Annotated in this window: 111 protein-coding genes and 2 pseudogenes (2 of these 113 only partly in view); 66 read left to right on the top strand and 47 right to left on the bottom strand. The window is 68.8% G+C overall.

Going from position 1 to position 110,938, the window contains the following annotated elements:
* From paaA to WDLP6_RS18970, 12 genes are all read left to right on the top strand, one after another.
* Window positions 1-615: the 3' portion of a 1,2-phenylacetyl-CoA epoxidase subunit PaaA gene (gene paaA, locus WDLP6_RS19025; RefSeq protein ID WP_162593616.1), read on the top strand. 393 nt of this gene lie to the left of the window's left edge; only the last 615 of its 1,008 coding nucleotides appear in the window; its start codon lies off the left edge, out of view; the stop codon is at window positions 613-615.
* The gene (gene paaB, locus WDLP6_RS19020) at window positions 540-911 is read left to right on the top strand and encodes a 1,2-phenylacetyl-CoA epoxidase subunit PaaB (protein WP_443083459.1); all 372 of its coding nucleotides are present in this window, start codon (window positions 540-542) and stop codon (window positions 909-911) included. Before paaA ends, paaB begins: the two co-directional genes overlap by 76 nt.
* Before the next feature lie 115 nt (window positions 912-1,026).
* Window positions 1,027-1,803, top strand: coding sequence for a 1,2-phenylacetyl-CoA epoxidase subunit PaaC (gene paaC / locus WDLP6_RS19015; RefSeq protein ID WP_162593615.1), 777 nt, complete (start codon window positions 1,027-1,029; stop codon window positions 1,801-1,803).
* Complete coding sequence (paaD, locus tag WDLP6_RS19010) at window positions 1,800-2,339, top strand: 1,2-phenylacetyl-CoA epoxidase subunit PaaD (protein ID WP_232077121.1); 540 nt, start codon at window positions 1,800-1,802, stop codon at window positions 2,337-2,339. Before paaC ends, paaD begins: the two co-directional genes overlap by 4 nt.
* Before the next feature lie 108 nt (window positions 2,340-2,447).
* Window positions 2,448-3,539: a 1,2-phenylacetyl-CoA epoxidase subunit PaaE gene (gene paaE, locus WDLP6_RS19005; RefSeq protein ID WP_162593613.1), complete on the top strand. Its 1,092-nt coding sequence runs from the start codon at window positions 2,448-2,450 to the stop codon at window positions 3,537-3,539.
* A 35-nt stretch (window positions 3,540-3,574) separates the two neighbouring features.
* Entirely contained in the window at window positions 3,575-4,720 is a 1,146-nt protein-coding gene (locus WDLP6_RS19000) for an ABC transporter substrate-binding protein (protein ID WP_162593612.1), read from the top strand.
* The gene (locus WDLP6_RS18995; RefSeq protein WP_162593611.1) at window positions 4,720-5,748 is read left to right on the top strand and encodes a branched-chain amino acid ABC transporter permease; all 1,029 of its coding nucleotides are present in this window, start codon (window positions 4,720-4,722) and stop codon (window positions 5,746-5,748) included. The genes WDLP6_RS19000 and WDLP6_RS18995 overlap by 1 nt, the downstream gene beginning before the upstream one ends.
* Window positions 5,745-7,574 (top strand): branched-chain amino acid ABC transporter ATP-binding protein/permease, encoded by a 1,830-nt coding sequence (locus WDLP6_RS18990; protein ID WP_162593610.1) that lies wholly within the window; start codon window positions 5,745-5,747, stop codon window positions 7,572-7,574. Before WDLP6_RS18995 ends, WDLP6_RS18990 begins: the two co-directional genes overlap by 4 nt.
* Entirely contained in the window at window positions 7,571-8,320 is a 750-nt protein-coding gene (locus WDLP6_RS18985; RefSeq protein WP_162593609.1) for an ABC transporter ATP-binding protein, read from the top strand. Before WDLP6_RS18990 ends, WDLP6_RS18985 begins: the two co-directional genes overlap by 4 nt.
* Window positions 8,321-8,450: 130 nt before the next feature.
* Entirely contained in the window at window positions 8,451-9,200 is a 750-nt protein-coding gene (locus tag WDLP6_RS18980) for an ABC transporter permease (protein ID WP_162593608.1), read from the top strand.
* Window positions 9,197-9,889: an ABC transporter ATP-binding protein gene (locus tag WDLP6_RS18975; RefSeq protein ID WP_162593607.1), complete on the top strand. Its 693-nt coding sequence runs from the start codon at window positions 9,197-9,199 to the stop codon at window positions 9,887-9,889. Before WDLP6_RS18980 ends, WDLP6_RS18975 begins: the two co-directional genes overlap by 4 nt.
* 110 nt (window positions 9,890-9,999) lie before the next feature.
* A complete protein-coding gene (locus WDLP6_RS18970; protein WP_232077485.1) occupies window positions 10,000-10,806 on the top strand; it encodes a substrate-binding domain-containing protein in 807 nt (268 codons plus the stop codon).
* Window positions 10,807-10,827: 21 nt separating this feature from the next.
* Here WDLP6_RS18970 and WDLP6_RS18965 read toward each other — a convergent pair whose 3' ends face one another.
* A complete protein-coding gene (locus tag WDLP6_RS18965; protein WP_162568721.1) occupies window positions 10,828-11,295 on the bottom strand; it encodes a winged helix-turn-helix transcriptional regulator in 468 nt (155 codons plus the stop codon).
* A gap of 128 nt (window positions 11,296-11,423) precedes the next feature.
* Between WDLP6_RS18965 and WDLP6_RS18960 the strand changes: the two genes are divergently transcribed.
* Genes WDLP6_RS18960 through phnY form a run of 3 tightly spaced genes read left to right on the top strand, consistent with a single transcriptional unit; the run spans window position 11,424 to window position 15,292 of the window.
* Window positions 11,424-12,734 carry a D-amino acid dehydrogenase gene (locus tag WDLP6_RS18960; protein ID WP_162593605.1) on the top strand — a complete coding sequence of 437 codons (1,311 nt, stop codon included), beginning with the start codon at window positions 11,424-11,426 and terminating at the stop codon, window positions 12,732-12,734.
* Window positions 12,731-13,825, top strand: coding sequence for an alanine racemase (gene alr / locus WDLP6_RS18955; RefSeq protein ID WP_162593604.1), 1,095 nt, complete (start codon window positions 12,731-12,733; stop codon window positions 13,823-13,825). Before WDLP6_RS18960 ends, alr begins: the two co-directional genes overlap by 4 nt.
* A gap of 30 nt (window positions 13,826-13,855) precedes the next feature.
* Window positions 13,856-15,292: a phosphonoacetaldehyde dehydrogenase gene (gene phnY / locus WDLP6_RS18950; protein ID WP_162593603.1), complete on the top strand. Its 1,437-nt coding sequence runs from the start codon at window positions 13,856-13,858 to the stop codon at window positions 15,290-15,292.
* A gap of 12 nt (window positions 15,293-15,304) precedes the next feature.
* Here phnY and WDLP6_RS18945 read toward each other — a convergent pair whose 3' ends face one another.
* The 22 genes from WDLP6_RS18945 to WDLP6_RS18840 form a co-directional block, all read right to left on the bottom strand.
* The gene (locus WDLP6_RS18945) at window positions 15,305-15,706 is read right to left on the bottom strand and encodes a phage holin family protein (RefSeq protein WP_162593602.1); all 402 of its coding nucleotides are present in this window, start codon (window positions 15,704-15,706) and stop codon (window positions 15,305-15,307) included.
* Window positions 15,707-15,759: 53 nt separating this feature from the next.
* Window positions 15,760-16,323, bottom strand: coding sequence for a hypothetical protein (locus WDLP6_RS18940; protein WP_162593601.1), 564 nt, complete (start codon window positions 16,321-16,323; stop codon window positions 15,760-15,762).
* Between the two features lie 273 nt (window positions 16,324-16,596).
* Window positions 16,597-17,331 carry a ribonuclease activity regulator RraA gene (locus WDLP6_RS18935; protein WP_162593600.1) on the bottom strand — a complete coding sequence of 245 codons (735 nt, stop codon included), beginning with the start codon at window positions 17,329-17,331 and terminating at the stop codon, window positions 16,597-16,599.
* Window positions 17,332-17,375: 44 nt separating this feature from the next.
* Window positions 17,376-18,377, bottom strand: coding sequence for a Bug family tripartite tricarboxylate transporter substrate binding protein (locus WDLP6_RS18930; RefSeq protein WP_162593599.1), 1,002 nt, complete (start codon window positions 18,375-18,377; stop codon window positions 17,376-17,378).
* Window positions 18,378-18,402: 25 nt separating this feature from the next.
* On the bottom strand, window positions 18,403-19,407 hold the full coding sequence (locus WDLP6_RS18925) for a Bug family tripartite tricarboxylate transporter substrate binding protein (protein ID WP_162593598.1): 1,005 nt from the start codon (window positions 19,405-19,407) through the stop codon (window positions 18,403-18,405).
* Window positions 19,408-19,466: 59 nt separating this feature from the next.
* Window positions 19,467-21,248, bottom strand: coding sequence for an L-arabinonate dehydratase (gene araD / locus WDLP6_RS18920; RefSeq protein ID WP_162593597.1), 1,782 nt, complete (start codon window positions 21,246-21,248; stop codon window positions 19,467-19,469).
* Window positions 21,249-21,377: 129 nt separating this feature from the next.
* A complete protein-coding gene (locus WDLP6_RS18915; protein WP_162593596.1) occupies window positions 21,378-22,409 on the bottom strand; it encodes a LacI family DNA-binding transcriptional regulator in 1,032 nt (343 codons plus the stop codon).
* Between the two features lie 152 nt (window positions 22,410-22,561).
* Window positions 22,562-22,843 (bottom strand): hypothetical protein, encoded by a 282-nt coding sequence (locus WDLP6_RS18910; RefSeq protein ID WP_162593595.1) that lies wholly within the window; start codon window positions 22,841-22,843, stop codon window positions 22,562-22,564.
* Between the two features lie 110 nt (window positions 22,844-22,953).
* Entirely contained in the window at window positions 22,954-23,754 is an 801-nt protein-coding gene (locus tag WDLP6_RS18905; protein WP_162593594.1) for an ABC transporter permease, read from the bottom strand.
* Complete coding sequence (locus WDLP6_RS18900) at window positions 23,751-24,374, bottom strand: ABC transporter ATP-binding protein (RefSeq protein ID WP_162593593.1); 624 nt, start codon at window positions 24,372-24,374, stop codon at window positions 23,751-23,753. Before WDLP6_RS18900 ends, WDLP6_RS18905 begins: the two co-directional genes overlap by 4 nt.
* Complete coding sequence (locus tag WDLP6_RS18895) at window positions 24,367-25,215, bottom strand: ChbG/HpnK family deacetylase (protein WP_162593592.1); 849 nt, start codon at window positions 25,213-25,215, stop codon at window positions 24,367-24,369. Before WDLP6_RS18895 ends, WDLP6_RS18900 begins: the two co-directional genes overlap by 8 nt.
* Window positions 25,212-26,795 (bottom strand): ArnT family glycosyltransferase, encoded by a 1,584-nt coding sequence (locus WDLP6_RS18890; RefSeq protein WP_162593591.1) that lies wholly within the window; start codon window positions 26,793-26,795, stop codon window positions 25,212-25,214. Before WDLP6_RS18890 ends, WDLP6_RS18895 begins: the two co-directional genes overlap by 4 nt.
* Window positions 26,792-27,811 carry a glycosyltransferase family 2 protein gene (locus WDLP6_RS18885; protein ID WP_162593590.1) on the bottom strand — a complete coding sequence of 340 codons (1,020 nt, stop codon included), beginning with the start codon at window positions 27,809-27,811 and terminating at the stop codon, window positions 26,792-26,794. Before WDLP6_RS18885 ends, WDLP6_RS18890 begins: the two co-directional genes overlap by 4 nt.
* Window positions 27,804-28,436: a phosphatase PAP2 family protein gene (locus WDLP6_RS18880; protein WP_162593589.1), complete on the bottom strand. Its 633-nt coding sequence runs from the start codon at window positions 28,434-28,436 to the stop codon at window positions 27,804-27,806. The genes WDLP6_RS18885 and WDLP6_RS18880 overlap by 8 nt, the downstream gene beginning before the upstream one ends.
* Window positions 28,437-28,514: 78 nt before the next feature.
* Window positions 28,515-28,964, bottom strand: coding sequence for a hypothetical protein (locus WDLP6_RS18875; RefSeq protein ID WP_162593588.1), 450 nt, complete (start codon window positions 28,962-28,964; stop codon window positions 28,515-28,517).
* Between the two features lie 83 nt (window positions 28,965-29,047).
* The gene (locus WDLP6_RS18870) at window positions 29,048-29,836 is read right to left on the bottom strand and encodes a COG4705 family protein (protein ID WP_162593587.1); all 789 of its coding nucleotides are present in this window, start codon (window positions 29,834-29,836) and stop codon (window positions 29,048-29,050) included.
* A gap of 135 nt (window positions 29,837-29,971) precedes the next feature.
* Window positions 29,972-31,315 carry an ATP-binding protein gene (locus tag WDLP6_RS18865; protein ID WP_232077113.1) on the bottom strand — a complete coding sequence of 448 codons (1,344 nt, stop codon included), beginning with the start codon at window positions 31,313-31,315 and terminating at the stop codon, window positions 29,972-29,974.
* A 9-nt stretch (window positions 31,316-31,324) separates the two neighbouring features.
* Entirely contained in the window at window positions 31,325-31,984 is a 660-nt protein-coding gene (locus WDLP6_RS18860) for a winged helix-turn-helix domain-containing protein (RefSeq protein ID WP_162593585.1), read from the bottom strand.
* Window positions 31,985-32,092: 108 nt separating this feature from the next.
* Window positions 32,093-32,977: a 2-hydroxy-3-oxopropionate reductase gene (glxR, locus tag WDLP6_RS18855; protein ID WP_162593584.1), complete on the bottom strand. Its 885-nt coding sequence runs from the start codon at window positions 32,975-32,977 to the stop codon at window positions 32,093-32,095.
* A 12-nt stretch (window positions 32,978-32,989) separates the two neighbouring features.
* Entirely contained in the window at window positions 32,990-33,781 is a 792-nt protein-coding gene (locus WDLP6_RS18850; RefSeq protein ID WP_162593583.1) for an HpcH/HpaI aldolase family protein, read from the bottom strand.
* A 37-nt stretch (window positions 33,782-33,818) separates the two neighbouring features.
* On the bottom strand, window positions 33,819-35,150 hold the full coding sequence (gudD, locus tag WDLP6_RS18845; RefSeq protein WP_162593582.1) for a glucarate dehydratase: 1,332 nt from the start codon (window positions 35,148-35,150) through the stop codon (window positions 33,819-33,821).
* A 93-nt stretch (window positions 35,151-35,243) separates the two neighbouring features.
* Window positions 35,244-36,806: a methyl-accepting chemotaxis protein gene (locus WDLP6_RS18840; protein ID WP_162593581.1), complete on the bottom strand. Its 1,563-nt coding sequence runs from the start codon at window positions 36,804-36,806 to the stop codon at window positions 35,244-35,246.
* Between the two features lie 208 nt (window positions 36,807-37,014).
* On the opposite strand from WDLP6_RS18840, the gene WDLP6_RS18835 reads away from it, so the two are divergent.
* Window positions 37,015-37,419: an MAPEG family protein gene (locus WDLP6_RS18835; RefSeq protein ID WP_162593580.1), complete on the top strand. Its 405-nt coding sequence runs from the start codon at window positions 37,015-37,017 to the stop codon at window positions 37,417-37,419.
* Between the two features lie 89 nt (window positions 37,420-37,508).
* Here the strand turns inward: WDLP6_RS18835 and WDLP6_RS18830 are convergent, their stop codons facing one another.
* Genes WDLP6_RS18830 through WDLP6_RS18815 form a run of 4 tightly spaced genes read right to left on the bottom strand, consistent with a single transcriptional unit; the run spans window position 37,509 to window position 41,053 of the window.
* Window positions 37,509-38,480 (bottom strand): Bug family tripartite tricarboxylate transporter substrate binding protein, encoded by a 972-nt coding sequence (locus WDLP6_RS18830; RefSeq protein WP_162593579.1) that lies wholly within the window; start codon window positions 38,478-38,480, stop codon window positions 37,509-37,511.
* A 41-nt stretch (window positions 38,481-38,521) separates the two neighbouring features.
* Window positions 38,522-38,902 carry a VOC family protein gene (locus WDLP6_RS18825; RefSeq protein WP_162593578.1) on the bottom strand — a complete coding sequence of 127 codons (381 nt, stop codon included), beginning with the start codon at window positions 38,900-38,902 and terminating at the stop codon, window positions 38,522-38,524.
* On the bottom strand, window positions 38,899-39,882 hold the full coding sequence (locus tag WDLP6_RS18820; protein WP_162593577.1) for a hydroxymethylglutaryl-CoA lyase: 984 nt from the start codon (window positions 39,880-39,882) through the stop codon (window positions 38,899-38,901). The genes WDLP6_RS18825 and WDLP6_RS18820 overlap by 4 nt, the downstream gene beginning before the upstream one ends.
* Before the next feature lie 13 nt (window positions 39,883-39,895).
* Window positions 39,896-41,053, bottom strand: coding sequence for a CaiB/BaiF CoA transferase family protein (locus tag WDLP6_RS18815; protein WP_162593576.1), 1,158 nt, complete (start codon window positions 41,051-41,053; stop codon window positions 39,896-39,898).
* A 95-nt stretch (window positions 41,054-41,148) separates the two neighbouring features.
* Here WDLP6_RS18815 and WDLP6_RS18810 point away from each other — a divergent pair, with 95 nt between their 5' ends.
* The 4 genes from WDLP6_RS18810 (at window position 41,149) to WDLP6_RS18795 (ending at window position 44,727) form a co-directional block, all read left to right on the top strand.
* Complete coding sequence (locus WDLP6_RS18810) at window positions 41,149-42,075, top strand: LysR family transcriptional regulator (protein WP_162593575.1); 927 nt, start codon at window positions 41,149-41,151, stop codon at window positions 42,073-42,075.
* A gap of 69 nt (window positions 42,076-42,144) precedes the next feature.
* Window positions 42,145-42,822: a hypothetical protein gene (locus WDLP6_RS18805; RefSeq protein WP_162593574.1), complete on the top strand. Its 678-nt coding sequence runs from the start codon at window positions 42,145-42,147 to the stop codon at window positions 42,820-42,822.
* A 61-nt stretch (window positions 42,823-42,883) separates the two neighbouring features.
* A complete protein-coding gene (gene chrA / locus WDLP6_RS18800; RefSeq protein WP_162593573.1) occupies window positions 42,884-44,257 on the top strand; it encodes a chromate efflux transporter in 1,374 nt (457 codons plus the stop codon).
* Between the two features lie 92 nt (window positions 44,258-44,349).
* A complete protein-coding gene (locus WDLP6_RS18795; protein WP_162593572.1) occupies window positions 44,350-44,727 on the top strand; it encodes a nuclear transport factor 2 family protein in 378 nt (125 codons plus the stop codon).
* 15 nt (window positions 44,728-44,742) lie between these two features.
* Here WDLP6_RS18795 and WDLP6_RS18790 read toward each other — a convergent pair whose 3' ends face one another.
* The 4 genes from WDLP6_RS18790 to WDLP6_RS18775 form a co-directional block, all read right to left on the bottom strand.
* Complete coding sequence (locus tag WDLP6_RS18790; RefSeq protein ID WP_162595156.1) at window positions 44,743-45,177, bottom strand: GNAT family acetyltransferase; 435 nt, start codon at window positions 45,175-45,177, stop codon at window positions 44,743-44,745.
* 20 nt (window positions 45,178-45,197) lie between these two features.
* Window positions 45,198-46,208 carry an aldo/keto reductase gene (locus WDLP6_RS18785; RefSeq protein WP_162593571.1) on the bottom strand — a complete coding sequence of 337 codons (1,011 nt, stop codon included), beginning with the start codon at window positions 46,206-46,208 and terminating at the stop codon, window positions 45,198-45,200.
* A 108-nt stretch (window positions 46,209-46,316) separates the two neighbouring features.
* Window positions 46,317-46,646, bottom strand: a complete 330-nt coding sequence (locus WDLP6_RS18780; RefSeq protein ID WP_162593570.1) for a thioredoxin family protein — start codon at window positions 46,644-46,646, stop codon at window positions 46,317-46,319.
* A 14-nt stretch (window positions 46,647-46,660) separates the two neighbouring features.
* Entirely contained in the window at window positions 46,661-47,782 is a 1,122-nt protein-coding gene (locus WDLP6_RS18775) for a helix-turn-helix domain-containing protein (protein WP_162593569.1), read from the bottom strand.
* A gap of 126 nt (window positions 47,783-47,908) precedes the next feature.
* Between WDLP6_RS18775 and WDLP6_RS18770 the strand changes: the two genes are divergently transcribed.
* The 7 genes from WDLP6_RS18770 to WDLP6_RS18740 are packed head-to-tail and all read left to right on the top strand — an operon-like array spanning window position 47,909 to window position 55,450.
* A complete protein-coding gene (locus WDLP6_RS18770) occupies window positions 47,909-48,403 on the top strand; it encodes a (2Fe-2S)-binding protein (protein WP_162593568.1) in 495 nt (164 codons plus the stop codon).
* 10 nt (window positions 48,404-48,413) lie between these two features.
* Window positions 48,414-50,846 carry a xanthine dehydrogenase family protein molybdopterin-binding subunit gene (locus WDLP6_RS18765; protein ID WP_162593567.1) on the top strand — a complete coding sequence of 811 codons (2,433 nt, stop codon included), beginning with the start codon at window positions 48,414-48,416 and terminating at the stop codon, window positions 50,844-50,846.
* Between the two features lie 21 nt (window positions 50,847-50,867).
* Complete coding sequence (locus WDLP6_RS18760; protein ID WP_162593566.1) at window positions 50,868-51,659, top strand: FAD binding domain-containing protein; 792 nt, start codon at window positions 50,868-50,870, stop codon at window positions 51,657-51,659.
* 19 nt (window positions 51,660-51,678) lie between these two features.
* Window positions 51,679-52,608, top strand: coding sequence for an AAA family ATPase (locus WDLP6_RS18755; protein ID WP_162593565.1), 930 nt, complete (start codon window positions 51,679-51,681; stop codon window positions 52,606-52,608).
* A 47-nt stretch (window positions 52,609-52,655) separates the two neighbouring features.
* Window positions 52,656-53,804, top strand: a complete 1,149-nt coding sequence (locus WDLP6_RS18750) for a vWA domain-containing protein (RefSeq protein ID WP_162595155.1) — start codon at window positions 52,656-52,658, stop codon at window positions 53,802-53,804.
* Window positions 53,805-53,843: 39 nt separating this feature from the next.
* Window positions 53,844-54,437: a CoxG family protein gene (locus tag WDLP6_RS18745; RefSeq protein ID WP_162568675.1), complete on the top strand. Its 594-nt coding sequence runs from the start codon at window positions 53,844-53,846 to the stop codon at window positions 54,435-54,437.
* A 5-nt stretch (window positions 54,438-54,442) separates the two neighbouring features.
* Window positions 54,443-55,450 carry an XdhC family protein gene (locus WDLP6_RS18740; protein WP_162593564.1) on the top strand — a complete coding sequence of 336 codons (1,008 nt, stop codon included), beginning with the start codon at window positions 54,443-54,445 and terminating at the stop codon, window positions 55,448-55,450.
* Window positions 55,451-55,463: 13 nt separating this feature from the next.
* Here WDLP6_RS18740 and WDLP6_RS18735 read toward each other — a convergent pair whose 3' ends face one another.
* The 3 genes from WDLP6_RS18735 to WDLP6_RS18725 form a co-directional block, all read right to left on the bottom strand.
* Window positions 55,464-55,691: a hypothetical protein gene (locus WDLP6_RS18735; protein ID WP_162568673.1), complete on the bottom strand. Its 228-nt coding sequence runs from the start codon at window positions 55,689-55,691 to the stop codon at window positions 55,464-55,466.
* A 69-nt stretch (window positions 55,692-55,760) separates the two neighbouring features.
* Window positions 55,761-57,413, bottom strand: a complete 1,653-nt coding sequence (locus tag WDLP6_RS18730) for a sulfatase-like hydrolase/transferase (protein ID WP_162593563.1) — start codon at window positions 57,411-57,413, stop codon at window positions 55,761-55,763.
* Entirely contained in the window at window positions 57,410-58,180 is a 771-nt protein-coding gene (locus tag WDLP6_RS18725) for a CDP-alcohol phosphatidyltransferase family protein (protein WP_162593562.1), read from the bottom strand. Before WDLP6_RS18725 ends, WDLP6_RS18730 begins: the two co-directional genes overlap by 4 nt.
* A 39-nt stretch (window positions 58,181-58,219) precedes the next feature.
* Between WDLP6_RS18725 and WDLP6_RS18720 the strand changes: the two genes are divergently transcribed.
* From WDLP6_RS18720 to WDLP6_RS18710, 3 genes are read left to right on the top strand one after another with little or no spacing between them, the layout of a single operon-like run.
* Window positions 58,220-59,218 carry a zinc-dependent alcohol dehydrogenase gene (locus WDLP6_RS18720; RefSeq protein WP_162593561.1) on the top strand — a complete coding sequence of 333 codons (999 nt, stop codon included), beginning with the start codon at window positions 58,220-58,222 and terminating at the stop codon, window positions 59,216-59,218.
* 33 nt (window positions 59,219-59,251) lie between these two features.
* Window positions 59,252-59,662 (top strand): 6-pyruvoyl trahydropterin synthase family protein, encoded by a 411-nt coding sequence (locus WDLP6_RS18715; protein WP_162593560.1) that lies wholly within the window; start codon window positions 59,252-59,254, stop codon window positions 59,660-59,662.
* Window positions 59,623-60,729 (top strand): glycosyltransferase family 4 protein, encoded by a 1,107-nt coding sequence (locus WDLP6_RS18710; RefSeq protein ID WP_162593559.1) that lies wholly within the window; start codon window positions 59,623-59,625, stop codon window positions 60,727-60,729. Before WDLP6_RS18715 ends, WDLP6_RS18710 begins: the two co-directional genes overlap by 40 nt.
* Before the next feature lie 119 nt (window positions 60,730-60,848).
* Here WDLP6_RS18710 and WDLP6_RS18705 read toward each other — a convergent pair whose 3' ends face one another.
* Window positions 60,849-61,013: a hypothetical protein gene (locus WDLP6_RS18705; RefSeq protein WP_162593558.1), complete on the bottom strand. Its 165-nt coding sequence runs from the start codon at window positions 61,011-61,013 to the stop codon at window positions 60,849-60,851.
* Window positions 61,014-61,470: 457 nt separating this feature from the next.
* Window positions 61,471-62,961 carry a winged helix-turn-helix domain-containing protein gene (locus WDLP6_RS18700; protein ID WP_232077483.1) on the bottom strand — a complete coding sequence of 497 codons (1,491 nt, stop codon included), beginning with the start codon at window positions 62,959-62,961 and terminating at the stop codon, window positions 61,471-61,473.
* A 187-nt stretch (window positions 62,962-63,148) separates the two neighbouring features.
* Between WDLP6_RS18700 and WDLP6_RS18695 the strand changes: the two genes are divergently transcribed.
* Complete coding sequence (locus WDLP6_RS18695; protein WP_162593556.1) at window positions 63,149-63,613, top strand: cupin domain-containing protein; 465 nt, start codon at window positions 63,149-63,151, stop codon at window positions 63,611-63,613.
* 476 nt (window positions 63,614-64,089) lie between these two features.
* Here WDLP6_RS18695 and WDLP6_RS18690 read toward each other — a convergent pair whose 3' ends face one another.
* On the bottom strand, window positions 64,090-64,266 hold the full coding sequence (locus WDLP6_RS18690) for a hypothetical protein (RefSeq protein ID WP_162593555.1): 177 nt from the start codon (window positions 64,264-64,266) through the stop codon (window positions 64,090-64,092).
* Between the two features lie 109 nt (window positions 64,267-64,375).
* On the opposite strand from WDLP6_RS18690, the pseudogene WDLP6_RS18685 reads away from it, so the two are divergent.
* Window positions 64,376-64,486, top strand: a pseudogene (locus WDLP6_RS18685) (helix-turn-helix domain-containing protein); the annotation flags it as partial.
* A 44-nt stretch (window positions 64,487-64,530) separates the two neighbouring features.
* Complete coding sequence (locus WDLP6_RS18680) at window positions 64,531-64,965, top strand: DUF6573 family protein (RefSeq protein WP_162593554.1); 435 nt, start codon at window positions 64,531-64,533, stop codon at window positions 64,963-64,965.
* A gap of 88 nt (window positions 64,966-65,053) precedes the next feature.
* Here WDLP6_RS18680 and WDLP6_RS18675 read toward each other — a convergent pair whose 3' ends face one another.
* The gene (locus WDLP6_RS18675; RefSeq protein ID WP_232077112.1) at window positions 65,054-66,025 is read right to left on the bottom strand and encodes a LysR family transcriptional regulator; all 972 of its coding nucleotides are present in this window, start codon (window positions 66,023-66,025) and stop codon (window positions 65,054-65,056) included.
* A 75-nt stretch (window positions 66,026-66,100) separates the two neighbouring features.
* Here WDLP6_RS18675 and WDLP6_RS18670 point away from each other — a divergent pair, with 75 nt between their 5' ends.
* Entirely contained in the window at window positions 66,101-66,982 is an 882-nt protein-coding gene (locus WDLP6_RS18670; RefSeq protein WP_162593553.1) for an aldo/keto reductase family oxidoreductase, read from the top strand.
* A 39-nt stretch (window positions 66,983-67,021) separates the two neighbouring features.
* Here the strand turns inward: WDLP6_RS18670 and WDLP6_RS18665 are convergent, their stop codons facing one another.
* The gene (locus WDLP6_RS18665; RefSeq protein WP_162593552.1) at window positions 67,022-68,626 is read right to left on the bottom strand and encodes an alpha/beta hydrolase; all 1,605 of its coding nucleotides are present in this window, start codon (window positions 68,624-68,626) and stop codon (window positions 67,022-67,024) included.
* Between the two features lie 351 nt (window positions 68,627-68,977).
* On the opposite strand from WDLP6_RS18665, the gene WDLP6_RS18660 reads away from it, so the two are divergent.
* The gene (locus WDLP6_RS18660) at window positions 68,978-69,139 is read left to right on the top strand and encodes a hypothetical protein (RefSeq protein WP_197910170.1); all 162 of its coding nucleotides are present in this window, start codon (window positions 68,978-68,980) and stop codon (window positions 69,137-69,139) included.
* On the opposite strand, the gene WDLP6_RS18655 is transcribed toward WDLP6_RS18660, so the two are convergent.
* Window positions 69,111-70,037, bottom strand: coding sequence for a LysR family transcriptional regulator (locus WDLP6_RS18655; RefSeq protein ID WP_162593551.1), 927 nt, complete (start codon window positions 70,035-70,037; stop codon window positions 69,111-69,113). The genes WDLP6_RS18660 and WDLP6_RS18655 overlap by 29 nt on opposite strands.
* 97 nt (window positions 70,038-70,134) lie before the next feature.
* Between WDLP6_RS18655 and WDLP6_RS18650 the strand changes: the two genes are divergently transcribed.
* The 6 genes and pseudogenes from WDLP6_RS18650 (at window position 70,135) to WDLP6_RS18625 (ending at window position 74,915) form a co-directional block, all read left to right on the top strand.
* Entirely contained in the window at window positions 70,135-71,079 is a 945-nt protein-coding gene (locus WDLP6_RS18650; RefSeq protein ID WP_162593550.1) for a hydroxymethylglutaryl-CoA lyase, read from the top strand.
* A complete protein-coding gene (locus tag WDLP6_RS18645) occupies window positions 71,076-72,278 on the top strand; it encodes a CaiB/BaiF CoA transferase family protein (protein WP_174259884.1) in 1,203 nt (400 codons plus the stop codon). Before WDLP6_RS18650 ends, WDLP6_RS18645 begins: the two co-directional genes overlap by 4 nt.
* 20 nt (window positions 72,279-72,298) lie before the next feature.
* Entirely contained in the window at window positions 72,299-73,288 is a 990-nt protein-coding gene (locus WDLP6_RS18640) for a Bug family tripartite tricarboxylate transporter substrate binding protein (protein WP_162593549.1), read from the top strand.
* Between the two features lie 10 nt (window positions 73,289-73,298).
* Window positions 73,299-73,568 (top strand): annotated as a pseudogene (locus WDLP6_RS18635) (enoyl-CoA hydratase-related protein); the annotation flags it as partial.
* A complete protein-coding gene (locus tag WDLP6_RS18630; RefSeq protein ID WP_162595152.1) occupies window positions 73,507-74,481 on the top strand; it encodes a tripartite tricarboxylate transporter substrate binding protein in 975 nt (324 codons plus the stop codon). The pseudogene WDLP6_RS18635 and the gene WDLP6_RS18630, both read left to right, overlap by 62 nt.
* 119 nt (window positions 74,482-74,600) lie before the next feature.
* Window positions 74,601-74,915 (top strand): hypothetical protein, encoded by a 315-nt coding sequence (locus WDLP6_RS18625; RefSeq protein ID WP_162593548.1) that lies wholly within the window; start codon window positions 74,601-74,603, stop codon window positions 74,913-74,915.
* 35 nt (window positions 74,916-74,950) lie between these two features.
* On the opposite strand, the gene WDLP6_RS18620 is transcribed toward WDLP6_RS18625, so the two are convergent.
* Entirely contained in the window at window positions 74,951-76,012 is a 1,062-nt protein-coding gene (locus WDLP6_RS18620; protein ID WP_162593547.1) for a LacI family DNA-binding transcriptional regulator, read from the bottom strand.
* A gap of 113 nt (window positions 76,013-76,125) precedes the next feature.
* Here WDLP6_RS18620 and WDLP6_RS18615 point away from each other — a divergent pair, with 113 nt between their 5' ends.
* The 17 genes from WDLP6_RS18615 (at window position 76,126) to WDLP6_RS18535 (ending at window position 98,246) form a co-directional block, all read left to right on the top strand.
* Entirely contained in the window at window positions 76,126-77,145 is a 1,020-nt protein-coding gene (locus tag WDLP6_RS18615) for a TRAP transporter substrate-binding protein (protein ID WP_162593546.1), read from the top strand.
* 4 nt (window positions 77,146-77,149) lie between these two features.
* Window positions 77,150-79,036, top strand: a complete 1,887-nt coding sequence (locus tag WDLP6_RS18610; protein ID WP_162593545.1) for a TRAP transporter large permease — start codon at window positions 77,150-77,152, stop codon at window positions 79,034-79,036.
* Window positions 79,037-79,062: 26 nt separating this feature from the next.
* The gene (locus WDLP6_RS18605) at window positions 79,063-79,602 is read left to right on the top strand and encodes a VOC family protein (protein WP_162593544.1); all 540 of its coding nucleotides are present in this window, start codon (window positions 79,063-79,065) and stop codon (window positions 79,600-79,602) included.
* A complete protein-coding gene (locus WDLP6_RS18600) occupies window positions 79,599-80,873 on the top strand; it encodes a ribulose-bisphosphate carboxylase large subunit family protein (RefSeq protein ID WP_162593543.1) in 1,275 nt (424 codons plus the stop codon). Before WDLP6_RS18605 ends, WDLP6_RS18600 begins: the two co-directional genes overlap by 4 nt.
* Before the next feature lies 1 nt (window position 80,874).
* Window positions 80,875-82,176: a four-carbon acid sugar kinase family protein gene (locus WDLP6_RS18595; protein ID WP_162593542.1), complete on the top strand. Its 1,302-nt coding sequence runs from the start codon at window positions 80,875-80,877 to the stop codon at window positions 82,174-82,176.
* Window positions 82,177-82,334: 158 nt separating this feature from the next.
* Complete coding sequence (locus WDLP6_RS18590) at window positions 82,335-82,862, top strand: hypothetical protein (RefSeq protein ID WP_162593541.1); 528 nt, start codon at window positions 82,335-82,337, stop codon at window positions 82,860-82,862.
* Between the two features lie 61 nt (window positions 82,863-82,923).
* On the top strand, window positions 82,924-84,372 hold the full coding sequence (locus tag WDLP6_RS18585; protein WP_162593540.1) for an NHL repeat-containing protein: 1,449 nt from the start codon (window positions 82,924-82,926) through the stop codon (window positions 84,370-84,372).
* A 242-nt stretch (window positions 84,373-84,614) separates the two neighbouring features.
* Window positions 84,615-86,213 carry a xanthine dehydrogenase small subunit gene (xdhA, locus tag WDLP6_RS18580; protein ID WP_162593539.1) on the top strand — a complete coding sequence of 533 codons (1,599 nt, stop codon included), beginning with the start codon at window positions 84,615-84,617 and terminating at the stop codon, window positions 86,211-86,213.
* A 1-nt stretch (window position 86,214) separates the two neighbouring features.
* Window positions 86,215-88,644: a xanthine dehydrogenase molybdopterin binding subunit gene (gene xdhB, locus WDLP6_RS18575; RefSeq protein WP_162593538.1), complete on the top strand. Its 2,430-nt coding sequence runs from the start codon at window positions 86,215-86,217 to the stop codon at window positions 88,642-88,644.
* 64 nt (window positions 88,645-88,708) lie between these two features.
* On the top strand, window positions 88,709-89,671 hold the full coding sequence (locus WDLP6_RS18570) for a LysR family transcriptional regulator (protein ID WP_162593537.1): 963 nt from the start codon (window positions 88,709-88,711) through the stop codon (window positions 89,669-89,671).
* Between the two features lie 43 nt (window positions 89,672-89,714).
* A complete protein-coding gene (locus tag WDLP6_RS18565) occupies window positions 89,715-91,013 on the top strand; it encodes an NCS2 family permease (protein WP_162568635.1) in 1,299 nt (432 codons plus the stop codon).
* An 81-nt stretch (window positions 91,014-91,094) separates the two neighbouring features.
* The gene (locus WDLP6_RS18560; RefSeq protein ID WP_162593536.1) at window positions 91,095-92,639 is read left to right on the top strand and encodes an ABC transporter ATP-binding protein; all 1,545 of its coding nucleotides are present in this window, start codon (window positions 91,095-91,097) and stop codon (window positions 92,637-92,639) included.
* Window positions 92,632-93,801, top strand: coding sequence for an ABC transporter permease (locus WDLP6_RS18555; protein WP_162593535.1), 1,170 nt, complete (start codon window positions 92,632-92,634; stop codon window positions 93,799-93,801). The genes WDLP6_RS18560 and WDLP6_RS18555 overlap by 8 nt, the downstream gene beginning before the upstream one ends.
* A 2-nt stretch (window positions 93,802-93,803) precedes the next feature.
* Entirely contained in the window at window positions 93,804-94,724 is a 921-nt protein-coding gene (locus WDLP6_RS18550; RefSeq protein WP_162568632.1) for an ABC transporter permease, read from the top strand.
* 48 nt (window positions 94,725-94,772) lie between these two features.
* Window positions 94,773-95,945 carry a BMP family ABC transporter substrate-binding protein gene (locus tag WDLP6_RS18545; RefSeq protein ID WP_162593534.1) on the top strand — a complete coding sequence of 391 codons (1,173 nt, stop codon included), beginning with the start codon at window positions 94,773-94,775 and terminating at the stop codon, window positions 95,943-95,945.
* A gap of 62 nt (window positions 95,946-96,007) precedes the next feature.
* A complete protein-coding gene (locus WDLP6_RS18540; protein WP_162593533.1) occupies window positions 96,008-97,048 on the top strand; it encodes an adenosine deaminase in 1,041 nt (346 codons plus the stop codon).
* Between the two features lie 103 nt (window positions 97,049-97,151).
* Complete coding sequence (locus WDLP6_RS18535; protein WP_162593532.1) at window positions 97,152-98,246, top strand: BMP family ABC transporter substrate-binding protein; 1,095 nt, start codon at window positions 97,152-97,154, stop codon at window positions 98,244-98,246.
* A gap of 36 nt (window positions 98,247-98,282) precedes the next feature.
* Here WDLP6_RS18535 and WDLP6_RS18530 read toward each other — a convergent pair whose 3' ends face one another.
* Window positions 98,283-98,951: an acyltransferase gene (locus WDLP6_RS18530; RefSeq protein WP_197910169.1), complete on the bottom strand. Its 669-nt coding sequence runs from the start codon at window positions 98,949-98,951 to the stop codon at window positions 98,283-98,285.
* Entirely contained in the window at window positions 98,948-100,093 is a 1,146-nt protein-coding gene (locus tag WDLP6_RS18525; RefSeq protein WP_162593531.1) for a glycosyltransferase family 4 protein, read from the bottom strand. The genes WDLP6_RS18530 and WDLP6_RS18525 overlap by 4 nt, the downstream gene beginning before the upstream one ends.
* 240 nt (window positions 100,094-100,333) lie before the next feature.
* Here WDLP6_RS18525 and guaD point away from each other — a divergent pair, with 240 nt between their 5' ends.
* From guaD to WDLP6_RS18500, 5 genes are all read left to right on the top strand, one after another.
* The gene (gene guaD, locus WDLP6_RS18520; protein ID WP_162595150.1) at window positions 100,334-101,623 is read left to right on the top strand and encodes a guanine deaminase; all 1,290 of its coding nucleotides are present in this window, start codon (window positions 100,334-100,336) and stop codon (window positions 101,621-101,623) included.
* 64 nt (window positions 101,624-101,687) lie between these two features.
* The gene (gene dcd, locus WDLP6_RS18515) at window positions 101,688-102,254 is read left to right on the top strand and encodes a dCTP deaminase (protein ID WP_162568628.1); all 567 of its coding nucleotides are present in this window, start codon (window positions 101,688-101,690) and stop codon (window positions 102,252-102,254) included.
* A 117-nt stretch (window positions 102,255-102,371) separates the two neighbouring features.
* The gene (locus WDLP6_RS18510; protein WP_162593530.1) at window positions 102,372-102,650 is read left to right on the top strand and encodes a hypothetical protein; all 279 of its coding nucleotides are present in this window, start codon (window positions 102,372-102,374) and stop codon (window positions 102,648-102,650) included.
* Between the two features lie 48 nt (window positions 102,651-102,698).
* Window positions 102,699-103,586 carry a KPN_02809 family neutral zinc metallopeptidase gene (gene ypfJ / locus WDLP6_RS18505; protein ID WP_162593529.1) on the top strand — a complete coding sequence of 296 codons (888 nt, stop codon included), beginning with the start codon at window positions 102,699-102,701 and terminating at the stop codon, window positions 103,584-103,586.
* Between the two features lie 188 nt (window positions 103,587-103,774).
* Window positions 103,775-105,253 carry a DEAD/DEAH box helicase gene (locus tag WDLP6_RS18500; protein ID WP_162593528.1) on the top strand — a complete coding sequence of 493 codons (1,479 nt, stop codon included), beginning with the start codon at window positions 103,775-103,777 and terminating at the stop codon, window positions 105,251-105,253.
* Window positions 105,254-105,277: 24 nt separating this feature from the next.
* On the opposite strand, the gene WDLP6_RS18495 is transcribed toward WDLP6_RS18500, so the two are convergent.
* A complete protein-coding gene (locus WDLP6_RS18495) occupies window positions 105,278-106,120 on the bottom strand; it encodes a symmetrical bis(5'-nucleosyl)-tetraphosphatase (RefSeq protein WP_162593527.1) in 843 nt (280 codons plus the stop codon).
* A gap of 23 nt (window positions 106,121-106,143) precedes the next feature.
* On the opposite strand from WDLP6_RS18495, the gene WDLP6_RS18490 reads away from it, so the two are divergent.
* Window positions 106,144-107,457, top strand: a complete 1,314-nt coding sequence (locus WDLP6_RS18490) for a hemolysin family protein (RefSeq protein ID WP_162593526.1) — start codon at window positions 106,144-106,146, stop codon at window positions 107,455-107,457.
* A gap of 22 nt (window positions 107,458-107,479) precedes the next feature.
* Here WDLP6_RS18490 and WDLP6_RS18485 read toward each other — a convergent pair whose 3' ends face one another.
* Genes WDLP6_RS18485 through WDLP6_RS18475 form a run of 3 tightly spaced genes read right to left on the bottom strand, consistent with a single transcriptional unit; the run spans window position 107,480 to window position 109,759 of the window.
* Window positions 107,480-108,487 (bottom strand): S1C family serine protease, encoded by a 1,008-nt coding sequence (locus WDLP6_RS18485; protein WP_162593525.1) that lies wholly within the window; start codon window positions 108,485-108,487, stop codon window positions 107,480-107,482.
* Window positions 108,488-108,494: 7 nt separating this feature from the next.
* Entirely contained in the window at window positions 108,495-108,875 is a 381-nt protein-coding gene (locus tag WDLP6_RS35120; RefSeq protein ID WP_162568619.1) for a response regulator transcription factor, read from the bottom strand.
* Window positions 108,872-109,759 (bottom strand): S1C family serine protease, encoded by an 888-nt coding sequence (locus tag WDLP6_RS18475; protein WP_162593524.1) that lies wholly within the window; start codon window positions 109,757-109,759, stop codon window positions 108,872-108,874. Before WDLP6_RS18475 ends, WDLP6_RS35120 begins: the two co-directional genes overlap by 4 nt.
* A gap of 222 nt (window positions 109,760-109,981) precedes the next feature.
* Here WDLP6_RS18475 and WDLP6_RS18470 point away from each other — a divergent pair, with 222 nt between their 5' ends.
* Both WDLP6_RS18470 and WDLP6_RS18465 read left to right on the top strand, forming a co-directional pair.
* A complete protein-coding gene (locus WDLP6_RS18470; RefSeq protein WP_162593523.1) occupies window positions 109,982-110,401 on the top strand; it encodes a rubrerythrin family protein in 420 nt (139 codons plus the stop codon).
* Between the two features lie 140 nt (window positions 110,402-110,541).
* On the top strand, window positions 110,542-110,938 hold the 5' portion of the coding sequence (locus WDLP6_RS18465; protein WP_162593522.1) for a (Fe-S)-binding protein. The gene runs 956 nt beyond the window's last position; 397 of the gene's 1,353 nt are visible here — the first part of the coding sequence; its start codon is at window positions 110,542-110,544; its stop codon lies beyond the right edge, outside the window.

Genomic DNA, 110,938 nt, shown 5'->3' with positions numbered 1-110,938 from the left:
ATCTTCAACTACCCGACGCTGACCTGGGCCGACATGGGAACCATCGGCTGGCTGGTCGACGGCGCCGCGATCATGAACCAGGTGCCGATCTGCCGCTGCTCCTATGCGCCCTATGCGCGCGCGATGATCCGCATCTGCCGCGAGGAAAGCTTCCACCAGCGCCAGGGCTACGAGGCGCTGCTCACGATGATGCAGCACGGCACCGAAGCACAGAAGGCGATGGTGCAGGACGCGGTGAACCGCTGGTGGTGGCCCTCGGTGATGATGTTCGGGCCGCCCGACGAACAATCGCCCAACAGCGCGCAGTCGATGCGCTGGGGCATCAAGCGCTTCTCCAACGACGACCTGCGGCAGAAGTTCATCGATGCCGCGGTCGAGCAGGCCAAGGTGCTGGGCGTGAGCTTGCCCGACCCCGACCTGAAGTGGAACGAGGAGCGCCAGGCGCACGACCACGGCGCGATCGACTGGGACGAATTCTGGCGCGTGATCGCCGGCGACGGGCCGTGCAACCGCGAGCGGCTCGGTGCCCGCGTGAAGGCCTGGGAAGAGGGCGCCTGGGTGCGCGAAGCCGCGCTGGCCCATGCGCGCAAACAACCAATGAAGGAAGCCGCATGACGCAGGACGTTCAGCACCAGGAGTGGCCGCTGTGGGAAGTGTTCGTGCGCAGCAAGGCCGGCCTCGACCACAAGCATTGCGGCAGCCTGCATGCGCCCGACCCGAAGATGGCGCTGCAGATGGCGCGCGACGTCTACACGCGGCGCCAGGAAGGCGTGAGCGTGTGGGTGGTGCGCTCCGACCAGATCGTCGCCAGCGATCCGGGCGACAAGGACATGTACTTCGATCCGGCGGAAGACAAGGTCTACCGGCATCCGACCTTCTACGCATTGCCCAAGTCTGTCGACCACATGTGAACATGGCCCACCCCCGTTTCTTGCTCGCTTCGCGTAGCCGAATCCCCCCTCAAGGGGGCAATACCAGCGGCCCGGCAAAGCCGGTTCCGCGGTATTCCTGGAAGGAGCCATTTGCATGCCAGTAGCCTCCATCGACATCGAGCGCAGCGCGGCCGTGCAGTACCTGCTGCGCATCGCCGACACCTGCCTGATCCTCGCGCAGCGCCTGGGCGAATGGTGCGGCCATGCGCCCGCGCTGGAAGAAGACATCGCGATGAGCAACATCGCGCTCGACCTCGTCGGCCAGGCGCGCGCGCTGCTCACCCGTGCCGGCCAGCTCGAAGGCCGTGCGCATGACGAAGACCAGCTCGCCTTTCTGCGCGACGAGCGCGACTACTTCAACCTCACCCTGGTCGAATTGCCGCGCGGCGATTTCGGCTTCAGCGTGCTGCGCAACACCATGGTCGCGACGCTGCTCAAGCTGCTGTGGGAGCGCCTTGCATCGTCGAGCGACGAAGAGCTCGCGGCCATCGCCGGCAAGGCGCTGAAGGAGGCGCGCTACCACCAGCAGCATTCCGCCGACTGGGTGGTGCGCCTGGGCGACGGCACAGCCGAATCGCATGCGCGCATGGACGCGGCATTGGAGCAGCTGTGGCGCTATGTGCCGGAGTGCTTCGAGTCCGATGCGGTCGAGCAGGAAGCCCGTGCGGCCGGGCTCGGGCCTTGCTGGTCGGAACTGCGCGAGCCCTGGCTGGCCGAGATGAATGCCGTGCTCGAGGAAGCCACGCTCGTGGCGCCGAAGGAGACTGCCTTCCGCAGCACCGGCAAGCGCGGCGTGCACAGCGAGCACATGGGCTACATCCTCGCCGAGATGCAGCATCTGCAGCGCGCCTTCCCGGGAGGCGTGTGGTGAGCGCAGTGCCCGCACGCTTGCACGTCGACCCGCGCGTCGCGCGCGCATGGGCCGTGCTCGACACCGTGCTCGACCCCGAGGTCCCCGCGCTCTCGGTCTGCGACCTCGGCATCGTGCGCGATGTGCTGCCCGATGACGACGGACTCGAGATCGTGCTGACCCCGACCTATTCGGGCTGCCCCGCCACCGAGGTGATCGAGCGCGACGTGCTCGCGGCCATCGAAGCCGCCGGCCTCGGCCCCGCGCGCGTGAGCCTGCGCCGCGCGCCGGCCTGGACCACCGACTGGATCAGCGACGAAGGCCGGCGCAAGCTCACGGCCTATGGCATCGCACCGCCCGGCGCGACGCGGCCGTCCGATGGCGCGGTGCCGATCCGCATCGTGCGGCGGTCCTCCGTGCCCGCGGAGTCCGTGGCGTGTCCGCGTTGCGGCAGCGCCCACACCGAACGTCTGTCGGCCTTTGGATCGACGGCCTGCAAGTCGCTGTATCGCTGCATCGCATGTCGCGAACCCTTCGAACACTTCAAACGGATATGACGAACACCCCCAGGCTTGCCCACTTCGTGTGGCCGCCAACCCCCTTGCAGGGGGCAACGCCAGCGGCCCGGCAAAGCCGGTTCCGCGGCGTTTCTGGAAGGATTCGACATGAGCGCTGACTTTCATTCCTTGCGCGTGCGCAGGATCGAGCCCGACACGGCCGAGGCGGTCATCGTCTCCTTCGATGTGCCCGAAGCACTGCGCGAGGTCTTCGGCTTCACGCAGGGCCAGTACCTCACGCTGCGCACGCAGATCGATGGCCAGGACCTGCGCCGTTCCTATTCGATCTGCGCCGGCGTCGACGACGGCGAACTGCGCGTGGGCGTGCGCAAGGTGCGCGACGGCGTGTTCTCCAACTGGATCAACAGCACGCTGCAGCCCGGCGACACGCTGCAGGTGATGGCGCCGCAGGGCCGCTTCTTCGTGCCGATCGAGCCCGGCGCGCAGCACCACCATGTCGGCATCGCGGGCGGCAGCGGCATCACGCCGATCCTGTCGATCATGAAGACGGTGCTGGCACGCGAGCCGCGGAGCCGCTTCACGCTGATCTACGGCAACCGGCAATTGCAGTCCACGATGTTCAAGGAAGAGATCGAGGACCTGAAGAACCGCTACATGACGCGGCTGGTGCTGCAGCACGTGTTCTCCGACGAGCACACCGATGCGCCGATCAACATGGGCGTGATGAACCGCGAGAAGATCGCACAGTTCCTGCAGAGCGTCGTGCCCGCGGCGGAGATCGACCATGCCTACATCTGCGGCCCGTTCCAGATGAACGACGAGGCCGAGGCCGCGCTGCTGGAAGCCGGCGTGCCCGAGGAGCGCATCCACATCGAGCGCTTCGGCGTGGCGCAGCCGGCGACTGGGCCGGGCGGCGTCGGCGCGGTGGTGCACGAGGCACTGCCGGGCGATGCCGAAGCGGCGCGCATCACCATCGTGCGCGACGGCCTCAGGCGCGAGATCCCGTTCAGCAAGGGGCAGCCGAGCATCCTCGATGCCGCCTCGTCTGCCGGGCTGGAGGTGCCGTTTTCCTGCACCTCGGGCGTCTGCGGCACCTGCCGCGCGCGGCTCCTGGAAGGGGAAGTGCGGATGGAGCGGAACTTCGCTCTCGACAAGAATGAGGTCGCGGCCGGTTTCATCCTGACCTGCCAGGCGCATCCGCTGACGGAGCGCGTGGTGCTGTCTTTCGACGAACGCTGAGCCGGCCCGTTTTCCTTCAACCTTCGGAGCCAACAATGAAATCTCTTTCCCGCGTCTGCGCGGCGATCCTGTGTGCGCTGGCCTTTTCGGCGCATGCCGACGTCAACGTCGGCGTCACGCTGTCGGCCACCGGGCCAGCGGCATCGCTCGGCATTCCCGAGAAGAACACCATCGCGCTGCTGCCCAAGACCATGGGCGGCCAGAAGGTGAACTACATCGTTCTGGACGACGGGTCCGACACCACGGCCGCGGTGTCCAACACGCGCAAGCTGATCAGCGAGAACAAGGTCGACGTGATCATCGGTTCGACCGTCACGCCCAACGCGCTGGCGATGATCGACGTGGTGGCCGAGGCGAAGGTGCCCGTGATCTCGCTGGCCGCCTCGTCGCGCATCGTCGAGCCGATGGATGCCAAGCGCAAATGGGTGTTCAAGACGCCGCAGAACGACATCATGATGTCGCTCGCGATTGCCGAGCACATGGCATCGCACGGCATCAAGACGGTCGGCTTCATCGGCTTCTCCGATGCCTACGGCGAGGGCTGGTACGAGGAATTCGGCAAGTCCGCGGCGCTGAAGAAGCTGCAGATCGTCGCCAACGAACGCTATGGCCGCAGCGACACCTCGGTCACCGGCCAGGCGCTCAAGCTGATGGCCGCCAAGCCCGACGCCATCCTGATCGCAGGGGCGGGCACGCCGGCCGCGCTGCCGCAGAAGACGCTCAAGGAGCGCGGCTACACCGGCACGATCTACCAGACGCACGGCGTGGCCAATACCGACTTCCTGCGCGTGGGCGGCAAGGACGTCGAGGGTACCTTCCTGCCAGCCGGCCCGATCCTGGTGGCGGCGCAACTGCCCGATTCGAACCCGATCAAGAAATCGGCGAGCGCCTACGTCAAGGCCTACGAGGATATGTACGGCAAGGGCAGCGTCTCCACCTTCGGCGGCCATGTCTGGGATGCCGGCCAGGTGCTGAATGCCGCGGTGCCGGTCGCGCTCAAGAAGGCGCAGCCGGGCACGCCGGAGTTCCGCGCGGCGCTGCGTGATGCGCTCGAATCGGTCAAGGACGTGGCCGGCGCGCACGGCATCTTCACGATGTCGCCGACCGACCACCTGGGCCTGGACCAGCGCGCCCGCGTGATGGTCAAGATCGAGAACGGCACCTGGAAATATCAACCCTGATGGACAGCCAGATCGCCCTGATCCTGGGGCAGGACGGGATCGTGAACGGGGCGATCTACGGGCTCATGGCGCTGGCGCTGGTGCTGGTGTTCTCCGTGACCCGGGTGATCTTCATCCCGCAAGGGGAGTTCGTCGCCTTCAGTGCGCTGTCGGTGGCCACGATGCAGGCCGGCCATGTGCCGGCCACGCTGTGGCTGCTGCTGGTGCTGGCCGCGGCCGCGCTCGCGGTGGAAGGCTGGCGCTGGAAGCGCGGCGCCGAGGTCGATTGGACCTCGACCCTCGCATGGTGCGTGGCGCTGCCGCTGGCGGCCTGCGCGCTGGTGCTGTGGCTGCGGCCGGCTTCGCTGCTGATGCAATCGGTCGCTGCGCTGGTGCTGATCATGCCGCTCGGGCCGCTGCTCTACCGCCTCGCCTACCGGCCGCTGGCCGATGCCACCGTGCTCACGCTGTTGATCGTGTCGGTGGCGCTGCATGGCGTGCTGGTCGGGCTCGGCTTGTTGTTCTTCGGCGCCGAGGGTTCGCGCACGCCGGCCTTCTCCGAACTGCGCACGGACATCGGCGGCATCCCGGTCACCGGGCAGTCGCTGGTGGTGGTCGGCGTCACGGCCGTGCTGGTGCTGCTGATGTTTCTTTTCTTCGAACGCTCGATCGTCGGCAAAGCCTTGCGCGCGACCGCGATGAACCGCGTCGGCGCACGGCTGATGGGCATTCCGACCGGCCTCTCGGGCGACCTGAGCTTCGCGCTCGCGGCGCTGATCGGCGCGGTCTCGGGCCTCTTGATCGCGCCGCTGACCACGATCTACTACGACACCGGCTTCCTGATCGGCCTCAAGGGCTTCGTCGCCGCGATCGTCGGCGGGCTCGGCAGCTATCCGCTGGCGCTGGTCGGCGCGCTGATCGTCGGGCAGCTCGAATCCTTCTCCTCCTTCTGGGCCAGCGCCTTCAAGGAGGTGTTCGTCTTCACGCTCATCATCCCGGTGCTGTGGTGGCGCTCGCTGCGCAGCCGGCATGTGGAGGACGAGGAATGACGCGCCGTCACCTGTCGCTCGCCTTCGTCGTGCTGCTGGCCGCGGTGTGGGGCTTCCTGCCCGACTTCCCGGTGCAGGTGCTGTGCTACGTCGGCCTCTATGCGATGGTCGCGGCCGGCCTCGTGATGCTGACCGGCGTCGGCGGCATGACCTCTTTCGGCCAGGCGGCCTTCGTCGGCACGGGCGCCTATGCGACGGCCTGGATCTGCACCTCGCCCGGCGCGAGCGCCGCGATCGCCGGCCTGCTCGGGCCGGCGGCGCTGCCATGGGTCGGCCTGCTGTTCGGCATCGTGCTGACCTTCGTCGTCGCCTGGGGATTGGGCGCCATCACGCTGCGGCTGTCGGGCCACTACCTGCCGCTGTGCACGATGGCCTGGGGCCTGAGCTTCTACTACCTGTTCGGCAACCTCGAGTTCCTCGGCGGCCACACTGGCGTCGCGGGCGTGCCGGCGATCGTGGTCGCGGGCTGGTCCTTCGCGTCGCCGCGCTCGCTCGGCCTCGTGATCTGGGGCGTGCTGCTGCTGGCGCTGTGGGCGCTGCACAACCTGCTCGATTCGCGCGAAGGCCGGGCCATCCGCGCACTCAAGGGCGGGCGCGTGATGGCCGAGTCGATGGGTGTGGACACGGCCCGCTACCGCATCAAGGTGTTCGTGCTGGCGGCGCTGCTGGCCGCCGTGTCGGGCTGGCTCTATGCGCACATGCAGCGCTTCATCAACCCGACGCCCTTCAACCTCGACATCGGCATCGAGTACCTCTTCATGGCGGTGGTCGGCGGCGCGGGCCACCTGTGGGGCGCGGTGCTCGGCGCGGCGATCATCACGCTGCTGAAAGAGAAACTGCAGGACGTCCTGCCGCAGCTGCTCGGCTCGAGCGGCAACTTCGAGATCATCGTGTTCGGCTTGCTGATGCTGTTCGTGCTGCAGCGCTTCGCCGACGGCGTGTGGCCGACGCTGGCGCGCCTGTGCGCACGCTTCCTGCGGCCGGACGCGGTGCGCGCTCCGCGCCGCACGCTGACGCTGCCCGAGGCCGCATTGCCGCCGCGCGGGCAGGTGGTGCTGCAGGCGCACGCGGTCACCAAGCGCTTCGGCGGGCTGGTCGCCAACGACGCGGTCAGCATGGACGTGAAGGCCGGCGAGATCCATGCGCTGATCGGGCCCAACGGCGCCGGCAAGAGCACCTTCTTCAACATGATCTCGGGCGTCGACGACCCGAGCGCCGGCGAGGTCCGTCTGATGGACCGGGCCATGACCGGCCAGCCCTCGCGCGCCTTTGCCGCACTGGGCCTGGGCCGCACCTTCCAGCACGTGCGCCTGCTCGGCCAGCGGCGCGTGATCGAGAACGTCGCGCTCGGCGCGCACCGGCGCGGACAGCGCGGCTGGATCGCTTCCATGCTGCGGCTGGACCGTGCGGAAGAAGCCGCATTGCTCGCGCAGGCGCATCGCCAACTCGATCGTTGTGGGCTCGGCGCGGTGGCCGATGCGCCCGCGGCCTCGCTGTCGCTGGGCCAGCAGCGCGTGGTCGAGATCGCGCGCGCGCTGGCGGGGCACCCGGCCGTGCTGCTGCTCGACGAGCCGGCCGCGGGGCTGCGCCATCTCGAGAAGCGCGCGCTGGCCATGCTGCTCGGCCAATTGCGCGCCGAGGGCCTGGGCATCCTGATCGTCGAACACGACATGGAGTTCGTCATGAACCTGGCCGACCGCATCACCGTGCTGGAGTTCGGCGCCGTGATCGCACAGGGCACGCCGGCCGAGGTGCAGGCCGATCCCAAGGTGCTGGATGCCTATCTCGGCGGCGCGGACGAGCCGATGGAAGAGGCGATCGCATGAGCGCGCCCTTGCTGCAACTCGAGAAGTTCTGCGTCTCGTACGGCGCGGTCGAAGCCGTGCACCAGATCGACCTGCAGGTGAACGCCGGCGAGATCGTCACCGTGATCGGCCCCAACGGCGCCGGCAAGACCACGCTGCTGTGCGCCGCGATGGGCCTCCTGCCGTCACGCGGCGGCGTGCTGCTCGACGGCCAGCGCATGGCGCGTCCGAGCATCGAGGCGATGGTCGCGCGCGGCGTGGCGCTGGTGCCCGAGAAGCGCGAGCTGTTCGGCGAGATGTCGGTCGAGGACAATCTGCTGCTCGGCGGCTTCTCGCGCTGGCGGCGCGGCGAGCGCGACCAGCGTCCGCGCATGGCCGAGGTGTTCGGCATCTTCCCGCGGCTGCAGGAGCGCCGCGCGCAGCTCGCGTCCACGCTGTCGGGCGGCGAGCGCCAGATGCTCGCGATCGGCCGCGCGCTGATGGCGCGGCCGCGCCTCCTGATGCTCGACGAGCCTTCGCTCGGCCTCGCGCCGCGCATCGTGCGCGAGGTGCTGCAGGTGGTGTCGTCGCTGCGCAGCCATGGCGTGTCGGTGCTGCTGGTGGAGCAGAACGCGCGCGCCGCGCTGCAGGTGGCCGATCGTGCTTATGTGCTGGAGATGGGCGCGGTCGCGCTTCAGGGGGCGGCGCAGGCGCTGCTGCACGATCGGCGGATCATCGATACCTACCTCGGTATCGGTGCGCGCGGCGAGGGCGGCGCGGCGTCCTAGGGCAGGCAGCCGGTCGCGGGCCGGGCGTTATGCTGAGGCCCATGCGACCTGCGAACAGATGCCGGCCGCCCGGCTTGTCCCGAGCCGCGGCGCATCCTCGGCTTCCCGTCTCTCCCGCCCGAAGGCGCGCATGAACGCCTTCGCCGATAGCGCCGTCGAGGCGGGCCGCCTGGTCGTCGCCGGCGATCCGCTGCTGCTGGCGATCGTCGGCCGTTCGCTCGCCGTCAGCGCCACCGCCTGCGCGCTGGCCTGCGGCTTCGGCCTGCTGCTGGGGGCCTGGCTCGCGGTGGCGCGCTTCTCGGGACGCGGGCTGCTGCTGACGCTGCTCAACACGCTGCTCGCATTGCCCTCGGTGGTGGTGGGGCTCGCGATCTACCTGCTGTTGTCGCGTTCGGGGCCGCTGGGTTTTCTCGGATGGCTGTTCTCCTTCAAGGCGATGGTGGTCGCGCAGACGCTGCTGGTGCTGCCGGTGGTCACGGCGTTGACGCGCCAGACCATCGAGGACGCCGACCGCGCCCATGGCGAGCAGCTGCGCTCGCTGGGCGCCGACTCGCTCGTCCGCGCGCTGCTGCTGGTGTGGGACGAACGCTATGCGCTGATCACGGTGCTGATCGCCGCCTTCGGCCGTGCCGTGTCGGAGGTGGGTGCGGTGATGATCGTCGGCGGCAACATCGACGGCTTCACGCGGGTGATGACCACCGCCATCGCGCTCGAGACCAGCAAGGGCGACCTGCCGCTCGCATTGGCGCTCGGGCTGGTGCTGCTCGGCACGATGCTGCTGCTCAATCTGGCGATCTCGGCGCTGCGCAGCTGGCGCGAGCGGGTCGACGGCGGCGCGGCCGAGGCGGCCGGGGTCCGCGGGATCGAGGTGGCTTCGTGAATCCGCCGCTCTTCAGCCTGCACGACATCGAGGTTCGCTTCGGCCGCGTCCAGGCGCTGTCCGGCGCGACTTTGTCGATCCACGCGGGCGAGCGTGTCGCGCTGATCGGTGCCAACGGCAGCGGCAAGAGCACCCTGCTGCGCATGCTGCACGGCCTGGTGCCGCATGCGGCCGGCGCGTTCATCGGCAGGGTGCCGCGCCGCGCGCAGGCCATGCTGTTCCAGCGGCCGCACATGCTGCGCACGAGCGTGCGCAACAACGTCGCGCTCGCGCTCTGGCTGCGCGGCGCGCCGTGGCCTCATGCGAAGCGCGAGGCCATGGCCGCGCTGGGCCGCGTCGGCCTCGGCGCGCTGGCCGAGCGCAATGCGCGCACGCTGTCCGGCGGCCAGCAGCAGCGCATGGCGCTCGCGCGCGCCTGGGCGCTGCAGCCCCAGGTGCTCCTGCTCGACGAGCCGACGGCCAGCCTCGATCCGACGGCCAAGCGCGATGTCGAAGCGCTGATCGCCGATGCCGCGCACGGGCGCACGCTGGTGTTCGCGAGCCATAACCTCGGGCAGGTCAAGCGCCTTGCCAGCCGTGTGATCTATCTGGAGCAGGGGCGGGTGCTGGCCGATCTGCCGGTGCACGATTTCTTCGACGGACGGCTGCCGGATGAAGCCCATTTGTTCGTCAAAGGAGAAAGCATATGAACACCCCCAGGCTTGCCCACTTCGTGTGGCCGCCCACCCCCTTGCAGGGGGCAACACCGGCGGCCCGGCAGAGCCGGTTCCGCGGTGTTTCGCGAACGGGCTTCGCTTCGCTGGCCGCGGGGGTACTTTTTTTGAGCGGTTGGTCGGTGCGGGCTGAGACTCTTACGATGGCATCGACGACTTCGACGGAGCAGTCCGGCTTGTTCGCGCATCTGCTGCCGGCGTTCAGACAGGCCAGCGGGATCGACATCAAGGTGGTGGCGGTCGGCACCGGCCAGGCGATCGACATGGCGCGGCGCGGCGATGCCGACGTGCTGTTCGTGCACGACACGGCGGCCGAGGAGAAGTTCGTCGCCGAAGGCTTTGCCGCCAAGCGCTATCCGGTCATGTACAACGACTTCGTGCTGGTCGGGCCGAAGAACGATCCCGCCGGGCTCCGGGGCAAGGACATCGTGGCGGCGCTGAAGAAGGTCGCCGCCGCGGATGCGCCTTTCGTGTCGCGCGGCGACAAGAGCGGTACCGACGCCGCCGAGCGCCGCCTGTGGATGCAGACCGGCGTGGCCGACGCGGGGCAGCCGGTGCCCAACGACAGGAAGGGCGCGGGCTACAAGGAATGCGGCTGCGGCATGGGGCCGGCGCTGAACATCGCGGCTTCGAGCGGCGCTTATGTGCTGGCCGACCGCGGAACCTGGCTGAGCTTCAGGAACCGCCAGGATCTCGCGGTGCTGGTGGAAGGCGACAAGCGGCTCTTCAACCAGTACGGCGTCATGGTTCCCAGCCCGGCGAAGTTTCCCCGGCTCGACAGCGCGGGCGCGCAGAAGTTCGTCGACTGGGTGATCTCGCCGGCGGGGCAATCGACCATCGCGAGCTACAGGATCGGTGGCGAGCAGCTGTTCTTTCCCAATGCGAGCCCGTGATGCCGCAGCGGCCGGCGCGCCTCACCGGTCCATCGGCAGGTACAGGCTTTCCTTGACCTCTTCCATCACGACATAGCTGCGCGACTCGGCCGTCACCGGCAGCTTCTTCAGCAGGCTGCCGAGCAGGTTGCGGTAGTCGCTCATGGCGCGCAGCCGCGCCTTGATGAGGTAGTCGAAACCGCCCGAGACCAGATGGCATTCCATCACCTCCGGCACGTGCAGCAGTTCCTTCTTCACCTTGTCGAACACGTCGCCGGACTTGGACGACAGCGTGATCTCCACGAAGACCAGCAGCGTCTTGCCGACGGCCTGCGGATCGATGCGCGCGTGGTAGCCGGCGATCACGCCTTCGCGCTCCATGCGCCGCACGCGCTCCGAGCAGGGCGAGGTCGACAGCCCGATCTGCTCGGCGAGGTCGGTCATGGAAATGCGTCCCTGGCGCTGCAGGATGTCGAGGATCTTGCGGTCCGTGCGATCGAGTTCGGTCATTTCACTCCTGAAGGCCTCTTTCGGCCGGGTTCGCAGCAAGAAGCACTGCGCTTCGCCGAGATTTCAGCGGAGTTTATGGCACGCTATTGAATACGCTTGAATCCTTCTGGCTTCGAAGGGGTTCGGCAATGAAAGTGATCGTTCTTGGCGGCGGCGTCATCGGCATCAGCACCGCTTACTACCTGGCGCGCGCCGGCGCCGAAGTCACCTTGCTCGACCGGCAGGACGGCCCGGCGCAGGAAACCAGCTTCGCCAATGCGGGCCAGGTGTCGCCCGGCTATTCGACACCGTGGGCTGCGCCCGGCATTCCGCTCAAGGCGCTGAAGTGGATGTTCCAGAAGCACGCGCCGCTGTCGATCCGGCCCGATGGCAGCCTGTTCCAGTTGCGCTGGATGGCGTCCATGCTGAAGAACTGCTCGCTCGAGCGCTACGCGGTCAACAAGGAACGCATGATGCGCGTCGCCGAGTACAGCCGCGACTGCCTGCGCGCCCTGCGCGCCGAGACCGGCATTCGCTACGAGCATCGCACCCAGGGCACCTTGCAGCTGTTCCGCACACAGGCGCAGCTCGATGCCGTGCAGCGCGACGTCGCGGTGCTGGAGGAATGCGGCGTGCCCTACCAATTGCTCGACCGCAGCCAGCTCGCGTCGGTCGAACCCGCGCTGGCCCGCACCGGCGACCTGCTGGCCGGCGGCCTGCGCCTGCCGAACGACGAGACCGGCGATTGCCATCTGTTCACGCAAGGGCTGGCCGCCATCGCGCGCGGCCTCGGCGTCGACATGCGCTTCGGCCAGCGGGTGGACGGCCTGATCACCGAAGGCGGGCGCATCACCGGCGTGCGCCTGGGCGGCCCGGCGGGCGAGGTGCTGCGCGCGGATCGCTACGTGCTCGCCTTCGGCAGCTATTCACGCGACTTCCTGTCGCCGCTGGGCCTCGACATTCCCGTCTATCCGGTCAAGGGCTATTCGCTGACCGTGCCATTGCGCGATCCGTCGCTCGCGCCGCAGTCCACCGTGCTCGACGAAACCTACAAGGTCGCCGTCACCCGCTTCGACGACCGCATCCGCGTCGGCGGCATGGCGGAGCTCGGCGGCTTCGACCTGCGCCTGAATCCGCGCCGGCGCGAGACGCTGGAGCGCGTCATCACCGACCTGTTCCCCTGCGGCGATCTGCCGCGCGCCAGCTTCTGGACCGGCCTCCGACCGATGACGCCCGACAGCACGCCGATCGTCGGCGCGACACCGTACGGCAACCTGTTCCTCAACACCGGCCATGGCACGCTCGGCTGGACCATGGCCTGCGGCTCGGCCAAGGTGGTGGCCGACCAGGTGATGGGACGCCGGCCCGAGATCCGCACCGACGGTCTCTCGATGGATCGCTACGGCGTGTCGCCATCCGGCCGCCGGATCGGAACGGGGCCTGCCGGAGCGGCGGCGTGAGCCGGCCTGCACGGGCACTCATCGATCTCGACGCACTGCGCCACAACCACGCGCTGGCACGCGCGCGGCATGGCGGCCGCGTGCTGGCGGTGCTCAAGGCCAATGCCTACGGCCATGGCGCCCTGCGGTGCGCGCAGGCGTTGGAGGCGCATGCCGACGGTTTCGCCGTCGCATTCCTCGACGAAGCGCTGGCCTTGCGCGCAGGCGGCATCCGCGCGCCGATGCTCGTGCTCGAAGGCGTGTTCACGGCGCAGGAACTCGAGGCCGCGCAGGCGCACGGCCTGTGGACCGTCGTCCACCATGACGGGCAACTGCAGATGATCGAAAAGTCACGGCCCGCCGTGCGAGACCTGAATGTCTGGCTCAAGGTCGATTCGGGCATGCGCCGGGCCGGATTTGCGCCGCACCAGGTGCGCGACGTGCACGCGCGCCTGAGGGGCTGCGGCAAGGTCGCACGGCTTACGCTGATGAGCCACTTCGCCTGTGCCGACGAACCCGGCGCCGCGCTGACCCGCGCGCAGATCGCCTGCTTCGACGAGGCCACGGCGGGGCTTGCGGGCGAGCGAAGCCTGAGCAACTCCGCCGGTGTGCTGGCCTGGCCGCAGGCCAACCGGGACTGGGCGCGCCCTGGCATCCTGTTGTACGGCGCGAATCCCGTGCCCGACGACACGCACGCACTGCGGCCCGTCATGCGCCTCCAGAGCCAGGTCTTCGCCGAGCGGACGCTGCAGGCCGGCGACGTGCTCGGCTACGGCGCGACCTTCGTGGCCAGCCGGCAGACCCGTGTCGGGCTGGTGGCCATGGGCTATGCCGACGGCTACCCGCGCACCGCGCCCACCGGCACGCCGGTGAGGGTCGGCGAGCGCATGACGCGCACGCTGGGCCGCGTGTCGATGGACATGATGACGGTCGACCTGAGCGAGCTGCCGGATGCCGGCGTCGGCAGCGAGGTCGAACTGTGGGGCGATCGCGTGGCGGTCAACACGGTGGCCTGCGGGGCCGGGACCATCGCCTACGAATTGCTGTGCAACGTGAAGCGCGTGCCGCTGGTCTACCGCGAGGCCGCGGCGCCGCACGCCCAGGCCCGGTAGTCCGGCCGGAAGGTCACAATAGGCCGGCCCATGCCGAAGCCAGCCGACATCCATCACGAAGCCTTGCGCATTGCCGGCGAGCGCGTCCGGCGCGACGAGGTGATCGAGGTCACCTACCCCTACACCGGCGAAGTGATCGCCACCGTGCCCAAGGCCACGCTGGACGACGTGCGGCGCGCCTTGCGCATCGCCCGCGACTACAAGCCCACGCTGACGCGCTACGAGCGCTACAGGATCCTGATGCGCGCCGGCGAGATCATCGCCTCGCGGCTGGACGAGATCTCGCGCACCATCACGCTCGAATCGGGGCTGTGCCGCAAGGACTCGCTGTATGAAGTGGGCCGTGCCTCCGACGTGCTGCTGTTCGCGGCGAACCAGGCGCTCGTGGATGACGGCCAGGTCTTCTCCTGCGACCTCACGCACCACGGCAAGAGCCGCAAGGTCTACACGATGCGCGAGCCGCTGCTGGGCGCCATCATCGCCATCACGCCCTTCAACCATCCGCTGAACCAGGTGATCCACAAGGTGGCGCCCTCGATCGCGACCAACAACCGCATGGTGCTCAAGCCGAGCGAGAAGACGCCGCTCACGGCCTTCATCCTGGCCGACATCCTGTACGAGGCGGGTCTGCCGCCGCAGATGCTGTCGGTCCTCACGGGCGATCCGCGTGAGATCGCCGACGAGATGCTGACCAGCCCCGACGTCGACCTCGTCACCTTCACCGGCGGCGTGGCGATCGGCAAGTACATCGCGGGCAAGGCGGTCTACAAGCGGCAGATCCTGGAGCTGGGCGGCAACGACCCCCTCATCGTGATGGACGACGCCGACATCGAGGAAGCCGCGATGCTCGCCGCCAGCGGCTCCTACAGGAATTCGGGCCAGCGCTGCACCGCCATCAAGCGCATGCTGGTGCACGAGGCCGTGGCCGACCGCTTCGTCGAATTGCTGGTCGAGAAGACCCGGGCGCTGAAGTACGGCGACCCGATGGATCCGGACATGGACATGGGCACGGTGATCGACGAGGCGGCCGCGATCCAGTTCGAGTCGGTGGTCGACGAGGCCATCGCCGGCGGTGCGAAGCTGCTGTGCGGCAACGTGCGCCGCGGCGCCCTGTACGCGCCCACCGTGCTCGACCGCGTCGATCCCGGCATGGCGGTCGTCAGGCACGAGACCTTCGGCCCGGTGTCGCCGGTCATCCGTTTCAAGGACATCGACGACGCGATCCGCATCGCCAACGGCACGGCCTACGGCTTGTCGTCGGCGGTGTGCACCAACCGGCTCGACCACATCACGCGCTTCGTCCGCGAGCTCCACGTCGGCAGCGTCAACGTGCGCGAGGTGCCGGGCTACCGGCTCGAGCTGACGCCCTTCGGCGGCATCAAGGATTCGGGCCTGGGCTACAAGGAAGGCGTGCTGGAGGCGATCAAGGGCTTCACCAACAGCAAGACCTACTCGCTTCCCTGGTAGCCGCGGGCTGACTCAAAGCCAGTTCCCGCCCTGCTGCATCTGGATCGTCGTCGCCGGATCGCTGCCGCCGAGCAGCGCGCCGAGCACCACGCTCAAGAGCGAGATGAAGATGCTCGCGAACATCGCGGTCCAGAAGCCGGAGACCCGGAAGCCGCGCACCAGCGCCGACACCAGCAGGATCATCAGCGCGTTGATCACCAGCAGGAACAGGCCGAAGGTGAGGAAGGTCAGCGGCAGCGTGAGAACGATCAGCAGTGGCTTGACGATGGCGTTCGCGAAACCGAGCAGCAGCGCGGAGATCACCAGCGCCGAGGTGTTCTCGAAGCGCAGGCCGCTGAAGATGTGGCTCGCTATCCAGAGCGAGAGGGCGGTGATCGCCCAGTGCAGGAGGAAGGGGGCCAGGTTGTTCAGCATCGGAAGGACTCGCGGTGGATGAAAGGGATGCGGTCCATCATATCGGTGCCCGTTCAGGCCCTGCCCGACGGCGCCCACCACTTCGCGAACAGGCCCGGCGCGCGGGTCTTCGCCGCGGCCGCGTCGCGCTCGCGGTACGCCTCGCGTTCCTTCTGCAGGCGTGCCATGAGCGCCGCGAGGTTGGCCTGGTTGTATTCCCACAGCCCCGCGACCACGAAGTGGCCCGCATGCGCGGCATCGGGCTTGGGCGTGATCATGATGTGCCGGGCGCCGATGCTCTGCAGCGTCGCGGAGCGCGCGCTCGCGAGCGTCATGCCGTCGCTGTAGCCCTCGATGTCGCGGCTCAGGGCGAGGCTCACGGCCTGCACGTCGGCGAAGTTCTCCACCAGGAAGGCCACGACCTCGAGCAGCACCAGCCTGCCGATCTCGCGCCGCTGGTGGGCGGGGATGTCGGCCGCGATGTTGAAGTGCTCGATGTGGACCTCGGTGCCGCCCGCGCTGACGGGGACCGGGTCCATGATGCCGACGCAGAAGTCGCGCTCGTACAGATGCATCGGTGCGCCCAGCACGTAGGGGGTCGAATCGGGCCCTGTGATTCTCAGTTGGGTGAAGCTCATGGTTCGCTGCGAACGGTGGGGCGAAATCGGGCACCGTGCCGCGTGTTTCCCTGGTCGCTGGTCCGATGGATTTTCGCCGATCGGATCGGGCTCCCGCGATGATTTTTCGAAGCCCGCCGCGGCCCGGGCTGTCGCCTGGGCGTCAGTACGCGGCGCTTACCAGGGGCCGACCGGCGAAGAAGGCCGAGAGCTTGTCTTCCACCCGCTGTGCCATGGCGGCGCGCCGCCGTTGTCGCTCGATGCGAAGCTCAGCTTGCCCGGGTTGGCGGCGCTTCAGCGTCCGCTGTTCTTGCGCCAGGCCTCGTAGGCGGCGCGCGTCTCGGCATTCGGCGGGTAGGTGCCGGCGAGCCTGGCGCCGCCTTCGATGCGCTCGAGGATGAAGGCCTCCATCTTTTCCTGTTCGGCTGCGTCGCGCGCGACTTCCTCCGCGAGGTGCCGTGGAATCACCACCACGCCTTCGTCGTCGCCGACCATCACGTCGCCCGGATAGACCGGCACGCCGCCGCAGCCGATCGGCACGTCGAGGTCGATCGCATGGTGGTGGATCAGGTTGAGCGGCGCGCTGCCGCCGGCGCAGTACACCGGGAAGTCCATCTGCGAGATCGGTCCGCTGTCGCGCACCGGCCCGTCGGACACCAGCCCCGCCGCGCCGCGCACCTTCAGGCGCGTGGTGAGGATCTGGCCGCCGGAGGCCACGCGTGTCTCGCCGCGGCAATCGATCACCAGCACATGGCCGGGCGGCACGCTCTCGATGCCCTTGCGCTGCGGATGGTTCGGATCGTCGAAGGCGCTGATCTGGTCGAGGTCCTCGCGCGCCGGGATGTTGCGCATCGTGAAGGCCGGCCCGACCAGGTTGCCGCCCGTCGGCTTCGTCAGCCGGCCGACGCCCTGCAGGTAGACATTGCGCAGTCCGCGCTTGAAGAGCTGCGTGCACAGCGTGGCGACGCTGACATGGCGCAGCAGTTCGCGGGTTTCGTCGGGGAGAGGAGGGCGAGTCGTTTCGGTCATGGTGTGTGCGATGGATGAGATGGTGATGGGGGTTGGCCCGGAGCTCAGTTGGGCGTCGCGCCCGACTTGCGAACCAAATCGGCCCAGCGTGGAATTTCCTTTTGCATCAGCGCCGCGAGCTGCGCAGGCGAGCCGGCGACGACCTCCATGCCGAGCTGGTTGGTGAGCCGGTCCTTCACGTCGGGCATCTGCAGGATCTTGTTGATCTCGGTGGACAGTCGCTGCGCGATCGGCTGGGGCAGATGCTTCGGCGCGTACACGGCCTGCCACGACGCCATCTCGAAGGCGGGCACGCCGGCCTCCTGCATCGTCGGCAGCTGCGGCGCGAGCGCCATGCGCCTGGCGCTGGTCACGGCCAGCAGCTTGAGCTTGCCGGACTGCACCAGCGGCAGGGCGGCGGTGATCTGGTCGAACATGAAAGTGACCTGGCCCGAGGACACATCGAGCATCGCGGGCGGCGTGCCCTTGTAGGGAATGTGGGTCAGCTTGACGCCGATCATGTCGGCCAGCATCTCGCCCGCCAGGTGCGTCGAAGTGCCGGCGCCCGACGAGGCGAAAGTGCGCTTCGCCGGGTCCTTCTTCAGGAGCGCGATCAGCTCGGCCACCGAGTTCACGCCGAGGTTCGGATCGACGATCAGCACGTTGGGCAGGAAGGCGACGAGCGAGATCGGCTCGAAGTCCTTCACCGGGTCGTAGGGCAGGTTCTTGTAGAGGCTGGCGTTGATCGCGTGCGTGCTGATCGTGCCGCCGAAGAGCGTGTAGCCGTCGGGCTTGGCCTTGGCGACGTAGCTCGCGCCGACCGCGCCCGCCGCGCCCGGCTTGTTGTCGACGATGACCGGCTGGCCCAGCGCGACGGCGAGCTTCTGCGCGATCACGCGGCCGATCACGTCGGTGGAGCCGCCGGGCGTGAAGGGGACGACGTAGGTGATGGGTTTCGTCGGCCAGTCCGCGTCGGCGGCCATGCCGATGCGTGGCAGCGTCGCGGCGAGGCCGGCGCTGCCGAGGCGCTTGAGTGCCGCGCGGCGGCTGGTGGTCGTGGGTTGCATGCGAATGTTTCCTTTGAAGGGGTGCTCAGTCCACACCGATGTTTTTTTCGCGGATCACCTTGCCGTAGCGGAGGCGGTCTGCGTCGATCTGCGCCTTCAGTTCGGCGGGGCTGGTGCCGCGCGGAACGGCGCCCTGTTCGATCAGGCTTTGCCGCGTCGCTGGCACCGCCAGCACCGTCTTCACGTCGGCCGCGATCTTGTCGACGATCGCCTGCGGCGTGCCGGCCGGCGCGAGCAGGCCGATCCATGAGCCCGATACCGCGTTGGGCACGCCGGCCTCGGCCAGCGTGGGCAGGTCGGGCAGCGTGGGCGAACGCTCGGCGCTGGTCACCGCGAGGCCGCGCAGCTTGCCCGACTTGATGTAGCTCGCCGACTCCAGCACCGAGGCGAAGAGCACGTCGACGTGGCCGCCCATCAGGTCGGTCATCGCGGGCGTGCCGCCCTTGTAGGGCACGTGCGTGAGGTGCACGCCGGCGGCGGCGGAAAAGATCTCGCCCGTCAGATGCGGCGAGCCGCCGCTGCCCGAGCTGGCCATCGTGATCTTGTCCGGCGATGCCTTCGCGAGCGCGACGAATTCCTTCACCGTCTTCGCCGGCAGGCTGGGGCTCACCATCATCGCGAAGGGCAGCTCGGCCACCAGCGAGATCGGCGTGAACGCGCGGTCCGGGTCGAAGGTCATCTTCTTGTAGAGCGAGGGATTGATGGCCTGCGTGCCGACGTTGCCGATCAGCAGCGTGTAGCCGTCGGGCCTGGCCTTGGCCACCACGTCCGAGCCGACCATGCCGGCCGCGCCGCCGCGGTTGTCGACGATCACGCCCTGGCCCCACTTCTGTCCCAGCTTCTGCGCCAGCACGCGCGCGCCGAGGTCGGTGCCGCCGCCTGCGGGGAAGGGCACGACGAAGGTGACCGGCCGTACCGGAAAGCCTTCGGCGCCCTGGGCCTGGGATGCGGCGGCGCAGGCCAGCAGCAGGGGCAGCGCGCTGCGAAGGACCCGCTGCAGCGCAGTCGGGCCGATGGGAATGGGGTTCATGGGTGTCTCGCTCTTGTGATTGGAATGAAGGGCTGAGTGCGGCGCCGGTACCCCGCGCGTCAGTGGATGTCGGGCTCGCTGGCCGCGGGCGCGGCGGCGTCGCTGCCCGCCACGTAGTCGGGCGCGAGGAAGTCGAAGTCGCAGCCGGTGTCGGCCTGCTGCACGTGCTTCAGGTACAGCACGCCGTAGCCGCGGCTGAACTTCGGGATCGGCTTCTGCCAGGCGGCGCGGCGGCGTGCGAGCTCCTCGTCGCTCACCTGCATGTCGATGCGGCGCGCGTCGATGTCGAGCGTGACCAGGTCGCCGTCGCGCACCAGCGCCAGCGGGCCGCCCACGTGCGACTCGGGCGTGACGTGCAGCACGCAGGCGCCGTAGCTGGTGCCGCTCATGCGCGCATCGCTGATGCGCACCATGTCGCGCACGCCTTCCTTCAGCAGCTTCTGCGGGATCGGCAGCTGGCCCCACTCGGGCATGCCCGGCGCGCCCTGCGGGCCGGCGCTCTGCAGCACGATCACGCTGTCCTTGGTGACGGGCAGCTCGGGGTCGTCGATGCGCGCGGCCAGATCGTCGTAGTTGCGAAAGACCACCGCGGGCCCGGTGTGGCGGCGCAGGTGCTGCTCCATCGCCGCCGGCTTGATCACCGCGCCGGAAGGCGCGAGGTTGCCATGCAGCACCGCGAGGCCGCCGCTTTCGAGCAGGGCGTCGCTGCGCGGGCGGATCACGTCGGTGTTGTAGACCTCGGCGCCCTCGATGTTCTCGCCCAGCGTGCGGCCGTTGCAGGTGCGCTGGCTGCCGTCGATCAGCTCGCCGAGCTCGCGCAGGAAGGCGCGCAGGCCGCCGGCATAGAAGAAGTCTTCCATCAGGTACTTGCCGCCGGGGCGCAGGTTGGCGAGCACCGGCGTGCTGCGCGCGAGTTCGTCGAAGCGCGCGAGGTCGAGCGCGATGCCGGCGCGGCGCGCCATCGCGATCAGGTGGACGATCGCATTGGTCGAGCCGCCGAGGCCGAGCACGGCCGTGACCGCGTTGTCGAACGAGGCCGCGGTGAGGAAGTCGAGCGGCTTCAGGTCTTCCCACACCATGTCGACGATGCGTTTGCCGGTGTGCGTGGCCATCATCGAATGGCGCGAATCGGGCGCCGGGATCGACGAGGCGCCCGGCAGCGTCAGGCCCAGCACCTCGGCCGCGCTGGTCATGGTGCTGGCCGTGCCCATGGTCATGCAGGTGCCGGGCGAGCGCGCGATGCCGTCTTCCACGTCCTGCCAGTCCTGCTCGCTGATGTTGCCGGCGCGCAGCTCGGCCCAGTATTTCCAGGTGTCGGAGCCGGAGCCGAGGAACCGGCCCTTGTAGTCGCCGCGCAGCATCGGCCCGGCGGGCACGAAGATGGTCGGCAGGTTCATCGCCAGTGCGCCCATCACCAGGCCGGGCGTGGTCTTGTCGCAGCCGCCCATCAGCACGCAGCCGTCGGCGGGGTAGGAGCGCAGCAGCTCCTCGGCCTCCATCGCGAGCAGGTTGCGGTAGAGCATCGTGGTCGGCTTCTGGAACGCCTCGCCCAGGCTCATGGCCGGGATCTCCACCGGAAAGCCGCCGGCCTGCCAGACGCCGCGCTTCACTTCCTCGGCGCGCTGGCGGAAGTGCGTGTGGCAGGAGTTCATGTCGCTCCAGGTGTTGAGGATCGCGATCACCGGCTTGCCGAGGTAATCGTCGCGCGAGAAGCCCATCTGCGCGGTGCGCGAGCGGTGGCCGAAGCTGCGCAGGTCCTTCACGCCGTACCAGCGGTGCGAGCGCAGCTCTTCGGGCTGCTTGCGGCGCGCGGCCGGCGAGGGGGGAGGCGATTCGGTCATCGGGGTGTCTCTGTGGTCATCGGATGCCGGGGCGGATCATCCGAAAATGTTAGCGCTGTCATTCAATCATAAGCGCCAGGCCGTGCGACGGTCAACAGGAGATTGGTGCGTGGATTCCCGCGCGCGGGTTCAGGTGCTCGCGCGCTCGATCAGCGAGAAGCCCAGGTCGACGATCTTCGATTCGATGGGCCGTCCCTCGGCGCGGTCGACGATGAAGCGCGCCGCCTGCCGCCCGATGGCCGTGCCGTCGATGCGCACGGTGCTGATCGCCGGATGGGCATGCTGGGCGAAGCCGAGGTCGCCGAAGCCCATCACCGCGATGTCCTGCGGCACGCGCAGGCCGCGCGCATGCGCCTCGGTGATGACGCCGTGGGCCAGTGCATCGGAACTGCACGCCACCACGTCGATGCGCGGCGCGGCCGCCAGCAGCTGGGCGAGGGCGCCGCGGCCGCTGCCGAGCGTGGTCGGCGCAGGCACCGCGCAGGTCTCGATGCGCTTGCCGCCGAGCGCGCGCCAGGACTGCTCGAAGCCGCTGCGCCGCAGGTTCGCGCGATGGTCGTCGCCGCTGATCACCGCAGGCCGGCGATAGCCCTTGCCATGGAGGAATTTCGCCGTGGCGGCGCCCACCTGCTCGTGCGAGAAGCCGACCAGCATGTCGACCGGCGTGGGCGTCAGGTCCCAGGTCTCGACCACCGGAATGCCTGAGGCGAGCAGCCGGCGCCGCCCTTCGGCCGAGCGCATGATGCCGGTCAGCACGATGCCGTCCGGCCGCCGGCCGACGATGGCGTCGATGAGCGCGTCCTCGCGCGAGTTGTGATAGCCGCTCTGGCCCAGCATGAGCTGGTAGCCCTTCTCGGCCAGCGCCTCGGTCAGCGCCTGCACCGTTTCGAGGAACACCGGCCCGGCGATGGTGGGCACCAGCGCAGCCACCAGCCGGCTGCGGTTGGAGGCCAGGCCGCCGGCCAGCAGGTTGGGCACGTAGCCGGTGCGCTCGACCGCGAGCCGCACCTTCTCGCGCGTCTTGGGCGACACCAGGTCCGGCGAATTGAGTGCGCGCGACACCGTGATCGCGGAGACGCCGGCGAGCTTGGAGACATCGTCGAGCGTGATGCCGCCGCTGCTGCGGCGGGCGGGGCGGGCGGGGGGCTTGGCGGCGGTCAAGGGGTTGGAAATGCAGGCGCTACCATCTTAGCGGATCGTGTGACGGCATTGCGTCGTCACGCCCGTTTCCAGCGCCCGGCGCCCTCACCCCAACCCTCTCCCAAAGGGAGAGGGAGCAAAACAGGGGCTTCGCTGCTGACCGCGTGCGCGGCTCAGTCCATCGTGCGGCGGCCGAAGGTCTTGGTCAGGAGCTCGTCGGCCACCTCGAGCGCGCGATGCTCGATGGTGGCGACCGGGTAGCTGCCCATCGTCATGCGGTCGAAGATCACGGTGGCGAAGCTGAACTCGGCGCCGAGCACGGCCGCGGCGTCCTGCAGGCATTCGGCGATCGAGCACAGGCCCTCGCTCTCGTAGCGTCGCGACCCGTCGCCGACGCCGACGCACGAGACGAAGTCTTTCTCTCCGCGCTGTGTGATTTCGATGGCTGGTTGCATGAGGGACTCCCGAAGTTCGCAGCGGGAATTCTGCAGAGCGCGCGCACCGGTGGCTACTGGCCATTGGTGGGTTCGGCGAGCCGTGCCGGGCGCGGGATTCGACGAACGACCTACCCCGAACGTTTGAGCCGGTCCAGCCGCAGCCGATGCCGGTCGTCGGTGACCGAGCGCGCCCCCAGGTAGACCGCACCGGCGGCTGCCAGTCCGCCGGCGCCGGCGAGCAGGAACAGCAGCAGGATCTGGTACTTCACCGCCTCGACCGGATCCATGCCGGCCAGCAGCTGGCCGGTCATGGTGCCGGGCAGGGTGATCACGCCGGCCGCCGACATCTGGTTGACGATCGGGATCATGCCGCGCCGGATCGACGCCCGGACCAGCTCCGACAGCGCCTGCCCGCTCGTCGCACCCAGCGCGAGCTGCGCCTCGATCGCCGCGCGGCTCGCGACCAGCCCGGCGAAGAAGCCATCGAGGCCGAGGCTCGCCGAATTGAGCACGCTGCCGAGCACGATGCCCAGCAGCGGGATCGCATAGCGCGGGTCGTACCACGGCTGCGGCCGGATGGCGGTCAGCAGCGCCAGCACCACCGTCGCCACGCTCGACAGCCCGACCACCAGCGCGCCGATGCGCAAGTTGCCCGCGCGTTGCAGCCGCCAGGGCGGACGCGCCGCCACTTCGCGCGCGGCCGCCGCGATCATCAGGGCGACGATGACCAGCGTCGCGGCGGGCGATGCCGCCGCGAAGACCCAGCGCAGCACCCAGCCGACCAACAGCAGCTGCACGACCATGCGCACGCTCGCCCACAGCAGCTGCCGGTGGAAGCGCAGCCGCAGCAGCAGCGATGCGGCCGCATCGATCAGCACCAGCAGCGCGGCCAGCGCCAGATCGGCGGGGCCGAGATGGATCGGCGTCATGACGGATGCAGCGCGCCGTCGCGCATCTCGAACAGGCGCCCGCCCATGCGCTGCGCCTGCTGCGTCGAATGCGTGACCATGAGGATCGCGAGGCCGGCCGCGAGACGCCGGCACAGCAGCGCTTCCATGGCGGCGGCGGAAGACGCATCGAGCGATGCGGTCGGCTCGTCGAGCAGCAGCACCTCGGGCGCCGCCGCCAGCGACCGGATCAGCGCCAGCCGCTGCCGCTCGCCGGTCGACAGCCGCGCGATCTCGGTGCGCAGCACATCGGGCGCGAGGCCCAGTGCCGGCATCAACGCATGCAGCAGCGCCGCATCGCCGGGATGGAAATGCGCGGCCGCGTCGGCGGCCCACCAGGCCGGCTCGGCGGCCTGGTAGACGACACGCCGGCGCCACTGCGGCGCGGGCCAGCTTTCGCGGCGCCGGCCGGCGAGTTCGACCTCGCCGTCGCCGGGATCGAGATCGGCGATCGAACGCAGCAGCGCACTCTTGCCGGATCCTGACTTGCCGAGCAGGCCCACGCATTCGCCGGCCGCGATCTCGAGGTCGAAGGGGCCGCCGGCCACCGAGCGCAGGCCGCGCAGGACGAGCAGCGGCGTCGCGCCGCCTTGTTCAGCCATGCGGGCCCTCCGCACGCAGCTGACGCGAGAGCGGCGCGAGGAAGACCGCGCCGCCCTGCGTCTGCATCGGAAAGACGGTGGCCGCGAGCACCGCGTACTCATGCCGGCGCGCGGCGGCGATGGGGTCGGCGGGCGCATCGGCCAGCGCCGGATGGCACATCAGCACGTCGCCGCTGCGGCAGGCCGCGATCCATTGCCACAGCCGCTGCCGGTAATCGGCCGCGCCGCCATCGAAGCCGTAGACGCCGAGCAGCCCGCGGCTGGCCGGAATGCCGTGGCGCGCGGCGCGTTCGAGCAGCCCGGCGCCGCCGAGCGCGAACACGAGATTGGCCTTCGCGCCGGCTCGCCAGCGCGGCGCGGGCGGCGCGGTGCTGCGGATCCATGGCGCGGCGGTGCCGTAGCGCCTGGCGATCTCGGCGACGAGCATGTCGCGCACCACAGCGAACTGATGGACATGCCGGTGTCCGTCCACGAAGGCCGGCGCGCGGCCGAATCCGTCCTCGAAGCGCGACAGCTGGTCCGCGATCTCGGCCCGGATCTCTGCGGGCCGCAGCAGGCCGAGCCAGCCCTTGGCGATCAGCGCGGCGAGGCCCGGCTCGCGCGCATCGCCGGGCGGCGGCGGCGTCAGATCGAGATGAAGTCCGACATCGAGCCGCGTGCGATCGATGCGGCGCAATCGCGAACGCCCCGTCTCCCAGGCGGGGCGCCGGACCATGCAGCCGGCCGCGGAGATCCTGCCGCGCTCGGCCAGATCGAGGATGGCCGCATTGACGCCTTCGCTCAGGCCGAAGTCGTCCGCGCAGATGCAGAGGTAGCGGTCGTGCGGCGATGGGAGCGTCATGGCGTTGCCGGCGCCGGCATCGCGCCGTCCGAAGCCGTCTCGAAGCATTGCGCGCTGCCGTCCGCGGTGCCCGCGAAGCGCCACACGGCCAGCCACGGGTTGTAGGCGGCAAGCTGCAGCTTCGCGAGCCACGGATGCGCGCGCTGCGAATTGGACGCGCCCACCACCCAGGTCGGCGCGGACAGGCACAGCGAGGTCTGCGCGGCGCCGCGGCCGGTCAGCAGCCGCGCGCCGAGCGCCGGCTCGAAGCGCCCTGCATCGTGCAATTCCTTGCGCCAGTCGTCGCGGCTGTCCAGCAGCGCGGGCGACCAGTCGCCCCACACTGTGACCGGGCGTTGCAGCCGCCAGTAGAACGGAATGTCGTAGGCGTAGGTATCGAGCATCAGGACCTCGTCGTGCGGCGCCACCGTCTGGCCGGCGGGCAAGGGCAGTCTCGCATCCGGCGGCGTGCCATAGGCCGCGATCAGCGCGATGCTCGCGCCGCAGGCCAGTGCCGCGAGGCCGGTGGTCCAGCGCAGGCCGACCGTGCCGCGCGCGGCACCGCGCACCGCGGCGAGCGCGCTCCTCGCGACCAGGCAGGCCAGCGGCGGCAGCGCGGGCAGCACGTAGCCGATCAGCTTGGAGCGCGGCAGCGAGAAGAAGGCCACGATGCACAGGCACCAGAGGCCCATCAGCCAGTCGACGTCGGACCATGGCGGCGGGGCCTTGCGCGTCTTCCAGTGCGCGATCGCGAGCCAGCCGAACCAGGGCAGCGTGAGGCCGGCGATCACCGGCAGGTAGAACCAGAACGGGTGTTCGTTGTTGAAGCCCGAGGCAGCGAAGCGCCGGAAGTGCTGCGTGACGACGAAGTAGTCGAAGAAGGCCGGATAGCGCATCTGCATCGCGACGAACCACGGGCCGGCGAGCAGCACGAACAGCGCCCAGCCCGGCGGCCACGCCATCAGCCGCAGTGCCGGCGGCCGGCCGGTCGCCACGCACCACACGACGAACACCAGGCCCGGCAGCACGAAGCCGATCAGCCCCTTGGCCAGCACGCCCAGCGCCGCGAAAAGGAAGGCGCCCGCGAGCGCCCGTCGCCAGCCCGCGCCGCGTTCCTTCGACAGCGTTGCGTCGGCCGCCAGCAGCACGGTGGCCGAGATGCAGCCGGCCACCAGCATGTCCAGGTTGGCGAACTGCGCGCCGACGTAGAAGAAGGGCATGCTGAGCAGCACGACGGCCGAGAGCCGCGCGCAGGCCTCGTCGGCCCAGCGGCGCAGGAACAGCCACAGGCCCGCTGCGGCGATCGTCGCGCCGATCAGCGAGGGCAGGCGCCCGGCCCATTCGGTGGGGCCGAGCACGGACATCGCCGCCGCGCCGATCCAGTAGAACAGCGGCGGCTTGTGGAAGAAGGGCAGGCCGTCGAGCCGCGGCACCAGCCAGTCGCCGGAACGCAGCATCTCGAAGGCGACGCCGACGTAGCGGCCTTCGTCGGGCGCCGTGAGCGGGCGGATCCAGGCGGTCGCCGCCAGCCACAGGAACATGCCGGCCACGACCAGGCCGGTCTGCCGCCAGGCAGAAGTGTCGGAGCTGAGCCGGGTCATGGCTGGACCGCGTCCAGGCCCTGGCCCAGTTCCTTCTTGACGATGTAGAGCGGCCGGCCCTTCACTTCCTCGAAGATGCGGGCCACGTATTCGCCGACGATGCCGGTCGAGATCATCTGGATGCCGATGAAGAACATCAGGCTGACGACGATGGTGGTCCAGCCCGACACGTCGTTGCCGTTGATCTCGTGGTCGATGACCAGGTAGGCGCCGTAGGCGAAGGCCGGCACCGCCAGCAGCAGGCCCACCACGCTGACCATGCGCAGCGGCCAGGTGGTGAAGGAGGTCAGCCCGTCGATCGCGAAATTGAAGAGGCGCAGCGCATTGAAGCTGCTGACGCCTTCCTTGCGCGGATGCGGGACATAGGGCAGCGCGACGGCCTTGAAGCCGACCCATGCATAGAGGCCCTTCATGAAGCGGCTGCGCTCCGGCAGGCTCAGCAGCGCGTCCACCACCTTGCGGTCCATCAGGCGGAAGTCGCCCGCGTCCTTCGGCAGCGCGAAGCGGTCGGAGTCGTTCACCATCCGGTAGAACAGGCCGGTGCCGAAACGCTTGAGCGCGCTTTCGTCGGTGCGTTCCTCGCGCACCGCATAGACGACATCGGCGCCGCCCAGCCAGTGGTCGATCATGGTGGTGATCAGCAAGGGTGAATGCTGCAGGTCGCCATCGAGCACCACCACCGCATCGCCGCGCGCCGCGCTCAGGCCGGCCGTGATCGCCGCCTCCTTGCCGAAGTTGCGCGAGAGCGAGATGCACCGGAATCCCGACAGCTCGCACCATTCGGCGGCGACGGCGACCGTGTTGTCGGTGCTGCCGTCGTCGACCACGATGATCTCCCACGCCATGTGCGTGCGCCACAGGAGTTCTTCGAGCCGCGAGAGCAGCTCGGTCAGGTTGCCGCCTTCGTTGAAGCAGGGAATCACGCAGGACAGGCTGCGGCCCGCCGCCGGGTGCGCGGGCTTCTCGCTGCGCGCGATGTCGACCCTGCCGCCGGTCGTGTTCACGGGATCACGCATGTCGCCGGTCTCTCTGGACGACGGGCTCGCCGGCTTCGTCGGCCGGCGGTCGCACGTGCAGGCCGTCGCGCGCGATGACCGGCCCGAGGTAGCGCCGGCACAGCCTGCGCACGATCTCGAAGAGCGCCACGATGACGAGGGCCAGCAGCAGCCCGGCCACGATGTCCGTCGGAAAATGGACGCCCACATAAATGCGTGCCCATCCCGTGACGACCGCTGCCAGTGCGCTCGCGATGGCGAAGTTCCGCAGGCCGGGGCGCAGCGCGAAGGCGAGCGCGATCGTGAACATCACGCTCGCATGCGCGCTCGGCATCGATCCGCGTGCACCGTGCGCGATGTAGGCCGGGCTCAGGCCGAGCATGAAGGGACGCGGCAGATCGAGCGCCGTCGCGATCGCATGCGCCGCCACGCCGGCGGCCGCGCAGGCCACCAGCATGGCCATCACATAGCCGCGTTGCGCAGGCTGGCGCCAGGCGACCCATCCCATGATTGCCACGCAGAGCCAGGGTCCGCCGACGGCGATCGCGGGCACGAGAGGCAGCAGCCAGGGACTCGGGTGATAGCCCGCGGCCAGCCATGGGAACAGTGCGAGGTCGAGTGCTCTCGCGTCGAGGAATTGAATCACGTTGAAATATCTCCGGCCATGAACAGGTGCCGGCCGCGCGGCGCGCAGCAGGGCCTCGGCGCCGTGCGGCGCCGTCGGTCAGGTCGCGAAAGGGGGCGCGGTCTCCGGCGGCTGGCGGCGCCAGGGCGCCGCGGGCGGCGGGGCGCCGCTGGTGTTGGGAACCCGCTGCGCGGGGCCGCTGCGCACGCGCTGCCCGGGCCGCAGCAGCAGGACCGTCAGCGGCAGCAGAAGCAGCACCAGGGCCATCAGTCCGTCGATGCCCTGCTGCAGCGCATGCGGCACGTCGATGCTCGCCGCCGAGGACGCGAAGAGCGTGGTCTCGCGATCGGCCTGATGGCCTGCGCGCTGGTCGGGCTCGAAGAAGGCGGCCGTGCTCGGGCTGCGGATGAAGAACTCGCCTTCGTTCTCCAGGCCGTCCTGGCAGAAGTGCGCACCGATGAAAGGCTGCAGCACCGCGAGCGCGATGCCGAGGACACACCACCCCATGCAGTGCTTTGCAATGAGGCGACGGATCCGCAGAGTCAGCATGGACCGGACTCTAGGAGCCGGGTGTGAAAGCAAGCTGAACGCCCGAGTCAGCTGCAAGGCAGGGTGCTTGCATCGCCCGGATGTCAGCGCCCGTTCCCCGGCGATGCTTCGGTCCTTCGCGTCATGAGGAAGACGCTCGCGAGAATGATGGCGGCGAGCACGGCCGTGGCCGAATACCGGCTCAATGCGAAGCCGCCTTGTGCCAGCGGCTTGTCCAGCAGATCGCCGACCGTCGCGCCGAGAGGGCGGGTCAGGATGAAGGCCATCCAGAAGAGCAGGGTCCTCGAAACCCGGGTCCGGAAATAGCAGACCGCCACGAGCGCGAGCCCTGCAGCGAAGACAAGGGCTCCGCCTTCGTAGCCCAGGCCGGCGCTGTCCGCCGCCCAGTCGCCCAGGGCCGTGCCCAGCGTCTGGGAGAACATGATCGTCACCCAATAGAAGATCTCCGCGACCGGCGAAGTGATGGACTTGACCGACACGGAGCCGAGCGTCAGATGCCAGAGCCCGATCGAGGCCAGCACAAGCGCGAGAAGGATGGACGATCCGCCGGCATAGCCGATGCCCAGCGACCGGTCCATGAAATCCGCCAGCGTCGTTCCCGCCGTCGTCGTCGCGATGATCACGGCCCAGTAGAGGTACGGATGGAAACGCTTCACGCGGATCTGGGCCGCGACGGCCACGATGAAGACACTCGCGAAGATGATCGTCCCCACGAGGTAGCCCAGGTTCATCGACATCGTCACTGCGTCGCCGCCGGTTTCACCCAGGGTCGTCGCCATGATCTTGATGAACCAGAACGCCAGCGTGATTTCCGGCACCTTCTGCCATCGGTCCGCGGCGGGCTGCGTGTTGCTGGATGCATCTCTTTTCATCGGGGGTTTTCCTGGCAATGGCCGTGACCGGCGCGATCTGTCGGGCCTCGGGTCCGACGCTGGCGTCCAGTCTGGCAGATGGGGGCTTATCGGAGCCTTAACGCCCTCACGCGTGTGTCAGGCGGCGCTCGTGCGTCAAGTCGCGAAGACGACTCTGGCCTCGAGCCCGCCGAGCGGCGCCGCGGCACGCAGGCTGAGCTGCGCCCCATGGCGCTGCGCGATCGCACTGACGATGGCCAGGCCCAGGCCGCTGCCGGGCACATCGCCGTCGCGCTGCCGCGCCTCGCCGCGATAGAAGCGATCGAGCACCCTTTCGCGCTCGGCCTCCGCGATGCCGGGCCCGTTGTCGATCACCTGCAGCATCGGGCGGCCTTCCAGCCGGGCCACGCGCACGTCGACGCGGCCGCCCGGCGACGTGTAGCGGATCGCATTGCCGATCAGGTTGTCCAGCAGCACCGCGAGCTGGTCGGGATCGGCGTCGATGGTGACTGTCGCCGGCGCGTCGGCGCCGAGGTCGATGCCCTTGTGCTCGGCTTCCACGCTGCGCTTGACGACCGCCGCCTGTGCCAGCTCCGCAAGGTCCACCGGCTGCCGCAGCTGCGCGCGGCCGTCGGGATCGACGCGCGAAAGATCCAGGAGCTGCGCGATCAGCCGCTGCGTGCGCTCCACGCCGAGCTTCAGTTCGCCGATGGCACGAGTGCGGCCCGCCTCGTCCTGCACACGCTCCAGCAGTTGCAGCTGCAGGCGCAGCGCCGTCACCGGCGAACGAAGTTCATGGGCGGCATCGGCGATGAACTGGCGCTGCACGGTGAACGCCTCGGCCAGCCGCTGCATCAGGCCGTTGATCGAGCGGATCAGCGGATGGATTTCGAGCGGCACACCCGCGGTGTCGATCGGGTCGAGCGAGACCGCGCTGCGCACCGCCACGTCGTTGGCCGCGGTGTCGAGAGGCCGGAGGCCGCGGCGCAGCGCGACCACCAGCAGGCCGCCGATGAGGAGCGTCAACCCCAGCACGGGAATCAGCAGTTTCGACGCGGCCTCTGCGGCCAGCAGGCGGCGCGACGAGGCGCGCTGCGCCGCCTGCACGACGCGATCGCCGCTCACGATCGTGTAGACGTGCCAGGCCTGCTCGCCCTTGCCGATCCGCGACAGGCCGCTGGCGGCGCTGAAGGGCAGGTTCGCATTCGGGCCGGAGATCGAGAGCCGGTTCCCCGCAAGATCCCAGACCGCCGTCGTGAAGTCGAAGTCGCCGTGTTCCTCGTAGACCTTGGGCAGGGCTGCGTGGCGCTGCGCGGCGTCGCCGCGCTGCAGGGCTTCGCGCGAGTCGGCCAGTGCCAGTGCGACCTGACGCAGGTTGTCGTCGAAGACCTCGCTCATTTCATCGAGCGTCACGAGGTACGAGGCCAGCACGAGCAGCATGGCGCCGAGGCTGAGCGCGCCGAGCACCCAGGCCAGCAGATGGCGCTCGAGCGACCGCATCGGCGGCATTCAGTCGGCGGCGACGCAGTAGCCCACGCCGCGCACGTTTCGGATCACGTCGGCACCGAGTTTTCTGCGCAGCCGGTGGATGTGCACCTCGACGGCATTGCTGCCCAGGTCGTCGTTCCAGTTGTAGATCGACTCCTCGAGCTTCTTGCGCGACAGCACCGCGCCCGGACGCTGCATCAGCACTTCCAGCAATGCGAACTCGCGTGCCGACAGCGCGACCGGCGCGTCTCGCCAGGTGACCGTCTTGCGCAAGGGATCGAGCGCCAGGCTGCCGTGCACCAGCAGCGACGACGCGGCGGCCGCGTGGCGGCGCAGCACGGCGCGCACGCGCGCGATCAGCTCGTCGAGGTCGAAGGGCTTGACGATGTAGTCGTCGGCGCCCGCGTTGAGGCCGGCGATGCGGTCGGCCACCGCATCGCGGGCCGTTGCGATCAGGACCGGCATCCGGTTGCCCGCGGCGCGCAGCGTGGCCAGCACCGCCATGCCGTCCTTCGCGGGGAGGCCAAGGTCCAGCACCGCGATGTCGTAGAGGCCGACCGACAGCGAAAGATCCGCGGCGCGGCCGTCGATCACCCAGTCGACGGCGAAGCCCGCATGGGTCAGCCCGGTCGACACGGCGCGGCCGATCATGCGGTCGTCCTCGATCAGCAGCAGCCGCATGCGAGCTCCGTGCGTCGAGCGTCGATCACCCGTTCGGGATCGGGGGTTGGGGTCGTCACGCCTGCGAGTCTAGGCATTCATCGCTTATCGGACACTTAACGGCCTGGCTCAGCCCTTCGCGACCTCGTGCGCCGCCATCAGCTCCAGCGCCTTCACCAGCGCCGAGTGATCGAGGTCCTGCCAGCCGTTGGCCGCGCAGGCCTGCATCAATTGCGCCGCGCCGGCCGTCTGCGGCAGCGCGACGCCGAGTGCGCGCGCACCCTGCAGCGCGAGCCCGAGATCCTTCTGATGCAGCCCGATGCGAAAGCCCGGTGCGAACGTGCGCTTGACCATGCGCTCGCCATGCACTTCGAGGATGCGGCTCGATGCGAAGCCACCCATCAGCGCCTGCCGCACCTTGGCCGGATCGGCGCCCGCCTTGCTCGCGAACAGCAGCGCCTCGCCGACCGCCGCGATGTTGAGCGCGACGATGATCTGGTTGGCCACCTTGGTCGTCTGCCCATCGCCGTTGCCGCCGACGAGCGTGATGTTCTTGCCCATCGATTCGAACAGCGGCCGTGCCTTCTCGAATGCGGCCTCGGTGCCGCCGACCATGATGGTCAGGCTCGCGGCCTTGGCGCCGACCTCGCCGCCCGACACCGGCGCATCGAGGTACTCGCAGCCGAGCTCATTGATCCTCTTCGCAAAGGCCTTGGTCTCGATGGGCGAGATGCTGCTCATGTCGATCACGGTCTTGCCGGCCGAGAGGCCTTCGGCCACGCCGTCCTTGTCGAACAGCACCGAGGCCACGTCCGGCGTGTCGGGCACCATCAGGATCACGACCTCGGTCTGCTCGGCGACCTCGCGCGCCGTCGCGCAGACGATCGCGTTGCCGGCCGCGATCTCGGGACGCACCTTGCTGCGCCGGACGATGTGGAGCTGGTGGCCGGCCTTGACCAGTTGCAGCGCCATCGGCGCGCCCATGATGCCGAGGCCGATGAATCCGATCTTCATGGCGAGGTCCTTTCAGTAGGTGGAGGAGGAGTCGGTGGGAGGCGGTGCGGCACGCATCTTCGCCATGACCTGCTGCGCGCCGGCGGCCATGAGCCGCGCGTCGGAACTCACGGTGACGAACTGGAAGCCCTGCGCGATGCGCGCCAGCGCGCCTTCGGGCGTGCCGTTGTGGATGCCGGCGACGATGCCGTGCGCCTTGGCACGTTCGATGATGTGCGCGATGGCCTCGGCCGCCTTCGGATCGACGTCGTCGAACACCGGCCTGCAGCCGAGCGCGAGCGACAGGTCCGACGGGCCGACATAGATCGCGTCCAGCCCTTCGACCGAGAGGATGTCGTCGAGGTTCTCGAGCGCCTGCGCGGTCTCGATCATCGCGAAGGTGACGATGGTGTCGTTGGCCTGCTGCGGATAGTCCGCGCCGCCGTAGAGTAGCGCGCGCACCGGGCCGAAGCTGCGCGTGCCGCGCGGCGCGTAGTGCGTCCACGCCACCAGCTTCTGCGCGTCCTCGCGGGTGTTGACCATCGGGCAGATCACCGCGTAGGCGCCGGCGTCGAGCGTCTTCATCAGGATGCCGGGCTCGAGCCAGGGCACGCGCACCACCGGCACCGTGTCGGTGGTCGAGATCGCCTGCAGCATGCCGACCATGGCCGGGTAGTCGATCACGCCGTGCTGCAGGTCGATGGTGAGCGTGTCCCAGCCCTGGTGGGCCATCGTCTCGGCCGAGAAGCTGTTGGCAATGGCGAGCCAGCCGTTGACGGCGGCGCCGCCCGATTTCCACAGCGTGCGCAGGCGGTTTTCTCTCATGGTGGCTCCTTGGTGGATGGGTGCGCGAGCACCGCGTTCAGCGATCGAAGGCCGCGCGCTTGGGATCGAATGTCCAGCCCGGGATCAGGCACTGCATCGCCACCGCATCGTCGCGCGCGCCGAGGCCGTGCTGCCGGTAGAGCTGGTGCGCCTTCTCGACCTCGGCCATGTCGAGCTCGACGCCCAGGCCCGGCTTCTTCGGCACCTGCACCAGGCCGCCTTCGATGCGAAGCGGCTCCTTCGTGAGGCGCTGGCCGTCCTGCCAGATCCAGTGCGTGTCGATGGCGGTCACGCGGCCCGGCGCGGCCGCGCCGACCTGCGTGAACATGGCCAGCGAGACATCGAAGTGGTTGTTGGAATGCGAACCCCAGGTCAGGCCCCAGTCGCGGCAGGTCTGGGCCACGCGCACCGAGCCGGCCATCGTCCAGAAGTGCGGATCGGCCAGCGGGATGTCGACCGATTGCAGCGACAGCGCATGCGCCATCTGCCGCCAGTCGGTGGCGATCATGTTGGTGGCGGTCGGCAGGCCGGTGGCGCGGCGGAACTCGGCCATCACCTCGCGGCCCGAGAAGCCGTCCTCGGCGCCGCACGGGTCTTCGGCATAGGCGACCACGCCGCGCATGTCGCGCATCAGGCGCACCGCGTCCTTCAGCAGCCAGCCGCCGTTCGGGTCGAGCGTCACGCGCGCCTGCGGAAAGCGCGCGTGCAGCGCGGTGACGGCTTCGATCTCCTCGTCGCCGCGCAGCACGCCGCCCTTGAGCTTGAAGTCGTTGAAGCCGTAGCGCTCGCGTGCGGCCTCGGCCAGGCGCACCACGGCGTCGGGCGTCATCGCCTTCTCGTGCCGCAGCCGGAACCAGGCGTTGTCGGCCTCGGGTTCGCGCGCATAGGGCAGCTCGCTCCGGTCGCGGTCGCCGATGAAGAACAGGTAGCCCAGCATCTCGACCGCGTCGCGCTGCTGGCCTTCGCCGAGCAGCGCGGCCACCGGCACCTCCAGGTGCTGGCCGAGCAGATCGAGCAGCGCCGATTCGACCGCGGTGACGGCATGGATCGTGGTGCGCAGGTCGAAGGTCTGCAGGCCGCGGCCGCCGGCATCGCGGTCGGCGAACTTCTGCTGCATCCGCTGCAGCACGCGCTGGTGGGCGCCGATCGGCTGGCCGACGACCAGCTCGCGCGCGTCGTCGAGGGTCTGGCGGATCTTCTCGCCGCCGGGCACTTCGCCCACGCCGGTGCGGCCGGCGCTGTCGGTGAGGATCAGCAGGTTGCGCGTGAAGAAGGGGCCGTGCGCGCCGCTGAGGTTCAGCAGCATGCTGTCGCGGCCGGCGACAGGGATCACGCGCAGGCCGGTGATCGAGGGCGTGGAAGAGGGCATGGGGGCTCCAGTGGACAAACGCCTGCCCGATCCTACGTCACCTGCGCATGGCGTAGAGCGCTGCCCGTGTGCGCGCGGCGCGCCTGGAAGCACCTAGAAGGTCTGGCCGAGCTTGAAGGTGCTCACCACCTGCGACAGGCTGCCGGCCTGCTCCTGCAGCGAGGCGGATGCGGCGGCGGCTTGTTCCACCAGCGCCGCGTTCTGCTGCGTGGCCTGGTCCATCTGCGTGATCGCCTGGTTGATCTGCTCGATGCCCGAGGTCTGTTCCTGGCTGGCTGCCGTGATCTCGCCCATGATGTCGGTCACGCGCTGGACGCTGTCCACGATCTCTTCCATCGTGCGGCCCGCTTCGCCCACCAGCGCGCTGCCCGCATCGACCTTGTCCACCGAGTCGCCGATCAAGGTCTTGATTTCCTTGGCCGCGGCCGCCGAGCGTTGCGCCGGGTTGCGCACCTCGGCCGCCACCACCGCAAAGCCGCGGCCCTGTTCGCCGGCGCGTGCGGCTTCGACCGCTGCGTTCAACGCAAGGATGTTGGTCTGGAACGCAATGCCGTCGATGACCGCGATGATGTCGACGATCTTCTTGGACGAAGCGTGGATCGAGGCCATGGTGTCGACCACTTGCGACACCACGCTGCCGCCCTTGACCGCGACCTCGGAGGCCGAGACCGCGAGCTGATTGGCCTGGCGTGCGTTGTCGGCGTTCTGCTTGACCGTCGAGGTGAGTTCTTCCATCGATGCCGCGGTCTCTTCCAGCGAACTCGCCTGCTGCTCGGTGCGCGAGGACAGGTTCTGGTTGCCCGAGGTGATCTCGCTCGACGCGGTCGTGATGGTGTCGGTGCCGGTGCGCACCTCGCCGACCACCTTGGCGAGGCTGTCGTTCATGTCCCTGAGCGCCTTCATGAGCTGGCCGACCTCGGCGGTGTCGGAGACCTCGATGTGCGCGCTCAGGTCGCCGCCGGCCACCTGCTGCGCCACCCGCACCGCTTCGCCCAGCGGCCGCGTGATCGAGCGCGTGAGGCGCCAGGCGGTGAAGATCCCGATCACCAGCGATGCGGCGCTGATCAGCAGCGTGATCCACTTCGCGTTCTGGTAGAGCGACTGCGCACCGGCCGCGTTCTCGTTGGCGCCTTTCTTCAGCACCTGCTCGAAGGCGTTCACGTGCGCGAGCACCTGGGTCAGCATCGGCATGCAGTCGCGGGTCAGCGCCTGGATCGCCAGCTCGGTCTTCTGCGTGGTGGCGAGCCCGACCACGTTGTTGGCGATGACCAGGTATTGGGCCTCCAGCGCCTTGAGCTGCTCCAGCATCCGGCGTTCCTCGTCGCTGGCCGAGGCGGGCTCCTTCATGATCGCGGTCAGCTGTGCCAGCCCCTCGTCGATCTCGCCCTGGGTGCGCTTGATCAGCGCGATGTCGGGCTGCTGCGCGGCCGGATCGGTCAGCAGTGCCAGGTTGCGCGCCGCGATGGCGCGCACGCCGATCGCGGCCTGCACCTTGTTGAGCTCGTACAGCTTGCCATCGCCGATCTCGGTGATGAATCGGATGCGATCCGAGAGATTCGCCATCTCCCGCACGCCGATGCCGGCGATGGCGAGCTGCAGCGCCAGCAGGATGGCAAAGCCCCAGCCCAGCCGCACGCTGATCTTCCAGTTCTTCATGATCGTTCCGATTCCAGGTCGTCGATGGGCCGCAGACAACGCCGCCCACCGACGATGTCTTGGCGGTGTTATCGGCACGAAACCGGAAAGCTTGAGGGCGCGCACGCGTCGCGCGTGAAAAAACCGGACCGTCTGTCGAACGGGCGTCGTCTGCCGCGTCATTGCAGTAACCCGTGTGTCCGGGCTTCGACCATCGAAGGGATTCCCCATGACCGTCGCCATGCCATCCATCTCGGCGCTCTATGCCGCCCTCTTCGGCCTGTTCGCGGCTGTGCTGACCGTGCGCGTGATCCTGAACCGCGTCAAGACCGGCATCCAGGCGGCGGACGGCGGCAATGCGCAGCTCGGCCAGGCGATCCGGGCCCATGTGAACTTCGCGGAGCAGGTGCCGTTGGCGCTGCTGCTGATCGTGCTGGCCGAGGTCGCCGGCACGCCGGGCGGCATCGTCCATGCGCTGGGCGCGGCGCTGGTGGTCGCACGGCTGGCCAATGCGTGGGGCCTGAGCCGGTCGCTTGGCCCGACGATGCCGCGCCAGGCCGGCGCGGGCCTCACGGTGCTGGTGGTCGCGGCGGCGTCGCTGCTGTTGCTGTACCGGCTGCTGGCCGCGCACTGAGCGTGGTGCTCGAGGTCGTCGGCTTCGCGCCGCCAATCAGGTTGGACCGGGTCAGCGTCACCCCGGATGCGCCGGCCGGCAGCGCGCGCTCAATCGGGCTTGATGTCCGCGTCCTTGATGACCTTCGACCACATCGCGAGCTGCTGGTCGACGAACTTGGCGAGCGTCGGCGGATCCATGTAGACCGCGAACGCGCCCTGGTCGTCGACCTTTTTGCGGAAGGACTCGCTCTCCACGATCTTCCGGATCTCGGTCGTGAGCCTGGCGACGATCTCCGGCGGCGTCTTCGCCGGCGCGAACACGGCGAACCACGACTCGACCTCGTAGCCCGGCAGCCCCGCCTCGGCCGAGGTCGGCACATGGGGCATCGACGGATGCCGCTGGGCGCCGGTATAGGCCAGGGCCTTGAGCTTGCCGCTCGGCAGGAAGCCGATCACGGACGGCGGCGTGGTGATGAACATGTCGACCGTGCCCGCGACCAGGTCGTTGATCGCCGGCCCGGAGCCCTTGTAGGGCACATGGGTCATCGGCTCCTTGATCTGCCGCGCCAGCAGCTCGCCCGCGATGTGCTGGATCGAGCCGTTGCCCGACGAGGCGAAGAACAGGCCGCCCTTCTTCTTTTTGCCGTAGGCGATCAGGTCCTGCACCGAGTTGACGGGCAGCGTGCCGCTGACGGCGATCACGTGCGGTGCGCGCATCACCATCGCGATCGGCACGAAGTCGTGGGTCGGGCTCCACTTGAGGTTCGGATAGAGCGCGGGATTGCCGACGTGGTAGCCCGAGTACTGCATCAGCAGCGTGTAGCCGTCGGGTGCCGCACGGGCGACGAACTCGGTGCCGATGTTGCCGCTGGCGCCCGGCTTGTTGTCGATCACGATCGGCTTGCCGAGCGCGCGCGCCAGCGGCTCGGCCACCAGGCGCGCCATGATGTCGGTCGAGCCGGCAGGCGCAGTGGGCACGATCATGGTGATCGGCTTCGAGGGATAGGCGTCGGCGCCCGCGGCCGCGGCGGATGCCAGCGCGACGCCGGCGGCGAGTGCGAGGTGGTGGACGAGCTTCATGGTTGTCTCCTGCTTGGGTTGGGCGGACCGTCCGGTGCCGTTCAGGGCGCCGGCTCCGAGATCTCGATGAGGTTCAGGTCGGGATCGCGCACATAGACCGAGCGGATGCGCGCGGTCGCACCGGTGCGCAGGACCGGGCCTTCGACGATGCGAACCTGCTGCTGTGCGAGCCGCGCGATCACGGCATCGAGGGGCACGGCTGCGACGAAGCAGAGGTCGAGCGCGCCGGGCGTCGGATGCTCGGCCTTGGGCTCGAACTCGCGGCCTTTCACGTGCAGATTGATCTTCTGGTTGCCGAAGCGGAAGGCCTTGCGTCCGGCGCCGAAGGTCTCCAGCGTCATGCCCAGCACGTCGACGTAGAAGCGCACGCAGGCGTCCTCGTCGGCGGTGGTCAGCACGAGATGGTCGAGGTGGTCGATCATGGACGAAGCTCTCGCGCATCGCGCGCATGGGCGCGGTCCGCGATGTCGGCGAACTCCGACGGTGGCGCATGCCGCGTCAGGCGATGGCCGGCGCGCGGCAGCTGGCTCGAGAGTTCGTGCTGCACCAGCGTCTGGAGCTGCGCGGCGGCGCCGATCAGCCCGTCGAGGTCCATGCCGGTGTCGTAGCCCATGCACTGCAGCATGTGGACCACGTCCTCGGTCGCGACATTGCCGCTGGCGCCGGGCGCATAGGGACAGCCGCCGATGCCGCCGAGCGACATGTCCAGGCGCCGGATGCCGGCTTCCACCGCGGCCACGGTGTTGACCAGGCCCATGGCGCGGGTGTTGTGGAAATGGGCCGTGAAGCCGAGTGCGGGATGGCGCGCCAGCGCGGCGGCGCAGAGCGCCTGCACCTGCGTCGGAAAGGCCATGCCGGTGGTGTCGCACAGCGTGATGCCCTGCACCTTCAACGCCGCGAAGCGGTCGATCCAGCCGAACACGCCGTCCTGCGGCACCTCGCCTTCCATCGGGCAGCCGAAGACGCAGGACAGCGACACGTTCACCGGCACCGCGGCCCGCCGCGCGAGCGCGATCACCTCGGCCAGCTGCGCGAAGGACTGCGTGCGCGTCATGCGCAGGTTGGCGAGGTTGTGGGTCTCGCTGACCGACATCACGAGGTTGAACTCGTCGACGCGGCCATCGAGGGCGCGCTCGGCGCCGCGCAGGTTGGGCACCAGCGCGGTGTAGACCACGCCGGGGCGGCGTGCGATGCGGTTCATCACTTCCTCGCCGTCGCGCAGCGCGGGGATCGCCTTCGGCGAGGTGAAGGAGGTGGCTTCGATCTTCGCGTAGCCGAGCGTGCTCAGCCGGTCGATCAGCGCGACCTTGTCGTCGGTGGGAATGAAGCGGCTTTCCATCTGGAAGCCGTCGCGGGTCGCGACCTCGTTGATGAAGAGGCGGGTGCCGTGGCCGGGATTCATGGCGGGGGTCCTTTCAAGACGCGCGTGCGGGCCAGCCGGCTCGCAGCAGGTCGGCGTCGTGTTCGCCCAGGCGCGGGGCCGGGTGCGCGATGCGTCCGGGCGTCGCGCTCAGCTTGGGCACCACGCCGGGCACCTTGAGCGAGCGGCCGTCGGCGGTCTGCGTCTCGACGAGCATGCCGCGCGCCTGGTAGTGCGGGTCGCGCGCGATGTCGGCGACGCTGTAGATGCGCCCGACCGGCACGCCGGCCGCGTCGAGCGCGGCCAGCACCTCGTCGCGGCCGCGTTCGCAGGTCCAGGCCTCGATGGCGGCATCGAGGGCTTCGACGTGCCGCACGCGGCCGTCGTTGTGGGCGAGGCGCGGATCGTCCTCGAGGTCGGGGCGCCCGATCGCGCGCATCAGCCGCCGGAAGATGCTGTCGCCATTGCCGGCCACCAGCACGTACTGACCGTCGCCGCAGCGGTAGGCGTTGCTCGGCGCGATGCCGGGCAGCGCGCTGCCGGCGGCCTCGCGCACCGCGCCGAAGGCGTCGTATTCGGGCAGCAGGCTTTCCATCACGTTGAATACGGATTCGTACAGCGCGACATCGATGAACTGGCCTTCGCCGCCATGCGCCGTGCGATGGTGCAGCGCGGTCAGCACGCCGATCACGCCGTGCAGCGCGGACAGCGTGTCGCCGAGCGAGATGCCCACGCGCACCGGCACGCGGCCCGGCTCGCCGGTGAGGTGGCGCAGGCCGCCCATCGCTTCGCCGAGCACGCCGAAGCCGGGCTTGTCGCGGTAGGGGCCGGTCTGGCCGTAGCCCGAGATGCGCAGCATGATCAGCCGCGGGTTGAGCGCATGCAGCTGCTCCCAGCCGAGGCCCCAGCCTTCCAGCGTGCCGGGCTTGAAGTTCTCGATCAGCACGTCGGCTTCGAGCGCCAGCGCACGTGCCGCCTCCTGGCCTTCGGCGCTGCGCAGATCGAGGCAGACCGAGCGCTTGTTGCGCGACTGCACCTCCCACCACACCGAGCTGCCGTCGCGCAGCAGCCGCCACTTGCGCAGCGGGTCGCCGACGCCGGCCGGCTCGACCTTGATCACGTCGGCGCCGAACTCGGCCAGCGTCTTGCTCGCGAAGGGGCCGGCGATGAGCTGGCCCAGTTCGAGCACCTTCAGTCCTTCGAGTGCATTCATGGAAGCGGACTGTAGGAACGGATCGGCGCGCGCGGAATTGCCGAGCCGGCAGCAGGCCTTCGCAGAACGCGAAGCCCCTGTCTAGAATCGTCCCGATGAGCAGTCCCATCAATCCGGCGCGCGTCGACTTCGTCACCCTGCGGCTGTTCTGCGCCGTGGCGCGGTCCGGCAGCATCACCAAGGGCGCGCAGGCCTGCCACCTGGCCCTGTCCGCGGCCAGCCGGCGGCTGTCCGATTTCGAGGCCGCCACCGGCTCGCGGCTGCTCGAACGCAGCGCACAGGGCATCGCGCTCACGCCCGCCGGCCACGTGGCCATGCAGCATGCGATGCGGCTGTTCCAGGGCTTCGAGCACTTCAGCAGCGAGCTCAAGGACTACGCGAGCGGCGTGCGCGGCCACGTGCGGCTGTGGGCCAACATGTCGGCATTGACCGAGTTCCTGCCCGCCGCGCTGGCCACCTTTCTCGCCCTGCATCCCGACATCCGCGTCGAGGTGGAGGAGCAGCTGAGCGGCGACACCGTGCGCGCGCTGGTGGACGGCCTCGCGGATGTCGGCGTGTTCGCCGAGAACACGCCGGCCTATGGTCTCGACGTCGTGCCCTTCCAGACCGACGAACTGGTCGTGCTGTGCGCCAAGGGACATCCGCTCGCGCGTTCGCGGCGCGTCGATTTCAAGTCATGCCTGGCGCACGAGTTCGTCGGCCTGAACCGCAGCAGCTCGCTGCTGGAGCTGACCTCGCGCGCGGCCGAGCAGGCCGGCATCGCGATGCGGCTGCGCGTGCAGGTGCGCAGCTTCGATGCCATGTGCCACATGATCGCGGCCGGCCTGGGCATCGGCGTGGTGCCGCTGGCCGCCTGCGAGGCGCAGGTGAAGGCGCTCGGGCTCAGGGTGGTGCGGCTCAGGGACGCCTGGGCCACGCGCCGGCTGCTGATGGCGACGAAGACGGGCGAAGCCCTCTCGCCGGCCGCGGCGCTGCTGGTGCAGCACCTGCGCCCGATCGGCGCCCTCGAACACCCGCGCTGAGCGCCCGCCGAGCGAAGTTTTTTCCGGCTTGACCCTGTTCGCCGGCCGGCCGGCTGCCGATAGAGGAGGGTGGCTTCCCCTCCGACGCCGGCCGAGAACCAGCCTGCCTACCGAATCCTCATGCGCGAGCGGTGCAGGATCGTGTATGGCCACATGCCGCTGCCCGAGTTCCTGGTGCTGCTGAAGCTGGCCGGCGATGCGGAGCTGCTGCATCCCGGCCTGGCGCGCATGCTGGGTGCGACGGCGGTGATCGGCCGGCCCGAGGCACTGGATCGTCTGCGCGCGCAGGAGACGCCGGCCGCCATCGGCCGCATCCGCTTTCATCTGGGCCGCTGTGCACGCCGCCTCGACCTGCCTTCGCTGCGCTGGCTGGTGGCCGGCGAGCAGGGGCCGTCGAGCCTGGCGCTGTTCGCGCTGCTGACCGGCATCCGCCCGCCGCAGTACCGCGGCACGGCGCTCGACCTGCCGCACGACGCCAAGGGCTTCCGGTGCTGCCGCCTGCTGATCGAACAGGCGCCCGCGCTGCGCCGGCCGCTGCGGCTCCTGGCCGCGCGCATGCACGAGCCGGAGGTGGCGCGATGGGCCGCCGTGGCCGAAGCCTGGAGCGACCTGTGCGCGCAGATGGACCACGAGCTGCCGGACTGGCGCGCCGAGGCGCGCGAGGCGCCGGTGCTGCGCTCGATGCTGGTCTGCTTCCGCGAGCTGGACCCGGCCTGCTTCGTGCATTCGAGCCGCATCGCGGCCTGAAGGCGAGGCGGCGGCCGCGAGTCAGGTCGACCGACATCCGCGGCGCGTATCCTGCGCGCCCATGACAACTCTTCCCGCACCGCCAGCGATCGAATCCGCCGCGCCGATTGCGGTCGGCTTTTTCGAAGCCTTGCGCTTCTGGCTCAAGCTCGGCTTCATCAGCTTCGGCGGCCCGGCCGGCCAGATCGCGATCATGCATGCGGAGCTGGTGGAGCGCCGGCGCTGGATCAGCGAGAAGCGCTTCCTGCATGCGCTCAACTACTGCATGCTGCTGCCCGGCCCCGAGGCGCAGCAGCTGGCCACCTACATCGGCTGGCTGATGCACCGCACGCGGGGTGGCATCGTCGCCGGCGCGCTGTTCGTGCTGCCCTCGCTGTTCATCCTGATCGCGCTGTCGTGGATCTACATGGCCTATGGCCAGGTGCCCGTGGTCGCGGGAATCTTCCACGGCATCAAGCCTGCCGTCACCGCGCTGGTGTTGCATGCGGCCCATCGCATCGGCACGCGGGCCTTGAAGAATCCCTGGATGTGGGGGATTGCCGCGGCCGCCTTCATCGCGATCTTCGCCTTCGACACGCCGTTCCCGGCGATCGTCTTCGCGGCGGGCCTGATCGGGCACTTCGGCGCCCGCCGGGCGCCCGGCGTCTTCGCCCTCGGTGGCGGACACGGCAGCGCGGGGAAGGGCTACGGCCCGGCGCTGATCGACGACGACACGCCCACGCCGGTGCATGCGCTGTTTTCGCGCAGCCGCCTGGTCAAGGTGCTGTGCGCCGGGCTCGGCCTGTGGGCGCTGCCGATGGCGGCGCTCGTCGCCGCGCAAGGCCTGCAAGGGACGCTCACGCAGATGGGCTGGTTCTTCACCAAGGCCGCGATGCTGACCTTCGGTGGCGCCTATGCGGTGCTGCCCTATGTGTTCCAGGGCGCTGTCGAGCACCATCACTGGCTCGACGGCCCGCAGATGATCGATGGCCTGGCGCTTGGCGAGACGACACCCGGACCGCTGATCATGGTGGTGGCCTTCGTCGGCTTCGTCGGCGGCTGGCTGCAGCAGGCCGCCGGGTCCGCCGGCCCGTTCGCGGGCGGTGCGGTGGCGGCCACCGTGGTGACCTTCTTCACTTTCCTGCCGTCCTTCGTTTTCATCCTGGCCGGCGGCCCGCTCATCGAGGCGACCCATGGCAGGCTCGGCTTCACTGCGCCGCTGTCGGCGATCACGGCCGCCGTCGTCGGCGTGATCCTGAACCTGGCGCTGTTCTTCGCCTGGCACGTGCTGTGGCCTCGCGGCTTCGGCGGGCCCTTCGACACGCTGTCCGCGTTCATCGCCGTCGCGGCCATGGTGGCGCTCTTTCGCTTCAAGGTCGGCGTGATGCCGCTGCTGGGTGCCTGCGCGACCGTCGGTCTGCTGGCGACCTGGCTTTCTGCCGCTTCGGCCGCATGACCTCCCGCGTCATCGACCCGAAGCCCTCCTTTCGCGACCATTCATTCACCCCGCGACGTTGCGGGCCGAACGAAACCTCGAAAGGAATCACCATGAACACCGCAGCACCCGATGCCACCCGCGTGGCCGACCAGTACATCGCCCTGTGGAACGAAACCGATGCCGGGCGCCGGCTGCAATTGCTCGAAGCGCACTGGACGGACGACGCGCGCTACGTCGATCCGATGGCCGAAGCCAGCGGCCGTGTGCAGATCAGCACGCTGGTCGGCGGCGTGCAGCAGCGCTTCCCGGGCTTTCGCTTCCGGCTCAAGGGCCAGCCCGATGCGCATGGCGAGCACCTGCGCTTCTCGTGGACGCTCGGCCCGAGCGGCGCCGAGGATTTGATCGAGGGCACCGACTTCGCCGAGCTCGATGCCGGCCGGCTGCGCTCGGTCACCGGCTTCCTGGACAGGGTGCCGGTCGGCGCCTGAGGCGCGGCAGGGCGCTCAGCCCGCGTCCGGCGCCTGGTCGTGGATGAGCCGCTTGCCGAGGCTCACGGCTTCGTCCTGCACGTAGCCGAGCCGGCGGTAGAACGCGATCACGCCTTCGTTGGACGAGCGCACCAGCAGGTTCAGCTTGGGGCAGCCGCGCTCGGTCAGCAGGCGTTCGGCCTCCTGCATCAGCGCGCGGCCATGCGACTGCCCGCGGTGCGCGGCCGACACGGCAACGTAGTAGACCCAGCCGCGGTGGCCGTCGAAGCCGATCATGGCCGTGGCCATCAGCTCGCCGTCCACCGTGCCGACCCGGAACAGCTCGGGCTGCTCGCCGAGCTTGCGCGCGATGTCGGCATGCGGGTCGTTCCACGGGCGCGTGAGGCCGCAGGCCTGCCACAGCGCGACGACCGCGGCTTCGTCCTCCGGCGCGAAGGCCCGGATCTTCATGATGCGGGTCACGGTCCTGCTCAGCGCGGCGCGTCGCCCTTGCGGTACTCGGCGGTCAGCTCGTCGAGCCGCTGCTTGAGGTCCGCGTCGAGCTTGTACGCGGCCGCCGCGAGCGTGGCATCCAGCTGCTCGGGCCGGCTGGCGCCCAGCAGCGGCGCGGTGATCAGGGGATTGGCCATCACCCAGGCGACCGCCAAGGTGGCGAGCGGCACACCGGCTTCATCGGCCAGCTTGTGCAGCGCGGTCACGGTCGCGAAGCTGCGCTCGTTCCAGTAGCGCTTCTGGTACATCGAGCCGGCGGTGCCGAGCGTGAAGCGCGTGTTCTCCTCGGGATTGGCGCCGGGCTTGTACTTGCCGGTCAAGAGGCCGCCCGCGAGCGGGTTGTAGGGGATCACGCCCAGTCCTTCCTCGTCCGCGAGCGGCAGCAGCTCGCGCTCGATCTCGCGGAACAGCAGGCTGTAGCGCGGCTGCACCGAGACCACCCGCGTGAGCCTGTGCAGTTCGGCACGGCCGATCATGCGCGCCAGCCGGTAGGCCAGGAAGTTGGAGACGCCGATGTAGCGCGCGCGCCCCGAGCGCACGATCGTGTCGAGCGCCTCGAGGCTTTCGTCGAGCGGCGTCTCGCGGTCGTCGCCGTGCAGCTGGTAGAGATCGACGTGGTCGGTCTGCAGGCGCTCGAGCGAGGCATCGATCGCGTCCAGCAGGTGCTTGCGCGACGCGCCCTGGTCCCAGCTGTTGTGGCCGACCTTGCCGACCGCCTTGGTGGCGACGATGAAGTCGCCGCGCCGGCCCGGCCCCTTGGCGCGCAGCCAGCGGCCGATGATCTCCTCGGTGCGGCCGGTGGTCTCGACCGTGCCGCCGAGCGGATAGACGTCGGCGGTGTCGAGGAAGTTGATGCCGCCCTCGGCCGCGCGGTCGAGGATGCGGTGCGACACCGCTTCGTCCGTCTGCAGGCCGAAGGTCATGGTGCCGAGCGCCAGGCGCGACACGGTGAGGCCGGTGCGGCCGAGGCGGGTGGTGGGGATGCTCATGGGTGCGGCTCCGTTCGCTGCTGTGTCGATCCGCGATGCGGGATCGAGCGCGCGATGATAGTCACCGGCGCGCAAACCTGCTGGCGCTGCGGCATGGCGCCGCGCGGCCTACGCAGCGCCGCCGCCCAGCTGCGCGAGCTGATCGCGGATCGCCGCCGCGCTGTCGGGCCGCACCAGCCGTGCGATCTCCCGGCCATCGCGCAGGAAGATCAGCGTCGGCCAGAGCTTGACGCCGAACGAGCGGCCCAGCGGCCGGCCGCTGCCGTCCTCGACCTTGAGGTGGCGCAGCGTCGGCGCCTCTGCCAGGGCCTCGCCGATCAGCGGCTGCGCCGCCTTGCAGATGCCGCACCAGTTGGTGCCGAATTCGACCAGCGTCGGGCCGCGCAGGGCGTCGAGCTCGGCACGCGAGGGTTGCGCCGTTTCGTAGGGTGCGTTCATGGCGCGATTCTGCTTCAGCGGCGCGGATGCCGCCGGCCGCTGGCGAGCTTGCGGTACACCGTGGCGCGGCTGATGCCGAGCGTGCGCGCCGCTTCGGCCACGTTGCCGCGCGCGTCGTCCACTGCGCGGCGGATCAGCTCGGCCTCGACATCGCGCAGGCGCGGCCGGCCGGTGCCCGCGACCGGCGCCGCCGGCCGGGTGGCCTGCGGCCGGGCCTGCACGCGCAGGCCGGACCACAGCGGCACCTCGAGCACCGCATCGCCGCGGCGCGCGGCATCGAACAGTATCTGTGGCGAGAGCGCGAAAAGCTCGCTGCAGTGCACGGCCGCGGCGGCCGCCAGCGGCTGGTGCAGCATCTGGCGCGCCGCGGCGTTGGCGCCGGTCACGCGGCCGTCGGCGTCGATGCACAGCAGGCCGCCGGTGCCGCTGGCGTAGCCGGGCCAATCGATGCCCAGCAGCAGCTCGCAGGGATGGTCGCGCACCAGCGCGTTCTCGATGCTGCGCGCCGACAGCGCCGCCAGGTGCTGCAGCTCGGGCCGCTCGACCACCTGCACGCCGGTCAGGTCGAGCATGCCGATGCATTCGCCCTGCGGACCGAAGAGCGGCGCGCCGGCGCAGCTGTAGATGCCGGTGTCGTCGAAGAAGTGCTCGCCGCGGTGCAGCCAGACGGACGCGTGCTCGGCCAGCGCCGCGCCGATGGCGGTGGTGCCGACCGCGCGCTCGGACAGGTCGACGCCGATGCGCGCGATGTCGCGCGCATGGCGTGCCGCCGCATCGTGGCCGGCGGGCAGCGCGCCGACGTCGACCACGATGCCGTCGGCGTCGGTCAGGATCGCGAAGTAGCGGGTGTCGGCGATCGCGCGCGACAGCCGCTCGAGCACCGGCCGCGCGGCCAAGACCAGCGCGCGGTTGCGCTCGGCCACGCGCGCGGCCGCGGGGCCCGAGACCGGGTCGAAACTCACGCGCTGCTGGGGCCGGTGGCCGGCCGCCAGGCAGCGCTGCCAGGAGCGTGCCAGCCAGGGTTCGATGCGCGCGGCGCGGGCGCCGGCGGCGGGCTCGCCGTCGATCCATTCACGCCGTGCCTGCGCGATGGAGAGGGAGCGCTCAGGCACGGGTGAGGCGGTGGCAGTGGTCATCGTGTTTCATTTTGAGAATTTCAAGGAGAACGTGCAAGCGTCTAGGGTTTTGCCTAGGATGGTGCTCTTGCCCGGCGTCCAAGATTCAATTCGCCGAATCAGCCATCCACCCACGGAGACAGCCACATGCAGGTTCCTTTCACGGTCAACGGGCGCGAGGTCACGGTCGACTTGCCGCCCAACACCTTCCTCGTGCACGCGATCCGCGAGCATCTCCATCTCACCGGCACCCACGTCGGCTGCGACACCGCGCAGTGCGGCGCCTGCACGGTCCACGTCAACGGCCGCGCGATCAAGTCGTGCAACGTGCTGGTGGCGCAGGTGGCCGGCGCCGAGATCACCACCATCGAAGGCGTCGCGCAACCCGACGGCACCATGCACCCGATGCAGGCGGCCTTCAAGGAATGCCACGGCCTGCAATGCGGCTTCTGCACGCCGGGCATGGTGATGAGTGCCATCGACCTGTGCACGCACCATCCGAAGTCGAGCGAGACCGAGATCCGCGAACTGCTCGACGGCAACATGTGCCGCTGCACCGGCTACCAGAACATCGTGAAGGCGGTCCAGATGGGCGGGGAAGCGATGGCCGCCGCGCCCGCCAAAGCCGCCGTCACGGCATAAGGAGCACGACATGGGCGCACCCGACTTCGCAGGCCTGCCGCACATCGGCGAGGCTCTCAGGCGCAAGGAAGACTACCGTTTCCTCACCGGCGCAGGCCAGTACACCGACGACGTGCCGATCGCCAACCTGAGCCACGCCGTGTTCGTGCGCTCGCCGCACGCGCATGCCACCATCAAGTCGGTCGACACCGCCGCGGCGCTCAAGATGCCCGGCGTGGTCGGCATCTTCAGCGGCAAGGACATCGAGGGCAAGATGGGCGGGCTGCCCTGCGGCTGGCTGATCAACAACCCCGACGGCACGCCGATGAAGGAGCCGATGCACCCGATCCTTGCGATCAAGAAGGTGCGCTATGTCGGCGACCATGTCGCGATGGTGGTGGCCGAGACGGTCGAGCAGGCGAAGAACGCCGCCGAGGCGGTGGTGGTCGACTACGACGTGCATCCGGCGCTGGTCAGCGTGGCCGACGCGGCGAAGAAGCAGAGCGGCGTGACGATCCACGACGAGGCGCCCGACAACCAGTGCTACAAGTGGACGCTGGGCGACAAGGCGGGGGTCGATGCGGCCTTCGCCAATGCGGCGCACGTCACCAAGCTCGACCTCGTCAACAACCGGCTGATCCCGAACCCGATGGAGGCGCGCGTCGCCATCGGCAACTACAACCGGGCAAACGAGGAGTACGTGCTCTATGTCGCCAACCAGAACCCGCACGTCGAGCGCCTGTTGATGACGGCCTTCGTGCTCGGCCTGCCCGAGCACAAGGTGCGCGTGATCGCGCCCGACGTGGGCGGCGGCTTCGGCTCCAAGATCTATCTCTATGCCGAGGACGTGTGCCTGACCTGGGCCGCCAAGCAGCTCAACCGCAGCATCAAGTGGACGGGCGAGCGCTCCGAGTGCTTCCTGTCCGATGCGCACGGCCGCGACCACGTGAGCCACGCCGAGATGGCGATGGACAAGGATGGCAAGTTCCTCGCATTGCGCGTGCACACCGACGCCAACCTCGGCGCCTACCTCTCGACCTTCGCGACCGCGGTGCCGACCATCCTCTATGCGACGCTGCTCGCGGGCCAGTACACCACGCCGCAGATCTACGTCGAGGTCGATGCCTGGTTCACCAACACCGCGCCGGTCGATGCCTACCGCGGCGCCGGCCGGCCCGAAGCGACCTACCTGCTGGAGCGCCTGGTGTCGCGCTGCGCGTGGGAGATGAAGCTCGGCCAGGACGAGATCCGCAAGCGCAACTTCATCACCGCCTTCCCCTACCAGACGCCGGTCGCGCTGCAGTACGACACGGGCGATTTCCATGCCTGCATGAACAAGTCGCAGGCGCTGGCCGACGTCGCCGGCTTCGCGCAGCGCAAGGCCGCCAGCGAGGCCAAGGGCAAGCTGCGCGGCATGGGCTATTCGAGCTACATCGAGGCCTGCGGCATCGCGCCCTCGAACATCGCGGGCGCGCTCGGCGCGCGTGCGGGGCTGTTCGAATGCGGCGAGATCCGCGTCCATCCGACCGGCAGCGTGACCGTCTTCACCGGCTCGCACAGCCATGGCCAGGGCCACGAGACCACCTTCGCGCAGGTCGTCGCGGCGCGCCTGGGCATCGCCGTCGAGGCGGTCGACGTGGTGCATGGCGACACCGGCCGCGTGCCCTTCGGCATGGGCACCTACGGTTCGCGCTCGATCTCGGTCGGCGGCGCGGCGATCATGAAGGCGCTCGACAAGATCGAGACCAAGGCCAAGAAGATCGCCGCCCATCTGATGGAGGCCAGCGATGCCGACATCGAGTTCGCCAACGGCGAGTTCACCGTCAAGGGCACCGACAAGAAGATCCCCTTCGGCCAGGTGGCGTTGACGGCCTACGTGCCGCACAACTACCCGCTCGACAAACTGGAGCCGGGCCTGAACGAGACCGCGTTCTACGACCCGACCAACTTCACCTTCCCCGGCGGCACCTACATCTGCGAGGTCGAGATCGACCGCCAGACCGGCGAGGTCAAGGTCGACCGCTTCACCGCGGTCGACGACTTCGGCACCATCATCAATCCGATGATCGTCGAAGGCCAGGTGCATGGCGGGCTGGTGCAGGGCATCGGCCAGGCGCTGATGGAGAACTGCGTCTACGACGAGAACGGCCAGCTGCTCACCGGCAGCTTCATGGACTATGCGATGCCTCGCGCCGAGGACTTCCCGATGTTCAAGCTCGACACCGTGTGCACGCCCTGCACGCACAACCCGCTCGGCACCAAGGGCTGCGGCGAGGCGGGCGCCATCGGTTCGCCGCCGGCCGTGATCAACGCGGTGCTGGATGCGCTGGCGCCGCTGGGCGTCAAGGACTTCGACATGCCGGCCTCGCCGCACCGCGTCTGGGAGGCGATGCAGAAGGGCAGCGCGAGCCTGACGCCGCAGCCCTCGCTGGCCGCCAGCACCCAAGGCCGTCCGGCTCCCTGAACATCCGAAGGAAATTCCACCATGTACCCCTTCACCCTCGAACGTCCGGCCACCGTGGCCGATGCCGTCAAGCTGGCCGGCGCGGGCGGCAAGCCGCTGGCCGGCGGCCAGACCCTGCTGGCCTCGATGAAGCTGCGCCTGTCGGCGCCCGAACAGCTGGTCGACCTGAGCGGCATCAAGGAACTCACCGGCATCCGAAAGGACGGCAATGGCTTCGTGATCGGTGCGATGGCGCGGCATCTGGATGTCGCGAACAACGCGGAGATCAAGTCGGCCTTTCCGGCACTGGCCGACCTCGCGTCGCGCATCGGCGACCGCCAGGTGCGTGCGATGGGCACGCTCGGCGGCTCGGTCGCCAACGACGATCCGGCGGCCTGCTATCCGAGCGCGGTGCTGGGCACCGGCGCGACGGTGATCACCGACCGGCGCGAGATCGCAGCCGACGATTTCTTCCTCGGCCTGTTCACCACCGCGCTGGAAGAGGGCGAGCTGATCACCGCGATCCGCTTCCCGATCCCGAAGCGCGCGGTGTACGAGAAGCTGCGCCAGAAGGCCTCGAACTTTCCACTGGTCGGCATCTTCCTCGCGCAGTACGACAACGGCGTGCGCGTCGCGGTCACCGGCGCGGGCAATGGCGTGTTCCGGCACAAGGGCCTCGAGGATGCGCTGAACAAGAGCTTCACGCCCGAGTCCGCGGCCGGCGTGAAGATCGATGCGAGCGATCTCAACACCGACCTGCATGCGTCGGCTGCGTACCGGGCGAACCTGATCAGCGTGCTGACGCAGCGAGCCGTCGCCAAAGCCCTGGGCTGAGGAGCGCTAAGCTGCAGAGATGATCGACACCACGCCCGCGCTCGCCTCGCCTTTCCCTTCCATCGACGCGGTCGTGCAAGGGCTTCAGGGCGCCGGCTATTACGCGGACCGCCGGCTCGCCACGGCGGTGTTCCTCGCACTCAAGCTCCAGCGCCCCCTGCTGCTCGAAGGCGAGCCCGGCGTCGGCAAGACCGAACTGGCCAAGGCGCTGTCGGCCGCGCTCGGCCGCGAGCTGCTTCGGCTGCAGTGCTACGACGGCCTCGAACAGCGCGAGGCGCTCTACGAATGGAACTACGCCGCGCAACTGCTGCACATGCGCGCGGCCGAGGCACTCGGCACCTCGAACGATGTCGAGTCCGAGGTCTACCAGCCGCGCTACCTGATCCGCCGGCCGCTGCTGCAGGCGCTGCAGGCGCCGGCACCGGGCGCGGTGCTGCTGATCGACGAGGTCGATCGCGCCGACGAGCCCTTCGAGGCCTTCCTGCTCGAATACCTGGGCGAGTACCAGGTCAGCATTCCCGAACTCGGCACTGTGCGCGCGCTGGTGCCGCCGGTCACGCTGCTCACCAGCAACCGCACGCGCGAACTCAACGACGCGGTCAAGCGGCGCTGCCTCTACCACTGGCTCGACTACCCGGAGCGCGAGCGCGAGCTGGCGATCGTGCGCGCCCAGGTGCCGCAGGCCAGCGCGGTGTTGTCCGAGCAGGTCGCGGCCTTCATCGGGCGGCTGCGCAGCGCGCCTTTCGTCAACGCCTTCCAGCGGGCGCCGGGCATTGCCGAAAGCGTCGAATGGGCGCGTGCGCTGATCGCGCTCGACACCGTCGAGCTCGACCCCGAGATCGTGGTCGACACCGCCGGCATCCTCTTCAAGCAGCGCGACGATGTGGCCGCGCTGACGCGTGAGCTGGCTTCAGACCTGCTCAAGCCCGAGGAGGAGACGAACCCGTGAGCGTGCAGCAGCTCGGTGACGCCCGCCGGGGCAAGCTGGCCGACAACATGATGGGCTTCGGCCGCGCGCTGCGCCGCGCCGGCGTGCGCACCGACTCGATGCGCATCGCGCTGGCGGCCGAGGCCGCCACGCTGGTGGGCGTGGACCACCGGCCCGACCTCGCGGCCGCGATGGAGGCGGTGATGATCAGCCGCGAGGAAGACCGGCTGGTGTTCCGCGAGCTGTTCGACGCCTGGTTCCGCGACCCCGAACTCGCCAACAAGATGCTCGCGCAGATGCTGCCGAGTGCCGAAGGCAAGGCCGAGCCGTCGAAGCGCCGTCCGCGCGTGCGCGAGGCGCTCGCGCCGCCGCGGCCGTCGGTGCAGCCGGTGCAGAACGAGCGCGAGGTCGACTTCGATGCCGCGATGACGGCGAGCGACCGCCAGCGGCTGCACCATGCCGACTTCAATGCGCTCGGCGCGGCCGAGTATCAGCTGGTCGAGCGGCTCGCACGCGATGTCGCGCTGCCGGTGCCGCGGCTTCCCGCACGCCGGCTGCGCGTGACCGGCGACGCGGGCGCGCATTCGCGCATGCACTGGCCCGGCGTGTGGCACGAGGCCGGACGCACCGGCGGCGAGATGATCCGGCTGCCGCGCCTGGCGCGGCGCAAGCAGCCGCTGCCCTTGCTGGTGCTGGTCGACGTGTCGGGCTCGATGGAGCGCTACGCGCGCCTGCTGCTGGCCTTCCTGCATGCGGCGACGCGGCATTCCGGCCGGCGCGACGTGTTCGCCTTCGGCACCCGCCTGACCGACCTGACGCCGGCTTTTCGCATCGCCGATACCGACGCGATGCTGGTCGCGGCCGGCGCGGCCATCGACGATTTCGCAGGCGGCACGCGCTTCGGCGCGTCGCTCGCCGAACTGCGCGAACGCCATGCGCGCCGGCTCACGGGCCGCCGCACGCTGGTGCTGGTGATCAGCGACGGCCTCGACACCGGCGAGCCCGACGCGCTGGAGCGCGAGCTGCTGTGGGTCAAGCGCCATTCGCGGCGCATTCTCTGGCTCAACCCCTTGCTGAGGTACGAGGGCTACGCGCCGCTCGCGCGCGGTGCGGCGGTGTTGCATCGGCATGCGGATGCGATGCTGGCGGTCCACAATCTCAGTGCCTTAGAACAACTGGCCGCGAGCCTCGCGGCCTTGATGCGGGCCGGTCGATAACGGCGCCGGCATCTGATCGAATCAACCAAGGAAACCATCATGGAAATGCTCGGCAACCGCCGGCTCGGCATCACGCAGCAGCAGGCCTGGGAAGCGCTCAACGATCCGGAGACCTTGCGCAAATGCATCCCCGGCTGCGACAAGTTCGAGCTCACCGGCGACAACCAGTACACCGTCGCGCTGGCGGTCAAGATCGGCCCGGTGTCGGCCAAGTTCAACGGCAAGGTCACGCTGGCCGACATCACGCCGCCCGACAGCTACCGGCTCTCGTTCGAAGGGCAGGGCGGCGTGGCCGGCTTCGCGAAGGGTTCGTCGAGCGTGTCGCTCAAGCCGGTCGCCGACGGCGCTGAAGGCTGCGAACTCGACTACACCGTCAACGCGCAGGTCGGCGGCAAGATCGCGCAGCTCGGCCAGCGCCTGATCGACGGCGCCGCCAAGTCGACCGCCGACGATTTCTTCAAGCGCTTCGAGGCCGAGATGCAGAGCCGCTACGGTCCGCCGCCGGCCGCCGAAGCGGACACTGCGCAAGCCGCCGCGCCCGCGGCGGAAAAGACCGGCGCCGTGGCCGGCTTCATGCAGAAGCTGGGCATCGGCAGGAAGGCCGACAAGCCGGACGACAAAGCCTCGGAATAGACGCCATGGAAAACCTCGACGTGATGGTGTTGCGCACCCTGCGCGACTGGCGGCAGGCCGGCCGCCGCGCACTGCTCACGACCGTGGTGCGGACCTGGGGCTCGTCGCCGCGGCCCATCGGTTCGATCATGGCGCTGGCCGACGACGGCGCCGTGGTCGGCTCGGTCTCGGGTGGCTGCATCGAGGACGACCTGATCGCGCGCTACAGCCGTGCCCACGGCGCCGAAGTCGAGATGCCGACCGGCGCGCCGGCCTTCGTCAAGTACGGCATCACCGCCGACGAGGCGCACCGCTTCGGCCTGCCCTGCGGCGGCACGCTGGAACTGCTGCTCGAATACGACCCCGATGCGGCATCGCTGGCGACGCTGGTCGCGTCGCTCGAACAGGGGCGGCTGATGCAGCGCACGGTGGTGCTGGCGGACGGGGCAGTGCGCCTGGCCGAGGCGACGTCGCCGGCCGAACTCTGCGTCGACGACAAGGAACTGACCAACACCTTCGGGCCCGAATACCGCATGCTGCTGATCGGCGCCGGCCAGCTGGCCGAATACCTCGCGACGATGGCCAAGTTCAGCGGCTTCGCGGTCACCCTGTGCGACCCGCGCGCCGAATACCGCACCGCATGGTCGCTGCCCGGCGTGACGATGAGCACCGAAATGCCCGACGACGCGGTGACCGCCTTCCGCCCCGACCGCCGTACCTGCGTGGTCGCGCTGACGCACGATCCCAAGCTCGACGACCTCGCCTTGCTGGAAGCGCTGGACAGCGAGGCCTTCTATGTCGGCGCGATCGGCTCGCGCCGCAATGCCGAGGCGCGGCGCGAACGCATGATCGAGCACTTCGAGCAGACCGAGGCCTCGCTGGCGCGCCTGCGCGGCCCGATCGGCATCTACATCGGCAGCAAGACACCGCCCGAGATCGCGGTGAGCGTGATGGCCGAGATCCTGGCGGTGAAGAACAGCGTCGCGCTGCCGCGGGAAGCCGATGTGGCGGTGGCCAAGTCGGCCGCAGTCTGAGAAGGGTTCGCGCTCAGCGCTTGCGCGGGCTCCACAGCCCGGCGAGGAAGGTCGTGTTGCGGCCCATCGCGCGCTGCATGTCGCGCGATTCGCGGGCCTCCGTCCGGGCCATGGAGAGCGCGAAGACGGCGGCGATCAGCACGAAACACAGCACGCCGGCGATCAGCAGCCCGGTGAACGAAGCCAGCCAGAAGGCGATGGCCAGCACGGCGATGTTGGCGAGAAGGATGATGGCGCGCATGGACCACAGGCTATCAGGGAAGCCGCGCGGCGTGCGTGAACTATTGCGCGGAATGCGGCGCTGACGCGGCTATTCGGCCGCGCTCGCGGGGTCGCGCGCCGGGCCGTCGAAGGCGCGCAGCAGCAGCGGCGCGAGCGCCTGCATGCCGGCCGTGGCAGGCTGCATCGGCAACAGCCCCGGCGTGAAGCCGAGCGCCTCGAAGCGCTGGAGCAGTGCGGTGTCGGCGCTGATGATGTGGACCGGCACGTCCCACGACGCATTCTTGCCGCTGACGCTGGCCAGCGGCTGGTGGTCGCCGATCACGATCGTCACGAGCTTCGCCGGCGCGTGGCCCGCGAGGTAGTCGCCGAGCCAGCGGAAGGTGTAGCGCAGCGAGGCCACATAGGCCGGCACCGGCTCGAGCCACGACACCGGCTCGGCCTCGGCCTCTGCGGCCTGTTCCGACGTGTAGGCGTCGTCGCGCAGCAGCCGCGCCCAATCCGCCACGTAGGGCGCCAGCGGACGAAAGGGCGCATGGCTGGCCAGCGTCGGGAACACGATGAAGCGCGGCGGGCGCTGCCCGGCTGGCACGGCCAGTTCCTGCGCCTGCAGCAGTGCCATCGAGGCTTGGTCCGGGATATGCCAGTAGCCGAAGGGCGGGCCGCGGTAGCCCATGTTGTTCGCATCGGCGTAGCGGTCGAAGCCGTAGAAGCTGCCTTCGGGCCAGGGGCGCTGCAGGCCGGGCATCCAGTTCACCGTGCGGTACCCGTGCTGCCGGAAATGCCGCACCAGCGTCGGCCGGTCGGTGGACAGCAGCAGCTCGTAGTCGCCCGGGTCGCGCGTGTCGACGCCGCTCAGCAGCGCGGCATGCGCGAGCCACGAGCCGCCGCCATAGGTCGGCGAACGAAAGCGCGCCGACACCACCTGCCGCCCGCCGTCCTTCAGCGCCTCGGCGAACTGCGCGCGCGCCGGCGCGAGCTGCGCGGCCTGCTGCGGATCGTCGAGCGTGCAGACACCATAGGACTCGGCAAAGATCAGCAGCACGTCGGCGCCATGAAGGCTGGCCAGGTTGGTCGCCTCGAACGCGGGACTGGCCGACAGCTGCGAAGCCACCTGGCCCGGCAGCAGCTGGCGGGTCAGCAGCGCGGCCTGGCGCGCGATCGTCGGCGCGACCGGGATCGAGAAGAACCAGCGCGTGTCGAGCCCGCTCCATCCATGGACCGCGAAGCTCGCCAGCAGCAGCACACCCGCGAGCCCGACCGCCGGCCGCGGCGGGGGCCAGGCCAGCGTGCGCGCCATCGATTGCCAGCACCGGTGCGCGACGGCATCCACGAGCCAGATGACGACGATGGCTGCGACGGCGCCGAGGCCGGCCTGCCACCCCGCGACATCGCCCATCCGAAGCAGCGCCGCCACATGCCGGCCGTCCCAATAGAGATTGACCGGCCGGCCGAACACCGCGCGCACGGTGACATCGAGGTAGCGCGCGGTCGCCCAGACGGTGGTGATGGCGGCCAGCGCACGCAGCACGCCGGCCCCGGCCCGGCCGCGCAGCGCGACCCACGGCATCAGCACCAGCACCGCCATGCAGAGCTCGAAGGACAGCCGCAGCGTCGGCCGCGGCCACAGCGTGCCGTCGAGGTTGTCGAGCGTCAGAAGTCCGTTGAGGATGAGAAAGGCGGCGCCGAAGCGCAGCAGCCAGACGGCCCAGCCCGTCGACGCCTCGCGCTCGCGTGCCTTCATGCGCCACCCACCGCGCAAGGTTGCCGCCGGCGCGCCAGCAGCATGATGTCCGCGCCGAAGGAGGCGGCGAGCAGCGCAAGGCTGGCGGCGGCGATGAGCGTGGTCCATGGCCGCGGCACGATCGGCGCGAGGCACACGATCAGGCTCGTGATCTGCACCACGCAGATCGTCTTGCGCCGCAGGCTCGGCGCCAGCGGCGCCTGCAGCCAGGGCCAGGCGCGCATCGCGAGCACGAACGCGTAGCGCATCAGCCCGGCCGCGAGGATCCAGGCGCCGACCTTGCCGAAATGCATGAGCAGCAGCGACAGCACCAGCGTCAGCAGCGCATCGGTCTCCATGTCGAAGCGCGCGCCGAAGGCGCTGGCCATGCCGGTGGCGCGTGCCAGCGGGCCGTCCGCCGCGTCGAGCAGCGCGGCGATTGTCGCGATCACGACCACGGTCCAGGCCGCGCGCGATGCGTCGCCCACCGGTTCGCCGATCACGGCGGCCAGCAGCGCGACCAGCGACAGGCGCAGCAACGTGACGCCGTTGGCCGGACCGAAGCGCGCCAGTTGCGCATCGGCGTCGAGCGCTTGCAGCAGGACTGCGATCGCCAACCCGTAGACGGCCGCGGCCTTGAGCGGAAACCAGGGACTGGCGCCATGGGCCGCCGCCATGCCGCCGGCCAGCACGCACAGCAGCACGAAGCAGGCCGCGGCGGCGCGCCGCGCGCCCCGCCGCGCGACGGGTGTCGTCTTAAGATCGGTCGCCAGTGGCTTGAACAACATGGATCGCTCGCGACAGGCGGGCACTTGAAAAAAGGCAGCATGCCAGTAATTCCGTCCCGCGTCGCGTCCGACGCCACATGGGCCTGCTGGACCGAGGCGCCCGGCCGTGCCGCGCTGCGCGCCGAGACCTTGCGAGCGCCCGGTCCCGGCGAGGTCATGGTCCGCGCGCTGCACAGCGGCATCAGCCGCGGCACCGAGTTGATGGTGTTTCGCGGCGAGGTGCCGGCCACCGAATTCGAACGCATGCGCACGCCGTTCCAGGCCGGCGATTTTCCGGCGCCGGTGAAGTACGGCTATGCGAGCGTGGGCCGGGTCGAGCAGGGGCCGGCTGCACTGGTCGGTCGCGACGCATTCTGTCTTCATCCGCACCAGACCCGCTACGTGGTGCCGGCCGATGCCGTCCATCTGCTGCCCGCGGGCGTGCCGCCGGCGCGCGCGGTGCTGGCCGCCAACATGGAGACCGCCGTCAACGCCTTGTGGGATGCCGCGCCGCGCCTCGGCGACCGGATCGCGGTGGTGGGCGGCGGCGTGGTCGGGCTGCTGGTGGCATGGCTCGCGGGCCGCATGCCCGGGTGCGCGGTCGAGCTGATCGACACCCACGCGCCGCGCGCCGCGGTCGCGGCGCAGCTGGGCATTGCGTTCGCCAGCCCGGATGCGGCAACGCCCGATGCCGATCTCGTGGTCCATGCGAGCGGCCATCCGGAGGGCCTGGTCACCGCGCTGCGGCTGGCGGCCTTCGAGGCCACGGTGCTGGAGATGAGCTGGTATGGACAGCGCGCCGTCACGCTGCCGCTCGGCGAAGCCTTTCATTCGCGGCGCCTCGTGCTCAGGAGCTCGCAGGTCGGCCATGTCGCGCCCGCGCAGCGCAGCCGCTGGACGCACCGGCGCCGCATGGCGCTGGCGCTCGCGTTGCTCGCCGATCCGGTGCTCGATGCGCTGATCACCGACAGCGCACCCTTCGCCGAGCTGCCCGCGGTGCTGGCCCGGCTCGCGGCCGGCGCGCCCGGCACGCTCTGCCAGCGCATCGACTATCCCTGAACTTCTCTCACTTCTCTTGCCTGGAACCAGCCCATGTACAGCGTCAACGTCCGTGACCATTTCATGATCGCCCACAGCTTCCGCGGCGCGGTGTTCGGCCCTGCGCAGCGCCTGCATGGGGCGACCTACGTGGTCGATCTCGAGCTGCGCCGCACCGAACTCGATGCCGACGGCGTGGTGGTCGACATCGCGCTGGCGACCGAGGTGCTGAAGAGCGTGCTCGGCGAGCTGAACCTGCGCAACCTCGACGAGGACCCGGCCTTCGCAGGGCGCAACACCACCACCGAATTCATGGCGCGCGTGATCTTCGATCGCGTTGCGGCATGCATCGATGCGGGCCGGCTCGGGCCGCATGCGAGCGGGCTTGCGGGCCTGCGCGTGACGCTCAACGAATCGCATGTGGCATGGGCCGCCTACGAAGGCGCCTTGCCGGCGAGACCGTGACGGCCTTGCGCTGCAGCTTTCTCGTGCCGGGCGAGCTCGGCACGCGCACCGGCGGCTATTCCTACGACCGCCGCATCATCGAGGGGCTTCGCGCGCTGCGCTGGCAGGTCGATGTGCATTCGCTGGGCGAGGGCTATCCCATGCCGGGGACCGACGCGATCGCGCAGACGAAGCGCGTGGTCGAAGCCTTGCCCGATCACAGTTGCGTGGTGGTCGACGGACTGGCGTTCGGCGCGATGGCGGAGATGGCGCAACGGCATGCGCAGCGCCTTCGATGGATCGCGCTGGTGCACCATCCGCTCGCGCTCGAAACGGGGCTGTCTGCAGCGCAGAAACGCGCACTGTTCGACAGCGAGAAACGCGCGCTCGCGACCGCCCGCTGCGTGATCGTCACCAGCCCATCGACCGCGCGTGCACTGGCCGGCTTCGACGTGCCCGCATCGCACATCGTCGTGGCGGAGCCGGGGACCGATCCGGCACCGCTTGCGACCGGCTCGGGCGCCGACGATGCGCTGTCGCTGCTGTGCGTGGCGAGCGTGACGCCGCGCAAGGGCCACCGGCTTCTGGTCGAAGCGCTCGCCGGATTGAAGGACCGGCGCTGGACCCTGCGTTGCGCCGGCAGCCTCACCATGGACGCAGCCTGCGCGCGGGAGGTCGATGCGGCCATCGAGCGCCATGGCCTGCGCGGGCGCGTCGTGCTGCACGGCGAACTCGACGAGGCCGGACTGCAGCCGCTCTACGCGGGCTCGGATCTCTTCGTGCTGCCTTCTTTTCACGAAGGCTATGGCATGGCGCTGGCCGAGGCACTGGCGCGCGGAATTCCGGTGCTCGGCACGACCGCGGGCGCCATCCCCGACACGGTGCCCGCCGATGCGGGCGTGCTGGTCGCGCCGGGCGATGCGGCCGCGCTGCGGGCGGCGTTGCAGCGCTTGCTGGATGATCCTGCATCGCGCGCGCGACTCGCCGAGGGCGCGTGGACTGCGCGCTTGCGGCTGCCGACCTGGGCCGGGAGTGCGATGCGCGTTGCGGCGGCGCTCGGTGAGCAGACTCGCATTGGAGGTCGATGATGGAAGCGCAGGACATCCGGATCGCGATCGATCGACATTGGACGGGAGTTCCGCGATGGCGAGGTGGCGCGCGAGATTCAGTACTTTGCGGATCCCTTCGAGGCGCCCGCCTGGCGCGCTCAATGGGTCGAGCGGGCAGGGTGATCGACGGTGTTCTTCCTCGCCCAGAAAGCGCCCTGCGCCATCGGCCAGTCCCGAAGTGCGCGCAGCCACTGGCCGAAGCCGTCGTAGCCTGCGTCCCTGTGCTGCACGGTCGGCGTGTCGCGCCGGACTTGCCGCTTCACCGGGGCTATATGGGCGGCTTGCGATCGCTTCTGATCTGAGTGGCTGAAGGACCGTTGTGGAGCGCGTCGTATAGCCGGTTGGGGCCCTAACCAGCTGTACAGTTTTCTCCGAAGCGGGCGTTCAACATAGCGTGATGCGGTTCCAAGTGATGCCCCCTATTCTCGAAAGTAGAACGCGAGCTGACACGCTTTCGCATCGGGTACTTGGACTCGTTGAGGTTCACCTCGGAGCACTCCATTGGTAACGGCTTTGGTCTCCGCCAAACCGAGGCTGCAACGGCTCGCAGGGTCGTCGTGCAAGACCCCTTCATAACCCAGGTCGCCATCGATAATTTCAACAATTGCCGTAGTTAGTAGATGTTTGCATCAAGGGTCCCACTGAATGGGTGGCTGTGGCTGGCGGATTCAACTGGTCGATGCAGCGTAGGGGCCGAACATTTTCCATGCCCCCGGTCCCTTACTCCTGCAAACCTGCGGCGACGAGGGCGACGCCCAACGCGGCGGCAAGAGCCAGCTCGCAGTCCACGCCCGCGAACTGCCGCCCGTATCGAAAGTTCGGCTGCAGGTTCATCACCGTGGCAGCGGCTTTGCGCGCGTCGTCGATCCTGCCAAGCCCGGCTAGCGCCGCGGCCTGCAGCATGTACGAGATGCTGTGCGCCGGGTTAGCCTGGATTGCCCGGGTCGCGGCTTCGGCAGCCGCATCGAAGCGGCCAGACGCGAACTGCCCGAGGACAATCGAGTGCCAGGCTGCGAAGGCCCAGCCATCGAAGGGGCTCAGCCGCAGGCCCTTCTCGCCCCATTCGATCGCCCGCTGCACCTGCCCTGACCAGCCGAACACCACGCTGCCGAGGATGTACGTCAGCGCGCTCGACGGGCTGATCGCGAGTGCGGCATCGAAGGCCGCCGACGCCGCCGCGCGATCGTGTGCATCCATGCCCATCGAGAAGCCGGCGAACGTCAGCGCGAGCGCGTCATCCTGGCCGTTCGCCATCGCCGACCGGGCGTGACCGATCGAGGCCTCGCGGTCGGCTTCGTCGAGCCCGCCGCGCAGGAACCGATTGTGGTAGCACATCGCGGCATAGGCATGCGCCAGGGCATAGCCCGGCTCGAGCGCCAGCGCGCGACCGAGCAGCCCCAGTGCCCGGGTGGAGGGCTCGGGCATGCCCGAGAAGACGTCGGCCTGCGCCTGCAGCACGATTTCGTATGCGTGGAGGCTGTCTGGCCGCTTGCGCCTGACGCGCCGCGCCTCGGCCTGCCGCAACGTTGGCTCCATCGCGCCGACCACGGCGATCGCCACCTCGTCCTGCAGGTCGAACACGTCGCTCAGCGCGCGGTCGTAGCGCTCGCTCCAGACCTGCACGCCACTGGCCGCTTCGACGAGCTGACACGCGATGCGAATGCGATCCGATGCCCTGCGCACGCTGCCCAGCAGGAGGTAGCGCACACCGAGTTCCCGTCCCGCCTGCATCGCATCGACCACCGACTGCTGCCGGTACTTCAGAGTCGAACTTCGCGCAATGACGAACAGCCACCGAATGCGCGAGAGGCCGTTGACGATATCGTCGACCATGCCGTCGGCGAAATACGCTTGCTCGCCGTCGCCGCACAGGTCCGCGAACGGCAGCACGGCGACCGACGGCTTGTCCGACGTGCCGAGCGCCGGTGGATCGTCAGGCAGGGCCGCCGTCGGAGCGAGGCTGATGGGCGGCCCGACATAGCGGTAGCCGCGCCGAGGCAAAGTCTCGATCCAGGCCGCGCCGCCGGCTTCGCCCAGTACCTTGCGCAGCGCTGCGATCTGCACCGTGAGATTGCTCTCCTCCACGACCAGCCCGGGCCACGCAGCGTCGATCAGGGCCTCTTTGCTGACGGGCTGGCCCGCCTGTTCGAGGAGCCGTTGCAGCAGCGCAGCGGCGCGCGGACCGAGCGCGGTGGGCCGATTGCCGCGCATCAGCACCCGAAGGCCGGGCTCAAGCCTGTATGGACCGAACGCGTAGGTATTGGTCATGGACACACCGCACCGATTTCGGAGATCCTTTGTGACTACTTCGGGGTTTCTTCATGACCTGCGGGCCGGCGTTGCCCATGATCTGTGCAGCCCCTCGGATGAGGGCAACAACCCACGACGGAGAAGTATTATGGGCAAGACCTCAGTGATCCGGATGGCGCACGATGACCACGACGTAACCCTGGCGGGCCAACCGATGGCCTTCTTGGTGACGGGTGAGCACTCCCAACACACCAGCATGTTCGAATGGACACTGCCGCCACGATTCTCGACCGGCCGGCACGTGCACCGCGTCCAGGAGGAAACCTTCTACATGCTTGACGGCCAGTGCGAATGGCAGGTGGGAAATGAGACCGTTCGCGCGCTGCCGGGCACCTTCGTCTTCATCCCGCCGGGCGTGCCGCACAACATCGCCAACGTCAGCGAACAGCCTGCCCGGGTGATCATGACCGTCTCGCCGCCCGGACACGAACACTACTTTGAAGAACTGGCCCGGCTCGCATCGGCCGGCGCGTTGCACGACGCCCGGGTGATCGGCGACCTGCGGCACCGCTATGACACCGATCAGCTCTCGGCGTTGCGCGCCGACGACTGAAGCCGGCTGGCACAGGTGCAGGCCTTCAACGGCTTCGCCATCTGGACGATGGTGTTGCTAAAGAAGGCGTTGCTGGCGCGACCGAGTCATTGAATCTGCAGTACCTTCACACCTGTCGTTCGGGAAAGTTTTTCTGGCCGCCTGGATGACTGAAAGTGGCCGGTGCCAGCTGTTGACGCATCCTGCCACAGCAGCTACCGCGGCCACCGAGGTCCGGCCGCGCAAGGCCATGCTGCGGCTGAAACCCAATAAAAATGGTGGCGCCGTCCAGATCCCGCTGCGGCGCTCAAGGTCGGCTCATGGCCGGAAGGCGCCCACGAGATCTTCGCCCAAAACCCTCCATTTGGCGGATGCTCTGCGTGCGGGCCGTTTCAGCGCAGAGCCCTTGCTTACCTCCGCGAGAAGGGTTGAAGCAGGCCTGCGTCGCGCTGGTCCTTTCACCGGTGGCACGGCGTGCTGCGCTTGCGTCGGCCAACTCACTGGCCTCGGACCGCGGCGCCCGTGAGCACCGAATCCAGCGCCTGCTTCAGCCGAGCGATCAGTTTGTCCGCCGACTTGCCGTCGGGTGTGTACGCGAGGGGATGTACGCCAAACACTTCGCACAGTTCGACTTGTTCAGTGTCGGACTCTTCAGCCCCCGCTCGTGACGACATCGATTCTCCTTTCACAACCAACCGAAAAACTTCAGCAAAACGAATCCTAGAGATTGTGGCGCTATGGGGCTCATTCCGCTGTCATCGACGCTCGCACTGAGACGGACGCATGACACAAGAATTCTCATTTGCAGCGGCTCTGAGGAAAGTCAGAAAAGCCCGTGGCCTGAGCCAAGAGGATTTTTCGAGCGTGTTCAGTCGCACCTACCTGAGTTCACTCGCGCCGGAAGAGGCCGGCCGCTGCTTCACGGTGGAGGACCTGTCGTGAAGGAGCCGGATGACTTGCCTTCCAACTCGAAGCCGCCGGCTTCGGACGAGAGATTCGGCACGATCGTTCATCGATGCACGCGCGCGGATCTATTGGACTTCGGTGACCTGGTGGATGTCAGCCTGCCGGCGTTCTGCGTCGGATTCAAGTTGCCTGTCGCTGTCAGTCGTGCGGTGTGGGTCGAGTGCGTCGCGCCTTATGAGGCGTGCATCGAGCAACCCGGCGGGCAGGCGGGAGCGATTCGCTTGTCGACGCTGTTGTTCGCTGCGGTGGACGCCGCGCGAAAGAACCAGGACAAGGCGGAGCTGCTTTTCAGCTTTGCGCTGAAACGCTCCGGCAAGGCGCCGAAGCGGAAGAAGCTCAAATTAATCTGCAGTGCGGGCGACCATGGTGAACCGATGCTCACGGTGCTGGATCGCTACGAGGATTAGCAGCGAACTCAGCCTTGTCGATGAGGTGGACGAAGTGATCGCAGGTCAGCTCCCGCCCGACTGCCGACGGACCAGCGTTGCAAGCAAATCAGCCACTGCCACTGCCACTGCCACTGCCATCGGCCTCGATCCCGCCGCGGGTCGCACCCGCAAGCGGACCCTCCAGTGCGTCTTTGATGAAATCCACAAATGCCCGTAGCGGCGCCGGCAGCAAGCGGCGGCCGGGGTAATAGAGAAACGGCCCGGGGAAGCGCAGCCACCAGGGCTCGAGGATCGGTTCGAGCGCGCCGCTGACGAAGTAGGGCCGCAGCCAGTCCTCGAACAGGTAGATCACGCCGGCGCCGGCGATCGCTGCGTCCACCACGAGATCGGTCGTGGCGCCGATCCGCACGATCAGCTGCCCCGTCACGTCGACACGCAGCATCTCGCCGTCGCGTTCGAACTCCCACAGCGGCATCGAGCCGCTGGAGAAGCGGCCGCGAAGACACGCGTGGCCGAGCAGCTCGCGCGGATGCTCCGGGCGGCCATGACGATCGAAGTAGGCGGGCGCGGCCGCGACCGCGAAGCGCTGAAAGCGCGGACCGATCGGCACCGCGACCATGTCCTGTTCGAGCCGCTCGCCATAGCGGATGCCGGCATCGCACCCGGCTGCCAGCACATCGACGAAGCCGTCTTCGGCAATCACTTCGAGCGAGATGTCGGGATAGGCGGCGAGGAAGCGCGGCACGATCGACGGCAGCACGAGGCGCGAAGCGCTGATCGGCACGTTGAGCTTGAGCGTGCCGGCCGGTCGATCGCGAAAGCCATTGACCACGTCGAGCGCCGCTTCGACTTCGGTGAGCGCCGGCCTCAGCCGCTCGAGCAGGCGCTGTCCCGCTTCCGTCGGCAGCACGCTGCGCGTCGTGCGGTGCAGCAGCCGCACGCCGAGCTGAGTCTCGAGCCGCCGCACGGCCTCGCTCAAGCCCGATGCGCTCGTGCCGCTCAGACGTGCACCGTCGCGAAAGCCCTTCGCGCCTGCCACCGCCACGAAGGCGTTCAGATCCCCGAGGTCGACTTTCATTGTTTGGAATCCCGCACAGCCTGTGCCGATTATGGTGGGTTATCAAGCAGCGGTTCGCTGCCTAGACTGAGGCCCATGTCCCAGACTCAAACCCACACCATCACCTTCACGCTCGGCGACCGCACCGTCCACCGGCTCGGCTACGGCGCCATGCAGCTCGCCGGACCCGGCGTGTTCGGGCCGCCCCGGGATCGCGAAGCGGCGCTGGCCGTGCTGCGCGAAGCGGTCGAAAGCGGTGTCGATCACATCGACACCAGCGACTTCTACGGCCCGCACGTCACCAATCAGATCATTCGCGAAGCACTGGCGCCTTATTCGAAGGACCTCGTGATCGTCACCAAGGTCGGCGCGCGGCGCAGCGACACCGGCGGCTGGCTGCCGGCGTTCTCGCCTGATGAGTTGGCACAGGCGGTTCACGACAACCTGCGCAACCTAGGCCTCGACGTGCTGGACATCGTGAACCTGCGCGTCATGTTCGACACGCACGGTCCGGCCGAGGGGTCGATCGAGGCACCGCTCGCGGCGCTGGCCGAGCTGCAGCGCCGCGGTCTGGTGCGCCATATCGGCCTGAGCAACGTGACGCCGACCCAGGTCGCCGAGGGGAGCGCCATCTGCCGCATCGTCTGCGTCCAGAACCACTACAACCTCGTGCATCGCCACGACGACACGTTGATCGACGAGCTGGCACGCGACGGCATTCCCTACGTGCCGTTCTTTCCGCTCGGCGGCTTCACCCCGCTTCAGTCCTCCGGTCTCTCCGATGTAGCCCGAGGCCTTGGTGCCACGCCGATGCAGGTGGCGCTCGCGTGGCTCCTGCGCCGCGCTCCCAATATCCTGCTGATCCCCGGCACCTCGTCCATCGGGCATCTGCGCGAAAACCTGGCGGCGGCGAAGCTCGAGCTGCCTGACGACGCGATCGAAGCGCTGAATCGCGTGGCCGTTTCGCGCGGCGCCTGAGAGCGCCGCTCTACTTGCGCAGGATGGGTCGTTGCCGGGTCAAGCCTGGCGCAGAAAGGCGTCGTAGGCGGCAATCGTCCGGCCGACGGCCTCGTCGGACTGTCCGGGGTACCAGACAGTCGCCGGCATCGGGGTGACGACGGTGCCTTCAGGCGCAAGTCGCCGGGCCAATGCCAAGCCTTCGACCAGCATGTCTGCAGGCCCCGCACAGATCATGGCCGGACGCGGCAACAGCGCAAGACGTGCGCGCGTGTCATAGACGAAGGCCGACCGATACGACAGGTGGTAGGTCGTGCCGCTCTTGAGCAGGCCGACGGTCCAGTCATGCAGGGTTTGCAAAGGCGGCAGGCCCAGCGAGCGCGCCGCGTCGCGCCGTTGCCGGTACCAGGGCCAGAACAGGAACATGTCGCGGCGCATGTTCCAGGCCTTGAGCAGATGCGTACCCCAGCGATCGGGCGTGATGGGCGGCAGGTAATGCTGCAGGATGTCCGCAGCGAAATCGGCATCGATCAGCACCGGCGCCTCCAGCACCATCCGGCCGATGCGCTCGGGCCTCTGGATCGCCAGTTCCATCGCGACCATCGCGCCGGTGTGGGTGCCGAACAGATCGACGATGTCCAGGCCGAGGGCGTCGATCACCTCCAAGGCATGGCGCGCCAGCACGGCAATGTCGATGTCGCCTTGTGCCTTGCCGGAGTCACCGTTGCCCAGATAGTCGCAGGCAATGACTTCACGGCCGGCGGCGAGGCCCCGCATCAGGGGTTCGAGTGGTGCGGCCGATCCGGGCGCGGAGTGGAACATCAGCAGCGTCCGGCCACCGCGGCCGGTCCGGCGCAGGTGGACGCGGCCCGAGGGCGTTTGCACGTAGCCGTAGCGCATGGCGTTGCCATCGGCCGGAGGTGGCGCCGCATGCGAAGCCGGCGGCAGTGATCCGGCAAGAAGGGCGAGGCGGTCCTTCAGCTCATGCATGTCGCGCACGTCGATGGCCGCCCGATCACCGTCGACTGCCGCGAAGCCCGCCGCGCAACAAGCCCAGAGGGCGGCATAGGCGTCCGGGCGCACCGCCGCAGCGACCACCGCCGCGTCCAGCGCATGATCGTCCGGCAAGGGGGAACCCGTCTTGCCAGCGCGCGCCGGGTCGGCCGGGTCGAGCATGGCGCGGTCGCGAAAATGGGACCACAGGGCCAGCAGGTGCCCGCCGTCATGGCGCAACGCCAGCGAGGAAGGGCCGCTGTGATGGACCCGCCATTGCGCCGCCTTGTCGCGGTCCAGCAGCAAGGGTGTGCCCAGGCCAGGGCGCCGTGCAGCCAGTGCCAGCGCGATGGGCGCGCTGAGGTCAAGCGCCAGCAGCGCGCCCTGCGCGATGCCCAGGAGGGTCAGCGCTTCGTCCAGAATGCCGGCGAGTTGTGCCGGGCTGTGCGGTGCGATGCCCGACGAGCCGCCGATGCCCGGCAGTTCGATTACCGTCACGCGCCAGCCCTGACATGCAGCGTGCACGAGATCGGCAGCGACGGCCGCGGACATCACCAGCCCCGGCAACACCACCAATTGAGGCCCGGTGCCGGCACGGTACACCCGCAGGGCGCCCGCGCTGGTGGTGACGTAGTCTGCGACGCCCACGCTGGAAGACGAGAAATCGGTCATTGAGTTGTTCTGTCGCGTTCAATGCTCCGCGCGTTCTGCGGCAGTGGACGGGATGCTAGGTCACAGGCCGTGGGGGGCCTGCAGGGTATTCATCTAAATGTCCACATGGTGGAGTGGAATTGCTCCGCTCTTGTGCATCGGATCGGGTCCAGGAGCAGTCCTTCGCCAACGTCCGCTACACCGCTTGCAGGGCGCAGCATGGCCGTACCAGCAACCAGCGTGGGTGTTCAGCAAGCGCGAACTTCCCGGCCTGCCTTCCGCGGCCATTCACGTCGTCCGAGGTGACGTGAGGCCGGTGCACGAAGCAATGACGCTGGCTGCGCGGGGCAAGAACGATTCCATGACGCCGGGTTGCTCGACGAGAGCATTGTTCAAATCGGATCCGTCACCCTGGCCTCCGGCAAGCCGCTGCTTCCCCGCCGCATTGTGTCGCCGCCCATGCAGCTCAAGGAGGCCAAGCTTGTCGGGCCCGGATTTGCCGAACTCACCTACGCAGTGCCGGCGAAGCAGTGATGCTCGCGCGCGTCCCCAGGTACTCCGACAACAGCTTGCCCGCCACCGACAGGCCCTCTGCGTCGCGAAAGCAGAGAACGAAACGGCGCTCGGCCCACGGCTCGGCCAGCGAGATGACGCGCAAGCCGTTCGATGCGCCTTGGCGGTCGGCCACTTCCCTGGAGATGACGCCGATGGCCAGGCCTGCGCGCACCGCGCCCAGTGCTGCCTCGAAATTGCCCACGATGATGCGATGCAGCAAGACGCGGCCCGACAGCGCGGCGGCGCGCTGGAGCGTGACCTCCAGCGTGCTGCTGCTGGGCACGCCGACATGCTCGTAGCCGAGCGTCTCTTCGAAGCGAACCACCTTTCGCGAGGCGAGCGGATGGCCGCGCGGCACGACGATACAGAGATGATCGCTGCGGTAGGGCCGATGCTGCAGCGTCCCGAGACCGACGGCATCCCAGCACACGCCCAGCGACGCCAGGCCATCGCGCACGCCTGAGACAACCTCCGGACTCAATCGCTCCTCGAGGTCGACCTGGATGGTGCTGTGCGCCGGCATTTTCAGGAAGGACGCGACGTCGTTGGCGAGCGGCCCGGCCATGGTCGAGATGCTTGCGAGAACCCGCACCTGGCCGCGCGCGCCCGTGAGGTAGCTTTCCATGTCGCGCTCGATGCGTGCGGCGCCGTCGAGCATGCCGCGCGCATGCTCCAGCAGGGTCTGGCCCGCTGCCGTCGGGACGACGCCATGGCGCTTGCGCACCAGCAGCGGCGTTCGCAGTCGATCCTCGAGCTGCGCCAGCCGCTTGCTGATCGCAGAGCCGACGATGTGGGCCTGCTCGCCGGCGCGCGCCATGTTGCCGGTCTCGCAGACCGCGACGAACAGGCGCAGCGTAGTGAGGTCGAGGTCGCGCAAGATATTCCGATCGGGAATTCAGAGCTTCTCAAATTGACAACCAGGCTCTGTTTGGAAATTCTAGACTGCTAACGCAATGACAAGAGACACACAACCCATGACGCCTTCCTCCACCCTGCCGCGCCAGGTCGTGATCCGGGAGGTCGGCTTGCGCGATGGCCTGCAGATCATCCCGCGCGTGGTGCCGACGGCCGCCAAGCTCGAATGGATCCGCGACGCCTATGAAGCGGGGCAGCGCGAGATCGAGGTCGGTTCCTTCGTGCCTGCGCGGCTGCTGCCGCAACTGGCCGACACCGCCGAACTGGTCGCCTTCGCCAAGACGCTGCCGGGCCTCAAGGCTTCGGTGCTCGTGCCCAATCTCAAGGGGGCCGAGCGCGCCATGGCATGCGAGGCCGATCTCATGCTGCTGCCGCTGTCGGCCAGCCACGCACACAGCCTTGCCAACCTGCACAAGACACCCGACGAGGTGGTCGATGACATCGCGCGCATCCGCGATGCGCGCGATGCACGCGGCTCTCGCACCCGCATCGAGGTCGGCATCAGCACCGCCTTCGGCTGCACGCTGCAGGGTCGGGTCGAGCCGTCGGAAGTGCTTCGCCTGGTCGAAGCGGTGATCGACGCCGGTGCCGAGGCTGTCGGTCTGGCCGACACGGTCGGCTATGCCGATCCGGCCATGGTGCGTTCGCTGTTCGAGGCCGTGCTGCCGATCGCCGGCGACAAGCTCAATTGCGGGCACTTCCACGACACGCGCGGCCTCGGCATGGCCAATGTCTATGCCGCGCTCGAACTCGGCATCAGCCGCTTCGATGCGTGCATGGCCGGCATCGGCGGCTGCCCGCATGCGCCGGGCGCCAGCGGCAATGTCTCGACCGAGGACCTGGCCTACATGCTGGCCAGCATGGGCATCGAGACCGGCCAGGACTTCGATGCGCTGCTGGCGCTCCGGACCAAGGTCGCGCACTGGCTCGAAGGCGAGACGCTGCACGGCACGCTCTGGCGCGCCGGACTTCCCAAGACCATGAAGCAGGAGCTCGCCCGATGAGCGATGCGCTTCAAGTTGCTCAGCCCCTCGAGGGCTTGCGCGTCGTCGAATTCACCCACATGGTGATGGGCCCGACCTGCGGCATGGTGCTGGCCGATCTCGGTGCGGAGGTCATCAAGATCGAGCCGGTGAACGGCGACCACAGCCGCCGTCTGGTCGGCGCGGGCGCGGGTTTCTTCCCGATGTTCAATCGCAACAAGAAGAGCATCGGCATCGACCTGCATACCGAGGAGGGCGCCGAGACCGCACGGCGCCTGACCGCCACGGCCGACGTGGTGGCCGAGAACTTCAAGCCCGGCACCATGGCCAAGTACGGCCTCGACTACGCCTCGCTGGCGAAGGTCAACCCACGCATCATCTACGCCAGCCACAAAGGCTTCCTGCCCGGACCCTATGACCATCGCACCGCGCTCGACGAAGTGGTGCAGATGATGGGCGGCCTGGCCTACATGACCGGCCGCCCCGGCGATCCGCTGCGTGCCGGCACCAGCGTCAACGACATCATGGGCGGCCTGTTCGGCGCGATCGCGGTGCTGGGCGCGCTGATCCAGCGCGGCATCACCGGCCGCGGCATGGAGATCCAGTCGGCGCTCTACGAGAACAACGTCTTCCTGATGGGGCAGCACATGCTGCAGTTCGCGGTGACCGGCAAGCATCCGGCACCGATGCCCGCACGCGACAACCCGTGGGCGGTCTACGACGTGTTCACCGTCAAGGGCGGCGAGCAGATCTTCCTGGCTGCCGTCAGCGATGCGCAGTGGCTGACCTTCTGCGACGCACTGGGCTTCGCCGACCTCCAGGCCGAGCCGGAGCTTGCCACCAACAACCAGCGGGTCGCGCACCGGCCCCGCTTGCTGAAAACCATCGCCGAGCGCATTGCCGACCGCAGTGCGGACGAATTGGCGCAGTTGATGGAGAAAGCCGGGCTGCCGTTCGCGCCCATTCGAAGGCCCGAGGACCTCTATGACGACGAGCACCTGCTCGCCACCGGCGGACTGGCGGACATGCGCCTGTCGGATGGACCCAAGGCCGGTCAGACGGTCAAGACGACCTTGTTTCCCATCACGCTGGAGGGGCGCCGACTCGGTGTTCGGATGGACCCGCCGCGACTGGGCGAGCACACCGCCGAGCTATTGAAGCAAATGGGCTGCAGCGACGCCGAGGTCGAAGCCCTGCGCAGCCGCAAGATCGTGGCCTGATCAAAAAAAAGGAGACACACATGAGCACTTCGAGCTTTCGTATTTCACGCCGGTCGGCACTGGCGGCTTCGGCCGCCGCGCTGGTTGCCGGCCCCTGGGCACTCGCTGCGCATGCGGAGGCGGGCACGATCCGGTTCATCCTGCCCAATGCCGCCGGCTCGGGCGTGGACACGATCACGCGCGCGGCCCAGCCGGCGCTTTCCAAGGCCTTCGGCGCCTCGGTGATCGTCGACAACCAGCCCGGCGCCGGCGGCGTGGTCGGGTTGCAGGTCCTCGCGCGCTCGGCACCGGATGGCAACACCTTGTCGATCGTGTCGAACAACGTCGTGATCTTCCCGAGCGTGATCAAGTCGCTGTCCTTCGACATGCCGGGCGACTTCACGCCGATCGCGATCATCGGCGCCACGCCGATGGTGCTGGTGGTCAATCCGGCGCGGGTCCCGGCCAGGAACAGCAAGGAGTTCATCGCATTGCTCAAGAGCAAGCCGGGCGAGTTGAATTTCGCCTCGGGCGGCACGGGCACGATCCTGCACCTGGCGACGCAGCTGTTCCTCGAGGAGGCGGGCGTATCGGCCAAGCACATCCCCTACAAGGGCGTCGGGCCGATGGTGGCGGGACTGATCGGTGGGCAGGTCGACTTCGGCACCGCAGCACTTCCCAGCGTGCAGCCGCACATCAAGAGCGGTGCGCTGCGCGCGATCGGCATGCTGACGGCACAGCGCACACCCGCAGCGCCGGACATCCCCACCTTTGCCGAGCAAGGGCTGCCGAACTTCATCGTCGACGCGTGGTTCGCGGTCATCGGACCCAAGGGCATGAGCCCTGCCGGCGTTGCAAAGGCCCACGATGCCGTGGTCGCTGCCTTCGCTGATCCGGCGGTCAAGCAGGCGATGACCCATCAGGGCAACACCATTGCCATCAGCACGCCCGAGCAGGCTCAGGCGTCATTCCGCAGCGAGATGACCAAGTATGCGGCGCTGGTGAAGAAGGCAGGCATCGAACCGGAATAGGCAGCGCGCGATCGATGCGGCGCAGGCGCTGAAGTGGGGCCTCGTTTCGCGCGTCGTGCCGCCCACCGACCTGCTGGACACGGCGCTCCAACTGGCGCAGCGCATCGCAGCGAATCCGCCGCACGCGCTGCGGATGACCAAGCGCCTGATCCGCGAAGGGCCGCACCTGCGCCTCGACTCGCTGCTCGAGATGTCGGCGGCCTTCCAGGCGCCGGCCCATCACACCGCGGACCACGAGACAGCCCTGGAAGGGCTGCAGCGAAGCCGGCCGAAGCGGTAAGCCGGCACGACTTTCCATCCCAACCCGGAGCGCGCCCGTTCCTAGCATTGCCGCACGCGCCGGGCGGCCGTCCGACGAGGTCGCGCGGACACTGGCGCCGCACATCGGCACGGCGCTGGGGCAGACCCTGTTCGTGGAAAGCCGGGTCGGTGCGAGCGGCAATATCGGCACCGAGTACGTGGCCCGCGCAGCGCCGGATGGCTACACCGTGCTCTACCAGACCTCGGGCCTGGCCATCATGCCGGCCCTGTTCAGGAAGCTGCCCTACGACCCGCTGGCCGGCTTCGCGCCGGTGACCATGCCGGCGGACATCAACGTGATCCTGCGGGTGCGGAATTCCCTGCCGGTCGCGGATCTCTCTTCCTTCCTGCAATACCTGAAGGACCATCCCGGCAAGCTGAGCTACGGATCGGGCGGAAGGGGCAACATCACCCATCTGGCCGTGGAGGTGCTGCTGCGGCAACTGGGATCCAGCGCCGTCCATGTGCCCTACAAGGGAACGGCGCCCGCCATGGTCGATCTGCTCGGCGGCCAGATCGACTTCATGCTCGATGCCATCAACACGGCCTATCCCTACGTGAAGGATGGCCGGGTCCGCGCACTCGCCGTCACCGGCGGCAATCGTTCACCGCTGCTGCCGCAGTTGCCCACGGTGGCCGAGGCAGGCGTACCTGGCTACGCCATGTCCACCTGGCAATGCATGCTGGTGCCTGCGGGGACGCCGGCTTCCATCGTGCAGGCACTCAATGCAGCCGTGAACAAGGCGGTGGCCGATCCGGATCTGCAGAAGCAGTTCGCGGCCGTCGGCGTTCAACTGCAGTCATCGACACCGGCTCAACTCGAGGCACGCCTGCGTGCCGACATCCCCAACTGGATCAAGGTGGCACAGGCGGCCGGCGTGCAGCCTGAATAGAGGATCGCGTCAACCGGGGACGCGCAGGCATGTCTCCACGGCCGGCTTCGAATGTCGATTGCCCCAGCAGCGCTCAGGTGCTCCAATGGGGGCGCCTGCCGGCGACGAAGGAGACTTCCATGGCCTACGAAGCGCGATATGTCCTGCGACCCAACCCCGGTGCCGATCTCGGGGCCGTCATCGAAGCCGTGAAGGTGGGCGCGGCGCTCTGGAAGAAGCATGGTGCGCTCAACCCGCAGCTGTGGAGCGTGGCCGCAGGCGAACTGGGCAACTATGTTCTGACCCTGCAGTTCGAGAACGCGACGGAGTACGCCAAGGTCACGGATCCGTTGTCAGCCGATCCCGAATTCCGGCGCTGGCAAGCGAACAATGTCCAGTCCGGCGCGTTCACATGGGTGCGCAGCAACCTCATGCGCGAGCTCTCCCTGTCGTAGAGACATCCGTACGTAGGGGGCCGCCTGCCGATCGCTCACGGCAGGTTCTCGCGAAAGATCACCTGGCTGCGCGTGCTCTCCACGCCCGCCAGCGCCTCGCGCCGGTCGCGCAGGTTGGTGAAGATGCGCACGCAGTTCATCAGCGTGATCTGCGGACTCTGGGTGATCACCGCGTCCATGCTGCCGTCGATCAAGAGCGCGCGCGTGTCGGGCGTGAGGCCGTGGCCGATGAAGACCACCTGGTGCTCGCGGCCGGCCTCCTTGAGCGCGCGTGCCACGCCATCGGAGGCGCCGCCGATGTTGTAGATGCCGCCGAGCGCGGGATGCTGCTCCAGCAGCGCGCAGGTCTGGCGGTAGTTCTTCTCGGCGTCGTCGTGGCCTTCGCGCAGGCCCACCACCTGCAGGTGCTCGAACATCTCGCCCATCACGTGCAGGAAGCCGGCCTCGCGCTCCTCGTGCGCGCTGTAGCTCAGGCTGCCGGCAATGAGCGCGACCTTGGCCGCGCGTGCACGCATGAAGCGGCCGATCAGGTAGCCGGCGGTGCGGCCGGCCGCGCGGTTGTCCAGCCCGATGTAGGCCACGCGCCGCGAATCCGCAAGATCGGAGATCAGCGTGATCACCGGCACGCCGCGGTCCGCGAGCGTGGCCACCGCTTCGCGCACCGCCGGATGTTCCAGCGCCATCATCGCGATGCCGTCGCAGCGCCGGCCGCGGCGCAGCAGCGCGGCGGCGAGCTCGTGCGGATTGAAGCTCTCGATGAACTCGGCGCGGCACTTGACGTTGAAGGGCGCCCAGTGCTCCTGCGAGTAGCCGACCATGTCGCTCAGCATGCGCAGGAAAGGATTGGTGCCCGCGGGCAAGAGGAAGCTCAGGCGCAGCGGTTCGGGCGCGAGCGCGGCCAGGAGGCCGGTCTCGGGCAGGTAGTCGAGCGCCGAGGCTGCCTTGAGCACGCGGTGCGCGGTGGCGTCGCGCACGCGGGCGCGCTTGTTGAGCACGCGGTCGACCGTGGCCGTCGACACCTTGGCCGCGCGCGCGATGTCGACCATGCGGGCCCGGCTGGCATCGGTGGAGGAGGGCGGGGAAGGGCGTGCCGGCATCTATCAAAAACTCTCAAATTTCCGGTTTGACGATGGCGAGCGTTCTACCTATCGTTGGCTGGCTTTCAAGCAATGATGCATCAAATCGCATCATCAACACAACGGAGACAGACATGCAGCCGATGAACCGTCGCAGCGTACTGCGCACGCTTTCCGCCCTTCCCGCCGCAAGCATCGTGACGGCGCTGCCGAGCGTCGCGCGCGCGGCCGAGTTCTCGTACAAGTACGGCAACAACCTGCCGCTCTCGCACCCGCTGAACGTGCGTGCGCAAGAGGCCGCCGATCGCATCCTGAAGGAGAGCAACGGCCGCGTCGAGATCAAGATCTTCCCCAACAACCAGCTCGGCGGCGACACCGACATGCTGGCGCAGGTGCGCTCCGGCGGCATCGAGTTCTTCACGCCCTCGGCGCTGGTCATCGCGACGCTGGTGCCGGTGGCCGCGATCAATGCGGTCGGCTTCGCCTTCTCCGACTACAACCAGGTCTGGGCCGCGATGGACGGCAAGCTCGGCGCCCACGTGCGCGGCGCCATCGCCAAGTCGCGCCTCTACGCCTTCGAGAAGATGTGGGACAACGGCTTTCGCCAGACCACCAGCAGCAAGGCGGCGGTCGATTCGGCCAAGGACATGGACGGCCTGAAGATCCGCGTGCCGGTGAGCCCGCTGTCGATCTCGATGTTCAAGGGCCTCGGCGCCGCGCCGACCAGCCTGCAGTTCAGCGAGGTCTACACCGCGTTGCAGACCAGGATCGTCGATGCGCAGGAGAACCCGCTGCCGATCATCCAGGTGGCCAAGCTCTACGAGGTGCAGAAATACGGCTCGATGACCAACCACATCTGGGACGGCTACTGGTTCATCGCCAACGGCCGTGCGTGGGACGCATTGCCCGACGCGATGAAGACCATCGTCGCGCGCGCCATCAACGAGGCCGGCCTGCAGCAGCGCGAGGACATCAAGAAGCTCAACGAGTCGGTGGTCGGCGATCTGCAGGCGAAGGGGCTGGCGATCAATCGACCGGCCGCGGACAGCTTCCGCGCCAAGCTGCGCGAATCGGGTTTCTATGGCGAATGGAAGGGCCGCTTCGGTGCCGAGGCCTGGACGCTGCTCGAAGGCGCCGTTGGGAAGCTGGCCTGATTCAATGGCCCACGGTTCCACCTTCGAGGCCGCGCCGATCGGCCTGCCCGCGCCGGCGCTGAGCGCGTTCGCGCGCCGCGCCGACCACTGGCTTGGCGTGACGGTCGAATCGGTCGCGGCGCTGCTGGTGCTGGTCGAGATCTGCGTGCTGTTCGCCGGCGTGACCTCGCGCTATCTGTTCCATGCGCCGCTGGTGTGGTCCGACGAGCTGGCCTCGATCCTCTTTCTCTGGCTCTCGATGCTGGGCGCTGCCGTGGCGCTGCGGCGCGGCGAGCACATGCGCATGACGGCGCTGGTCGATCGCGTGCAGCCCTCGACGCGCGCGATGCTCGATGCCTTCGCGCTCGCGGCTTCGCTGGCCTTTCTCGCGCTGGTGATCTGGCCGTCGATCGACTACGCGGCCGAGGAATCCTTCATCGTCACGCCGGCGCTGGAGATCAGCAACGCGTGGCGCGCGGCCGCGATTCCGATCGGCGTCGGGCTGATGATCGTGATGGCGCTGCTGCGCTTGCTGCGCGTCTGCAGCCTGCGGCAGATCGCGGTCTCGGTGCTGGGCGTGGCCGCGGTGGTCGCGCTGTTCTGGTTCGCGGGGCCGCTGCTCGCGCCGCTGGGCAAGCTCAACCTCGTGATCTTCTTCGTGCTCGTGGTGGCGGCCACGGTGTTCGCGGGCGTGCCGATCGCCTTCTCGTTCGCGCTGGCGACCTTCGGCTATCTCGCGCTGACCACGCACACACCGATGCTGGTGATGGTGGGGCGCCTGGATGAAGGCATGTCGCACCTGATCCTGCTGGCGGTGCCGCTGTTCATCTTCCTCGGCGCGCTGATCGAGATGACCGGCATGGCGCGCGCGATGATCCAGTTCCTCGCCGGCCTGCTCGGGCATGTGCGCGGCGGACTGTCGTATGTGCTGATCGGCGCGATGTACCTGGTGTCGGGCATCTCGGGCTCGAAGGTGGCCGACATGGCGGCCATCGCCCCGGTGCTGTTCCCCGAGATGGTGAAGCGCGGCGCCAAGCCCGGCGACCTCGTCGCGCTGCTGTCGGCAACGGGTGCGCAGACCGAGACCATTCCGCCTTCGATCGTGTTGATCACCATCGGCTCGGTGACCGGCATCTCGATCGCCGCGCTCTTCACCGGGGGGCTGCTGCCGGCCGTGGTGCTCGGCATCGCGCTGTGCCTGGTGGTGCACTGGCGCTACCGCAACGAGGACCTGAGCGGCATCGAGAAGCAGGGATGGCGCCGCATCGGGCGGCTGCTGTTCGTCGCGCTGCCGGCGGTGCTGCTGCCCTTCGTGATCCGCGCGGCGGTGGTCGAGGGCGTGGCGACGGCGACCGAGGTCTCGACCATCGGCATCGTGTATTCGGCATTGATCGGCCTCGTGGTCTACCGCCAGTTCGACTGGCGGCGCCTCAGGCCGATGCTGGTCGAGACGGCCTCGCTATCGGGCGCGATCATCTTCATCGTCGGCTGCGCGACGGCGATGGCCTGGGGTCTCACGCAGTCCGGCTTCTCGCAGGATCTGGCGCAGTGGATGAAGTCGATGCCGGGCGGCGCCTATGGCTTTCTCGCGGTGTCGGTTCTCGCCTTCATCGTGCTCGGCAGCGTGCTCGAAGGCATTCCCGCGATCGTGTTGTTCGGCCCCTTGCTGTTCCCGATCGCCAAGGCGGTCGGCGTGAACGAGGTGCACTACGCGATGGTGGTGATCTTCGCGATGGGCATCGGCCTGTTCGCGCCGCCCTTCGGCGTCGGCTACTACGGCGCCTGCGCGGTCAGCAAGGTCGAGCCGGCCGAGGGCATCGGGCCGATCTGGGGCTACATGCTGGCGCTGCTCGTCGGCCTCGTGCTGGTCGCCGCGATTCCCTGGTTCTCGATCGGTTTCCTCAAGACCTGAGCCCCTCTTTTCAACCGGAGTTTTTCATGAGCCGATTCTTTGGCGAGATCCGCCAGCTGGGCTATGTCGTGCCCGACATCGAGGCCGCGATGGATTATTGGAGCCGCACGCTCGGCGTCGGCCCGTGGTTCTACAACCCGAAGGTGCCGATCGTGAACTACCGCTACCGCGGCGAGGAACATGCGCCGCACAACTCGGTCGCGCTGGCCAACTCGGGCTTCGTGCAGGTGGAGCTGATCCAGACGCGCAACGATGTGCCTTCGATGTACCGCGACTTCCAGCAGGCCGGGCGCACGGGGCTGCAGCATGTCGCCTACTGGACTTCGAACTACGACGCCGACCTGGACCGCCTGTTGCGACAAGGCTTCAAGGCAGTGATGAGCGGCGAGGTCGGCGAGCGCGGACGCTTCGTCTACTTCGACACCGAATACCACCCGGGCACCGTGATCGAGCTGTCGGAGGTCGCGGGGCCGAAGGGCCGGATGTTCGATCTGATCCGCCAGTCTTCCGAAGGCTGGGACGGCGCCGATCCGGTGCGGCCCTTTCCCGATCTGAGCCGGCTGTGAACGCGCCATCCGAGCGCTTGCGGGCGCGGTACCTGATCGAGACGCCGCTCGATCCGGCCGCGGTCGCCGAAGTCATGGCGGGCGAGCAGTCGAGCGGCACCTTCGTTCGCGTCGAAGGCGAGACCGATGCGCTGCGCGAACGTGCGCGCGCGGTGGTCGAGTCGGTGGTCGAACGCGAAGCCGCGCCAGTGCCGTCGCTGCCCAACGCCTTCCTCGAACGCAAGGGCAGGGGCGGCCCGTGGCGGCGCGCGCAGATCGACATCTCGTTCCCGGTCGCCAACATCGGTGCCAACCTGCCGACGCTGGCAGCCACCGTCGCGGGCAATCTCTACGATCTCGGTGAAGTCACGGGACTGCGGCTCGAATCGATGCAACTGCCGCCCTCGTACCGTGCGCGCTTCGAGCTGCCGCGCGTCGGCGTCGCGGGGACGCGGCGCGCGATCGGCGTCGCGCACGGCGCGCTGGTCGGCACCATCGTCAAGCCCAATGTCGGATTGTCGGCAGCCGAGACGGCGGCGCTGGTCGGCCGACTCTGCGCCGCCGGCGTCGACTTCATCAAGGACGACGAAGTCTGCGCCGACCCCGACCATGCGCCGCTCGCCGAGCGCGTGCCGGCCGTGATGGCGGTGGTGCGCGAACACCGCGAGCGCACCGGCCGCAACGTGATGGTCGCGTTCAACATCACGGACGAGACCGATGCCATGCGCCGCCATGCCGACCTGGTCGAGCGCGAAGGCGGCGACTGCGTGATGGCGAGCCTGAACTGGTGCGGCTTCTCGGCCATCCAGACGCTGCGTCGTCATACCGCGCTGGCGCTGCACGGCCATCGCAACGGTTACGGCGCGCTGTCGCGGCATCCGCTGCTCGGCATCTCGTTCCAGGCGTATCAAACGCTGTGGCGGCTGGCCGGCGTCGATCACATGCACGTGCACGGCCTGCAGGGCAAGTTCGCGCAGCCCGACAGCGAGGTGATCGAATCGGCGCGCGATTGCCTCGCGCCCTTGTGCGAGGGGGGCGACGATGCCGTGATGCCGGCCTTCTCGTCAGGCCAATGGGCCGGCACCGTGCCGGCCACCTGGACCGCGATCGGCAGCGACGACCTGCTCTTCATGTCGGGTGGTGGGATCCTTGCGCATCCCGATGGCGCGGCAGCGGGCGTCGCCAGCATCCGCCAGGCCTGGGCCGCGGCGCGCGGCGGCGTCGTGCTGGCGGACCGGGCACGCGAGGCGCCGGAGCTTGCGCGCGCGTTGGCGTTCTTCGGGCGGGCATGAATTGGCCCCGGCGATCCTCTGCTACGGCGACGATTTCACCGGCGCGACCGACACGCTTGGCACGGCTGCGCGCGCCGGCCTGCGCACGCTGCTGTTCCTGAGGCCGCCCGACGCGGCGCGGCTCGAACGCGCGGGGTCGCTCGATTGCGTCGGCATCGCGGGGGCCGCGCGTGCGATGAATCCCGCCGAGATGCGCGCCGAGCTGGCGCCGATCGCGAAGCTGTTCGAGACGCTCGGCGCGCGCGTGCTGCACTACAAGACCTGCTCGACCTTCGACAGCGCGCCGGCCGTCGGCAGCATCGGCGTCGCCGTCGATGTGCTGCGCGCTGCGGTGTCGCAGCCGTGGGCCGCGATCGTCGGCGGGCAGCCCGGCATCGAGCGCTTCTGCGTGTTCGGCCATCTGTTCGCTGCGGCCGGCGCGGGCGGCGAGGTGTTTCGCATCGATCGCCATCCGACGATGAGCCGTCATCCGGTCACGCCGATGCACGAGTCCGATCTGCGGCGCCATCTTGCGCTGCAGGGGCTGACGGGTGTGCGCTCGTTGCCGTACACAGCCTATGGCAAGACGCCCGGCGCATTGCGCGAGGATCTCGAAGCATTGCTGGCGGGCCGGCCCGAAGCGGTGCTGTTCGATGTGACGGACGACGCGCAGCTCGCATCCATCGGGGCGCTTCTCTGGCCGCGTGCGCTCGAGGATTCCTTGCTCACGGTCGGCCCGAGCAGCGTGGTGCAGGCGATCGCGGGCCAGTTGTGCGCGCGTCCGCCGACGGCCGCCACGGTCGCGCCGGCGCGCGGACCGGTGCTGGTGCTGGCCGGCAGCCTGTCGCCCGTGACCGAGCGGCAGATCGTTGCCGCGCACTCGTACGACACCGTGTGGCTCGATCCGGCGCAGCTCGCGCAGCCGGATGCGGCGCAGCGCGCGGTCATGGCCGGGCGGATCGCCGAACTGCTCGCCGCGGGAAAGAACGTGCTCGCGTGCACGCGCCGGCCGGGCACTTCCTCGGCCGGCGACGCGCCCGTGGACGCGCGTGGACTCGCGCGCGCCGGCGGCGACCTGCTGGCCCGCGTGCTGGCGCTGGCGCCGCTTGCGCGTGTCGGCGTCGCCGGCGGCGACACCTCGAGCCATGCCGTGCAGGCGCTCGATGCCTGGGGCCTGTCGTACCTCGCTGCGCTGGGGCCCGGCACCGGCCTGTGCCGGTTGCACAGCGACGTGCCGGCGCTCGACGGCATGGAGATCATGCTCAAGGGCGGGCAGATGGGTTCGGCTGACGTGTTCGAGCGGCTGGTCCACGGCACTGCCTGACCCCAGGGCCAATGGCCCGCCGCGCATGGATCCACCGTGGATTGGCCCGCCGCATGGCTCTTCCGGGCCTGTCGAAAAGCAAGGAAAAAGACAACACTGACAAACATCAAGACATCACCGCGAAGACCTTCTTCGCATAGACGCTCAGGGAGTTTGCAGTGGCCATCAAAACCGCCGAAAAAGAACTGATCCAGCGTGTGCTGGACACCCTCGAACAGATGCTGTGCGAAGTGTCGGGCTCGGCGGAATGGGTTCGCTGCTTCCCGTCCGCCGGTGATCTCTCGGCGCCGACGGACGGGTGGATGGACACCATCCGTACCGCGGAGGTGGCGCAGCACAACCGGCCGGCGCAATCGGCCTACTTCTGTCTGACCTCCGCCAGCGCGCTGGTCGACGTGACGCGCTCGCTGCTCAAGCAGCTGGACGCGCCGTGCGAAGCGCAAGGCACGGAATGCTGGAGCGAACTCAGTGCCGCATCCAAGGCCGCCGGACAGTCCGCCTACCTCGCATCGGTGATCCTGGCCGGCCCGAGGGCGCGGCCCGCGATCGGCAACAGGGCTTGCGACCAGGTGACCCGCCACCATCGCCCGGGTGTCGGCGCGTCGGCGCGTTCGTCGCTGGGGGCGGGTCTCATGGGCCGGCTCATGAGCCTGTTCGACACACGCCCCGCCGCGCGCTGCGGCTGAACTTGCATGCGTGCGTACAGCGCCGCACGGCCTTCGTTGCGCTGCAGACGAGGAGAACGCGATGAACAAGTACACGATCCGCTGGCTTGTGGCTTCGGTGTGCCTGCTGTTGACCGCTTGCGGCGGCGGCAGTGGTAGCGGGACGCCGTTCTTCGCCGTCGCGTCGTCGAGCGGAAGTTCGCCGCCTGCCGAGACCCGGGTCGAGCCTGTGCCGCCGCCCGCGACCCAGCTGACTGCAACGCCGCCGGAACCATCGCAGGCAGAGCCGCCGGCGGCCCGCCACATCATCGGCGGCACGCTTTCCGGACTGCCGCCCGAGGCGCAAGTGGTCCTGCTCGACCACGGCGGCGACGCGCTGACGCTGACGGCCGATGGCCCGTTCAGTTTCGCAACGTCCGTCGCCTCCGGCGCGGCCTATGCGGTGACGGTGGGCACGCAGCCTGCGTGGTCCGGCTGCACAGTGCGCAACGGCAGCGGCTCGGCGGCCGCCGATGTGACGAGCGTGTCGGTCATCTGCGCGGGGGTGTCCGCGCAGGTCACGACGCTGGCCGGTGGGACGAGCCGGGGCGCCCTCGATGGCGTCGGCGGCGCCGCGTCGTTCAACGCACCCGTCGGCGTGGCGGTGGATGCTGCCGGCAAGGTCTACGTGGGGGATACGCAGAACAACAACATTCGCGAGATCGCGCCGGGCGGCGCCGTCACGACGCTGGCGGGTTCGACGAGCGCCGCGTTCGCCGACGGCACCGGCCGCGCGGCATCGTTCAACGCGCCGCAAGGCGTGGCGGTGGATGACGCCGGCATGGTGTACGTGGCGGACTACGCGAACCATGCCATTCGCAAGATCACGCCGGACGGCGTGGTCAGCACCCTGGCAGGCTCCGGGGCCGCTGGCTCCTTCGATGGCGCCGGCCGCGCGGCATCGTTCTACTTCCCGGCCGGCGTGGCCGTGGACGCCCAGCGCAACGTCTACGTGGCGGACACCGGCAATCACTTGATCCGCAAGATCACGCCGGACGGGGCGGTCAGCACCTTCGCGGGCTCGGGAGCACTGGGTGGGGACGATGGCGCCGGTCGCGCTGCGTCGTTCCGCGACCCCTATGGCGTGGCCGTGGACGCCGCAGGCAATGTCTACGTGGCGGACTATTCGAACAACCGGATCCGCAAGATCACGCCGGATGGCGTGGTCAGCACCCTGGCGGGCTCCGGAGCGCCGGGTTCGGACGACGGCGCCGGCGGTACCGCGTCGTTCCGCCACCCCTACGGCGTGGCCGTCGGCCTCGGCGGCAATGTCTATGTGGCGGACTACGGAAACAACCGGATTCGCAGGATCACGCCGGCCGGTGTGGTCAGCACCCTGGCCGGCGATCCGAACGGAGGTTTTGCCGACGGCATCGACGGTGCGGCGTCCTTCGACGCCCCGACCGGTGTCGCCGTCGATGCCAGCGGAAACCTCTACGTGGCCGACTCGGCCAACAACGCGATCCGCAAGATCGCCGCCGTCCGCCCATAGCGCCTTCGCGCGCGGCTCGATCGATCCACGCCGCGCCGGGACAATGGGGCGTTCGGCATCGAACGCCCTTTGCCGGCGCGCCGCATGGCGCCACAATGAGGGCTGACCCTCAGGGTTTTCCCAGGTGTCCCATACCGGTCACCACATAGCCGCTATGGGCGAGCGGGTATGCATTCGGGGCGTCAAAGCACTAACTTCCAATGGCCGGATTTCTGATCCTTCCAACCAGCGCCACCACGAGCATGAGCATGACCCCCAGCACCCAACCCATCCGCTTCTTCCACCGCGGCCGGATCGTCGATGTGAGCGGCGTGCATCCGACCCGCTCGGTGCTCGACTGGCTGCGCGAGGACGCGCGCTGCACCGGCACCAAGGAAGGATGCAACGAGGGCGATTGCGGCGCCTGCACGGTGGTGATCGGCGAGCTGGCCGAGCCCGGCGATACGCGCGCGGTCGGCGGCCTGCGGCTGTCCACGGTGAATGCCTGCATCCAGTTCGTGCCCACGCTGCACGGCAAGGCGCTGTTCACGGTCGAGGACCTGAAGGCGCAGTGCGGCAAGACGCGCGATCCCGCGCTGCACGACAAGCACGCGGTGCAGAGCCTGCATCCGGTGCAGCAGGCGATGGTCGACTGTCATGGCTCGCAGTGCGGCTTCTGCACGCCCGGCTTCATCATGTCGCTGTGGTCGACCTACGAGCATCACCAGGACAGCGGTACCCAGCCGACGCGCCAGCAACTGGCCGACGACCTCTCGGGCAACCTGTGCCGCTGCACCGGCTACCGGCCGATCCTCGATGCCGGCCAGCGCATGTTCGACCTGCCGGCGGTGCGGCTCGATACCGGCCCCGTGGTCGAGGCGCTGACGAGCCTGCGCCATGACGCGACCTTCGACTACGCGGCGCCGCTGGGCCAGCGCGTGGACCGCTTCCATGCGCCCACCACACTGGCCGAGCTGGCCGCGCTGCGCGAAGCGAATCCGCGCGCGCAGCTGCTGGCCGGCTCCACCGACGTCGGCCTGTGGGTCAACAAGCAATTCCGCGACCTGGGCGACATCCTCTACGTCGGCGACGTGGCGGAGATGAAGACGATCGAGCAACGCGGCAGCGGCGCCGGGGCCGAGCTCTACATCGGCGCCGGCGCCACGCTCGAGGATGCCTACCGCGCGCTCGCGCAACGCGTGCCCAGCCTGACCGACGTCTGGCTGCGCTTCGCCTCGCCGCCGATCCGCAACGCCGGCACCATGGGCGGCAACGTCGCCAACGGCTCGCCGATCGGTGATTCGCCGCCGATGCTGATGGCGCTCGATGCGCAGATCGAGCTGCGCCGCGGCGCGCGCGTGCGCCGCATGCCGCTGCCCGATTTCTACCTCGACTACATGAAGAACCAGCTCGAGCCCGGCGAGTTCGTGCAGGGTCTCGCGGTGCCGCTCGCGGCGCTCGAACGCGAGGTGCGCGTCTACAAGATCAGCAAGCGCTTCGACTGCGACATCTCGGCCCTGTGCGCCGGCTTCGCGATCGCGCTCGACGGCGAGACCGTGAAGGAAGTGCGCCTCGCTTTCGGGGGCATGGCCGCCACCGTGAAGCGCGCCGCGCAGACCGAGGCGGCACTCGTCGGCAAACCCTGGACGCAGGCCAGCGTCAACGCCGCCAAGCTCGCGATGGCGCAGGACTTCAAGCCGCTCAGCGACATGCGCGCCAGCGCCGACTACCGCCTGCAGGTGGCGCAGAACCTGCTGCAGCGCCTCTGGCTGGAGACCCGCGTGGCCGATCCGCTGCCCGCGCAGGCCACCAGCGTCTGGAGCGTGATGCCGCATCAAACCAGCGCAGCACAAGGAGCCTGAGATGAACAAACCTTTGGACCCCCGCATGTTCCAGTCCGCGGAAGCCTTCGCCGACTATCTCCAGAACACGGCCGCGCGCATCGATGCGCGCGCCGAGGCCAAGGCACACGACAACGGCGCGCGCGTCGGCATCAGCCGGCCACACGAATCGGCGCACCTGCACGTGGCCGGCGAGGCCACCTACATCGACGACATCCCCGAGCTCGCGGGCACGCTGCATTGCGCGCTCGGCCTGTCGCCGGCGGCCAACGGCCGGCTCAAGGACATGAAGCTCGACGACATCCGCGCGATGCCCGGCGTGGTGGCGGTGCTCACCGCGGCCGACATCCCGGGCAGCAACGACTGCGGCTCGATCATCCATGACGACCCGATCCTGTGCAGCGGCGACATCCGCTACCTCGGCCAGCCGGTGTTCGCGGTGATCGCCGAGACGCGTGACGCCGCGCGCCGCGCCGCGGCCCGCGCCAGGACCGCGCTCGACATCGAAGCCGCGCCGCCCGTGCTCACGCCGCAGGACGCGCATGCCAAGGGCCAGTACGTGCTGCCGCCGATGCACCTCGCGCGCAACACGCACGCGGCCAGCGCGCAGGACGCGATCGCGAAGGCGCCGCGCCGCCTGAAGGCGAGCTTCGACGTCGGCGGCCAGGAGCAGTTCTACCTCGAAGGCCAGATCAGCTACGCCATCCCGAAGGAGGGCGGCGCGATGCATGTCTACTGCTCGACCCAGCACCCCAGCGAGATGCAGCACCTGATCGCGCATGCGCTGCACCTGCATGCCAATGAAGTGCATGTCGAATGCCGGCGCATGGGCGGCGGCTTCGGCGGCAAGGAATCGCAGTCGGCGCTGTTCGCCTGCGTGGCCTCGGTCGCGGCGCGTCAACTGCAGCGCCCGGTCAAGCTCAGGCTGGACCGCGACGACGACTTCATGATCACCGGCCGCCGCCACTGCTTCTGGTACGAGTACGAAGTCGGCTACGACGACGAGGGCCGCATCCTCGGCGCCGAGATCTCGATGGTGTCGCGCGCCGGGCATTCGGCGGATCTCTCGGGGCCGGTGATGACGCGCGCGCTGTGCCACTTCGACAATGCCTACTGGCTGCCCGACGTGTCGATGCACGGCTACTCGGGCCGCACCAACACGCAGAGCAACACGGCCTTCCGAGGTTTCGGCGGACCGCAGGGCGCGATCGCGATCGAGAACATCCTCGACACCGTGGCGCGCGAACTGGGCCGCGACCCGCTGGACGTGCGGCGCGCCAACTTCTACGGCAAGGACGAGCGCAACGTCACGCCCTACGGCCAGACGGTGGCCGACAACATCATCCACGAGCTGGTGGACGATCTCGAGGCCAGCAGCGACTACCGCGCGCGGCGCGAGGAGATCGCCGGCTTCAACGCCAAGAGCACGGTGCTCAAGCGCGGCATCGCATTGGCGCCGCTCAAGTTCGGCATCTCCTTCAACGTCAAGCATTTCAACCAGGCCGGCGCGCTGGTGCATATCTACACCGACGGCTCGATCCTGGTGAACCATGGCGGCACCGAGATGGGGCAGGGCCTCAACACCAAGGTGGCGCAGGTGGTGGCGCACGAGCTCGGCGTGAGCTTCGAGTGCGTGCGCGTCACGGCCACCGACACGCAGAAGGTCGCCAACACCTCGGCCACGGCCGCATCGACCGGCGCCGACCTCAACGGCAAGGCCGCGCAGGACGCCGCGCGCCAGCTGCGCGAGCGCCTGGCTGCCTGCGCCGCGAGCCGGCATGGCGGCGATGCCGCGTCGGTGCGCTTCGTCAACGACAAGGTCGAGGTCAACGGCCGCTCGCTGCCCTTCGCCACGCTGGTCGGCGAGGCCTACCTCGACCGCGTGCAGCTCTGGTCCGACGGCTTCTACGCCACGCCCGGCCTGAGCTGGGACAAGGACACGATGCAGGGCCGGCCCTTCTACTACTTCGCCTACGGCGCCGCCGTCAGCGAGGTGGTCGTCGACACGCTCACCGGCGAATGGAAGCTGCTGCGCGCCGACATCCTGCACGATGCCGGCAAGTCGCTGAACCCGGCGGTCGACATCGGCCAGGTCGAGGGCGCTTTCATCCAGGGCATGGGCTGGCTCACCACCGAAGAGCTGGTCTGGCATCCGAAGACCGGCCTCCTGACCACGCACGCACCCAGCACCTACAAGATCCCGACCGCCAACGACTGCCCGCCGGTCTTCAACGTGCAGCTGTTCGAAGGCCAGAACTTCGAGGACTCGATCCACCGCAGCAAGGCCGTCGGCGAGCCGCCGCTCCTGCTGCCGTTCTCGGTCTTCTTCGCCATCCGAGATGCGGTCTCTGCCGCGGCCGACCACAAGGTGGATCCGCCGCTGAAGGCGCCGGCCACCAGCGAGTCGATCCTGCGTGCGATCACGGCGGTCCAGGCCTCCTTGTCGAACTGAAGGCCATTCCATGTGAATGCAGCGCTGTATAACTGCCCGCACATCAGCAACCGGGCGGCCAGCCATGCGTGATCAAGCGCTATTCGACAAGATCGATTTACACCTCATCCGGATTCTTCATACCGTGTTGACCGACCGCAGCGTCTCGCGCGCCGCCATCCGGCTGGGCATGTACCAGCCCGCCGTCTCGGCCGCCCTCAAGCGGCTGCGCGAGCTGTCGGGCGATCCGTTGCTGGTGCGCTCGGGTGCCGGCATGGTGCCGACCGACGCCGGCCTGCGCATGATCGAGCCCAGCGCGGCCATCCTGCGCTCGGCCGAGGTGCTGTTCTCCGACGCCCGCGGCTTCGACCCGCAGAGCGCGGTCACCACCTTCCGCATCGCCGCCAGCGACTACCTCGACCCGCTGTTCCTGCCGACGCTGGTGTCGCAGGTGAAGAGCAACGCGCCGCTGTGCGGCATCGAGATCCATCCGCTGTCGCCCGATTCGGACTACCACGCGCACCTGTCGCTCGGCCACGTCGACCTGGTGATCGGCAACTGGCTCAAGCCCCCTGAAGACCTGCACATGTCGCGCCTGTTCGGCGACGAGATCGTCTCGCTGGTCAACAAGGACCATCCGGCCGCGCGCCGCGGCTGGGACGCCGACACCTGGCTCAGCGCCGAGCACATCGCGCCGACGCCCACGCACCCGGGTGCGCGCGGGATCATCGACCAGATGCTCGACGAACTGGACATGCAGCGCAACATCACGGCGCGCTGCGCCCACTTCGGGCTGATACCCGACATGGTCGCCTCCAGCCTGCTGGTGCTGACGACCGGGCGCCAGTACTGCGAGCGCTTCATCCCGCGCCTGCCCGTGAAGATCCTCGAATGCCCGGTCGTGCTGCCGCGGCTCATGTACTACCAGCTCTGGCACGAGCGCACGCATTCGTCGAGTTCGGCGCGCTGGCTGCGCGACCGCATCAAGTCGGTGGCCGCCTCCCTGCGGCCGCCTCCCGCAAACACCGCGACGGCCCACAGCACCTAGCGCCGCCGCGGATCGAGACATGGATAACAACGGAGACAAAGCGATGAACTGGATGGAACGGGTGTTCAAGCTCAAGGAGCACGACACCACGGTGCGCACGGAGCTGCTGGCGGGGCTCACGACCTTTCTGACGATGGCCTACATCATCTTCGTCAACCCGTCGATCCTCGGCGACGCGGGCATGCCGAAGGACTCGGTGTTCGTCGCCACCTGCCTGATCGCGGCGCTCGGCACGGCGATCATGGCGCTCTACGCCAACTACCCGATCGCGCTCGCGCCGGGCATGGGGCTCAACGCCTATTTCGCCTACGTGGTGGTGCTGCAGATGGGCTTCACCTGGCAGGCCGCGCTCGGCGCGGTGTTCATCTCGGGCTGCCTGTTCCTGGCGGTCACGCTGTTCGGACTGCGCGAGCTGATCATCCGCGGCATCCCGCATTCGATCCGCATCGCCATCACGGTCGGCATCGGGCTCTTCCTGGCCATCATTGCGCTCAAGAACGCGGGCATCGTGGCGCCGTCGAAGGCGACCTACGTGACGCTCGGCGACCTGCACACGCCGCAGGTCGTGCTGGCGACGATCGGCTTCTTCGTCATCGTGGTGCTCGACCGGCTCAAGGTGCGCGGCGCGATCCTGATCGGGATCGTGCTCGTCACGGTGCTGTCCTTCTTCTTCGCCGGCAACAAGTTCAACGGCGTGTTCTCGGCACCGCCCTCGATCGCGCCGACCTTCCTTCAGCTCGACATCAAGGCGGCGCTGTCCGGCGGCATCCTGAATGTGATCCTGGTGTTCTTCCTGGTCGAGCTGTTCGACGCCACCGGCACGCTGATGGGCGTGGCCCGCCGTGCCGGCCTCCTGGTGCCGGGCAAGATGGAGCGGCTCAACAAGGCGCTGCTGGCCGACAGCGGCGCGATCTTCGCCGGTTCGCTGCTCGGCACCTCCAGCACCACGGCCTATGTCGAGAGCGCTGCCGGCGTGCAGGCGGGTGGGCGCACGGGCCTCACCGCGCTCACGGTGGCGATCCTGTTCCTCGCCTCGCTGGTGATCTCGCCGCTGGCCGGCTCGGTGCCGGCCTATGCGACGGCGCCCGCGCTCTTCTTCGTGGCCTGTTTGATGCTTAGGGAATTGACCGAGCTCGACTGGGACGAAACCACCGAAGTGATTCCGGCCGCCGTGACCGCATTGACCATGCCCTTCACCTACTCGATCGCCAATGGCCTGGCCTTCGGCTTCATCACCTACGCGGTGCTGAAGCTGTTCACCGGCCGCGCCAAGGAGGCGCACTGGATGGTCTGGCTCATCGGCGGCGTGTTCCTCTTCAAGTTCATCTATATCGGAGGATAGTGGTCGGACATTGACGAAAATCAGCGATCGCGCAGGGCGCGATTCAGGGCTTCCACGACAACCCACAGGCCAGGCACAGGCATGACAATCCACAGACTCCAGCTCGCGCACATCACCAAGCGCTATCCCGCGGTGGTCGCCAACAGCGACGTATCGCTCACCGTCGGTCCCGGCGAGACCCACGCGGTGCTCGGCGAGAACGGCGCCGGCAAATCCACGCTGATGAAGATCATCTACGGCTCGGTCAAGCCGGACGAAGGCAGCGTGATGTTCAACGGCCAGCCGGCCAACATCCGCAACCCGCAGGAGGCGAGGGCGCTGGGCATCAGCATGGTGTTCCAGCACTTCAGCCTGTTCGACACGCTGACCGTGGCCGAGAACGTCTGGCTCGGGCTCGACAAGAGCCTGGCGCTGGCCGAGGTGGCGCGGCGCATCACGGCCAAGGCCGGCGAGTACGGGCTGGACATCGATCCCTCGCGCCCGGTCCACACGCTGTCGGTCGGCGAGATGCAGCGCGTCGAGATCATCCGCGCGCTGCTCACCGATCCCAAGCTGCTGATCCTCGACGAGCCGACCTCGGTGCTGACGCCGCAAGCGGTGGTCAAGCTCTTCGTGGTGCTGAAGAAGCTCGCCTCCGAAGGCTGCAGCATCCTCTACATCAGCCACAAGCTGCACGAGATCCGCGAGCTGTGCACCGCCTGCACCGTGCTGCGCGGCGGCAAGGTGACGGGCGTGTGCAACCCGCAGAACGAATCCAACGAGTCGCTGTCGCGGCTGATGATCGGCGCCGAGCCGCCGCCGCTGCAGCACCGGCCGGTGCGCGCGGGCGCGGTGGCGCTGCGCGTCAAGGCGCTGGCGCTGGCGCGCGAGGACCAGTTCGGCGTCGACCTCGACGGCATCTCGCTCGAGGTCAAGGCCGGCGAGGTGGTGGGCATCGCGGGCGTGTCGGGCAATGGCCAGAAGGAACTGCTCTATGCGCTCTCCGGCGAGGACACGCGCGCCGAGCCGGCGATGATCGAAGTGTTCGGCCAGCCGGCAGCGCGCCTGCGGCCGCGACGGCGCCGCGCGCTCGGCGTGCATTTCGTGCCGGAGGAGCGGCTGGGCCGCGGCGCGGTGCCGACGCTGAGCCTGGCGCACAACATGCTGCTCACGCGCAGCAACGCGGTGGGCAAGGGCGGCTGGATCCGTACCGGTGCGCTGCAGCAGCATGCGGCCGGCATCATCCAGCGCTTCAACGTCAAGGCCGGCGGTCCGGGTGCGGCGGCGCGTTCGCTGTCGGGCGGCAATTTGCAGAAGTTCATCGTCGGCCGCGAGATCGATGCCAATCCGAAGATCTTCATCGTCTCGCAGCCGACCTGGGGCGTGGACGTGGGCGCCGCGGCGCTGATCCGCGGCGAGATCCTCGCGCTGCGTGACGCCGGCTGCGCGGTGCTGGTGGTGAGCGAGGAGCTCGACGAGCTGTTCGAGATCAGCGATCGCCTCTATGTCATCGCCAAGGGCCGGCTCTCGCCGTCCATCGACCGCGCCGCGGCCACGGTGCCGCAGATCGGCGAATGGATGAGCGGCCTGTGGGACGCCTCGTCGCCACGCCGCGCCGACACGAACACGGAGGTGGCCCATGCTTAAGCTCGAACCCCGCCCGCAACTGTCGCGCTTCTGGAGCTACGCCTCGCCGATCCTGGCGCTGCTGGTCACGGTGGTGATCGGCATGGTGCTGTTCGCGCTGCTCGGCAAGGATCCCGTCAAGGGCCTCTTGGTCTTCTTCTGGGAACCGATCAAGAGCGGCTATGCGCTGGGCGAGCTGATGGTCAAGGCGACGCCGCTCCTGATCATCGCGCTCGGGCTGGCCGTGTGCTTTCGCGCCAACGTGTGGAACATCGGTGCCGAAGGGCAGTACGTGTTCGGCGCCATCGTGGCCGGCGGCGTGGCCTTGCTGGCCGACAAGAACACCGGCCCCTGGATCGTGGTCCCGATTCTGTTCGCGGGCATCCTCGGCGGCATGGTATGGGCCGGCATCACCGCCTTCCTGCGCGACAAGTTCAATGCCAACGAGATCCTGGTGAGCCTGATGCTGGTGTACGTGGCGATCCTGCTGCTGGGCTACATGGTCGCCGGGCCGTGGAAGGATCCGCACGGCTACAACTTCCCGCAGAGCAAGACCTTCGAGGCGGTGACGCAGATCCCGCGCCTCATGAAGGGCTCGCGCGTGAGCATCGGGCTGATCATCGCGCTGTGCGGCGCGGGTGCGCTGTGGGTGTTCCTGTTCCGCACGCGCGCCGGCTTCGCGCAGCAGGTCGGCGGCCTCGCGCCGGCGGCGGCGCGCTATGCGGGCTTCTCGGCGCGGCGCGCGGTGTGGATCGCGCTGCTGACTTCGGGCGGCGCGGCCGGCCTCGCGGGCGCGCTCGAAGTCGCGGGCCCGATCGGCCAGCTCACGCCCTACCTGCCGGCGGGCTACGGCTTTGCCGCGATCATCGTCGCCTTCGTCGGGCGGCTGCATCCGGTGGGCATGATCTTCTCGGCGATCCTGATGAGCATGTTCTACATCGGCGGCGAACTCGCGCAGTCGCGGCTCGGGCTGCCGAAGTCGCTGACGGGCGTGTTCCAGGGGCTGCTGCTGTTCACGCTGCTGGCCTGCGACACGCTGATCGTGTATCGGCTCAAGCGCAAGGCGGAGCCCAAGGCGCTGCCGGCTGCGGCCGCGGCATCCGGTACTTCGTCGCTGCAGGCCAGCACGCCGCTCACCGCACCGGTGCCCGTAGCTCAAGTCACGACCGAAGGAGCCGTCTGATCATGGAATCCTACGCACTCCTCATCGGCTCGATGCTGAGCGCCGGCACGGTGCTGGCGATCGCGGCGCTGGGCCTCCTGATCAACGAGAAGGCCGGCATCGTCAACCTCGGCGCCGAGGGCATCATGCTGTGCGCCGCGATCGCCGGCTTCGCCACCGTGGTCGTCACGCACAGCACCTGGCTCGGCTTTCTGGCCGGCATGGCGGCCGGCGCGCTGCTGGCGGCCTTCTTCGGCGTGCTGGTGATCTGGCTCAACACCAACCAGTACGCGACCGGGCTCGCGCTGAGCCTGTTCGGCGTCGGCTTCTCGGCCTTCGCGGGCATCAACTTCGTGCAGGCCAAGCTGCCCGAGAGCGTGTCCTATGCGCTGCCGGTGCTGGGCGACATCCCGCTCATCGGGCCGGCGCTGTTCCGGCACCATCCGATGGTGTATTTCGCGGTGGCGCTGACCTTCGGGCTGGTCTGGTTCCTGTACCGCACGCGCGCCGGGCTGGTGCTGCGCTCGGTGGGCGAGTCGCCCGAGTCGGCGCATGCGCTGGGCTACCCGGTGCGGCGCATCCGCTTGATGGCGGTGATCGCCGGCGGCGCGCTGTGCGGGCTCGCGGGCGCCTACCTGTCGACGGTCTACACGCCGCTGTGGGTCGAAGGCATGGTGGCCGGCCGCGGCTGGATCGCGCTGGCGCTCACCACCTTCGCGACCTGGCGGCCGATCCGCGTGCTGCTCGGCGCCTACCTGTTCGGCGGCGTCTCGATGCTCGGCTTCTACCTGCAGAGCACCGGCATCAACGTGCCCAGCCAGTTCCTGAGCATGCTGACCTACATCGCGCCGATCGTGGTGCTGGCGCTGATCTCCCGCAACCCCGCGTTCATCCGCATCAACATGCCGGCGTCGATAGGGAAACCGTTCTACCCCGGCTCATAATCGCGTTTCGTTTTCGTGCTCCGCAACCTGTCCTTCGAGGATTCGACAATGACTGATCTGAACAAGCGTTCCCTGCTCAAGCTGGCTGCCCTCACGGCGGTCGCCTCGGCCGCCCTCGTGGGCTGCGGCAAGAAGGACGAGGCGGCGGCACCGGCCGCGGCGCCCGCCGCCCCGGCACCGACCGCCGCCGCAGCGCCTGCGCCCGCTGCCGCGCCGCTGAACATCGCGTTCGCCTACGTCGGCCCGGTCGGCGACGGCGGCTGGTCCTTCGCGCACGACAAGGCGCGCAAGGCGCTCGAGAAGGAATTCGGCGACAAGATCAAGACCACCTTCGTCGAGAGCGTGCCCGAGGGCGCCGACGCCGAGCGCGTGTTCCGCGACTTCGTGAGCCAGGGCAACAAGCTGATCTTCGGCACCACCTTCGGCTACATGGAGCCGATGCTCAAGGTCGCCGCCGACAGCAAGGACGTGAAGTTCGAGCACGCCACCGGCTACAAGACGGCCGAGAACATGCGTACCTACGACAGCCGCACCTACGAGGGGGCTTACATGGCCGGCATCGTTGCGGGTTCGATGACCAAGACCAACACGCTCGGCGTCGTCGGGTCGGTGCCGATCCCCGAGGTGCTGCGCAACATCAACAGCTTCACGCTGGGTGCGCAGTCGGTCAATCCGAAGATCACGACCAAGGTGGTGTGGGTCAACGAATGGTTCAGCCCGCCGAAGGAGACCGAGGCCGCCACGGCGCTGATCAACGGCGGTGCCGACGTGCTGTTCCAGAACACCGATTCGCCGGCCGTGCTGAAGACGGCCCAGGAAAAGGGCAAGCGCGCCTTCGGCTGGGATTCGGACATGACCGCCTACGGCCCGAAGGCCCACCTGGCCTCGGCCGTGATCAACTGGACGCCGTACTACATCAAGGCCACGCAGGACGTGCTCGACGGCAAGTGGGCCACGGGCCAGAGCTGGTGGGGCGTGAAGGAAGGCGCGATCGACCTGGTGTCGATCGCCGACGACGTGCCGGCTGAGGCCAAGGCCAAGGTCGACGAAGTCAAGAAGGGCCTGAAGGATGGCACTTTTTCGATCTGGAAGGGCCCGATCGTCGGCCAGGACGGCAAGGAAGTGGTCGCCAAGGACGCGGTGGCGGACGACAAGTTCCTGACCAGCATCAACTTCTACGTCAAGGGTGTCGAAGGTACGGTTCCCGGAGACAAGAAGTAATTTTTCCTTGATCCTTCGAGGGCCGCTTTCGGGCGGCCCTTTTTCATTCTGGAGAACCCGCGATGACCGCCGTCAAACCCGTTGCGATCGAACGCCTGCCCGCACTGCTGCGCGCGATGCCCAAGGCCGAACTGCACATCCACATCGAAGGCTCGCTGGAGCCCGAGCTGATCTTCGCGCTGGCGCAGCGCAATGGCGTGGCGATTCCGTACGCGAGCGTGGAGGATCTGCGCCGCGCCTATGCCTTCACCAACCTGCAGAGCTTTCTCGACATCTACTACGCCGGCGCGAGCGTGCTGCTGAAAGAGCAGGATTTCTACGACATGGCCTGGGCGTATCTCGAACGCGCCGCGGCCGACCAGGTGCTGCGCACCGAGATGTTCTTCGACCCGCAGACGCACACCGCGCGCGGCGTCGCGATGCAGACGGTGATCGACGGGCTGCACCGCGCCTGCGTCGAGGCCAAGGCCGGGCTGGGTGTCGATGCGGCGCTGATCCTGTGCTTCCTGCGCCATCTGAGCGAGGAAGACGCCTTCGCCACGCTCGAACAGGCGCTGCCGTTTCGCGACAAGTTCATCGGCGTCGGCCTCGATTCGAGCGAGCTCGGCCATCCGCCCGAGAAGTTCGCGCGCGTGTTCGCGCGCTGCCGCGAACTGGGCCTGCACCTCGTCGCGCATGCGGGCGAGGAAGGGCCGCCGGCCTATGTGTGGAGCGCGCTCGACGTGCTCAAGGTCGAGCGCATCGACCACGGCGTGCAGAGCGTGCACGACGCGGCATTGATGAAGCGGCTCGCGCAGGACCGCATTCCGCTCACCGTGTGCCCGCTGTCGAATCTCAAGCTCTGCGTGTTCCCCGACCTCGCGCAGCACAACCTGCGGGCCTTGCTCGATGCCGGCCTGGTCGCCACCGTCAACTCGGACGACCCGGCCTACTTCGGCGGTTACATGAACCAGAATTTCACCGAGACCTTCGCCGCCACCGGGCTCACGGCGCAGCATGCCTGGCAACTGGCGGCCAACAGCTTCGAGGGCAGCTTCGCCGAGGCAGCCGCCAAGCGCGCCTATGTCGACCGGCTCAACGACGTGTTCGAAGTTTTCACCTGAATCGGCCGCATCGGCGTTCGCCACGCCGGCCGTTAAAATGCCACCCAGGCGCTGCTGCCCCGCAGCGCCTGTTTTCATTTCAGGGGCCATGTAGAGGACCACCATGTACAAAAACCTCGCAGCCGCGTTCGCGGCCGCTTGTTGCATTTCATCCGCCTTTTCCCAGTCCGCGCCGGCGGCCCCGCCGCTGAAGATCGGCTTCGTCTATGTCGCGCCCATCACCGATGCCGGCTGGGTGCGCCAGCACGAGGAAGGCCGTCAGGCCGTCGAGGCCGCGCTGCCCGGCCGCGTGAAGACCACCTACGTCGAGAACGTGCCCGAGGGGCCGGACGCCGAGCGCGTGATCCGCGATCTTGCCCGCCAGGGCAACAAGCTGATCTTCACGCCGAGCTTCGGCTACATGGAGCCGACGCTCAAGGTGGCGCGCGATTTCCCCGACGTGAAGTTCGAGTCGATCACCGGCTACAAGACCGCGCCCAACGTCGCGACCGCCAATGCGCGCTATTACGAAGGCCGCTACCTTGCGGGCATCGCCGCGGGCCGCATGACGAAGACCCATGTCGCGGGCTATGTCGCGGGCTTTCCGATCCCCGAGGTGCTGCAGGGCATCAATGCCTTCACGCTCGGCATGCGCTCGGTCGATCCGAAGGCGGTGGTCAAGGTGGTGTGGCTGGACGCCTGGTTCGATCCACCGAAGGAGCGCGATGCCGCCATGACGCTGTTCGACCAGGGCGTCGACGTGATCTCCTTCCACACCGGCTCGACCGCGGTGATGGCCGCGGCGCAGGAGCGCGGCAAGATGGCCGTGGCCTATCACTCGGACATGCGCAAGGTCGCGCCCGATGCGCAGATCATCGCCGTCACGCACCAGTGGGGCGGCTACTACACGCAGCGCGCGCGCGCCGTGCTCGACGGCACCTGGAAGAGCGGCGATGTCTGGGGTGGCGTCAAGGAAGGGATGATCCGCGTCGGCGACTTCGGGCCGAAGGTGCCGAAGGCGGTGCAGCAGGAGGTGCTGGCGCGCCAGCAGGACATCGCCGCCGGGCGGCTGCAGCCCTTTCGCGCCGTGACGGACGTGCGCGACAACGAGGGACACGTCGTGATCCCGAAGGGCGGCGCGCTCAGCGACGCGCAGATCCTGCAGATGAACTGGCTGGTCGAGGGCGTGCAGGGGCGCATCGCACGCCGTGCGGGCTGAGCCGGGCGCTGCGGCGCCGCGGCCTCGGCGGCCCCCTCAGTGCACGAAGCCGCGCTCGCGCGTGAAGTAGCGGCTGTCGGCCGACAGCGCCCTGATGCGCACGGCCGGCTGTCCCGCGTAGAGCGAGAGCTCCTCGGTGTGCGCCTTGTTGAGCACCGAGGCGGCACCGAGCACGCAGCGGTCGGGCAGGGCGGCACCGCCCAGCACGGTGACGCGCGTACCGATGAGGCAATAGGCGCCGATGCGGATCGGCTTGCAGTCCTGCCGTCCGTCGACCACGTTGATGCCGTGCGTGATCAGCTGCGAGTGGTAGCCGGCGAGCGTGGTGTAGTCGCCGATCTCGACGCGGTCGGTGCAGTCGATGATGTGCGACTTGGTGATGGCCGCGTGCGCGCCGACCACCAGCGTGGGATCGCGGTCGGCCCGGTGGGTGAAGTGGGCGCCGTCCGGCGAGTGGCCGGTGATCCAGTTCGAGCGGTTGATGATCGAGTGTTCGCCGCACTCCAGCCGGCCCAGGTGGATCGCGACATTGAAGTGGCCGATGAAGGCACGCTCGGCCATCACCAGCTCGCCCGGGAAGACATAGGAGAGCCCGATGCGTGCCGTCTCTGCGAGCTGATAGCCCCAGAACCGCTGCAGGGCCCAGCGCTTGAGCGTCCAGGGCAGGATCACCACGGCCAGCGCCAGCAGCCTCTTCATCTTCATCGGCCGTCCTTGCGCGCGTCGACCAGGCGGCGGTAGATCGCGACGTAGTTCGATGCCATCTGCGCGGCCGTGTAGCCGGCCGCATTCTCCAGGCCCAGCCTGCGCATCTCGGGCAGCCGCGGCGCGGCGCGCTCGATCGCCTCGGCGATGGCCGCCGGGTCCTTGGGGTCGATGTAGACGGCGCCGGGGCCGCCGATCTCGTTCATCGGCGCGAGGTCGGAGGTGAAGACCGGGCAGCCGCAGGCCTGGGCCTCGATCACCGGCCAGCCGAAGCCTTCCTGCAGCGAGGGAAAGAGCAATGCGGTGGCACTGGCGTAGAGCGCGCGCAGTTCTTCGTGCGAGACGTTCTTCACCGTGTCGATGCGATCGGCGAGGCCGTGCTGCTGCACCAGCTCGGCCAGTGAAGGCTCCAGCGACGGGCCGACGAAGAGCAGCCGCTGAACGACGGCCGGCGTGCCGCTGGCGGCGGCGCGCTGCTGAAGCGCGATGAAGGCCTGGACCACGGTGCGGCGGTTCTTGCGCGGCAGGTCCATGCCGACGTGGATCAGGAACCGGTCCTGTGGCGAGAGGCCGAAGCGGGCGATCAGGCGAGCGGCTTCGTCGGGCGCGACCGGTGTGAAATCATCGTTGAGCCCGTTCAGCACCGTCGTGATCCTGTGCGAATCGACGATGTGAAGCGCCAGCAGCGCGCGCTGCGTCAGGTGCGAGACGCAGGCCACCAGCTCGGCCTTGCCCAGCCCGCGGGCGATCAGCCGCTGGAACAGCCTGCCGCTCCAGCCGACCTGCCAGCCCTCGACCATGCCCAGCGAAGCCTCCACGGCGATGACGTCGTGGCAGGTGACGAGGTTGGCCTTGCGCTGCACCCAGGGCACGTACATGGCATTGGAGTGGTCGCAGATGTGCACCACGTCGGCCCAGCGCAGCGCCGCCGCGAGCGCCGGGCGGAAGAGGACGAACTTGTCCACATAGCCGAGCCACTTCCACAGCCGGGATGCACGGGACACGCGCAACGCGTGCTGCGCCGGCGTGAGCACGCGCAGTTCGCAGCCCAGGCGCGGCAGTTCGCGTTCGAGAACTCGCTTGAAAGCCTGCATGCTGGTCTGGCCGTCCGGCAGATAGTTGCCGATGAGGAGCACTTTCATCGCTGGGGCAGGCTCCTCGCCGCGTCGCGTGGGTTCATGGAGTTTCCTAAGGTGGCGGCATTATGTTCGAGAGGGCGGCCGCATTCGGCGCGCATGCCATTGTCCGGGGCTTCAGGCGGCGCGCAGGCGTGCACAAGGACCGCCTTCCGGCAATTCTTTGCATGCAGCTGTGCCGGCCATATAAAGTCCATACGCGTGCGCGCATCGCGTGACGATCCGATTGGCTTACCCTCCGTGTCCATGCAAGCGTACCGTGCCTCACTTCTGCGATTCGACGATACCGGCCGGCCGGTCTTTGACGAGGACGGCCTGCTGGTGGTCGGACCGGACGCGGCCGGCCGCCAGCGCGTGCAGGACGCCGGTGCGTACGCAACGGTTGCGGCCCGTCATCCGGGCGTGGCCGTCACCCACTGGCCGGGCCGCATCCTGGCGCCGGGCTTCGTGGACATGCACATCCACTTCCCGCAGACCGACATCATCGGCGCGCCGTCGGACGGCCTCCTGCCCTGGCTCGAGAACTACACCTTCCCGGCCGAGAGCCGCTTCGCCGACCCGGCCCATGCGGCCGAGGTGGCCGAGGTGTTCTTCGACGAGCTGATGCGCAACGGCGTCACCACCTCGCTGACCTTCGCGACCTCGCATCCGGCCTCGGTGCAGGCCTTCTTCGCCTCGGCCAAGCGGCGCCAGCTGCGCATGATCACGGGGAAGGTGTTGCAGGACCGGCATTCACCGGACGGTGTACGCGACGACACTGAACGTAGCCTGACAGACACCGAGGCGCTGATCCGCCAATGGCACAACGTGGACCGGCTGGGCTACGCCATCACGCCGCGTTTCGCGCCCACCAGCACCGATGCCCAGCTGCGCGGCGCCGGCGAACTGGCCGCGAAGTACCCGGACACCTGGGTCCATTCGCACGTCGCCGAGAACAAGGACGAGGTGAAATGGGCACGCGAGCTGTTTCCCAGGGCGCGTTCCTACCTCGACGTCTATGCGGGCTTCGGCCTGATGCGCGAGCGCGCCGTCTACGCGCACTGCATCCACTTCGACGATGACGACCGCCGGCTGATGCGCGAGACGAAGACCGCCACGGCCGTCAGCCCGACCAGCAACCTGTTCCTCGGCAGCGGCTTCTTCGACTTCGAGGGCGCCGACCGCATCGGCTATCGCTATGGCCTGGCCAGCGACGTCGGCGGCGGCACGAGCTTCTGCCCCTTCGCGACCATGCTGGCCGCCTACTACGCGGGCCGCGAGGGCCAGACCAAGCCGGGCATCAGCATCCCGCCCTCGCAGCTCTGGTGGCGCCATACCGCCGGTGCGGCGCACGCGCTGGGGCTCGATGGCGTGGTCGGCAACCTGCAGCCGGGCTGCGAGGCGGATTTCATCGTCATCGACCCGAAGGCCACGCCGCTGCTCGCGCGCAAGACCTCGCTGGCGAACAGCCTCGAGGAACTGCTGTTCTCGATGATCGTGCTGGGGGACGACCGGCTGATCGAGCGCACCGTGATTTCCCAGGCCATCGACGCCTGAGCGCGGCCGGACGGGGTGGACCTGGGCCGCTGCCTAGAATAGCGGCCCCAGGAAGGACCTCAGCATGAGCATCAAGAGCGACAAGTGGATCCGGCGCATGGCCGAGCAGACCGGCATGATCGAGCCCTTCGAACCGGGCCAGATCCGAGAACGGGACGGCCACCGGATCATCAGCTACGGCACCTCGAGCTACGGCTACGACATCCGCTGCGCGCCCGAGTTCAAGGTCTTCACCAACATCCACAGCACGGTGGTCGACCCGAAGAACTTCGACGAGAAGAGCTTCGTCGACATGCACGGCGAGTTCTGCATCATCCCGCCCAACAGTTTCGCGCTGGCGCGCACGGTCGAGTATTTCCGCATCCCGCGCAACGTGCTCACCATCTGCCTGGGCAAAAGCACCTATGCGCGCTGCGGCATCATCGTCAACGTCACGCCCTTCGAACCCGAATGGGAAGGCTACGTCACGCTGGAGTTCAGCAACACCACGCCGCTGCCGGCCAAGATCTATGCGGGCGAGGGTTGCGCCCAGGTGCTGTTCTTCGAAAGCGACGAGGTCTGCGAGACCAGTTACAAGGACCGCGGCGGCAAATATCAAGGGCAACGCGGGGTGACCTTGCCCAAAGCCTGAGGCCGCACACCGGCCCGGTCCTACAGCGCCTTGCGCCCGCCATCACCTGTGCCGCGTGCCGCCGCCCGGCACCATCGCTCCGAGTCCGTGCACGAGGTGCGGCCAAGGAGCGACACGATGTCGATATTGCAGACCCTGCGCGAGGCGCACCCCTACCGCCTGCTGCTGATCGCGACCCTCGCGGTCATCGTGCTGGCCCAGATGGCGGCGATGGCGATGGTCGCCCGCTCGCAGGTGAGCAAGGCGCAGGCCTTCTACGCCGAGGCCGCGCGGACGCAGCCGGCGTCGAAGGCGCCGGCTGCCACCGCCGCCGTCGAGACCGAAGCGCCGTCCGTGCCCTCGACCCCGGTGGCGCCGGCCGGCGTGATGCATGTGGGCTACGTCGTTGCGCGCTGAGCGCGTACCATCCATGCGACGGCCGCGGGGGCGGCACAGGAGATCGTCATGAGATGGGAAGGCAACGAGCAATCCGACAACGTCGAGGACCGCCGCGACGAAGGCGGCGGCGGCGGCGGCGGCTTCGGGCTGCCGATCGGCGGGCGCAGCGTCGGCATCGGCACCGTGGTGGTGGCGCTGATCGCGGGCTGGGTCTTCGGCATCAATCCGCTGACCGTGCTGGGGCTGCTGAGCGGCGGTTCGCCCGCGCCGCAGGTCCAGCAGCAGGGCCCGGCCCACAAGCCGCCGGCCAACGACGAGCAGGCGGCCTTCGTCTCCACCATCCTGAAGAACACCGAGGTGGTCTGGAGCGACATCTTCCAGCGCAGCGGCGAAACCTACACGCCGACGCGGCTGGTGCTGTTTCGCGGCGCCACGCCGACCGCCTGCGGCACCGGCCAGTCGGCGATGGGGCCGTTCTACTGCCCGGGCGACAAGAAGGTCTATATCGACCTCGGCTTCTACGACACCCTCAAGAACCAGCTCGGCGCGCCCGGCGTGTTCGCACAGGCCTACGTCATCGCGCACGAGGTCGGCCACCACGTGCAGGACGAACTGGGCATCACCGCCAAGGTCGACCAGGCGCGCGGGCGCATGAGCCCGACGCAGGCCAATGCGCTCAGCGTGCGGGTCGAACTGCAGGCCGACTGTTTTGCGGGTGTCTGGGCACAGCATTCGCAGGAATCCAAGCACTGGCTGGATCCCGGTGACATCGAGGCGGCCATGAACGCGGCGCAGAAGATCGGCGACGATGCATTGCAGCGCGCCGCCGGCCGTGCCATCGTGCCCGACAGCTTCACCCACGGCACGAGCGCGCAGCGCCAGCGTTGGTTCGGGGCCGGTTACAAGAATGGCAGCATCCAGGATTGCGACACGTTCGGCGCAAAAAGCTTGTAGCTGGACTTGTTGTTCGCCCCCAGGCTTCGCGCACTTCGTGTCGCTTTGCCGACCCCCTGCCGGGGGCGGGCCGGCCGCTTCCGCATGACGGGCGTGGCGGCCCTCTGACAGGTCAATACGGGGCGGTTTCGGGCGGTAACGAGGCTGTCACGCCCCTTTTTTGCGGCGGTGCGACAATGGAGGGCTCAATGACAAGCTCCTTCTCCAATCTTTCCCTGGCCGAACCCCTGGCGCGCGCCGTTGCCGAAATGGGCTACGAGACCATGACGCCGATCCAGGAACAGGCCATTCCGGTGGTGCTGGCAGGCCAGGACGTGATGGGCGCGGCGCAGACCGGCACCGGCAAGACGGCCGCCTTCTCGCTGCCCTTGCTGCAGCGCATGCTCAAGCACGAGAACAGCTCCACCTCGCCCGCGCGCCATCCGGTGCGTGCGCTGGTGCTGCTGCCCACGCGCGAGCTGGCCGATCAGGTCGCGCAGCAGGTCAAGCTCTATGCCAAGTACACCCAGCTGCGCAGCACGGTGGTGTTCGGCGGCATCGACATGAAGCCGCAGACGCTTGAGCTCAAGAAGGGCGTCGAGGTGCTGGTCGCCACGCCGGGCCGGCTGCTGGACCACATCGAGGCCAAGAACGCGGTGCTCAACCAGGTCGAGTACGTGGTGCTCGACGAGGCCGACCGCATGCTCGACATCGGCTTCCTGCCCGACCTTCAGCGCATCCTCTCCTACCTGCCCAAGCAGCGCACCACATTGCTGTTCTCGGCCACCTTCTCGCCCGAGATCAAGCGCCTGGCCGGCAGCTACCTGCAGAACCCGGTCACCGTCGAGGTGGCGCGGCCGAACGAGACGGCCTCCACCGTCGAGCAGCATTTCTACAGCGTCAGCGACGACGACAAGCGCCGGGCATTGAAGCAGATCATTCGCCAGCGCAGCCTCACGCAGGCCTTCGTCTTCGTCAACAGCAAGCTCGGCTGCGCCCGGCTCGCGCGTTCGCTCGAACGCGAGGGCCTGAAGACCACCGCGCTGCACGGCGACAAGAGCCAGGACGAGCGGCTGAAGGCGCTCGCGGCCTTCAAGGCCGGCGAAGTCGACCTGCTGGTGGCCACCGACGTGGCCGCGCGCGGGCTCGACATCAAGGACGTGCCGGCGGTCTTCAACTTCGACATCCCGTTCAACGCCGAAGACTACGTGCACCGCATCGGCCGCACCGGCCGTGCCGGCGCATCGGGCCTGGCCGTGAGTTTCGCCAGCGGCGGCAACGACGTGCGGCTGGTGGCCGACATCGAGAAACTGCTCAAGACCAAGATCGAGCTCGAACCCATCGAGTTCGAGGAAGACCGCCCGCGCGGCCGCATCAACGATGGCCGCCGCCACTGGCGCGACGAAGGCGAGGCCGGCGATGCGCGCGACGTGCTCGACACGCTCGACCGCCCGCGCGAACGCGCCGAGGCCCGGCCGCTGCGTGGCGGTAGCGGTGGCGGCCGCCCGCACCGCGCGCCGAGCGCGCCGCGCGATCCTTTCTTCGAGCAGCCTTACGAAGCGCCCGAGCGCGAGGCCGAGCCGGCCTGGGAGGCCGCTGCCAAGGCCGCGCCGGCGCGGGGCATCTCGAGCAACATCAAGACCAAGCGCAAGGTCGCGGCGCTGTTCAAGACCAGCGAGCCGAGCTGAGTCTTTCGCCAGGCAGGTTGCCGGTCAACCCGGCTTCTGCGCCTCCGGGCACTTCACCTGAATCAGCTCGCGCGCCAGCGGCGTCGCGCCGATGCGCACCGCGCTCAGGCAGCCGCCCCAGACGCAGCCGGTATCGGTCGAGATCAGGTCGGGCCGCGAAACCCAGCCCAGCGTCGACCAGTGGCCGAAGGCGATCGTGGCCGCGGCGCTCGCGCGTCCGGGCACGTCGAACCAGGGCATGAAGCCGTTGGGCGCGGTGCCTGCGCCGTCCTTGCTCTCGAACTCCATCACGCCTTCGGCCGTGCAGAAGCGCAGCCGCGTGAGTGCGTTGACGATCACGCGCAGGCGCATGCTGCCCGTGAGTGCATCGTCCCACTGCGCGGGCTCGTTGCCATACATCGTCTGAAGGAAATCCTCCAGCGCCGGGCCCCGCAGCACCGATTCGACCTCGGCCGCAAATGACAGCGTATCGGCCACGCCCCACTGCGGCAGCACGCCGGCATGCACCATCAGCAGCTCGCCGCCGTCCAGCGTCCGGTGCAGCGCCATGGGCTGGTGGCGCAGCCAGTCGAGCATCGCCTCGCTGTCGGGCGCATCCAGCACGCCCTGCAGCGTGTCCTTGCGGCCGGCCTTGCGCGCGCCGTGGGCGATGCCGAGCAGGTGCAGATCGTGGTTGCCCAGCAGGCTCTGTGCGGCCGCGCCATAGCGCTGCATGCGCCGCAGCACCTCGGCCGATGCCGGACCCCGGTTGACCAGGTCGCCGAGCACGATCAGCGTGTCCCGGCTCGGGGAGAAAGCGAGTTCGTCGAGCAGGCGTTGCAACGCTTCGTCGCAGCCCTGCACGTCACCGATCAAGTAAAGTGCCATGGTCCCCATTCTCTCCCCCCTACATGGATGTTCTCCTGCTGGCCTTGCTGACGACGCTCAATGCGGCGTTCGCGATGTCCGAAATGGCGCTTTCGACCAGCCGCCGGGCACGCCTGATGGCGCTCGCCGAAACCGGAGATGCGGGCGCCGCCGCGGCGCTCAAGCTGATGGAGGATCCGACCCAGTTCCTGTCCAGCGTACAGATCGGCATCACCTCGATCGGCATGCTGAGCGGCATCGTGGGCGAGGCCGCCTTCGCGGCACCGCTTTCGGTCTGGATGGAAACGATCGGCATGGGCGCGCGCACGGCCAGCATTGCGTCGACGGCGGTGGTGGTGAGCTGCATCACCTTCTTCACCATCATCTTCGGCGAGCTCGTTCCCAAGCGCATCGGCCAGCTCTATCCCGAGCCGGTGGCGCGTTTCGTCGCGCGGCCGATGCGCAGCCTCGCCACTGCCGCCAAGCCCTTCGTGCTGCTGCTGTCGGGCGCGACCGCCGCCACGCTGAAGCTGCTGCGCATCGACTCCAACGCGGCGCGCGTCGTGACCGAGGAAGAGATCTCCGCCAGCCTGGAGGAGGGCGTCGATGCCGGCGTCATCGAGATGCACGAGCACCAGATGGTGCGCAATGTGTTCCACCTCGACGACCGCCGACTGTCTTCGCTGATGATTCCGCGCGCCGACATCGAATGGCTCGAAGCCTCCTTCACCGTCGCACAGGCGCTGCAGCAGGTGTCGGCCGCGGGCGCGCTCAATCTCGTCCACTCCTGGTATCCGGTGTGCCGCAATTCGCTCGACGACGTGACCGGCGTGATCAGCGTCGCGCACTTGCTCACGCTCGGCACCGCGCATGCCGAAGCCATCGAGCACGCGACGCAGCCGGCCGTGTTCGTGCCGGAGACGCTGACCGGCATGGAACTGCTCGAACAGTTCCGCGAGCGCGCCGGCCGCCTGGTGTTCGTGGTCGACGAATACGGCGTGGTGCAGGGCTTGATGACGCCGCGCGACCTGCTCGAGGCCATCACTGGCGAACTGCAGGTCGCCACCCACGCCGAGGCCTGGGCTCGCGAACGTGACGATGGCGTGTGGGAGCTTGACGGTCTGATGCCGGTGTCCGAGCTGCGCGCGCGGCTCGGCATCCGCGAGCTGCCCGAGGAAGAGCGCGGACGTTACAACACCGTCGCCGGCCTGTTGATGTTCGTCTCGGGGCATCTGCCTGCCGCCGGCGAGCGCATCGAATGCGCGGGCTGGTGCTTCGAGGTGGTGGCGCTCGACGGCAAGCGCATCGACCGCGTGCTGGCCTACCCCGACGCCAGCGCCGACGACCTCGCGCCCTGAGCGCGGCGCAGCGCTCGCGCGCTCAGCCCGGCGAGCCCGATGCGGAGGCCGGCTGCACGCGCTCCTGGGCCGTCACCATCCGCGTCATGCGCCGGCCGTCGCGCAGCAGCGAAACCTGGACCGCATGCCCGATGCGGTCCGCGTTGAGGAGGCGCAGCAGGTCGTCGGCACCGGCGACCATGATCCCATCGAGCGCCACGATGATGTCGCCGACGCGCAGGCCGGCGAGCTCCGCCGGGCCGCCGGCCATCACTTCGCCCACGCGCACGCCATGCGCGCCCGACTGGGTGGCGAGTGCGATGCGCCGCGCCAGCGGCACCGTCTGCGCCGCGATGCCGAGGTGGGCGCGCCGCACCCGGCCGTGGGCGATGAACTCGCCGATCACGAAGCGCGCCGTGTTGCTGGACACCGCGAACGCGAGGCCTTGCGCGCCCGCGATCATCGCGGTGTTGATGCCGACCACCCGGCCCGATGCCGCCACCAGCGGGCCGCCGGAATTGCCCGGATTGAGCGCGGCATCGGTCTGGATCACATCGTCGATCAGGCGGCCGCTCTGCGAACGCAGCGAGCGCCCCAGCGCCGACACGATGCCGGCCGTCACTGTCGACTCGAAGCCCAGCGGATTGCCGATGCCCACCACCAGGTGCCCGCGCTTGAGCACCTTGGAATCCTCCAGCACGGCCGCCACCGCGCCGCGCGGCAGTTCGGCGCGCAGCAGGGCCAGGTCGGTGGCGGGATCGTCGCCGAGCACCTCGGCATCGGTGTCGCCGCCTTCCGCCATGCCCAGCCGCACGCGCCGTGTGCCGGCGACGACGTGGCTGTTGGTCAGCACCAGCCCGTCGCCGGCGATGACCACGCCGGAGCCGAGTCCGCCGCGCCGGCCGGGCCGGCGGCTTTCCACGCGGACCACGGCCGGCCCGACCTGGTCGGCCACCGCGGAAACCACGCGCGAGTAGGCATCGAGCGGCGCTTCGTCGCCGGCCTCGGGTGCGCCCTCTGGCGGCGCGGTGCTGTGCGTTGCGTCGAACATGGATTCCTCACAGATGAATGACGCCCTGCCGCACTGCATGGGCCACCGCGTCGGTGCGGCCCGTGGCATCGAGCTTGTCGAGCAGCGAGCCGACATGGAACTTGGCGGTATGGACCGAGATGCCCAGGCGCCGCGCGATCGCCTTGTTGGAGGCGCCCTCGGCCATCAGCGCCAGCACTTCGAGCTCGCGCTTGCTGAGCGCCGCATCGGCCAGTGCCGCGGGCGTCGCCGCATCGGCCGGCACCAGCGCCGCGTCGGCGGCCTCGCCGGCTTGCGCCAGGCGCAGGCCGGGCACATCGGCCAGCGCGGCCGCGATGCGTTCTGACAGCACCGGATCCGCGATCGCCAGTGCGATCACGACCGGTTCGGCGGCGGCGTTCGGGCTCAATCGGCGGGCCTTTCGCCGACGGTGAGCCTGGCTTCGGCAGGCTCGCCGGCGCGCTGCAGCGTGAGCGTGAGAACCGTGCCGACGCTGGCCGGGCCCAGCGCGCGCAGCAGCATCTGGATGCTGCGCACCGGCTGGCCGTTCCATGCCACGATCACATCGCCCTGGCGCAGCCCGGCCGCTGCCGCCGGGCCGTTCGCCGCCACGTTCATCACCATCGCGCCGACGCCCGAAGGGTTGAGCTTCACCGGCTGCAGGGCCAGCCCGAGGTAGCCGCGCGGCACGCGGCCATGGGTGGCGAGCAGCGAGGCGACGCGCTCGATCGTTGCCGCCGGGATCACGAGCACGCGCTGCCGCGGGCCGAACACGGCCATGCCGAATGCGCGGCCGCCTGCATCGACCACGAGGCCGCCTTCGGCGCTGCGCCGCAGCATCAGATCGAGTTCGATCCGCGCGTCGATGTCGCCGCCGCGAAGGCTGCGCCAGGCCGGGCCGGCCAGCGAGACCGTGCCGGCTGCGGACAAGGGACTGCCGTTCGAGGCGCCGACGGCCAGTGCGATCGCACCGGCTTGCGCCGCGGGCGCGGTGTCGAGCGCCACGGGCACCAGCGCCGCAGCCTCGATGCGCAGCAGGGCGATGTCGGTGCCGGGATCGCGGCCGGCCACCGCGGCCTGCACGCTGGCGCCGCCGGGCAGCACGAGCTCGACGGTCTCGTCTTCGGGCAGCGCCTCGTCGCAGGTGACGACGAGGCCGTCGCGCCAGACGAAGCCGCTCGCCCGCACGCGGCCCGCATGGACCGCGACCACGCTGCGCGATGCAGCGGCCACCGCGTCGACCATCGCCGCGGAAAGCTGCGCCAGGGGTGAAGCAAAAGAAGTGTCGGACATCGGATCTCCTTGGGTGGCTTCATTGTGCGAGGCCGCCCCGGGCCGCCGCTACTGCCCTGATGGGCAGGTGGGGCGTTATTGCCTGCCTCAATGGACCCTATTGAAGCCTTGTATTTGGAGATCGGCGCGCCGAGGCGTAGGCTTCCGCTTGCGCCGCTGTCCCGCGATGAACGACAGCGACGGTTCCGTTTGTACAGACCAACCCCTCCACAGGAGACCGACATGGGCTTGAAAGGATCGAGAACCGAGCAGAACCTGAAGGACGCCTTCGCAGGCGAATCGCAGGCCAACCGACGCTACCTGTATTTCGCGAACAAGGCCGACATCGAAGGCCAGAACGACGTGGCGGCGCTGTTCCGCTCCACCGCCGAAGGCGAGACCGGCCATGCGCACGGCCATCTGGAATTCCTCGAAGCGGTGGGCGATCCGGCCACCGGGCTGCCGATCGGATCGAGCCGGCAGAACCTCACGGCCGCAGTGGCCGGCGAGACCCACGAATACACCGACATGTACCCGGGCATGGCCAAGCAGGCCCGCGAGGAAGGCTTCGACGAGATCGCCAACTGGTTCGAGACGCTGGCCAAGGCCGAGCGCTCGCATGCCAACCGCTACACCAAGGCCCTGGACGCACTGGCCGATTAACTCCCAGGCTTCGCGCACTTCGTGTCGCTTCGCCAACCCCCTTGCAGGGGGCAACACCTGCGGACCGGCGGAGCCGGATCCGTGGTGTTTCACGAACGACCGCGTGACCGGGGTCACGGCGGTGTATTGCAAGGGCACTCATGAGCAATCGAGAAGGCAACCTCGAGGCGCCGACGCGTCATCCGGTGGACTGGAAGAACCCGGACTACTACGACCAGGCCGCCTGCGAGAAGGAGATGGAGCGGGTGTTCGACATCTGCCACGGCTGCCGGCGCTGCGTGAGTCTGTGCCAGGCATTCCCGAACCTGTTCGACCTCGTCGATGCGACCGAGGACGGCGAGGTGCATGGCGTGGCGAAGAAGGATTTCGCGCAGGTGGTCGACCAGTGCTACCTGTGCGACCTCTGCTACATGACCAAGTGCCCGTACGTGCCGCCGCATCCGTGGAACGTGGACTTCCCGCACATCATGCTGCGCGCTAAGGCCATCAAGTTCAAGCGCGGCGAAGTCGCTGCGGGCGAGAAGCTGCTGGCCTCGA

The sequence above is a fragment of the Variovorax sp. PBL-E5 genome, from assembly GCF_901827185.1.
Taxonomy (GTDB): Bacteria; Pseudomonadota; Gammaproteobacteria; order Burkholderiales; family Burkholderiaceae_C; genus Variovorax.
This window is presented reverse-complemented; position numbering and strand designations above follow the sequence as displayed.

Coding starts and splice junctions, on each gene's coding strand:
- paaC (WP_162593615.1), top strand. CDS start 1,027: ATGCCAGTAGCCTCCATCGACATCGAGCGCAGCGCGGCCGTGCAGTAC.
- paaE (WP_162593613.1), top strand. CDS start 2,448: ATGAGCGCTGACTTTCATTCCTTGCGCGTGCGCAGGATCGAGCCCGAC.
- WDLP6_RS19000 (WP_162593612.1), top strand. CDS start 3,575: ATGAAATCTCTTTCCCGCGTCTGCGCGGCGATCCTGTGTGCGCTGGCC.
- WDLP6_RS18995 (WP_162593611.1), top strand. CDS start 4,720: ATGGACAGCCAGATCGCCCTGATCCTGGGGCAGGACGGGATCGTGAAC.
- WDLP6_RS18990 (WP_162593610.1), top strand. CDS start 5,745: ATGACGCGCCGTCACCTGTCGCTCGCCTTCGTCGTGCTGCTGGCCGCG.
- WDLP6_RS18985 (WP_162593609.1), top strand. CDS start 7,571: ATGAGCGCGCCCTTGCTGCAACTCGAGAAGTTCTGCGTCTCGTACGGC.
- WDLP6_RS18980 (WP_162593608.1), top strand. CDS start 8,451: ATGAACGCCTTCGCCGATAGCGCCGTCGAGGCGGGCCGCCTGGTCGTC.
- WDLP6_RS18965 (WP_162568721.1), bottom strand. CDS start 11,295: ATGACCGAACTCGATCGCACGGACCGCAAGATCCTCGACATCCTGCAG.
- WDLP6_RS18960 (WP_162593605.1), top strand. CDS start 11,424: ATGAAAGTGATCGTTCTTGGCGGCGGCGTCATCGGCATCAGCACCGCT.
- phnY (WP_162593603.1), top strand. CDS start 13,856: ATGCCGAAGCCAGCCGACATCCATCACGAAGCCTTGCGCATTGCCGGC.
- WDLP6_RS18945 (WP_162593602.1), bottom strand. CDS start 15,706: ATGCTGAACAACCTGGCCCCCTTCCTCCTGCACTGGGCGATCACCGCC.
- WDLP6_RS18940 (WP_162593601.1), bottom strand. CDS start 16,323: ATGAGCTTCACCCAACTGAGAATCACAGGGCCCGATTCGACCCCCTAC.
- WDLP6_RS18935 (WP_162593600.1), bottom strand. CDS start 17,331: ATGACCGAAACGACTCGCCCTCCTCTCCCCGACGAAACCCGCGAACTG.
- WDLP6_RS18930 (WP_162593599.1), bottom strand. CDS start 18,377: ATGCAACCCACGACCACCAGCCGCCGCGCGGCACTCAAGCGCCTCGGC.
- WDLP6_RS18925 (WP_162593598.1), bottom strand. CDS start 19,407: ATGAACCCCATTCCCATCGGCCCGACTGCGCTGCAGCGGGTCCTTCGC.
- araD (WP_162593597.1), bottom strand. CDS start 21,248: ATGACCGAATCGCCTCCCCCCTCGCCGGCCGCGCGCCGCAAGCAGCCC.
- WDLP6_RS18910 (WP_162593595.1), bottom strand. CDS start 22,843: ATGCAACCAGCCATCGAAATCACACAGCGCGGAGAGAAAGACTTCGTC.
- WDLP6_RS18905 (WP_162593594.1), bottom strand. CDS start 23,754: ATGACGCCGATCCATCTCGGCCCCGCCGATCTGGCGCTGGCCGCGCTG.
- WDLP6_RS18900 (WP_162593593.1), bottom strand. CDS start 24,374: ATGGCTGAACAAGGCGGCGCGACGCCGCTGCTCGTCCTGCGCGGCCTG.
- WDLP6_RS18895 (WP_162593592.1), bottom strand. CDS start 25,215: ATGACGCTCCCATCGCCGCACGACCGCTACCTCTGCATCTGCGCGGAC.
- WDLP6_RS18890 (WP_162593591.1), bottom strand. CDS start 26,795: ATGACCCGGCTCAGCTCCGACACTTCTGCCTGGCGGCAGACCGGCCTG.
- WDLP6_RS18885 (WP_162593590.1), bottom strand. CDS start 27,811: ATGCGTGATCCCGTGAACACGACCGGCGGCAGGGTCGACATCGCGCGC.
- WDLP6_RS18875 (WP_162593588.1), bottom strand. CDS start 28,964: ATGCTGACTCTGCGGATCCGTCGCCTCATTGCAAAGCACTGCATGGGG.
- WDLP6_RS18870 (WP_162593587.1), bottom strand. CDS start 29,836: ATGAAAAGAGATGCATCCAGCAACACGCAGCCCGCCGCGGACCGATGG.
- WDLP6_RS18865 (WP_232077113.1), bottom strand. CDS start 31,315: ATGCGGTCGCTCGAGCGCCATCTGCTGGCCTGGGTGCTCGGCGCGCTC.
- WDLP6_RS18860 (WP_162593585.1), bottom strand. CDS start 31,984: ATGCGGCTGCTGCTGATCGAGGACGACCGCATGATCGGCCGCGCCGTG.
- glxR (WP_162593584.1), bottom strand. CDS start 32,977: ATGAAGATCGGATTCATCGGCCTCGGCATCATGGGCGCGCCGATGGCG.
- WDLP6_RS18850 (WP_162593583.1), bottom strand. CDS start 33,781: ATGAGAGAAAACCGCCTGCGCACGCTGTGGAAATCGGGCGGCGCCGCC.
- gudD (WP_162593582.1), bottom strand. CDS start 35,150: ATGCCCTCTTCCACGCCCTCGATCACCGGCCTGCGCGTGATCCCTGTC.
- WDLP6_RS18840 (WP_162593581.1), bottom strand. CDS start 36,806: ATGAAGAACTGGAAGATCAGCGTGCGGCTGGGCTGGGGCTTTGCCATC.
- WDLP6_RS18835 (WP_162593580.1), top strand. CDS start 37,015: ATGACCGTCGCCATGCCATCCATCTCGGCGCTCTATGCCGCCCTCTTC.
- WDLP6_RS18830 (WP_162593579.1), bottom strand. CDS start 38,480: ATGAAGCTCGTCCACCACCTCGCACTCGCCGCCGGCGTCGCGCTGGCA.
- WDLP6_RS18825 (WP_162593578.1), bottom strand. CDS start 38,902: ATGATCGACCACCTCGACCATCTCGTGCTGACCACCGCCGACGAGGAC.
- WDLP6_RS18820 (WP_162593577.1), bottom strand. CDS start 39,882: ATGAATCCCGGCCACGGCACCCGCCTCTTCATCAACGAGGTCGCGACC.
- WDLP6_RS18815 (WP_162593576.1), bottom strand. CDS start 41,053: ATGAATGCACTCGAAGGACTGAAGGTGCTCGAACTGGGCCAGCTCATC.
- WDLP6_RS18810 (WP_162593575.1), top strand. CDS start 41,149: ATGAGCAGTCCCATCAATCCGGCGCGCGTCGACTTCGTCACCCTGCGG.
- chrA (WP_162593573.1), top strand. CDS start 42,884: ATGACAACTCTTCCCGCACCGCCAGCGATCGAATCCGCCGCGCCGATT.
- WDLP6_RS18795 (WP_162593572.1), top strand. CDS start 44,350: ATGAACACCGCAGCACCCGATGCCACCCGCGTGGCCGACCAGTACATC.
- WDLP6_RS18790 (WP_162595156.1), bottom strand. CDS start 45,177: ATGAAGATCCGGGCCTTCGCGCCGGAGGACGAAGCCGCGGTCGTCGCG.
- WDLP6_RS18785 (WP_162593571.1), bottom strand. CDS start 46,208: ATGAGCATCCCCACCACCCGCCTCGGCCGCACCGGCCTCACCGTGTCG.
- WDLP6_RS18780 (WP_162593570.1), bottom strand. CDS start 46,646: ATGAACGCACCCTACGAAACGGCGCAACCCTCGCGTGCCGAGCTCGAC.
- WDLP6_RS18775 (WP_162593569.1), bottom strand. CDS start 47,782: ATGACCACTGCCACCGCCTCACCCGTGCCTGAGCGCTCCCTCTCCATC.
- WDLP6_RS18770 (WP_162593568.1), top strand. CDS start 47,909: ATGCAGGTTCCTTTCACGGTCAACGGGCGCGAGGTCACGGTCGACTTG.
- WDLP6_RS18765 (WP_162593567.1), top strand. CDS start 48,414: ATGGGCGCACCCGACTTCGCAGGCCTGCCGCACATCGGCGAGGCTCTC.
- WDLP6_RS18760 (WP_162593566.1), top strand. CDS start 50,868: ATGTACCCCTTCACCCTCGAACGTCCGGCCACCGTGGCCGATGCCGTC.
- WDLP6_RS18755 (WP_162593565.1), top strand. CDS start 51,679: ATGATCGACACCACGCCCGCGCTCGCCTCGCCTTTCCCTTCCATCGAC.
- WDLP6_RS18750 (WP_162595155.1), top strand. CDS start 52,656: ATGATGGGCTTCGGCCGCGCGCTGCGCCGCGCCGGCGTGCGCACCGAC.
- WDLP6_RS18745 (WP_162568675.1), top strand. CDS start 53,844: ATGGAAATGCTCGGCAACCGCCGGCTCGGCATCACGCAGCAGCAGGCC.
- WDLP6_RS18740 (WP_162593564.1), top strand. CDS start 54,443: ATGGAAAACCTCGACGTGATGGTGTTGCGCACCCTGCGCGACTGGCGG.
- WDLP6_RS18735 (WP_162568673.1), bottom strand. CDS start 55,691: ATGCGCGCCATCATCCTTCTCGCCAACATCGCCGTGCTGGCCATCGCC.
- WDLP6_RS18730 (WP_162593563.1), bottom strand. CDS start 57,413: ATGAAGGCACGCGAGCGCGAGGCGTCGACGGGCTGGGCCGTCTGGCTG.
- WDLP6_RS18725 (WP_162593562.1), bottom strand. CDS start 58,180: ATGTTGTTCAAGCCACTGGCGACCGATCTTAAGACGACACCCGTCGCG.
- WDLP6_RS18720 (WP_162593561.1), top strand. CDS start 58,220: ATGCCAGTAATTCCGTCCCGCGTCGCGTCCGACGCCACATGGGCCTGC.
- WDLP6_RS18715 (WP_162593560.1), top strand. CDS start 59,252: ATGTACAGCGTCAACGTCCGTGACCATTTCATGATCGCCCACAGCTTC.
- WDLP6_RS18710 (WP_162593559.1), top strand. CDS start 59,623: ATGGGCCGCCTACGAAGGCGCCTTGCCGGCGAGACCGTGACGGCCTTG.
- WDLP6_RS18700 (WP_232077483.1), bottom strand. CDS start 62,961: ATGCGCGGCAATCGGCCCACCGCGCTCGGTCCGCGCGCCGCTGCGCTG.
- WDLP6_RS18695 (WP_162593556.1), top strand. CDS start 63,149: ATGGGCAAGACCTCAGTGATCCGGATGGCGCACGATGACCACGACGTA.
- WDLP6_RS18690 (WP_162593555.1), bottom strand. CDS start 64,266: ATGTCGTCACGAGCGGGGGCTGAAGAGTCCGACACTGAACAAGTCGAA.
- WDLP6_RS18675 (WP_232077112.1), bottom strand. CDS start 66,025: ATGAAAGTCGACCTCGGGGATCTGAACGCCTTCGTGGCGGTGGCAGGC.
- WDLP6_RS18670 (WP_162593553.1), top strand. CDS start 66,101: ATGTCCCAGACTCAAACCCACACCATCACCTTCACGCTCGGCGACCGC.
- WDLP6_RS18665 (WP_162593552.1), bottom strand. CDS start 68,626: ATGACCGATTTCTCGTCTTCCAGCGTGGGCGTCGCAGACTACGTCACC.
- WDLP6_RS18650 (WP_162593550.1), top strand. CDS start 70,135: ATGACGCCTTCCTCCACCCTGCCGCGCCAGGTCGTGATCCGGGAGGTC.
- WDLP6_RS18645 (WP_174259884.1), top strand. CDS start 71,076: ATGAGCGATGCGCTTCAAGTTGCTCAGCCCCTCGAGGGCTTGCGCGTC.
- WDLP6_RS18640 (WP_162593549.1), top strand. CDS start 72,299: ATGAGCACTTCGAGCTTTCGTATTTCACGCCGGTCGGCACTGGCGGCT.
- WDLP6_RS18625 (WP_162593548.1), top strand. CDS start 74,601: ATGGCCTACGAAGCGCGATATGTCCTGCGACCCAACCCCGGTGCCGAT.
- WDLP6_RS18620 (WP_162593547.1), bottom strand. CDS start 76,012: ATGCCGGCACGCCCTTCCCCGCCCTCCTCCACCGATGCCAGCCGGGCC.
- WDLP6_RS18615 (WP_162593546.1), top strand. CDS start 76,126: ATGCAGCCGATGAACCGTCGCAGCGTACTGCGCACGCTTTCCGCCCTT.
- WDLP6_RS18610 (WP_162593545.1), top strand. CDS start 77,150: ATGGCCCACGGTTCCACCTTCGAGGCCGCGCCGATCGGCCTGCCCGCG.
- WDLP6_RS18605 (WP_162593544.1), top strand. CDS start 79,063: ATGAGCCGATTCTTTGGCGAGATCCGCCAGCTGGGCTATGTCGTGCCC.
- WDLP6_RS18585 (WP_162593540.1), top strand. CDS start 82,924: ATGAACAAGTACACGATCCGCTGGCTTGTGGCTTCGGTGTGCCTGCTG.
- xdhA (WP_162593539.1), top strand. CDS start 84,615: ATGAGCATGACCCCCAGCACCCAACCCATCCGCTTCTTCCACCGCGGC.
- xdhB (WP_162593538.1), top strand. CDS start 86,215: ATGAACAAACCTTTGGACCCCCGCATGTTCCAGTCCGCGGAAGCCTTC.
- WDLP6_RS18570 (WP_162593537.1), top strand. CDS start 88,709: ATGCGTGATCAAGCGCTATTCGACAAGATCGATTTACACCTCATCCGG.
- WDLP6_RS18565 (WP_162568635.1), top strand. CDS start 89,715: ATGAACTGGATGGAACGGGTGTTCAAGCTCAAGGAGCACGACACCACG.
- WDLP6_RS18560 (WP_162593536.1), top strand. CDS start 91,095: ATGACAATCCACAGACTCCAGCTCGCGCACATCACCAAGCGCTATCCC.
- WDLP6_RS18555 (WP_162593535.1), top strand. CDS start 92,632: ATGCTTAAGCTCGAACCCCGCCCGCAACTGTCGCGCTTCTGGAGCTAC.
- WDLP6_RS18550 (WP_162568632.1), top strand. CDS start 93,804: ATGGAATCCTACGCACTCCTCATCGGCTCGATGCTGAGCGCCGGCACG.
- WDLP6_RS18545 (WP_162593534.1), top strand. CDS start 94,773: ATGACTGATCTGAACAAGCGTTCCCTGCTCAAGCTGGCTGCCCTCACG.
- WDLP6_RS18540 (WP_162593533.1), top strand. CDS start 96,008: ATGACCGCCGTCAAACCCGTTGCGATCGAACGCCTGCCCGCACTGCTG.
- WDLP6_RS18535 (WP_162593532.1), top strand. CDS start 97,152: ATGTACAAAAACCTCGCAGCCGCGTTCGCGGCCGCTTGTTGCATTTCA.
- WDLP6_RS18530 (WP_197910169.1), bottom strand. CDS start 98,951: ATGAAGATGAAGAGGCTGCTGGCGCTGGCCGTGGTGATCCTGCCCTGG.
- WDLP6_RS18525 (WP_162593531.1), bottom strand. CDS start 100,093: ATGAAAGTGCTCCTCATCGGCAACTATCTGCCGGACGGCCAGACCAGC.
- guaD (WP_162595150.1), top strand. CDS start 100,334: ATGCAAGCGTACCGTGCCTCACTTCTGCGATTCGACGATACCGGCCGG.
- dcd (WP_162568628.1), top strand. CDS start 101,688: ATGAGCATCAAGAGCGACAAGTGGATCCGGCGCATGGCCGAGCAGACC.
- WDLP6_RS18510 (WP_162593530.1), top strand. CDS start 102,372: ATGTCGATATTGCAGACCCTGCGCGAGGCGCACCCCTACCGCCTGCTG.
- ypfJ (WP_162593529.1), top strand. CDS start 102,699: ATGAGATGGGAAGGCAACGAGCAATCCGACAACGTCGAGGACCGCCGC.
- WDLP6_RS18500 (WP_162593528.1), top strand. CDS start 103,775: ATGACAAGCTCCTTCTCCAATCTTTCCCTGGCCGAACCCCTGGCGCGC.
- WDLP6_RS18495 (WP_162593527.1), bottom strand. CDS start 106,120: ATGGCACTTTACTTGATCGGTGACGTGCAGGGCTGCGACGAAGCGTTG.
- WDLP6_RS18490 (WP_162593526.1), top strand. CDS start 106,144: ATGGATGTTCTCCTGCTGGCCTTGCTGACGACGCTCAATGCGGCGTTC.
- WDLP6_RS18485 (WP_162593525.1), bottom strand. CDS start 108,487: ATGTTCGACGCAACGCACAGCACCGCGCCGCCAGAGGGCGCACCCGAG.
- WDLP6_RS18475 (WP_162593524.1), bottom strand. CDS start 109,759: ATGTCCGACACTTCTTTTGCTTCACCCCTGGCGCAGCTTTCCGCGGCG.
- WDLP6_RS18470 (WP_162593523.1), top strand. CDS start 109,982: ATGGGCTTGAAAGGATCGAGAACCGAGCAGAACCTGAAGGACGCCTTC.